We start from the raw sequence: 113,659 nt of genomic DNA, 5'->3' as shown, positions 1-113,659 counted from the left end.
CTTCGTCACGCGGTACAGCTCGCGGAGCGCGGTGTCGGTGTCCTGCACGTTGCGCAGCCCGAAGGAGATCGTGACGGCGTCGAACGTGTCGTCCTTGAAGGGCAGCCTGGTCGCGTCACCGGCCGTCAGCGGCAGCCAGGGGTGGTTTCGCTTGCCGACGCGGAGCATCCCGAGGGAGAAGTCGCAGGGGACGACGTACGCGCCGGTGCGGGCGAAGGGGAGCGACGAGGTCGCCGTGCCGGCCGCGAGGTCGAGGATCTTCTGTGCGGGGCGCGCGTCGACCGCCTTGGCGACCTCCTTGCGCCACACCCGGTCCTGGCCGAGCGACAGCAGGTCGTTCGTCAGGTCGTACCGTTCCGCCACGTCGTCGAACATCGAGGCGACTTCGTGCGGCTGCTTGTCCAGGGATGCGCGGGTCACGGTCCCATTGTGGCAGTACGGGCCGGTCGACTCTCCGGCGCCCGGCCGCAGATTCGGGCGCTGTCGGGGCCACCTGTTCGGGACGCTCCCTCCGGGTGGTTCTTCGAGCAGGTCAGAGCCTGCTTCCGGGGTACAGGGAAGCGCCGCACCCGCCCCCTTGAACCTGGGGAGGGTAGGGCGCCTTCCGGCTGTCACCGGGGTTCCCCTCGTGGTCGGCCCGCCCGGAGCCCGCGGGGCGGTCGTCACGGCAGCAGGCGGGGCTTCTTTCGGGCTGCCGCGTCCTCGACCCAGCCGAACAGGGGGATCGCGATCCAGATCAGGGCCCAGCCGATCGCGAACATGAACCACTGGCTCTCCAGGGGCAGCCATTTCTCGAAGGCCGGCACGTTCCAGAACTGGTCGATCAGCGGGACGGCCAGTATCAGCGCGATCTCGTGCCAGAGGTAGATCGTCACCGCACGCGCGTTGAAGATCGTCACCGTGCGGTCGAGCCGCCTGAAGCGCGCGAGCCACGCGAAGTCGACGTCGTAGTACGCCTTGAAGTACATCAGCAGCGTCACGAAGCCCGCCGACCAGAAGGCCTGGGCGAGGGGGACCTCATCCAGGTCGTAGGTGCCGAACTCCGCCTGGTGCGCCAGGGCGTACCAGGCGCCGTACGCGAGGGCCGCCAGCGAGGCGAGGACCACCGCGGCCGGCTTCAGGCGCTGGAGCACGCCCTCGCGGTGCGCGAAACCGACGAGCCAGCAGAAGAGGTAGGTGGCGAGGTCCGTGAGGGCGCTGCCGAAGCGGTCGTACGACGGCTGCCAGCCGTACTGGAAGACCACGATCGGGACGAGCGAGAGCAGCAGCACCGGGATCGGGGCCTTGCGGAAGATCTTCAGGAGCAGCGGGGAGAGCAGGACGAACCAGAGGTACGTCCGCAGGTACCAGAGGATCTCCCAGGCCTGCACGCCCCACTGGTCGCCCGGCGGATCGCCGACCGGGACGACCCAGAACACGATCTGCCAGCCCGGCATCCAGCCGTGGATCAGCATCGCCGTCACGACGAAGAAGCCCCAGAACCAGAACGGCGGCAGCAGTCGCCGCATCCGGCTTCTGACCACCTTGAACGCGGGGCGTTCCAGGGACTTGGCCATCAGCGTCCCGGCGAGCGCGAACATCACGGCCATCGACGGGAAGACCAGGCCGGCCCAGGCCCAGCCGAAGGTGTGGTAGGTGACGACGCGGACCAGGGCGACGGCGCGGAGGGCGTCGAAATAGCGGTCGCGGCCCCCGGCGCCTCTCGCCTTCGCTGACGCGTCGGCCGTGTCCGTCGCTGGCGCTGCTTCCGTCGCTGTCCCCGCGCCCGCCCCCGCCCCCGTCGCCGTCGCCGTCGCCGTCGGGGCAGACTCCTCCGGAGAGGTCTCGGGAGGAGCCTGGGGAGCGATCCGGGGTGGGGCCTCGGGACCGTACTGCCACTGTTCCTCGTACGGCACCGGCTGTTCGTACGGCGCCGGCTCCTCGTACGGGACCGGTTGCTCGTACGGAACCGACTGCTCGTACGGGACCGGCTCCTCGTATCCGATCGGCTGTTGGTAGGGCACCGGTCGTTGGTACTGCGTCGGCTGCTCGGGCCGCTGTCCGTACGGCCGGGGCTGGTCGTACGGCTGCCCGTACCCGGGGTCATAGCCGGGGTCGTACCCGTATCCGGGGCCGTATCCGTAGTCGTAGCCCTGCTGTCCCTGTTGTTCCGCGCCCCAGGTCATCTAGCTCACTCCTGCCGGGGTTCCGACCTCGCCCGTGCGCTTGAGCTTCTGCCAGCGGAGGCGGCCGCCGGTCAGGGCCGTGACGCAGGAGTGGATCAGAACCAGGTACATCATCTGGCGGTAGGCGAGTTGCTGCAGCGGCAGCATCGCGAGGTAGCGGTACTTCTCCCGGTCGAGCCGGAACGCGTAGGCCGCGCAGACCAGTTGGACCGCCAGGACGGCCAGCCAGGCGAGAAGCGCGGCCCGGAAGTCCACGAAGATCATCGAGTAGACGGTGAACACGTCGATGAGCGGCGCGAACACCGGCGTGACGATCTGGAAGAGGACCACCAGCGGCATTCCCACGCGGCCGAAGCGGCCCGAAGGCCCCCTGTCCGTCAGGGACTTGCGGTGCTTCCACAGCGCCTGCATGGTGCCGTAGCTCCAGCGGTAGCGCTGCGACCAGAGCTGCCTGAACGAACCGGGCGCCTCCGTCCAGGCCTTGGCGTGCTCCTGGTAGACGACCCGCCACCCCGCCCGGTGCATGGCGATGGTGATGTCGGTGTCCTCGGCGAGCGTGTCCTCGCTCATGCCGCCCACCTCCAGCACCGCGTCCCGGCGGAACGCGCCGATGGCGCCCGGGATGGTGGGCATGCAGCGCAGCAGGTCGTACATGCGGCGGTCGAGGTTGAAGCCCATCACGTACTCGATGTGCTGCCAGGCGCCGATCATGGTGTCGCGGTTGCCGACCTTGGCGTTGCCCGCGACGGCCCCGATCTCCGGGTCGGCGAAGGGCTGCACGAGCTGGTGCACGGCGTCCGGCTCGAAGACGGTGTCGCCGTCCATCATCACGACGATGTCGTAACGGGCGTTGCGGACGCCGTTGTTGAGCGCTGCGGGCTTGCCCGCGTTCTCCTGCCGGATGACACGGACGTTCGGCATGCCGAGCGACTCGGCGATCTCGGACGTGTTGTCCTCGGAACCGTCGTCGACCACGATGATCTCGATCGGGTGCGTGCTCCTCGCCAGCGACCTCAGGGTGTTGGCGATGCATTCCTTCTCGTTGTACGCGGGCACGATCACGGTCACCGGCCGGGTGACCGTCGGCCCCCAGCTGAACCTCCCGCCCCGGCCGCGGCCTCGGTTGCGCTGCCGGTGGTGGCGGCGGGCGAGGACCAGCATCATCGCGAACCGGCCCATGACGGCGACGCCGACGACGACGAGGAACCAGGACAGCGCCGGTACGACCCATTCGGCGACCGCCACGGCGTAGACGAGCGCCTTGCCCTCGTAGAGGGTCGCGCCGGTGGCCTTCCGCTGGGCGGCCTGCGCGGCCCCGCTCGCGGTGCCGCCCGCCACCGAACCGGGGCCCGTCCGCTGCCCGTTCGCCTGTCCGCCGTTCGCCTGTCCGCCGTTCGCCCGCTGCCCGGGAGACAGGGTCGAACCGGTGGCCGTTCCGGTACCGCCGGCCCGGGACGCGGACCGGTTCAGTTCGGCCTGGGCGCCGCTGACCGTGGTGAAGGTGTAGCCCTTCGCCTTCATCTTCTTGATGTACGTGCCGAGCGCCTCGATCGTCTGCGAGCGGTCGCCGCCCGCGTCGTGCATGAGGACGATGGCACCCTGGTTGTTCTTCGGAGTCGCCCACTGGACGATCTTCGAGACGCCCGGCTTCTTCCAGTCGTCGCTGTCGGTGTCGACGAAGACGCTGGTGTAGCCGAGGCCGCCGAGCTCCTTGTAGACGGGCCAGCTGTAGTTGTCGACGGCGCTGATCTCCGACGAGTACGGGGCGCGGAACAGCGTGGTGGTGACGCCTGCCGCGCCCGCGAGGGCCAACTGGGTCTGCTTCAGCTCGCGTTGGAGGCGCGCGCTGCTCTGGTAGGAGAGGTCGACGTGGGTGAAGGTGTGGATGCCGACCTCGTTGCCCTGGTCCACCAGGGTCTTCACCACGTCCGGGTAGCGGGAGATCATCGAGCCGACCATGAAGAAGGTGGCCTCGACGTCGTTCTTCTCAAGCACCTTGAGGACTTCGGGCGTCCAGTTCGCGGTCGGCCCGTCGTCGAAGGTCAGCACGATGGTCTTCTTCGGCACGGACTGCGTCCTCGCCGCACCGTTGGCGAAGGTCAGGATGGGCCCGCCGTCGAGGATCTTCTCGGGGACCTTGTCGTAGGCCGCGCCGTCGCGCACCCGGGCGTCGTTGCCGATCTCGGAGCGCAGATAGCCGTCGAGCAGCATCACGCTGACGAGTGCCAGCAGGAGCAGCAGGGCGAGGATGACACGGGGTTTCTGCAGCGCCGCGGCCTTGCCAGCGGCCCGCTCCATCCGGGAGGGGGCGCGCCGGCGGCCGCGCGCGGGCGTCGTCGTGGTCATGGGAGTGGGTCCGCCTCCGTCAGTTGGCGCCGGTGGAGGCGGACGCCCCGGCGGTCGCCGTGGCAGCGGAGGAGGGCGCGGACCCGGTGGGCGGACCCGACGGCGGGGTGCCGGTGGGCGCTCCGGTCGGGGCGCCGCCCGGTACGCCGCTGGGGGCGAGGCCGCCCTGCTGGATGCCGTAGCCACCGCCGGGTACGGCGCCGGCCCGGCCGCCGTCGAAGGGGAGGAGCGAGGACGGCGTCAGCGAGGTGCCCCAGCCCATGAAGGCCATGCCGAGCACGACGGCGTAGCCGAGGCAGACGACGCCGACGAGCATGCCGATTCTGCTCAGCAGGCGGGCGCGGCGCCCGGAGTTGTCAACGAACACGGGGCCGTCCACGGTCCCGCCACCGCGTTTGCGGCGGCGGCCACGGACCTGGGCGTGGTTTTCGATGGCGGACTCGGATTGCATTCCGCAGACGGTAGGACGGGTTTATGTGTCAAAAACTCTGGCTTCCGTGTGAGCCGCCCATGAGGGATGGCCCAACCTGTATTTTCTCTATGAGAATCAAGGAATGTCCGCGCAGCTCAGGACCGATGGATATGGAAGATATGCACCATTACGAAGTCCGAATCACCCGGTTTGTCGCTACTCTCTCTCGTGATTCCGATGCATGATCTCCATTCGGCAATCCGGTCCGGGTGTGACACATTTCCAGTCGGGGAACGACCGTTTGTTTCCGTCCTGGGACAGAAATCGCGAGACATCACGAGAGCGGGTGCGTACACCATGCGGAGTTTCCTGAGGCCGGCCGCGGGAGTTGTCTGCCTGGTGGCCCTGGCCTGTGCGGGGTGCTCCTCGACCGGCGGCGGCGCCTCGGACGCGGCGTCCGCGCGGCCCGGCGGGACGACGGCCGCCGCGGCGTCCCCGAACGCGGGCGCGGCCAAGTCGTCGGCCACCTCGTACGCTCCGTACGTGAGCGCCACGACCGCCGTCGACACCGACTCGGCGGGATCGCCGACCACCTACAACCTGGCCTTCGTGATCTCCGACGGCACCGCCTGCACGCCGAAGTGGGACGGGATGTACGCCATCGGCGACACGGCCGTGAAGTCCCGGACAGCGGCGCTCAAGAAGTCCGGCGCGAGTGTGCGGGTGTCGTTCGGCGGCGCGGACGGCAAGGAGCTGGCGTCGACGTGCGACAGCGCGAGCGCCCTCGCGGCGGCCTACGGCGCGGCCCTGGACGCGGCCGGCTCCACGCAGGCGGACTTCGACATCGAGGGCGCCCAGTTGAGCGCCTCCGGCTCGGTCGCGCGGCGCTCCGAGGCCATCGCGCTGCTCCAGAAGAAGCGCCCCGGCCTGACGGTCTCCTTCACTCTGCCCGTGATGCCGTCCGGCCTCGACGCCGACGGTCTGGCGCTTCTCGAGTCCGCCAACGACCACTCCGTGGACGTCTCGACCGTCAACATCATGACGATGAACTACGGCAGTTCGTACGGCGCCGACATGGGCGACTACGCGATCACGTCCGCGGAAGCAGCCCACGCTCAGCTGAAGAAGGTGTTCGGGCTGTCGGACTCCGACGCCTGGCAGGGGCTCGCGCTCACCTCGATGATCGGCGTCAACGACGTGGCCAACGAGACGTTCGGCCTCTCGGACGCGGCGCAGGTACGGGCGTTCGCCGAGAAGAAGGGGGTCGCCTGGGTGTCGATGTGGGCGTCGTTCCGGGACCAGCAGTGCAAGAAGGGCAGCGCGACGGCGGGCAACGCGTCGACCGACTGCAGTGGTGTGCAGCAGAGTTCGGGGGCGTTCGCGAAGGCGTTCGCCGGCTGAGCCGGCGACACGTGCCGTGATCAGCGGCTCCGGTACACCAGCCGGCCGCCGATCACGGTCGCCACGCAGGTACCCGCACCGCGCCGGACCAGTTCGGCGCGGTCCGCCACGTCGAACACGGCGAACCGGGCGGGACCGCCCGGCACGAGACCCGGCAGCAGGATCAGCGGAGTCGGTGACAGCGCCGCCGGACCCGCGAGCCGGTCCGGCCGCCGTCCGACCGCGAGACCGACCCTGCGCACCGCGTCGACCACGACGCGCGACGTGAGCTCCCCGGCCACCGCCACCGTGCCGTGCGCCAGCAACCGCTGGATCCCGCGCCGCGCGCTCGCGCCGACGCGTGCGGGATCGGCGCGGAAGATCCGCTTGGCCCGCTCCCCGCCGATGGGCTCCGTGCCGAAGCCTTCGGCCTCGCGCGGGTCCGGGTGGTACACGGCCTCCAGGAGCTCCGGGCCGTACGGGTTGAGCAGTCCCGGCGTCAGGATGCCGGGCCAGCGCCGCACCCTCGCGTCCGGGTGGGCGGCGGCCAGTTCCTCGTACGGGCCGACGGCGGCGACGACTGCCCCGTCGACCAGGACCGAGGTCCCGGTCGACTGCTCGGCTACGTGAAGTGTCAGCACAGTGGGATCAGTTGGAGGCGAGTAGCTTCAGCTCGGGGTGCGCCGTGCCGCCCTCGATAGCCGTCGAGGAGATGTGGGACATGACGCGCTCGTCGACCGGGTCGTTCGCCGGGTCGTCGTGGACGACGATGTGCTCGTACGTCGTGGTCCGCTGGGCGGGGACGCGGCCCGCCTTGCGGATCAGGTCGATGATCTCCATGCGGTTGGAGCGGTGCTTGGCTCCGGCGGAGGAGACGACGTTCTCCTCCAGCATGATCGAGCCGAGGTCGTCCGCGCCGTAGTGCAGGGAGAGCTGGCCGACCTCCTTGCCTGTGGTCAGCCAGGAGCCCTGGATGTGGGCGACGTTGTCGAGGAACAGGCGGGCGATCGCGATCATCCGCAGGTACTCGAAGAGCGTCGCGTGCGTACGGCCCTTCAGATGGTTGTTCTCGGGCTGGTAGGTGTACGGGATGAAGGCGCGGAAGCCTCCCGTCCGGTCCTGTACGTCACGGATCATCCGCAGGTGCTCGATGCGCTCGGCGTTGGTCTCGCCGGTGCCCATCAGCATCGTGGACGTCGACTCGACGCCCAGTCCGTGCGCGATCTCCATGATCTCCAGCCAGCGCTCGCCGCTCTCCTTGAGCGGGGCGATCGCCTTGCGCGGGCGCGCGGGGAGCAGCTCCGCTCCGGCGCCGGCGAACGAGTCGAGACCGGCGGAGTGGATGCGCGAGATGGCCTCCTCCACCGACACCTTGGAGATCCGGGCCATGTGCTCGACCTCGGACGCGCCGAGGGAGTGGATGACCAGCTCGGGGTAGGCGCCCTTGATCGCGGCGAAGTGCTTCTCGTAGTACTCGACGCCGTAGTCCGGGTGGTGCCCGCCCTGGAACATGATCTGCGTCCCGCCGAGCTCGACGGTCTCCGCGCAGCGGCGCAGGATGTCGTCGAGGTCGCGCGTCCAGCCCTTGGCGGTGTCCTTGGGGGCCGCGTAGAACGCGCAGAACTTGCACGCCGTGACGCACACGTTCGTGTAGTTGATGTTGCGCTCGATGATGTACGTCGCGATGTGCTCGGTACCCGCGTACCTGCGGCGGCGTACGGCGTCGGCGGCGGCGCCGAGCGCGTGCAGCGGGGCGTCGCGGTAGAGGACGAGCGCCTCTTCCGGGGTGATCCGCCCACCCTCGGCGGCACGGTCGAGGACGGACTGAAGGTCGGCCTTCTCGGTCACCGGGAGCGTCCCTTTCGTAAGGGTTGTGGACAGACGCAACCACCCTACGCCAGCCCACCGCGCGGGCCGACGTCAGGCGGCGTAAGCCCGCCGCACCGACCCACGTCCGGCCGTGTGGGGCCGCGGTGCCGGCCGACGTCAGGCCGTGTAGGCCCCGATCAGAAGTCCCACGTACGCCCCCGCGATCAGGAAGGGGCCGAACGGGATCGACGTCTTGCGCCCCGCGCGCCGCGCGATCACCAGCCCCATTCCGTAGAGGCCGCCGAACAGGAACCCGGCGAAGGTCCCCAGGATCACCACGCTCCAGCCGTACCAGCCGAGCACCGCGCCGAGACCGAGGGCCAGTTTCACATCGCCGAAGCCCATGCCGTTCGGGTTGATGAGGAACAGCACGAAGTACCCGCCCCCGAGGGCGAGTGCCCCGAACAGCGCCGTCGGCCACGCCCCCGCGTGCTCGGGCAGGGCAGCGGCCACCCCGAGCAGGGCGAGCGCGGACACCGCGAGCGGCAGGGTCAGCGCGTCCGGCAGCCGCTGCACCCGGAAGTCGACCACGGCGAGCAGGACGCCGAGCGGCGCGAGCAGCAGCCAGACGGCCAGCTCCGGACGCGTCCCCGTCGCGACGGCGAGGCCCGCGCAGAGCAGCGCGGTGACCGGCGAGACCAGGCGCACGCTCGGGCCGTACGGGGTTCCGCCCGGTGAACGGGCGAGCCCCAGCCAACCGCGCGCGGCCCCGGTGATCGGCTGCCCTTCGGGACAGCGGTCCCGCCACGGCTCGTCCGGCTCGACGGCGAAGCGGTACGCGGGCCGGGGCACCAGGAGCCCGGCCGCCGCGCCCCAGAGCGCGGCGACGACGGTGAGCCAGAGGTAGAGATCCACGCGTTCCCCCAGGAAGATCCGTTACGACGGCCGCAGCCCAGGTGCCGGGCTCGGCCCCGGCACCGGGCTCGGCCCCGGCCGCTCAGCCCCGGCCTTACAAACCCGGCCGCTCAGCCCCGCGAAGGGCGTCCACCTCGCCGGGACGGCCGGATCACCTGGTGTGGCTGTCCCGCCGGTGCGACCGCATCATCGGGGCAGCCGTTTCTCATCCCACCGCGGCCGCGCCGCTTCGCCAATTGGGCAGCAGCTCGTCGAGCAGTGCCTCCGTACGGGGCGGCAGCCCCCGCGCCCCGCTGCGGGAGACCAGATCGGCGGCGAGCCGCTTCAACCGGTCGCTGTCCCCCGTCGCGTGCGTCGCGCGCAGCAGCTCGTTCCAGAGCCGCTCGTCCGCCGGGGCCGAGTTCATCGAGGCGTTCAGCGCCTCGATGGCCTTCTCCGCCCGGTCCTTCTCCAGATGGAACGCGGAGAGAGCGAGGCCGATGTCCGCGACGAGCAGCGGCAGTTGGGCGTCGATGATCTCGTGGGTGAGCCAGCCGTAGCGCCCGCCGGGACGGTCGGCGAGCAGCGGACCGCGGACGAGGACGAGCGCGTCGGTGAGCAACCGCCCGCGCACGACACGGCTGTTGACTCCCTTGCCCTGCGTGGCCTCGTGGTAGAGGGAACGCAGCACGTCCAGGTCGGAGACGACGGACTTGGCGAGCGTGAGCCGTCCGGTCGCGTCGGCGCCGAGGCGGGGGGTGCCGTCGGGGTCGTTGCCGAGCCAGCCGCGCAACCGCTCGACGAGCGCGTCGCGCACGTCCTCGGTGACGCCGCGCGGCCACAGCGCGGAGGACAGCACCCGCGGGTGCACCCCTTCGCGGTGCAGCAGGAGCAGCGCCAGCGCCTCGTGGAGCAGCGGGCTGCGTTCGCCGTCGGGCGTCTCCAGACCGATGATCTCGTACGGGCCCACCAGCCGCGCGTAGACGGCGGGCCGCCCCTGTTCGCTGATGTCGACGAGGAACGGCGGGGAATCCGTCGGACCGTCGGGGCCGCCGTCCGGGTCCGCCTCGACGAAGAGTTCCACGACCGCCCGCTGCTGCGCGACCGGCAGCATCTGCGCGTCGAGTTCGAGGCCGAGCAGCGGCGCGAGCAGTTTGCCCTCGCGGGTGATCTCCATCTCCCATGCGGCGCCCGGCAGTTCGCCGGACTCTGTGCCGACGAGATAGCCGATTCCCAACCGCCCGGCGTCGGCGGACAGTTCGGCTAGCTTGAGGGCGTCCTCGGTGGACGGTTCGACCGCGAGGAGGACGAGGTGCGGGGCCCAACGGGTGTGCTGGGCGGGCCCGGTGCGGCCGGTGAGCACGGAGTCGTGGCCCGCGGCCCCCAGCGCCCCGCGCCGCTGCCGTGTCTCCGCCTCCATCGTCTCGACGAGCGCCTCGACGTCGTCGAGGTGGCGCAGCCGGTTGGGCGCGAGCGGCGTCAGGTCCTCGCCGAAGCCGACGAGCGTGATCGTCATGCGGTCCGACCAGCCGTTGGTGGCCAGCTCGGCGGCGACGGAGGCGAAGACGCCCGCGCGGTCGCTCGCGCTCCCGCTCAGCGAGACGATGCCGGGCACGGCCTCCAGATTGAGCAGCAGCCGCGAGTCGTCCATGGTGCCGAGGCTGACGAGGCCCGGGTAGGGGGCGGCGGTGTCGGTCTCCTCGTACCGCTCGGCGTCCGCCCGTGCCAGCATCCAGAACGTCTGGTCCTGGCCGAGCTGCCACGGCGCGGGCGGCTTTCCGGCGGGCTGGGCGAGCTGGAGGTGCAGATCGCCGTTGCCGCCGAGCCAGGCCGCGTAGACGGTCGGCAGTGGACGCGACTCGGCGGCGAGAGCGGCCGCGAGTCCGCGCAGCGACAGATCGAGGAGGCGTACGGCCTCGGGGTCGGCGCCGACGAGCAACGCGTCCTGGGCGTCCGCGGCGGACCCGGTCGGCACCGGCGGCTCCATGCCGCGCCGTCCGCCGACCGCGCCGAGGGCCGACTGCCACAGGGCCTGGCGGCGGCGCCGGCCGAGGGCGCCGAGGAGGCCCGCGGCGAGGAGGGGCGCGCCGACGAGGGCCTCGGGCAGACCGAACCCGCTCTCCCCGGAGACCTGCGAACTCCGCCCGCCGTCCTGGTGCCGCTGGTTCTGCTCGCCCTGCTGGTTCTGCTCGCCCTGTTCGTCGCGCGCGTCCGAGGCGGCTCCGGAGGAGGCGTGTTCCGGCTGCCGGCCGTCGTCGGCGCCGCGTTCGCCGCCGACGCGCTGCTGGGGCACGTGGATGTGCGCGGTGTCCCGGTCGCCCTGGTCGCTCTGCCGGTTGCCGCCGACGCCCTGCTTGCCGATGCCCTGCTTGCCGCCGGCCTGCTGGTGGTCGCCGGACCTGGAGTAGTCGTGGATCTGCTGCTGGACCTGTTCCGGGATCCCGGGCGCCGCGTCGGGCATCTCGACGAGCTCGCCGCCGTGGGCGTCACCGGGCATCTCCATGATCCAGCCGGGCCGGATGAGGCTGGCCTCGGACAACTTGGACCCGTCGGGCTGCGTACGGTCCTTGTTGAGCTGGTAGATCTCCTTGTACCGGCGTCCGTCGCCGAGGTGCCGCTGCGCGATCTCCCAGAGGGAGTCGTGGTGCCGGCCCTCGGGGGGCTGGATCCGGTAGTACTTCGTGTCGCCGTGCTGGGCGGAGGTGCCGCTGTCCGCTGGGGACGCGGCCTGGGCAGCGGCGTTGGCGGCCTGTTCGGCGACCGCGGCGGCGACGCCTGCAGCCGCTTGCTCCCGCTGCTGCCCGAAGAGGCCCGGGGTCTGCTGGGCGGCGGCGACGGACCCGTGCTGGTTGCCCTCCAGGCCCTGGCCGAGCTGCGAGAGGCCCGGCGTGAAGCTCGCGGCGGCGGCGCCGACGAGCAGGAGCGCCGCGACGAGCTGACGGGCCAGCAACTGGCTCGGCCCGCCGCCCGGTACGCGGTTCGGCAGTCCGACGCCCGACAGCGCGGCCTTCATCTCGACGAGCACGCAGGCGGTGAACTGCGCCCACGCGAACCACACGATGACCGTCAGCACGTGGATGAACGTGCCGACGGTGATCTCCTGCTGGAGCCAGTCCAGCGAGGGCGCTCCGTGCGGCAGCGGCCACCCCACGGCGACGACGAGCGCGCCGGGCACGCCGACGAGCAGCACCAGCAGGGCGACGAACGCCCCGAACGCCTTCACGAAGTCCCCGAACGTCCGACGACGCCGGGGCAGGGGCTGCGGCGTCCGATTCCTCGGACCCGGCGAGCCGCCCGTCGAACTGGAAGTGGTGCGTCGCGCCATGGCGGGTGTCCTGGGGTCGTGGGCCGAGTGGGGAGGGCGTGAGTTCGGGGGTGAACCGAGCCTACTGAGAGTTTAAGGAGGGTGTCGAAGACCGGACAGAGGCCAACAGCCGGCAGCCGCCCGTTTCGTCACCAACCGCCCGGTAGAGCCGAGTTGCCGTACCGCCCCTGCATCCCTCGACCCCCTTCACCCTTCACGCCCTTCACAACATCCGCAGGACGGTCCTCGCGATCCCCGCACAATCACCCTGTTGGCGCCTCAAGGCTCTCGATGACGGCAAGGCGCGACTGTGGACGTCGTACTCGCACGGGGTCCCGGCGCTCAAGAGGCTGACGGTTACCGGCGAGGTCGACGAAAGGGTCAACAGCCGCGGGGCCCACGTGAGCCGTCCACCAGCCCATGAGTGGTCCGTGCTGGGCAAGGACGGCGATCCGGTACCGGGTGACCCGGATGCCATCGCCCTGCTCGGCCGGTCACTCCGCGACATGGCGAACGACATTCAGCGTGAAGCGGGTGACGTCGAGGCGCTGTGCGGTGTCGAGTCCTGGAAGTGCAAGGCGGCCGACGCCTTCCGCGACACGGCAGAGCGCACAGACACCAGCGCCCAAAACATCCGGCCGGAACGCCTCGGGTCCGCACCTCTCCCCGACGGGCACCTCAGGGCCGGTCGTCGGCGAACAGATCCTCCGCCGTCCTCGCGTTCACCGCACGCCTCGCCCAGGTTTCGAGCTGCTCCAGGTCGGTGCTCGCTCGGACGCGTTCACGGACCGCGTCCGAGACCGGGATGCCGCGCCACTCGAGAATGCGCAGCGTCATCTCGACGTGAGACTCGGCGCGGCCTTCCTCCCGGCCTTCCTCTCGGCCCTCCTCCCGCACCTGCTCGGCCACCGGGTGCCGGAAGAAGTAGTTGATCGTCGCCATCAGGTCCCTCCAGATCTGCTTCGCCCGGGGATCGACCAGGCACGAGTCGACGAACTGCACGAAGACCGCCGCGCTTTCGGAATCGACGGTCCGCAGGGCGGTAGCCAGGGATTCCAGTATGGCGGCAGCCTGCGGCCCCTTGCCATGTGTCATGGCCGAGAGAACCGCGAGGGGTACATCCCGCTCGGCCTCCCGTTCGTCCGCGATCACCGGAACGTTGTCCGGTCCCAGCACGAGCGGCCGTACGGTCAGCGAATGCCACCCTGGCAGTCCGAGCCGGATGGGACGGGCCGCCCAGCGCGCGGTGGCGCTGCTCGGGGTGATGACGATGAGCACCGGCTCACAGCGGTACTTCGCGTAGAGATACGCCAGGTAGTACGCCCAGCTGCCGCGCTTGTCCTCGTCCGTCCCTCAACTGGACACCGTCGTGCGTGACGCACCGCACGCCTCGGCCTTCGTGGATTCCGAAGCTCAACTCGGCGGGTTTCGAACGCTCTTCCGTAGCGTGGAGGATGTGTCACTCGAACCCGCAAGGTCGCGTGACTTCATCCACAGACTGACGAAGGAACTGTGAGGCGCCCATGACGACCCCGCGCAGTTGGCAGAAGTCCTCCTTCTCCGGCGGCGGCGAAGGCAACGCCTGCGTCGAGCTCGCCTCCGCCCCCGCCACCCTCCACCTCCGCGAGTCCGACGACCCCGTCACCGTCCTCTCCACCACCCCGGCCTCCCTCGACCACCTCCTCGAGGCCATACGCACCGGAGCGGTCACCCCGCCCCGGACGTAACAACCCTTCGACGAAGCCTCGTTCGGCGTTCCACCAGCAACGATCAACGCGCTACGTTCACACGTACGTTCTGATGCAGAGGTTGCAGGTGTTACGGGGGAACACGTGTCGAACAGGCCGGCCGACTGGCACATACTCGACCTGGATCACGACCCGACTCCGGGCGACCCGCAGCGCGTACGCAAACTCGCGGGCTCGCTGCACGACTTCGCCGACGACGTCGCGGACATCCTGCGGGACGTCAAGGGGCTGGCGAACGACGACGCGGTCCTGAAGTCGGCGGGCAAGACGGCGGACGCCTTCGCGTCGGAGTTCGAGGACGTCCCAGGCCAGCTCAAGAAGCTCAAGAAGTCCTACGACGTCGCGGGCGACGCGCTCGCCTCGTACTGGCCGGACCTGGACGACGCCCAGCAGAAGGCGGACAAGGCGCTGCGCGACGGCCGCAGGGCCCGCCAGGATCTGTCCACGGCCAGAACCGCGCTCTCGGGCGCCGACGACTGGGTGCACACGGCCACCGCGAAGGCCGACTCCTACGACCCGGACAAGCACCGGGGCAAGAACGTGCCCCCGCCGGACGAGGCCGATGTCCGGCGCGCGACGCGTGACGCCCAGCACGCCAAGGAGCGGCAGACCGCCGCACAGAAGGACGTCGACGACGCCCAGGGACTGCTGGACGCGGCGAAGAAGCTCGCCGCCCACGCGAAGGGACTGCGCGAGGACGCCGCCCGGCGCACGGTGAAGAAGCTGCACGAGGCGTCCGACGCCGGCATCCACAACCGCCACTGGTGGGAGGAGCCCGTCGACTGGGTCTCCGACCACTGGGACGAGATCGTCACGGTGTGCAAATGGGTCGTGACGATCGTCGGGGTCATCGTGATGATCGTGGGCGGCCCGCTGGGCTGGCTGGTCTTCGCGGCAGCCCTCGTCGTCCTCGCGGACACGATAAGAAAGATGCTCAACGGCCAAGCCGGCTGGGGCGATCTGATCTTCGCGGTCCTCGACTGCATCCCCGCCACCAAGGGCTTCACGAGCCTCGCCAAGATGGGCAAGCTCTGGAAACTGGGCGGTCTGCGCGCCTTGGGCGGCGCCTTCATGAAGGGCATCGGCGGGGGGCTGCTGAAGACAGCCCGGAACCTCAGATCGGGCGAGGCCCTCCGGGGTATCTACCGCCCGTTCAAGGGATCCACGCGCCTCTTCGGGGGGACCATTCCGTACCGCGAGCTGTCCCCCAAGGCACGCCGGCTCGCCAAAGCGCTGACACGCGGCCCCGTGCGCATCAGCCCCAACGAGGTGAATGTCTCGCACATGGCCGAACTCCAGAAGTTCCACGGTGTCGAGCATGCCGTAATCCAGAATCCGGCCGGTGAACTGCGACTGTTCCAAGGGACGGAACTAACCACCAGGATTCCCGATGAACTGGCCGACGACGGCTACAAGTTCATCGCCCACACGCACCCCGAGGACCGAATACCCGGGCCTCCGGACGAGTTGGAAGCCGCACGCAACACCAGGAACAGCATGACCCGCGACCTGGACAACAAAATGAGTCCCCACATGGAAGTCGTGATCAGCCGGGACGGAAATCTGAGATTCTTCGACAACAACGGGGTGTTGGAGCTGCCTCAAGGAACCTATCCCCCTGGCGGACCCATCGGTGACCGGGGCGGGCTAGTTCCTGTGCCCGGCATATAGTCCAAGCACTCGGTGAAGCAGGCTCCCGAGACCTGACCAGCAGGAGAACCATGCCCGACATCAACCGTTGCCAGATCTGCGGCGAAGCGGCTCCCCCGATCGACGGCCAGTGTGGAGAGATCACCGGATACCGCCTGGTTCGGGATCCCTGGTCCGATTCCCCGTCCTTCCTCGACGGCAATCTCCACTTCTCATGCCTTGAGCAATCGGACAGACGCGGCGAGTTCCACGCGGAATTCGTCCACCTCGTTCAGGCCGGGCACGAAGAGATCCCCGGTCTGGAAGCGTCGCACCCGCCGTTGACAAGGATGGGCCTGAGCATGCGCCCTGTCTTCTCGGGAGACGAGTGCGACATTTTCCAGAGCCGGATGTCCGATCGCTGGATGCTCGTGAAGAAGACCGGTCCATGGTTCGGCTTCGGCCTCCCCCAGCTCCAGGCCATCGGCTCGGGCGCACTTCCGGTCTCTTCCTCGGACGTGACCCGTTATCGGCTTCCCGTCGATCTCGGGGACGATGTCGGCGCGTACGGCCTTTCCGAGCTGCTGGATTCCCTCGGAGTGGCGCACAGGTACGCCGACGCGGCCGAGCTGGCCCGAGTGGAATACCGCTTCGTCGACTACTACGCGCCGAAGAGGCTCCTCGACTACGTGGCCGCGGCGCCCCTTTCCCTGCCCGAGGAAGCCATCGCTTTCCTCGCCGCCCACGCGAAGACGTACGCCCCCGTCACCTTCGACGAAGAGGACGCGTGATCGAGTACACGTACAAGGAAGGCCCGTGGGCCGAGACCGCGGTGACGCTGGTCGTCCGCAAGCAGAATCTGGATGCCGATCTCGTGGCCCGGACCATCTCGCTCCCTTCGACGTTCATGGGGCACCCCCCGAGCCGCCCTGCTCATCACCGGGCGGAAGCTGGAACCGCAGGACATCACCGCCGAGTCGGGCATCACTCCCACGTTCTCCGGGGAGGCGACGCGCGATGCGTCGTTCCGTCCCGGCGAGGGATGCTGGGCACTCCAGGTGTCCGGTGCGCCGGAGCAGGGATTCGACGGGCTCGTCGACGAACTGGTCGCGCTCATTTCCCCCGCTCCGGGAAAGATCCAGAACATCCGCCGCCGGGGAGACTCCGTGCAGCTGGACCTGAGCGGTCACGTCCGGAGCGGGTCCCGGGCCGTCCTCTCCTCTCACGTACTGGCGTGCGCGGCCCGACCGGGGCTGCCTGTGTCCCTCACCACCGACGCCGATCCTCCCGCCCGGTCCGAGGATCTGCTGGACTGGCTGCCGGCCCCGGACGGATCGCACCGGGCTATCTGAAAGAAGGCATCCGCCCTTGACCGCAAGCTCCGCCTCCCCGGAGAGCCCGGGCCTGTCCTCGGGGTTCTCCCTGTCCGTCCCGGACTCCTGGTGGGAGTTCGACATCCGCCCGGAGGGCCGGGACGCGACCGTCCGCGGCCTCGTCGACGAGCGGATCCGTGAGGTTCCCGAACTCGCCGATTACCGAGGCGATCTGGCGGCCGTGCTGCGCAAGATGGCTAAGGACGCGTACGACTCGGGGGCCGTTTACATGGGCTGCATGGCCGAGAACTTCGACGGCGTTCCGCTGACCGCGACCCTCACCGTGTCGGTGCTGGGTTCCCAGAACAAGCGGGGCGTGGCCCTGTCGACCGACCCGCGTGCGATCGCGGAGAGCCTGCGGACCGTCACGGCCCGCCGTGAGGGTGACGCCTGGCGCACGGTCACTACCGTCGACATCCCTCAAGTCGGCGTTGCCGCGCGGACGTTCGGCGTCGAGGACATACCCGTCGCGCAGGGCGACACCCGTACCCTTCGTATGGTGCTGACCCAGACGTACATCCCGGTCCCGGGAACCACCGACCAGGTCGTTCTCGTCTCCGGGGCCAGCCCGGTGCTTGACCTGGCCGAGGCGTTCCACGACATCTTCGACGCGGTGACCGGCACCTTCCGGTTCGTCTGACCGGGACTTCAGGACTCCAGGAGGGGGACCCGACATGAGCGGTGGCGGCAAGAGCGACCTCGCGCTCCCGCTGAGCGAGCTGGAGGACTACGGCGGCCGGCTGCGGGACATCAAGACCCGGCTGAACCACACCAAGAAGCTCTTCGAGTCCTACCAGGACGACCTCGGCGACCACACCGTCTACGACGCCCTGGACGACTTCGAGTCCGGCTGGGAGGACGGCCGCGAGGACATCGGCCAGGCCCTCGACGCCCTCGCGAAGATGTCCGACGCCGTCGTCCGCGAGTTCAAGAAGCTCGACGACGATCTGGCCAAGCAAGTACAGGACGGCGTGAAGCAGGAGGACGGCAAGGGGGGCCAGGGCGGGCCGAAGTAGCCTGCGGGCGTTCGCGACCTCTCATTCTCCGCCGCCACGGCTCCCAAGAGCTGACCACCAGCAGTAACTGGAGCTGCCTGTGTCCCTCACGACGGACGCCGATCCCCCCACGCGATCCGAGGACCCCCTGGACCGGCTGCCGGCCCCGGACGGATCGCACCGAGATCAGCCCCGAGGGCAGGACAACGCCCGAACGGCTCAGACAGTTCGCCCCGCAGGGTTCTTTTCCGAACTGGCCCCGGGGTGGGGACTCCCTCTGGACGGGCCCATGCGGGACTCCGTGAAGGCGACGGGAGAACCGGACGAGGCGAAAATCATCGCCTATCTCAGAAATGGTGCGGGAATCTGGAGCGAGATGAGCGCGGGGCCCGATGTCCTGGACCCGGACGCTCCCGTCCTGTCCGGCGTCGGTTCGCTCTACACGGACGGAACCTGGCTGTGGCGCCAGGATCTGCTGTACTACCTCGGCACGTACCACGTCTGCCTGCCCCGGGATTTCCTCACGCACGTCAGGAAGGCCCGGTACCGGGTTCCGGCCGTGCCCGAGACACGGCTGCTGGAGATCCTGGCGCGGGATCTCGGGATCGCCGTGGATTGAGCGATGTCCGGGTGAGGGCGGGCGACCTGAGGAGGATACGAGGTCGATCAGCCGCCCGGCGCCCGTCTCAGCCCACCTCGTTCTCCGCCACCGCGCTGCCGTGGACGACCACGTCGCCGCCGTAGAACATGCCGGTGAAGACCGGCGAATAGGTCAACCGGACCTCGACCTGAACCTGTTCGGCGTCGGCCGTCACGCAGTGGGTGGCGGCGATGTCGGCGCCGGACATGCCCATCTCGCGGGCGAACGCCTTCACGCGGGCGTCGCAGTCCTGGAAGTTGATGGGCGCCGGGCCGTTCTGGTTCTCGTAGAGGGACTCGAGGTCTATGTCCTGGGCGGCGTAGCGGGCCGCCTGTTCGGCGATGTCTGCGGCGCGTTCCCGCTTGGAGATGGACAGGCCGCCGTCGATGACGAAGGCCGAGAGCGACAGGAAGACGAGCGCGAAGATGATGACCGCGCCCGCGCCCGAGCCCCGGTCGTCCAGGCGTGCGCGGCGTGCCGCGACCCAGCCGCCTACAGCGGAACGCGGCGTCATGCCGTCCTCCGGAACGGGTCGAGCGGCGAGCTGAAGCTGGCCTGCAGGGTGGTGGGCACGTCGAGGCCGATCATCGCGAGCCCGCGCACCTCACAGCTCACCTCGACGGTGAAGAGGGTGTCCGGTGCGAAGCCCGCGCTGGTCTGCGTCACGGCCACCGGGCCCGAGCAGATGTCTCCGAGGTCGGCCTCGGCCGCCTTCCTGGCCTCGGCCATGGCGGTCCCGTGGTCCTTCTGGATCGAGCCGGCCCGTGCCGCGTCCCGAGCGGCACCGTCCAACGCGCCACGCCCGTTGACCAGTTGCCCGAAGGCCACGAGTACCAGAATGAAGAGAATCATCACCGGGGCGAGGATCACCACCTCGATCGTGGACAGCCCCCGGTCGCGCCGAGGGCCGGACACGGACACGCGGTGCCGCAGGACGGTGAACAGGGCCTTGGATCGCATCAGTTCCCCTCCTTCACGAACCGCTCCACCGGGCCCGCCGACCGCGCGTGCACCGTCAGGTCCAGACCCGGGAACACCGCGGGAACCCGCGCTGTGATCTCGACGCCCACGGTGTTCTGCTCCGGCTGGAGCATCGTCACGTCGGGCGACAGCACCAGCTTCGGGCCGAGCTGGCGGATGTAGCTGTCGACGACGTCACCCGCCTCGCCGCGCCACGCGCCGGGCTGCGCGTCGGCGGTGGCGCGGGCCTTGCGGGCGCCCGCCTGGGCCGCCGCCTGGGCCACATGGTCCGCGAAGAAGTACAGCGCGAACTGCACCGTCGCGAAGATCATGAAGAAGAGCACCGGAGTGAGCAGCACGAACTCGATCGCGGTCATGCCGGAGTCGCCGCGGGCGGAGGCTGCCTCCACCCTGCGGCGCACCCAACGACGTAGCCCTCGATGTTCGCGCACTCGCATCCCCGTACGGCTCAGCAGGTCTTGCCCGCGTCGGCGCCCTTGATGCAGTTGCCGACCTTGTTGGCGCCGTCGCTCAGCGCGGCGTTGATGATCGCGGCGACCACGCCGACGATCGCGACGACGACGGCGGAGATGATGACCCATTCGACCGCGGACGCACCCCGGTCGAGTTCGCCGGAGCGGGCACGCTGCACCCGGCCCTGGAGGAAGGTGATCAGGAAGTCCACCCCCGGGATCCCGGTGCTGAAGTTCCGTCCGTTCATGGTGAGTTGTCCTCTCGAAGGATAGTGGTGGTCGGCTGGTGACGCTTCGGGCCCCGCGGACGAGGACGATCAGACCTGGAACACACGCATCGCCGCCGGGAAGATAAGGAAGACCAGGAAGCCCGCGCACAGCAGCAGTTGGGCGACCAGCATCGACTGCGACTTCTCACCCGCGCTGCCCTCGATCTCGGAGAGTTCGCGGTGGCGCATCGTCTCGGCGCGCGAGGCGAGCGATTCCCGCACCTTGGCGCCGTCGTCCGCGACCAGCGCCAGGGAGGCGGACAGATCCTTGAGCTCCTCGACGCCGAGTTCCTCACCGAGCGAGCCGAGCGCCTGCCACTGGCTGATGCCGGTGATCCGGGCGTCGGCCAGCGCGTTGCGGATGCGCTGCGTGGCCCAGCCGTCGGAGATCTCGGCGGCGGCCATCAGCGCCTCGGGCAGGCCGCGGCCGCCGGCCAGGCTCATCGACACCAGGTCCAGATACGCGCCGATCACCCGGCGCAGGTCGCGCCGCTTGGCCACCGCGTCCCGTCGTACCTCCAGATCCGGCAGGAAGAAGAAGACGATCGCGAAGAGCAGCGCGAGCCAGACCGGGATGATCGGGCTGCGGCCGACACCGAGCGTCCAGACGACGGCGAAGAGGAACGGGCCGAAGAAGACACCGCCGGCGGCCAGCAGCACCTTCGTCGCGAGGAACCTCTCCCAACTCCGGTCCAGCACCGCCAGATCGGCGCGCAGCGAGCGCTGCTCCCAGCCCTGCTGGAGATACAGCTCGGCGACACGGGCGCCCACCTGGGCACGGAGGCTGCCGAACCGCCCGCTGTCCTGCCGCCCGTGATGCGCGGACTCGTACGCCGCGCCGCGGGCCCGCATCGCGTCGATGCGGGCGACCTGCGCGACCGCGCTGCGCTTCGACGGCATGAGCGCGCGGACCAGGGCGTAGACGCCCAGGCCCAGAACGGCGCCGATCAGGATCGGCATGGTCAGGTTCATCGGCGTACCGCCTCATCCCCAGGAGCCGGTGTACGGGGTCGAACGAACCGCACGGACGACTCGTCCCGCACCAGGAACCGCTCCGGCGTCTCGATCGTGGACAGCTTGCGCAGCCACCAGAAGCCCAGGCCGAACAGGCCGCAGACACAGGCGAGGACGAGCTGTCCGACCGCCGTGCCGTACGGCTGGACGAACTCGCGATTGAAGATCGACAGCCCGAGAACGAAGGCGATGGAGACCGCGACGACGATCTGCACGGAGCGGCGGGTCGAGGCGCGCTGGGCCATCACCCGCTGCCGCATGTCGACCTCCTCGCGCGCCGACTTGGCCAGCGCGCCCAGCACTTGGCGCAGACCGGGACCACGCAGCCGTGCGTTGAGGATCAGCGCGGCCACGATGATGTCCGCGGACGCGTCGTCGATCTCGTCGGCCAGTTGCTGCAGGGCATCGGGCAGCGGGGTCCGGGAACGCAGCCGGTCCACCAGCGCGTCGAGATGCGGGCGCAGTACGGGGGCGGAGGCGCGCGCCGAGGCGGGGATGGCCTGCTCCAGGCCGACCGCGCCCGCGATGGTGTCGCGCAGCGACTCGGTCCAGGACGCCAGCGCCTCCACACGGCGCATCGCGGCCCGCTCCTCCGAGGCGCCGCCGAAGAGCTTGTCCCAGAAGAAGACGAGGATGCCGGCCGCGATACCGGCGACCGCCCAGCGGGTGAGGAGGAGCACGACGAGGCCGGCGATGGCGGCGATCGAGCCGCGCTGTCCGGCGAACCGGATCAGTTCACTCGCGCGTTCGCTCGCCTTCTGCTTCTCGTGCTCGGGCTTGGCGGGCAGCCCGCGCACGGCGACGGCGAACAGCGCGAGGCCGCCGCCGACGGCGATCCCGCACCCGAGCGCGTACAGCACGGGGAGCGAGAACAGACCGCCCATGGAGCCGAGCGAGTCGAGCGCCGCGAGTGACGTCCTGCCTGTCGCCGTCCCCGACGCCACGGCGGACGTCATGTCGGCCGTGATGCCGGACGTGATTCCGGACGTCGTCCTTGATGCCGTGTTCGGGATCAGGCCCGCTGCCATGCCGGACGTCAGGTCCGGCGTCATCCCGAATGTCATGTGCTGGGTCATCGTCATCACCAATTCCCGCTGCCGGGCAGCCGGTAGCCCTGCGCGACGAGTTCGTCGAGGCAGGCGATGGGCGCGTGCGGGACGATCCGGCCGTCCGGGGCCTCGGCGAACACCTCGCTGGACAGCACCCGTCCGTCGACGCCGTTGACCTCGCGCACGGAGGTCACCATGCGCTGGAGGCGGCCGCCGGACTCGTAGTCGTTGCGCCGCTGGATGAAGACCACGAAGTTCACCGCGCCCGCGATGAGCATCTGGCTCGCCTCGATGGGCAGTCGCTCGGTCGCCTGGAGCGCGTACGTGGAAATGCGGTTGAAGACCTCGCTGGAGCTGTTCGCGTGGATCGTGGAGAGCGAGCCGTCGTTGCCCTGCGACATCGCGTTGAGCATCGTCACGATCTCGTCGCCGAGGACCTCGCCCACGATGACACGCGAGGGGTTCATACGCAGCGAGCGGCGGACCAACTCGGCCATGGTGATGGCGCCTTGGTCCTCCGAGTTGGGCAGGCGCTCCTCGAAGGCCACCACGTTCGGGTGCAGATCGGCGAAGGCGTCGAGGCCGAGTTCCAGGGCGCGTTCGACGGTGATGAGGCGCTCGTACGGCGGGATCTCGTTGGCCAGCGCGCGCAGCAGCGTCGTCTTGCCCGCGTTGGTGGCGCCCGCGATCATGATGTTCTTACGGGCCCGGACGGCGCAGGCGAGGAAGTGCGCGACCTCGGGGGTCAGCGTCCCGTTGCCCACCAGGTCGGACATGAAGACCTTGCCCATGCGCGCGCGGCGGATCGACAAGGCCGGCCGGCGGGTCACGTCCATGACGGCGGAGAGGCGGGAGCCGTCCGGCAGCCGGAGGTCGAGCTGCGGGTTGGCGGAGTCGAAGGGCCGGGACGACAGACCCGAGTAGGCGCCGAGGACCTGGATCAGCTCGATGAGTTCTTCGTCGGTCTCGGCGACGGAGTCCCCCTTCGTCTCCCGGCCGTCGGCGTAGCCGATGAAGACCTGGTCGTACCCGTTGATGTCGATGTTCTCGACCTCCGGGTCGTCCAGCAGCGGCTGGAGGCGGCCGACGCCGAAGAGCGCGGCGTGCACGGCCGCCGCGTACTGCTCCTCGGTCTCCGCGTCCAGCGGCGTCCGGCCGAGGTTGATCTCGGTGCGGGCGTAGTCCTCGAGTATCTGGGCGATGACGGCGCGGGCGTAGTGCCGCTCGTCCTCGTTGGACATCGGGGTGACGCCGCGGACCTGGTCCTCGCGGCGCTGCTCGGAGATGCGGTCACCGGCGTCCTGCCGGAACCGCTTGACCAACTGGTGGTCGACAGCGGTCATCGGCCGGCTCCGGCAGCGGGCTGCCCGTGCGTCCCGGCCGTGCCGTGAGGTCCGTGCGTCCCGTGGGGTCCGTCGGCGGGTACGGACCAGGCGGCGCCGTACTGCTGGTACAGATCCGCGGTCACCTTGCGGGCCGAGCGGATGAGCAGCGACTTGTCGAGGCGGCCGCGTCTGCGTCCGGCCAACTGGTCGGCGCCCGCGGGGTCGTCGGCGAGCGTGCCCACGACGCGGGCACCCGTCTGGGCCGCCACGAGCATGTCGTTGACCTGGTGGACGAGTTTGGCGGAGTCGCCCGGGTCGGCGACGAGGACGACGCCGATGAACGGGGTCGCGAGTCCGGCGGCGCCGCGCGGGCCGCCGTGCAGCTTGGCGGAGAGGGCGGCGGCACGGTCGCGGACGCGCGCGATGGCCTCGGGCTCGGTGCGGGAGAGCAGGAGGACCAGGGCGGCGTGCGGGAAGAGTTCGAGGGCCGGGGTGTCTCCGCTGATCCGTCCGCAGTCGGCGATGACGTCGGCGGGCGCGTTCGGGGAGTCGGCGAGCTGCGCGAACGCCCGGCCCAGGGTGGGCCAGAGTCCGGCGAGACCAGCGGCCTGCTCGGCGATACCGAGTCCGACGAGGACTTCGAGTCCGCCGCTCAACGGCTGTACGTGGTCCCAGAGTTGGTCGGGCACGAGACCGCGCCTGGCGGTCGCCGCGATCGACAGCATGCCGGTGTTGGGGTTCAGCGGCCCGCCGTGGGCCGCCGCGCTCCGGTACACGAGGTCACCGCCGGCCGGGTCGGTCTCGGCGAGCAGGACCCTGCGGGGCCAGACCGCGGAGAGCGCCACCGCTGCGGTGGTGACTCCGGGGGAACCCTTGTCTGCGGCGAGGGCGATGAGCGCCATGTCTGTCTACTCACTCGCCTCTAGTTGCCGGGAACGATGACGAGGGCGACCTGGCCCGCCGAGGCCGCGGCGGTGACGGAGGCCGCCTGGCCGTTGTCCACCATCAGGGTGACGGGCAGGTTGGTGCTGCTGATCGTGCTGTCCGTGTCGCTCTTGACCGAAATGACCTTCGCCTGCTCGACGATGGGCGCGGCGTCCGCGCTCGACGAGCCGGAACCGGCAGAGTTGGACGAACCCGACGAGCGGCTGCCGCTGGTTCCGGTGTCGCCCACGCGGTAGACGGCCACCGTGTCACCGGACTTGATGCCCGCGGGGTACTGGCCCTCCTTGAGGGAGACGCCCACGGAGGCCTTGCCGTCGGGAAGCGCGGAGCCTGCGGCGAACATCTCGCCGATGACCACGGTCCCCTTGTAGATCGGGGACTTGGCCTTGAGCTTCTTGAGCTCTTCGACCTGCTCCCACGGGACGTAGTTGATGGAGGGATCGTCCGCGACCAGTACGGAGGTCACGTGACCGCTCACGGACTCGCCGGCCTGGACGTCGCTCGTCACCTTCACGACCTCGACACGGTCCCCGGCACGCAGCACCAGCATGGTGGCGCCGAGCGCGCCGACGAGGATGAGGAGCACGGCGAGAGCGGCCAGCGCGGGTTTGCGCTCGCGAGGCGGCGTGGGAAGGCGCTCTCCCATCGCCGGGTGCGCCGACGATGCGGAACGGTTGTTGCCCGCCCCCGTACGCTCTTGGATCTTCACGCAACCGCTCCCCGTACACCCAAGAAAGTGTCTGTCAATTCACGCGCCAAGTAGGACACTTCACCCCCGTGTCCCCATACGGGACGTACCGTGCGACCTGGCCGAACATCGGCGCCGGAGCGAGTGTCAAGCCATGGCACCGTATCAGCCGCGCATAAGCCCCTCAAGGCGCTTCAAGGCCCCTGAAGCGCACCCGACTCGACGTTATCGACGCGCAACGGAAGCCCTCCGGTTCCCTGTTGAGGCCGCCGATCCGTCTGTCCTGCGGACTGTGCGGCAGCGAATCCCTGACGTGCTCATTCCCTACGGTCCGTCACCGGGTGGGCACGAGGCCTGCACAAGGTGCTTACGGGTGGGACCGGGAGAGGTGTGATCTTTCAGCCACACGAGGGACCCTCGCTGCGTGGCGGGGACGCCGAGGCCTCCTGCCCGACGACCGGGACCGGGACCGGGACCGGGCTCAGAACCCCCAAGGGTTGGGATGAGGTGTGGCGGCCGGATCCTCCGACCAGATCAGGCGGGTCTCCACGTCGTCGCCGAGGAGTTCGGTCAGGCGGTCGGCGGCCCAGCCGTTCCACTGGACCCCGACGGGGAACTGCGGCACGCGGAAGTTGGGCAGGGCGAGCGGGAGCGCGTCCGGGCGGAAGACGGTCTTCTGCATCTCGCCGGTCGCCTTCTTCGGCTGTGACGACTTCCGGGTGTCCACACAGTCGACGACCTGGTCCACGAGGTGGAGGAGGTACGCGTCCGCGGGAGACCCTTCGACGCGGACCGGCAGCAGGCTGCCCGACTTCTCCAGGTCCCCGCGCAGCCGGTCCGCGAGCCGGCCGGCGAGGATCGGAGCGCCCGGATAGTCGGACGCGAACTCGGCCCTGCGGGCCTTCGGGTCACCCGTCCACTCCGCCGCGAACACGGTGGGCCTCGCCACCCGGTCGCCTTGGAACTGCCAGCGCTTGAGGTCGATGAGCGAGTCGTCCAGACGGAGCGTGCGGAGTTCCCGCATGCTCGGCATCAGTCGGTACACGGCCAGGGGCTTCGAGTTCATGAAGGACATCATCACGCCGTCCAGTAGGCGGTGCTCGGCACCGCGGTGGTGACGCCCGCCAGTTCCCCCTCGATCTGGCGGCCGATACTGCGCAGTTCTCGCCGGAGCACGGTGCGGATCGCGCGGTCCCCGAAGCCCCGGGCGACGCGGTCCGCGACGACGTTGTGCAGATGGGCGTCGAGCCGGCCGAGGAACCGGTTGCTGTGGGTGAAGTTGTGCGGCCTCGGATGCCCCAGCGCGATGCCGTTCGCCGCGTCGTTGATGTCGACCTTGTACTTCGCCAGGAGCGACCGCATCCGCGGGCCGCCACCGCGGGAGAACCCGGAGGGGACGACGTGGGCCGCCGCCTGTCCGGCTCCCACCGCGCGGCCCTCCTTGGCCATGTTGTCGCCAAGGATCTTGGAACACTGCTTCAGGCCCAGATAGTCGGACCACAGCAGCGGGTTGACGACGTAGCGGCGCGGGTTGGGCCCGGCGTCCATGCCCAGGGGGTCGGGGCTGAGGTAGACGGCCGACGCCGGGTCGTACGTCCGGAAGCAGTTGTAGTGCAGCCCGGTTTCGGGGTCGTGGTACTGGCCGGGGAAGCGCAGCGGGGTGGACGCGCCGGAGCCCGGGTCGGGGCGGGAACCCGGATCCGGGTAGGACCCCAGTCCCCAGAGTGTGGTGTCGCCGCGCCAGACGATCCCGCCGGTCTCGTCGACGAGTTCGGTCGGGGTGCCGACCAGGTCCGTGACCATGGCGAAGAACCGTTCGTCGACGACGTCCTGGGGCGCGCCGGCCACGGTCGTGCGTTCCGTCTGGGTCAAGGGGCGGGTGTCGTCGCGCTCCCAGGTGAGCGTCGTCTCGCGGGCGGCTCGCCCGTGCGTGCCGGGCACGCGGCTGCTCTCCTCGACGAGGTGCGGACCGTCCCACACGAAGCGGGTCTCCTCGGCGACCGTGACCTCGTCCGCCGCCAGCCGCTGCTTGGCCACCCGGCGACCGAGTGCGTCGTGGAGGTAGCGCCAGCGTGTGCCGTCCGGGGTGGTGACGCCGACGAGCCGGTCCTCGGCGTCCCAGGAGTAGCGCCAGATGTCCGGTCTGCGTGACAGCCTGGTCCGGCGCCGCAGGATCACACGGCCGGCGGGGTCGTACTCGTAGTGGACGGAACCGGCGCGGACGAGGCGGTTGCCCGCGTAGGCACGCGCGCCGCGCGCCTCGGGCTGGGTGCGGTGCCCGGGCCAGTCCGCGCTGGTCACCTGGCCCGTCCCGTCATAGGCGTACGACTCGGTCCAGTCCCCGGCACGCACGGCGGTGACCTGACCCAGGGCGTCGAGGTCGAAGGTGCGGCGGCCGACGGCCGGGTCATCGACCCCGGTCAGGTTCCCGTCCCTGCCGTAGGTGTACGTCCGGCGCGCCAGGAGACGGGAGGAACGCGAGTCCTCCAGCGTCTGGGAGCCGAGGCGGTCCCCGGTGTCCCATCCGAAACCGAGGGTGAGGCCGTGCCCGAACGCACGGGCCGTCTCGCGTCCCGCCGCGTCGTAGGACGCGGTGAGGACGTGGCCCGAGGCGTTGAGCGCCGTACGGTTCCCGGCGGCGTCGTAGGTGTACGTCGTCGTGGCACCGGCCGGTGTGGTGCGGCGGACCGGCCGGCCCGCGGCGTCGTACGACGTGGCGAGTTCCCGTCCGTCCACCGCCTCGCCGACGATGCGCCCGGCCGTGTCGTAGCGGAGCGTGAGGGTGGTGTCGGGGCCCGCGGCCCGCAGCAGGCGCCCGGTCGGGTCGTGCGTGAACACCGTGGTCCGGCCGTCCGCGGTCTTCCCCACCTGGTTGCCGACGGCGTCATAGGCGAAGGTGGTGCTCTGCCCCAACGGGTTGGTCCTGCTGGTCAGTCGGCCCGCCGCGTCGTAGCCGTAGCTGACGGTCCGACCGTCGAAGTCGGTCTCGGACGTCGGGCTGCCCGCCGCGTCGTAGGTGTAGTCCCAGGTCAGTCCGTGCGGGTCGACGACCTGGCAGAGGCGCAGCTCACTGTCGTGGCGGAAGGCGTACCGCGTCCCGTCCGGTGCCGTGCGCGCCGTCAGCAGATCGAAGGCACCGTACTCGAACCGGGTGACCCGGCCCAGCGCGTCGGTGTGCGTGAGGCGGTTTCCCTCATCGTCGTACGTCCATGTCTCGATCGCGCCGTCCGGGCCGGTCCGTGCGGCGAGGTGTCCCTCCACCGTCCAGTCCTGGCGGGTCACCTCCCCGAGCGGGTCGACGACGGCGGTGACCCGTCCGAAGGAGTCGTACGCGAATCCGGTCTCCGCCCCCAGCGGATCGACCGCCGAAACGACCTGTCCTGCCCTGTTGTTGACGAACCGCTGGACGGCTCCCAGGGGATCGGTCACCGAGGTGACGGCCCCGGTACGGTCCCGCGTGAACGCCGTGGTCGTCCCGTCGGTGTCCGTGAGCGAGGTGCAGTTGCCCCGCTCGTCCCACTCCTGCCGTACGACCCCGCCGTCGTAGTCCGTGAGTTCGTCGATCAGACCCAGGTCGTTGTAACGGGCTCCGGAGACCGTCCCGTCGGGCAGACGGACTGCGGTGAGGCGACCGAGGTCGTCCCACTCCATGCGAGTGACATGCCCCAACTCGTCTGTTCGCGAGATCAGTTGGTCTCGCCTGTTCCATTCCTGGAACACGGTGTGGCCCAGCGGGCCGGTCTCGGCCGTCAGTTGATAGGCGTCGTTGAACTGGTAGGAGGTGGTGTGCCCGAGGGAGCTGACGGCGCGGGTCAGGTGCCTCTCATCGTCGTAGTCGAAGGTGTAGTCGAGGATCCCGTGCACACCGTGGACCGCCACACAGCGGCCTCTGTCGTCATAGGTGTACCGGTACCAGGCGCCGTTGCGGTCCTCCCAGCCGGTGAGACGGTTCCGGTCGTCGTAGGCCAGCTTCAGAGGCCGGCCCGAGGAGTTGCGAACCTCTGTGAGACGGCCGTGCGTGTCATAGCGGTAGGTCATCAGGGTCGGCCGCGCGGGGTCGCTGAGCAGGGTCAGGTCCACGACCCGCCCTGCCTCGCAGGTCACACCGATGCGGTAGCCGCCGTGGTGGGCGACCTCGACCGGGCTGCCGTCGGCGTCGTACCCGATCGTGATCGCGTTGTCGTTCCGGTCGCCGATCCCGGCGAGGGGCAGTTCGTGCGCCGGCCGGCCGTGCAGCGGCCGGAAGCTCAACGTGCGGCCGGTGTCCGGCTGGCTCACCGTGAGTGTCCCTCGCCGGCCGCCGTCCCAGCTCAGCGGCCAGTGCGGGCCTTCCACGGGCAGGACGGGCACGTCCGGATCGGGCACGGGGTAGGTGAGGATCATGCCGTCGGCGGAGAAGAACCGCACGCCCGTGGCGTCGAGCACCAGCCGCTGGTCGAGAGTGGAGGTCCAGGTTCGCCCGAAGTACCGGCCACCGGTCAGACCGGTGCGATGGTGGCGCTCCAGCACCAGGGGCAGTACACCGTCCAGAGCCACGTCGGTCTCGGACATCACCATCTGGCCCGTCGCCATGTCGATGGGGTCGCCGCAGGTGAAGAGCTTCTTCATCGGCCGCCCGAGAGAGCGTGTGCTCCTGCCGAACCCCTTGGCCCCCAGCGCCATGCCCTTGAGGCCGGTCTTACCGAGGGCCTTGAGTCCCTTGAGCCCCTTGGCGAGCCCGCCGAGGGTGGTGATCCCCTTCATCATGGGGATGCAGTCCAACGCCGCGAAGCCCACATCCCACAGGGAGGCCCGGCCTTTGGAGTACTTGTAGAGCGTGTCGGCGAGCACGACGAGGGCGGCGACCAGCACGATCGCGCCGAGGATCGGCCCCCCGATGATCATCGCGATGATCCCCACCACGGCCACGACGACCTTGCAGACCGCGACGATGGTGTCCCAGTTGTCGGAGAACCAGTCCCCGACCTCCTCCCACCACTTCCGGTTGTGAATACCGGCATCCGACGCCTCGTCGATCTTCGACTTCGCGTCCCGCGCCGCCTCCTCCCGCATCCTGCGGGCGTCCGCGGCCATCTTCTTCGCCGCGTCCAGCGCACTGTTCGCGTTCGTCACATCCGACTGAGCCGAGGTCTGCGCCGACTTCGCGTGCTGGGCGTCCCGGGTCGCGGCCCTCACCTTCGCCTCGTCCGGCTTCTCGGTGTCCTTGCTGCCGGTCGGATCGTCCTTGTACTTGTCCGCTTCCTTGCCGGCCTTCGTCACCCACGAATCGGCGGATGACAGACGGGACTTGGCGGAGGTCAGGTCGGACTGCGCCTCACGCCCCTTGGCGAGAGCCTTGTCCGCCAGCGTCTGGGCGCGCTCCAGCTTCGGCCAGTAGTCGGCCAGCGCGTCCCCCGCCATCTCGTACGACTTCTTCAGCTTCCGCAGCTGCTTCGGCACACCCGAGAACTCGTCCTGGAACGCCTTCGCCGACTTCCCCGCCCACCGGAGAACAGCATCCTCATCAGCCATCCCCTTGATGAGACGAAGAGCGTCCGAAACGTCGTCCGCGAAGTCGTGCAGACTCTTGGCCAACTGCCGCACCCGGTCCGGGTCCCCGGGAGTCGGATCCTTGTCCAGATCCAGGACATGCCAGTCACCTGGCCGATTCCCCGCCATGCCGTAACCCCCGTGACAGCACCATCAATGGCAACGCCGACAGCAAACGCCGTACGCACAAGCGAAGTTACTGGATGGGCGCGAGGTGAGAAAGGGAGGACGCAGTGGCCTACTCGGCCGCGAACCGGAACGTCGAGGTGACGGCGTCGAAGATGTCGAAGAAGGAGTCGGCGAGGTCGAGGACCTGGCTGCTGCCGGCGACCAGGGCGACCTTGCCCTCCTGACCGGGCACAGGGATGAAGGTCTGCATGAGCACCGCGCGGATCGTGCGCTGGAGGCTGTCGTCGGGGACGACGATGTCCTCGATGCCGTACGTCCGCGCGGCGGGACCGACCCCGGGTATCTCGACGGTGGTCACCTTGCGCCAGGCGTCGCCCTCCTTCTTCGCCTCCCGCACGGCGAGTTGGCCCGCGATGGCCTGCGGGTCGGTGGAGAGGGGCGCGCCGCTCCTCGAACGCCCGCCGACGATCGAGACGGTGACCGAGCCGGTGATCGGGACGTCACCGCCGAAGGACTCCGCCATACAGCCGCAGTACAGGGCACCGGACTTCCAGGCGTCGGCCGCGGCCTTGCGCAGAAAGCCGGTGTAGGTGTCGCGGTACTGGGCCAACTCCGGGTGCCGCTCGATCCGTTCGCTCACCATCCGCCGGATCGAGTCGTCCCGCGACTCCGGCCGCACGTCGAACTCCCACCACGACTCCGGCACCTTGATGCGAAATCCGCCGCGCTCGACGGTGAGCGTTTCGATGTAGCGGGCCATGACGTGTCCCCCGGGGTTCGTCGTCCGTCCGCCTGCGCGAACTGGTTCGACTTGTTCGGTCTGTTCGACTCGGGTCAGCCTACGAGGTGGGGTGCGGCGGGGACGCAAGGAGCGGTTGCACGGGGTCCGCGGTGCGGCGGGGACGCAAGGAGCGGTTGTACGGGGTCCGCGGTGCGCCTGTGACGTAACTCGCGCGAAGACGCACAGGCGTGGCCCGTACGGAAGTCGCCTGCGGACGTCGCCCACCGCGCGGCGAACAGCCGGGGAGGAACGGCCCGTTGATGTGATCGGCGGCACGCTCGGAACAGATCGGAACAGAGAAGGATCTACTTTGATCCGTCTTCCTCCCAGAACATCCACATTTCCAGGGAGGTCCCTCCTGGCGAAACCAAGAGCCCCACGGATACCGTCATTGCCCTTGACCGACCTCGCTCAACCGATGTCTCACGGGGAGTCCACTGTGAAGCGCCGCTCTTTGCCCGTTGCTGCCGCGTTCGCCGCGACAACAGCCCTGCTGCTCACGGCCTGCGGCGGCGGGGGTGACAGCTCGAAGGGGAACGACAAGATCGCGGGGGCGGACAGGGGCTCGACCGGCTCGACCGCTTCCCCCAGCACGAGTCCCCCGGACAGTGCCGGCCGGCCTGACATCAGCCTGCCGAGCGACGTGAAGGACGAGTTCGAGAGCTGGAAGACGGGGGACGCGACCAAGGACGCCGTCCTCGCGGATGCCGGCCGCGCACAGACGGCTACGAACGACGCCATCATGAAGGGCACCTCGGACACTCCCGGCCTCACCTTCTATTACAAGGGCAAGGCTCTGACCTCGTCGGTGCAGTGGGTACAGAAGTGGTTGGACACCGGAATCACGTACACCGGCACCACGCGCTACTACCGCCCGAAGGTCGAGATCTTCGACAGCAAGTCCGCCGGCGTCTCGTACTGCGCGGACGAGAGCAAGGCGTACAACAAGGACCGGAAGACCAAGAAGGTCGACAGGACACCCGCCGGGAACGACGCCTACGTGCTGTACAACACCCGCCTGGAGAAGAACGGTCAGGGCGTGTGGCAGACCTCCAACGGTACGTCCGTGCGAGGGAGCAAGTCATGCGTGCAGTGACCAGGACCCGGGTCGCGGCAACCGTCGGAGTGCTCGCGATCACCTGTGTGCTGTCGGTGCCCACCACCGCCTTCGCCAAGGGCCCTGGGGGGTCCCAGTTCGATGTCGAGGGAGACAACCAGAAGGACGGCGGCAAGACCCTCGAATCACGCATCGTCTACAGCGGCTCAACCGGTGGTTCCAAGGACACCCGTTCCGGCGGGTTCACTCCCGTCGGCGACTGGTTTCCGCCTGCCTGCTGGTACGAGCCCAAGTGGACGCCGGACGAATTCGCCAAGGAGTTCCAGAAGGACTGGGACATCCCGAACGCCAGTGGTGTAGGCGAGGCGTACAACCTGGCCAAGGAGCACTACAAGAACGGGCAGCCCTACGAGGACTTCAACAAGTCCGAGACGGGCAAGGGCATGTGGTGGGACGCGGTCCGTGACAAAACCCGCGAGGAATCCGGCGATCCCGCCGCCTTCGCCTGCGACACGGCCACCTTCTGGGCGAAGAACGGCGAGACCCCGAAGGTGAAGAACGCTGTGACGCCGGAGATCCTGGCCCAACTCGCCTACAGCCGGATCAAGGTTCCCGAGACCGAGATCACCCTCGCCCCCCAGGACATCACCAAGGTCAATCTCCCGACCTGGGCCTGGCTCGACAAGGCGACGTTCAAGGAAGTGGCCGTCACGGCGGCGCTCGACGTCGCCGGGCTCGACATCTCGGCGACGACCACCGCGAAGCCCGTCTCGCTCAAGCTGGAGCCGGGTACGAGCGACGCCGAGACCTATCCGGCCTCGGGCGAGTGCCAGCTGAACGACGACGACTCGATCGGCGCGCCGTACACCAAGGGCAAGGCCGGCCAGATCCCGCCCTGCGGAATCAAGTACCTGCGCTCGTCGGGCGACGGGACGTACGAACTCCGGGCGACCATCACCTGGGCCGTCAGCTGGACCGGCACCGGAGGAGCCGGTGGCGACCTTCCCGACGGGACCTTCGGGACGACCCAGGACATCACCGTCCAGGAGATCCAGTCCGTCAACCGATGACAGCATCGGCCCGAGGCACCCGCCGCCCGGTGGCCGAAAGATCAGCATCGGCCTCCACAGCGGCCAGTCCGCCGAACCCGGCGACCGACTCCATCAATCCGCAGAACACCCACGTTCCCGGGACCTCCCTCCTGCCCGACCAAGAGCTCCACGGAGACCGTCATTACTTTGCCTGCCTTCGATCAACCGATGTCTCACGGGGAGTCCACTGTGAAGCGCCGCTCTTTGCCCGTTGCTGCCGCGTTCGCCGCGACAACAGCCCTGCTGCTCACGGCCTGCGGCGGCGGGAGTGACAGCTCGAAGGGGAACGACAAGATCACGGGGGCCGGCTCCGACGACACGAAGACATCGGCTTCGCCGAGTGCGACAGGCGCGACCGATCGCCCCAGGATCACCCTCCCGAAGGATCTGAGCGACAGGTTCGAGAGCTGGCAGACCGGCGACGCCGCCAAGGACGCGGTCCTCGCCGACGTCGAGCGGAGGGTCGATACGACCAACTACGCCATCACTGAAGGCAACGCCGGCCTGCCCGCCCTCGGCTTCTACTACAGCGGCACCGCCCTGGCCGATGCTCGGGACTGGGTCACGTCCATCGTGAAGGACGGTTACTCGATCACCGGCGTCAACCGCTACTACAACGCGAAGGTCGATGTCTTCGACTCCGCCTCGGCGGGCGTCGTGTACTGCGAGGACCAGTCCAAGGCGTTCGCGAAGGACCGGAAGTCGAGCAAGATCCTCAAGACAGGCGTGACCGACAAGTCGTACGTCCTCTACGCAACGCGACTCGAGAAGGACAAGCAGGGCGTCTGGCAGACGACGAAACTCACGTCGCAGAGGGGCCACAAGTCGTGCACGCCGTAGCCACCTGCAGGCGATTTCTCGCGATCGGCGCTGCCGCGGAGGCGATCGCGCTGGCGCCGGGAACCGCCTCAGCCGACTGACCCCCGAGCGCGGGCACTCAGGGCGAAACCAAACAGAGCGGCCACTCCGACGCCGGAACCCTTCTCTCGAAGGTGACGTACTCCGGCTCCGTTCGCCCCCGGGGCAGCAAGAACGGCACCGTTCAGCCCGTGGGCAACCGGGCCCCGCGGGCCTGTTGGTACGAGCCCCGCTCTGTCGCCGAGTTCAAGAAGTACGTCGAGACGATGTACGAGGAGACAATCAACACCCCCGGCCAGGCCAACTATGCGAAAACCGCGGTCGGCCAGTTCCGGGCCATCTACAAGGACGGCAAGTACAAGGACTACAACGGGGACAAGGCCGACGAGGGGAACTGGTGGGTCGCCGTCCAGAATCCCGACCGCCTCGACGATCCCGCGAGCATGGAATGCGGTGAACTACCTTTCCGGGTCGCGAACAACGACGATCCCGGCGTCCCCCAGGCCGTCACGCCGTCACGCCGTCACGCCGAAGATCCTCGCCGAAGCCGCCTACAACGCGATTCAGCTCCCCGACACCAAAGTCACCCTCGCCCCCAGAACATCACCAAGGTCAACCTCCCGACCTGGGCCAGGCTCGACAAAGCGACGTTCAAGAGCTGTGACGTAGCTGGCGTTAATGCGCACAGGTTTGGTCCGTACGGGGGTCGTCCGCGGTCCACGCCTCGCTCGCCGCGAACGAGCTGCGGGGATGGTCCCGTTGGGGCTGCCGGCGGCTCACCCGGAGCAAGAGGGGGGATTCTTCTCTTCGCTTTCCTCCCAGAACATCCACATTTCCAGGTAGGTCCCTCCTGGCGAAACCAAGAGCCCCACGGATACCGTCATTGCCCTTGACCGACCTCGCTCAACCGATGTCTCACGGGGAGTCCACTGTGAAGCGCCGCTCTTTGCCCGTTGCTGCCGCGTTCGCCGCGACAACAGCCCTGCTGCTCACGGCCTGCGGCGGCGGGGGTGACAGCTCGAAGGGGAACGACAAGATCGCGGGGGCGGACACCGGCGACACGACGTCGGCTTCGCCGAGCGCGAGCGCGTCGGACGACATCACGCGTCCCGACCTGACGCTGCCGGGCGACATCAAAGAGACGTTCCAGGGCTGGACGACCGGTGACGCGACCAAGGACGCCATCCTGGCGGACGCCGGGCGCGCCCAGACGGCAGTCACCTATGCCGTCGTCAAAGGCGAGCCCAAGTCCGAAGCCCTCGCCTTCTATCAGGCCGGCTCGGCCCTCCCGGGCAGCCGGGACTGGGTGAAGACCATCGTCGACTCCGGCTCGACGTTCACCGGCGCGGTCCGCTACTACTCGCCCAAACTCGACGTGTTCGACAAGCAGTCGGCGGGACTGTCCTACTGCTCCGACGAGAGCAAGGCGTTCAACAAGAACCGCAAGACGCGAAAGATCGACAGGACGCCCGCGAACAACGACTCGTACGTGCTCTACAGCACTCGCCTGGAGAAGAACGCCAAGGGGATCTGGCAAACCACCAAGCTCGTTTCGGACCGGGGGAACAAGGCATGCACGCCGTGAAAAGGCAGCGCAACAGGTGGCTGGTCGTGGGTGCCATAGCCGGTGTCTGCGCGCTGGTGCCCGGTACAGCGATGGCCGGGTGGGGCCCTGGAGGCCAGTCGAATGGTGGGAGGACGGAGTCGCGCGGCGGACAGTCCGGGACGGGCATCGTCTCCATGGTCCGCTACAGCGGTAGTTCCGAGGGCGGAGGCAGCAGCAAAGGCAACGTCACTCCCGTCGGGAACTGGAGCCCTCCCGCCTGCTGGTACGAGCCGCGTACGGCCAAGGACTTCCAGAAGTACGTCGAAGACATGTTCACCGAAACCGTGAACTACCCCGGACAGCACAGCTACGCGAAGACGGCCGTGGGGCAGTTCCGGGCGATGTACAAGGACGGCAAGTACAAGGACTACAACCTCGACAAGGCCGACGAGGGCGCCTGGTGGGTAGCCGTCCAGGATCCAGACCGCTGGATGGAACCCGCGGCGCAACTGTGCAGCGAATTGCCCTTCTGGGCCACGAACGGGGACACCCCTGACGTCCCCAACGCGATCACCCCGAAAGTGCTCGCCGAACTGGCCTACAACAGGCTGCAGTTGCCGAAGACAGCAGTCACCCTGGCGCCCGAGAACATCACCAAGGTGAACCTGCGTACGTGGGCCTGGCTAGACAAGGCCACGTTCAAGCCCGTCGATGTGACCGCGCAGATCGACGTAGGGGGCCTGAACGTCCGGGCCACCACAACAGCCAAGCCAGTGGCACTCAAGCTGGAACCGGGCACGATGGACGCGGAGACCTTCCCGGCCTCCGGCGAGTGCGCGATCAACGACGACGGCTCGATCGGCGAGCCGTACTCCACTGGCAAGTCCGGCCGGACCCCGCCCTGCGGACTCAAGTACCTGCGGTCCTCGGGCGACGGCACCTTCACCCTGAAGGCAACGGTCACCTGGCAGATCACCTGGACCGGCACGGGCAACCCAAGGCCGACGGGACTCCCCGACGGCACCTTCGGAGCAACCCAGGACATCACCGTCCAGGAGATCCAGTCCGTCAACCGGAGCAACTGACCCAGGGCCGACAACCCAACACACCACCGACGACCCGGGATCCAACATGAGTGACCTCCGCCTCGAAGACACCATCTTCGAGGACCTCAAAAAGACCTTCACCAGCATCAGCGACCGTATGGAGACGACCCGCCGCACCCTGCGGGGCGCGGACGCATCGGCAGTCGGCGAGAGCAAACTCGTCGAGGATGTACAGGACTTCGCCGACGACTGGGGCTACGGCATCAAGCAACTCGGCAAGCACACCGCCGGCGCGGTCAAGATGATCAACAAGATCGGCGACTCCTTCGGCAAACTCGACCTGGATCTCGCCGAATCGCTCAAGGCTCCCAAGAAGCAGGGAACGTGAGGTGACCGGCAAGCGCCCCGCCTTTCCCCACATAGGCTGGGATCCCACTCCGGGAAACGTGGAGGACACCCGGGAGCTCGCCAAGAAACTCGGAGGCTTGGCAGCCGAGTTGGGCACCGCGCTGTCCGAGCTGGAGCAAATCGAATTCGGGGCATGGAAGGGCAAGACAGCTCTGGCCTTCACCGAGTACGTCGGCAAGGACGTCACCCCCCTCGTCCGCAAGGGTCATGACTCCTTCGACAAGGCGTCGCACGCCTTGCATCGATGGGCCGGAGAACTCGAGGCGTTCCAGGAGGAGGCGGATCGGCTCGAGAAGTCCGCGGGCGAGAAGCTCGAAGCCAGGGAGAAGGCCGAACAGCGGGCCGAGGGCAAAGGCAGCACGGAGCTCGGCAAAGCCTCCGGCGCAGTGGACGAGGTCACCAACAGAGTCCACGACCTCGAAGACCGCTACAAGCGGGCCGCCGGGCTGATCGGCAAGGATCTCGACAATGCGGCGGACATCGCTCCGAACGAACCGGGTTTCTGGGACACACTGGGAAGCGGGATCGCAAACGCCTGGGACGATACAGGTCAGTGGATCAAGGACCACGCCGATCTGATCGCCTTCATCGGCGACCTGCTGAGCGATCTGACGGCGGTCTTGGGCCTGCTCGCCATCATCACCATCCCCTTCGAGCCTCTGGGTGCCATCTTCGGTGCCGCCGCTCTCCTCACGAGCGGACTCGCTCTCTTGACGCACTCCATAGCCAAAGCGGCTGGAGCTGACGTCAGTTGGATGCAGATGGGTACGGACGCGCTCGGTCTCCTTCCCGGCATCGGCCTTTTCGGCAAGGGCGTCAAGGTAGCGAAGGCCGCTACGGCCGTGGACCGGGCGGCAATGTTCGGCAAGGGAATGCGGGGCACGGAACTGGCGGCAGGAGCACGCAACCTCTTCGCCACAGGAGATCTGGCGACGAAGGTGGAGGGTGGGCTCAGCTTGCTGGGCAAGCGAGTCGTTCTGGGCGGTTCCTTCGAGGAGATCGGCCTCATCAGCTCCGAGTCCGGAACCATGAACCGGCTCGCGGGACTCGCCGAGGCGGGCTACCACCAGGGCCAGTGGGTCGGGACGAAGGGACTGAAGCTCATCAGCGGCGGTAAGTTCTCCTTCGACCCCGAGAAACCCCTGGGCATCGCGATCGATGCCGCCGGCAAGATCGGCCCGAAGATCACCACCATCACGCAGCACATCGGAGAAGCAGTCAATCCCGGCGATCGCTTCCATGAAGCAGCCACCTCTCACTGAAGGCACCTTTTCGGATGGCTAGTTGGCAACCCTCTCCTGGCGAGACCTGTCTGGCACGAAGCCCGGGCTGCTTCGCCACGGGCACGGCCAATGCGGTCGCTGGAATGCGCTGGTTCCGGGACACAGAACGCAACGACATCCAGCACGACCTCGCCGGATGGCCCGAAGGCCCGGTCTTCACGATCCGTTCGAAGTCGGAACGGCGCGCCCGGGCTGTCGGCAGTTTCGGGGTTCGTGCTGCTGCTCTCACCGTTCTGGCCGCGGTGGAGGCGCTGTCGGCGGCTGGGAGTGTCGGCAGCAGCCCCAGAGGTACCGGTCGCTCACATGATCACGGGAACGAGGTCGCCGACTTCCCTGTCATGTGGGCGGGCCCGGGCACTCTCGCGCGCACGCTCCCGTGGCAGCTAGATCCGAGCCGGTGCCCTGAGCGGTACCGCACGCACATCGTTGTCACAGACCGCCGCGTGCTCGTCATCGGCTTCCCCGACGACGACCCCAACCAGGATGAAGTGCTGTGGCAGACGGACCGGGACAGCATCGCGCATGTCGAACGCCGAACGTTCACCAAGGTGGGCGTGGAGGCAGTGATCACTTTTACGGACGGGTCATGGTTCCGAGTCGCCCCGCCGGAGGCCAGCGACCACTGGGAGGTGGTGCGCCATCTCGCCTACGCCTCCGAGCTTGTCGCACCCGAAGCGCTGACTGCCGGCCAGAAAGGCACTGTGGCCACCTTCGCGGCGGAACGCCCGTCATTCCGCACCGTGGTGACCCGGCGGCCCAGCGGGAACTTCGCGATCGAAGTGACCTCCGCATCAGTTCCCGACCCACGCGAAGGCAGTGATCCACGGCTCAGACTCATGGGACCGGACGGTGAGCACGTGAACTTCGAACCCGGCGACCTCTGAGCGGAGCGGCTCCCATGACCACGCCCACTGAAACTGTCCCGCCCGCGCCCTCCGACGACGGGTCCGGCATCCCGCCACTCTGGTTCACCGTTCCCGACGGTCTCTTCGCGCTCCCCATGGCACCCACCGCCGAGGAGCGCAGCACCCTCGCTCACGCATTCGTTCGAGAGCTTTACTCGCGGGGCGACGAGTCGCTCTGGACCCCCGCAGCCCCTTACTACGCCGCGATCGCCGAATACATGGCGGACGAAGGCGTTTCATACTCCGCCATGGGACTCTTCTCCACCGAGGGGAGCGGTGTCGCCCAGTGCGCCTTCACCGTGGCCGCCCTGGAGACCGATCAGACAGATCCGGAGATCGCCGCGCACGGCACGCTCGCGATTCTCTCCACGGATGCGCTGAACGAAGCCCGTTGGCTGGATCTGCCCTGCGGTCCGGCGGTCTCCTGCGTGACGCTGCGCGAGATCACTCTCCAGCCCGAGGTCACGGCGACCGGGGAGGAGACCAAGCTCCTCACCGGCCAGATCCAGGTCCACGTTCCCTTCTCGACAGGTCCGTACACGGCGATCTTCACGCTCTACACGGCATCGACCGAGTACTGGGGCGAGTTCTGCGACATGGTCGCGGCGATCCTCCAGACGGTCTCGTTCGTCGAGCCTCAGGACTGAGGCGCAGCGGCCGTCGAGTCGACAACCGGTTGAAGGTCCGTCGATGGGACATCCCGCAGGTCTCGCGGCGTCTCCGGCTAGGGAAGCCGTTCTCAGCCCTGGGGGGGGCCGGACGGTAGCCGGAGGCGGCAAGGCAGGGGTGAGGTCCCCGTCGAGGCCGTGCCGTTCTCCGATACCGCGCTCATGCCACTCGCCCACCCGTCCGCTCCCCACGTCGGCGCTTGATCCGCGGCCCCCGCCCCAGGGCCACGGCGCTCGCCGGAGCCAGGATCAGAACGGCGGTCGCGCCGAGGGCGGCGAGTCCGCCCGCCGTGCCCCCGATCTCGGCCTTCGTGCCGAGGAAGGGCCGGTAGCGCCCCATCGGATCGACGACGGCCGTGTCCTTCAGACCGACCCGGTCGGCACAGTTCTCCCTGTTGCCGAGCACGCGGCGAACGGAACCGTCCCGCAGCCGGACCCGGCAGTACGTCTCCCGGGTCCCGTGGGTCCACTGATGGAGCGGCTCGGCGATCGTCACCGGCTGCTCCACCCCGCGGAGACTCAAGTACCACTGCTGGGTGCCGAAGGAGCCGGCGATCACCAGGACGGCGTACGCCGCCACCGTGATCCACCGCAGGACGAGTCCTCCGCGCGACTCACGGGTCCTGAAGGCCGCGAACAGGACGGCGAGTCCCCAGACCGCTCCCACCAGCAACGCGGTCTCGTGGAGGACGAGGGTGGAGAGTTCGGTCAGAACCACCCCGGCGACCGCCGCCACGAACAGCAGCGCCCACGGCCGTACGGCGGCCCGCTCCTCCGGACCCTCGTCGTCACCGGGCCGACGCGGGCTGGACTTGACCGTGAACTCGGAGAGCACGCCGCGTACTTGCCGCATGCCGCCGTCACGGGCGGCCATGCGGCGCAGTTCCGGCAGCCCCATGCCGACCTGTTCCAGCGCCCGGCGCCCGTCCTCGGGCAGCCGCGCGAACAGGTCGTCGACGGACTCCTCTTCCTCGTTCACCACGTCGCCCTCTGTTCCGCGGAGCGGACCGCGTCATCCCTGTCTCTGGAGTTGCCCTCTCCGCCCGACTCAACCACCTGCATGCCACGTCCAGTTGTAGAACGGGATGCCACCGGCACCGATCCCGGAAATCTCCTTCAGTCCGCTCAGGATGTTCGGGCCTGTGACCTTCGACTCCCCCGCGCCGACCGGTGCCAGGTTGGACCAGCCGAGCGTCAGCGGCAGGGTCTGACTGCCGATGTAGAGGGCCTTGCCGAATCGCGCCATGGTCTTGAACGAAGACCCGGAGATCAGCGCCAGCTTGGGTGCGCCCTCCGCGAGAAGGCTCTCCTCGCCGGGCAGTTGACCGGCGGCCACCCGGATGTCGTCCACGTACACCTTGACGTCCAGCGACTCCTTGACCACCGACCGCATACGCGGCAGGAGTTCGGCCGGCCCCTCGGCCAGCGCCTTGCCGATCTGGCCCGGCTTGACCCCGTTGAGGGCTTCGGCGAGTCCCCGGGCCGCCGCGGGGTTCAACCCCACCTCCCGCGCCAGGCCCACGTCCTTGAGCGCAGAGGCCCCGCGCGCGGCGACGGCCGCCTCCTTGGCCGTGGTGCCGAGCAGGCGTCCGGCGCCGAAGGACAGTACGCCGATCGCGTCGATGGCGACGTCCAGCCAGGTGCCCTTGCCGTCGAGGGCGGAGATCGTGTCGCAGACCAGGGCCACGACCGAGGCGATCAGCGCCAGGGCGGCGAGCACTTCGCCGAGCACCGGCACCCAGCTCAGGACCAGGGCCAGCACACCGAGGACGGCCGCGGCGACTCCGGCCCAGTGCCCGATGTCCGCGACCCAGTCCTTCCAGTTGTCCCACCAGTGATGTTGGGGATCCTTCAGCCCGTCGTGCTCCACGGCGTCATGGATGGCCGACTTGGCGTACCCGGCCTGGGTGTCCCGGTACGACAGCGCCCGCCGGAGGTCCTTCTTGGCGTCCTCCAGGTCCGTATCGGCGCACTCTTTCTGCTTGTCCAGCCTCTGCTTGTCCGGGTGGTCGTCGGGACCCGGATGCTGATCCATCTGCTTCTGGCAGTGGCTGCGGTCCGCATCAGCGGCCTTCGCCTTGATCAGAGCGGCCCGTACGAGGTTCTGCGCGTGGTCGAGCGCGGTGGCCCAGTCCGTGTGCCGGTGCTCGTCGCCGGGGGTGGCACCCACCTGGGAGCCCAAGGCTTCGGCGGCGGCCGCGTAGCGCTGGTGCGACTTGGTGAGGAGTCCGACCGTTTCGCCGGTCTTCTTCTGGAACTCACGGCCCGCGTCGGAGTCCCAGCCATTGCCGTCGACCAGGTTGTGCAGCTTGGTGGCCTGCTCCTGGATCAGGGCGGCGGTATCGGCGATGCGCTTGCCGAGCCGAGCGACCTCGTAGGGGTCACCCGGGGTGAGTTCCTTGTCGTCGTAGCGGGCGGTCTGCCAGTCGACGCCGGAGAAGTCGTCGCTCACTTGCCGCTGCCGCCCTTGCCGTCCTTGCCGTCCTGGGACTTGAGCAGCGCGTCCGCGAGATGCTGGTCGAGGCCGTCGTACGCCTTGGCGGCCTCCTCGGCCGTCCTGCCGAGGAACTCCAGACCGTCGCAGAGCACCTTGCGCTTCTTCTTCCAGTCGTCCGCGAAGGCGTCGAGCGCCCCGGCCACCTCACCCGAGCCGATCTCGGCATCGTAGGAGTCGACCAGATCCTTGGCGTGCTCGAAGTGCGTCTTCAGCTTCGCGACGGAGCGGCTGATGTCCCGCAGTTCCGTCGTGGACACCGCGATGTGATCCGCCATTGCCACCCCCGTGCACCCGCTGCCCGACAACCACCGCGACCGCCCCGTCCGGCTCACCCACCTCGCGGCGGCCACCCTTCACCCTCTTGCACGGGTTTTCGAACAAGCAACCAATGGAGAGCAAAGGGACCATACAGACCGCGTCATCGGGACCGCCCTCATCAGTTCCCGATAACCCGCGGTTCCCCGCCCGATCCGCCGAGACCACCGCAGACGTGGATCACCTGATCCAGCGCAGTGATCCCGCGATCGAGGTGCACAGGCGCTCCATGGGACCGACGACGCCGGTCAGGGGTACGACGAACCCGAGGACCAGATATCCCGCTGTTCCCGGCATATGGACGTACAGGTCCAGGGTGGTCCGCGTGCGGATCCGGACGGTTTCACCGGCCGGGAGAGAGACGATCGAGACCTCGGCACCGCGCCCGTTCCGGTGCTCCACCTCCTCGAACGAGGCCAGGAGATCCTTGGGCGACGGAGAGCCGGGACGGGGAAGCAGCGACACGATGAGCGATACGGGCATGATGCTGCCGTCGTCCAGCTCCGGCCGCAGGAAGAACTCCAGGGCGCCGCCCGCCACCGCGGACTCAGCGGTGTTGCGCAGGCCGGCCCAGGCCTCCTGTTTGGCCTCCGCCGGTACGTTCTTGCCCTCTGCCTGAAGGTCCACGAACGTCTTCAGTTGTCTACGCCAGCGGTCCTGGCCCAGATCGACTCTGAACCAGTCACGAGGAACGAGCAGTCGGTAGTCCTTGGGAGGAGCCGATACGTCCGGTCCGGTCGTCATCCTGGCATCACAACCGGATCGCCCTCCGTGTCGAACAGGCGCAAGCTCTTCACGACACCGGCGAACATGGACGAAAACACGTCCCACCCATCGGGCGTGGGGGTCCCCATCTCGAGCACCACAGCAGTCCCGTTCGTCAGCGGTACCTGGACCTGGATGAAGGAGGTCCGGACCGTCTCGTCCTGGCCCGACGCCGTGAGACTGCCGTCCAGGCTTCCCTTCCGGTCTCCGATGCAGCAGACAGCCGGGCCGCAGGGCAGCTCGATCTCACTGACCTGCCCGATGCCGAGGTGGCGCAGCGAAGAACCCATGAATCCAACAGGGTTGGGCCCTGCCTGAGCGTCGAGGTCGATCATGCTCACTGTCACCGTGGCCGTGCACCGAGCGCCCTCCACCTCGGTCAGAACGAAGCCCGCGTACTGAACTCCGGCTTCCACGAAGGAGTCGTAGTGAGCGGCACACATGACGGCCCACTGCAGTTGCACGTCGAAGTCCGCCTCCGGCATCGCGCTGCGCGCGAGTTCCATCAACTGTTCGGCGGTCGCGTCCAGATCCTCGGCATCCAACGGGATCTCGAAGAAGCCGTCGGGCATGATCCACCGGATATCGATGCCGTTCCCGTCGACCGAACCCCGGAGTTCACCCTCAACAGACATTGCTGTCACGACCGACCTTCCTCATCAGGAAAACGCACTTCACCAGCGTGTGGACGGTACGTGGCGGCGAAAGGGTACGGACCGTAGTGCGGATAGTGCGCCGGAATGTCCGCTCCCCCTTTGCGGGCGACATGGGCTACGTCACGGTATTTCCGAGCCCTCGCCCGCAGATTCTGCCGAGCGGGGTCTCCCCAATGCGTGGCCGCGGCTCGAATCCACAGAGCCAGCAGAACAATCACCGCAGCGCCGGTCACAGCGAGATAGGCCAGCTGAGCTCTGCTCGACTCCCAGTACTGCGCCACACCGCCCCAGTACACAGCGGCTCCGAAACCGACGAACGCGAGCGGAACCCCGGTCCGGAAACCGGCGTTGAACATCTCCTGTTCGTCCTGATGCCGAAGCCGCAGCATCCGGAGTACAGCCCCGTCGTCCAGAAGGTCGAAGCCGACTTCCCGGCTCGCGTCCTCCGCCAGCCTCCGAGCCTCGGGAACCGCGGCGATCACGTCGCCGGGCACCAGCCGTGCCGGCTCCCCGCCCCTGCGGCCGATGAACTCCCACTCCCCCAGATCACTTGAGTCACTCACGTATGCCGTGCTCCTCTCGTACGGTGCCCAACGGTGCCCATTGCGGCACAGGGCTATGCGGCCAGCGCGGCATGGAAGGGCTTCGGCGAGGCGCCGGGGGAAGGCCTCGGTGTGGGCATCGGCGCCGGTGAGGGGTTCTGGACAGGCGGCTGATATCCCGTCGTCCCGCCGTTCTCCCCGCTGAACATCCGGTGCAGGGCGCTCGCGAGGCCGGTTCCCTTGATGGCGGCCGTGATCTCCTTGCCGCCCATGGGAACGAATTTTTCCGGAAGGCCGGAAACACCCAGTTTCTGGCCCAACTTGAGCCCCCCGGCCAAGGTCTTGTTCGTCAGCGTCACGCTCAGGCCGTTGAGGAAGTTGTGGCCGATCCCGTCGACAGCGGCGATGCCTCTGAACGATCCGAAGGTGCCGAGCTTCCCGAACGCCCGCAATTTCGCAGCGCCCTTGAGGCCGACCAAGGCCCGGAAACCCTTGAGGGACCCCAGCCCAGGAAGGATGCCCAGAGCATCGGTGCCCAACTTCAGCCAGTTGACCTTCCCGCCCCGCACAGACATGTCATATGCGTGACCGGCCAGAGCCGCGGCGCTGGAGAGGACGGCGAGCGTCGCGAAGATCGGTACCAGGAACTCCAGAGGCGGAACGAATGCACAGACGACCGCCAGCACCGAGAGAATCGCCGAGAGATTGGAGAACGTATCCGCCCAGTCGGCGAGCCAGTTCATGAATCCGCCGGGGTCCCGGACGGCATCGTGGTGGACGACGTTCCTGATGTGGCGCGCCGCACGATCCCCGGCATCGTCGAAGATGTCCCGCGCGTCCTTCACCTCCTTCCGCGCCTGGCCGATCCTGCCGAGCGCTTCGTTCTGCTTCTTCTTCCAGCGTTCGTATTCCGGCCGGTCGGCCTCCGGGATCTCAGTGACAAGATGCTTGTCCGTGAACCTCTTCACCTCCCGCTCCGCCATGTCGTGGTCGTCCTTGGCCTCCCTGTAGTCCGCCAGCGCCTTGTCGGCCTTCTGCTGCGCTCGGTGCAGCTCTCCGGCGAACTCCGTCGACTCTCCGTCGACGACCTTCTCCCCGAGCGCGTTCGCAGCCTCGTCGTACCGCTCGAACGCTTTCTTCAGCCGGTCGCCCGCGCCGTCGGCCACTTCATTGAAGGCCCGCCCGGCATCGCTGTCCCACCCGTCCACGGACGACAACGCCTTGATGACTCTGGCCTGTTCATCGATCATCTCGGCGGTCTGGCGCAATTTGCGTCCAAGCGCCGCCACTTCATGAGGGTCGCCCGGCGTCGGGTCCTCGTCCCACAGGGGCGGCCAGTCGCTCGATCGCCTGCTCACTGCTTGCCGCTCCCTTTCGCTCCCGAAATGGCCTTCGCCAATTCGTGGTCGATCTCTTCATACTTCTGAGCCGCGACCGACGTGGCTTCGGCGAGCTTCTTGATTTCCTTCATGAGTTTCTTGCGTGTCTTCTTCCAGGTGCCGCCGAAATCGTCGAATGCGTCCTTCAAGCCACTGTGTCCGAGTGAGTCGTTGTAACCGTCCGCTGGATTTCCGTGCTGCTCGAACTCGCGGTGGATCTTGCCCAGTGAACGCGAACAGTCCTTGATCAGGTCCAGGTCGTAAGCGGTCTTGTCACCCATTGACTAATTCCCCCATCGTGAACATGAGACACTGCTGCGATACTTCGCCCCGCAGTCAGCGAGGAAGGTGGGACGCGTTGTCCAGGAGCAGCGACCGCACAGCACGCAACCGCCTCGGCGTAGTTCCGGACGCCGGTGCGTGGTGCGCGATAGGCCGGATTCCAGAGCCTCCCCCGGACGTGCACCAGGCCGCCGGTGGAGGCCCGTTGCGGCCTGCGTTCCTGCGACCGCTCGGAATGCTCGGCGCGGTACTCGTCGCGCCGTTCATGCCCATCGCCATGCTGTTCAGCCTTCTCGCCTCCGGCGAGGAAGTCCTCAAACGCCTCCTGTCGACGAGGGAGGAACGCGACCGTGCCCGCGCCGAGGACCTGGACATCGACAGGCGGGACCAGGCCATCGCCGAGCAGGGTCTCGACACCGCTTTCGACGGCGACTGGAACAAGGCCGCCGGCCAGTTCTTGTTGCGCTGGTACGGCCATTCCTCCCACCACCAACGTTTCGTCGTCCTGACGGAGGGCCGCATCGTGCTGGCGGCCCCGCCCAAGCGCGTATCCGTCCGGAGGGAGGACCGCATGCGTGTCGTCGCCGAGATCCCCGCAGGCACGGCGGTCATCGAGGACCCCTTGCCCTCGCACGACAACCGGAAGTTGCGTATCCGCTTCACGGACGATTCCTGGCTGATGCTGACCACGGAAGACCAGCGCAGCGAACTCCACGTGCACCTGATGCGGCAGTCGCGAGCCGAGGGGTCCAGCGTCTCCGACGCGTGACACGGCGGTGCGATGGGACACGGCATGTGCCCCATCGCACTCAAGCTGTACGCAGGCCGCGAAATGCCCTAGCCCTTGACACCCTTAGCCAGCTGATCATCAAGGTCCTCGTACGCCTTCGCGGCGTCCTCGAGGAACTTGGCCATGCCCTTGAGGCCCTCAAGGGTGTCCTTCATGCCCTTGGTGAACTCCTTGAAGGAGTCGTCGAAGGCCTGGGAGCCCTTGGACGTCGTGTAGCCGTCGGCGACGAGGCCGTCGATGTAGCTGTCGAGGCCGTGGAGCTTGTCCTCCATCTTCTCCTTCTCGTGGCCCAGTCGCTTAGCAGCGCCCCGCATCTTCTCGTAAGTGATGTCTGCGTCTTTGCCGCCGGCCATGTGGCGTCCTCCATGCTTCAACTCGCCGCAGGGCCAACCCCCGTGGCTCCTGATGCGGATGGTGCGACCGTCCGCGTCGAGCAAGCAGCTTACTTACGGCGCTTGCAGGAGCACACCCCGGTTCTGTCACGAGCCCGCACCAAGGACGGTGTGCGGCACGGGCCTTCGTGGTTCCCTCACACGGGCCGTTGCCTGCGGGAAGCGGTGAGCGGCTATCGTCGAGAGCACTGTGGCCGGCGTTCCGGAAGCGGCCTCGGGTTGTCTGGGGGAGGACGAGCGTGCGGTTGACTCTGACCGTCGTCGACCCGCTCGGCGGGGCAACCGCCGACGTGGTTCTCGATGCGGATCCCGAGTCCTCGGTGGGGGACATCGCCAAGGAGCTGGCGGAGCACGTCGGTTACGGCGGCGGTGGCGCGCAGATCATTCCCCTGGGGCACCACCAGGGGGCCGCGGGCGGCGGTGCGCCGGTCGCGTACGTCGACGGGTATCCCGTCGATCCGGGCGCGACCATCGGCACCTCACCGCTGCGCGAGGGTGCCGTCGTCAGCCTGCACGACCCCGCCGGATGCCTGCCCGGAGAGCCGACCGGGCTGGTCGAACTGCGGGTCGCCGGCGGTCCGGCGGCCGGTGCCGTGCACCGGCTCGGGATCGGCCGGTACGACATCGGCTCCGGGGCGGCGTCGTACGTCCGCGTCGACGATCCCGAACTTCCGCAAAGGGCACTGACGTTGTCAGTTGCAACGGACGGAACCTGCCGTGTCGCCGTACACGGAAAGAGGGATGAGGAAAAGGGCGGGGAGAAACAGGGTGTCAGCCTCGACGGCGAGTCCTTCGCGGAGCGCGAGGACGACACGTGGCCGCTCGGCAGCCAAGTCGCCGTCGGCAACACTCTTCTCCAACTGGACCGTTACACCCCGCCCGACGCGGCGCTCAAGTGGTCGGACGACGGCGCCGGGCTGGACTACAACCGGCCGCCGCGCCTGCATCCACCGGAGCGCGAGACGAAGTTCCGGCTGCCGAATCCCGTACGGGACTACGAAGCCCGGCCGCTGCCCTGGCTGATGGCGCTGACGCCGCTGGTCAGCGCGATCGTCATGGTGCTGGTCTTCGGCCGCTGGTACTACATGATCATGGCTCTGATGAGCCCGCTGATCATGCTGGGCAACTACCTGATGGACAAGAAACAGGGGCGCAAGTCCCATGCCAAGCAGGTCAAGGAGTACAACGAGCACAAGGCCAGGATCGAGAAGGACGCCCAGGAGGCGCTGCTCGCCGAGCGGCTCGACCGGCGAGCGGCGGTCCCCGATCCGGCGACCGTGCTGTCGCTGGGCACCGGGCCGCGCACCCGGCTGTGGGAGCGGCGGCGCACCGACGCGGACCATCTGCTGCTGCGGGTCGGCACGGGCCGGCTGCCGTCCGAGGTCGTGCTCGACGACCCGGAGCAGGACGATCACAAGCGCCAGGTCACCTGGACCATCGAGGACGCGCCGGTCGCCCTCCCGCTGGGCGAGCGCGGTGTCATCGGCATCGCGGGGCCCGGTGACTCGGCCCAAGCCCTTGGCCGTTGGGCCGTCGCGCAGACCGCGGTGCTGCACAGCCCGCTGGACGTCCAGTTCTACGTCCTGACGGAGAACAGCGGCCAGGACAGCTGGGACTGGGTCCGCTGGCTGCCGCACAGCCGGCCCGCGGGCGCCCAGGACGCGAACGTCCTCATCGGCACGGACGCCGAGACCGTCGGCGCCCGCATCGGCGAGCTGACCCAACTCCTCGACGCCCGCCAGAAAGCCGCCAAGCAGAACGGCAACAAGGCCTCGTTCGGCGACCCGGACATCATCGTCGTCTGGGACGGTTCCAGGCGGCTGCGGTCCATGCCTGGGGTGGTGCGGCTGCTGCGCGAGGGCCCGGCCATGTCCATGTACGCGATCTGTCTGGACGCCGAGGAGCGGTTCCTGCCCGGCGAGTGCCAGGCCATCGTGATCGCGGAGCCGAAGCCCGAGGAACACGCGACCGGGCAGCAGACCATCAGGACCGCGCCGGCTGCCCCGGGCGGCTTCCCCTCCTTCCACGCCTGGCACGCCACCGAGGCCGACGACTCCGCCACCGGCGCCCCCAAGGCGCTCGAACTGCGGCTGCGTGTCCAGCAAACGGGCCTCGCGCGGGTACGGGACGTACGGCCGGACTTCGTGTCGGCGGCCTGGTGCTCCCGGCTGGCCCGCGCCCTGTCCGCGCTGCGCGACATCAGCGGCGAGACCGAGGACTCGGCCCTCCCGGGGGCCAGTCGGCTGCTCGACGTGCTGCAACTGGAGCCGCCGACCGGCGACGCGATCAGTGCGCGCTGGCGGCTGGGCGGGCAGTCCACGACGGCCGTCATCGGTGAGTCGTACGACGGTCCGTTCGGCATCGACATGCGCCGCGACGGCCCGCACGGTCTGATCGCCGGTACGACGGGTTCCGGCAAGTCGGAGCTGCTGCAGACCATCGTGGCGTCGCTGGCCGTGGCCAACACCCCCGAGAACATGACGTTCGTCCTCGTCGACTACAAGGGTGGCTCGGCGTTCAAGGACTGCGTCAAACTCCCGCACACCGTCGGCATGGTGACCGACCTCGACGCCCATCTCGTCGAGCGCGCACTGGAGTCACTGGGCGCGGAACTCAAGCGGCGCGAGCACATCCTCGCCGCCGCCGACGCCAAGGACATCGAGGACTACCAGGACCTCGTACGCCGTGATCCCTCGCATGCGTCCGTGCCCCGACTCCTCATCGTCATCGACGAGTTCGCGTCCATGGTGCGCGACCTGCCCGACTTCGTGACGGGTCTGGTCAACATCGCCCAGCGGGGCCGTTCGCTCGGCATCCACCTGCTGCTCGCCACCCAGCGCCCGAGCGGTGTCGTCTCACCGGAGATCCGGGCCAACACCAACCTCCGCATAGCGCTGCGGGTGACCGACGGCGGCGAGTCGAGCGATGTCATCGACTCCCCCGAGGCCGGGCACATCTCCAAGAGCACTCCGGGCCGCGCGTACGTCCGTCTCGGGCACGCCTCGCTCGTGCCGTTCCAGTCGGGCCGCGTCGGTGGCCGTCGGCCCGGTGCCGCCGATCCGGCGGCGCTCGCTCCCTGGGCGGGTCCGCTCGGCTGGGCGGACCTCGGGCGGGCCGCGCTGGTCAAGCCGAAGGCCGAGCAGCGCGAGGAGGAGGAGATCACCGACCTCAAGGTGCTGGTCGACGCGGTGCGCGAGGCCAACCATTCCCTCGGTATCCCGGCCCAGCACAGCCCCTGGCTGCCCGCGCTCTCCGAGACCCTGCTGCTCGACGAGGTCCGGGTTCCCGCGTTCGCGGGCGGTCCGGGCAAGCTGCCGCCCGCTCCGTACGGTGTCGAGGACCTGCCCGCCGACCAGGCCCGCCGGCCTGTCGTGGTGGACTTCGCCTCCTTCGGGCATCTGCTCATCGGCGGCGCTCCGCGCAGCGGCCGCTCGCAGATCCTGCGGACGATCGCGGGCTCGCTGGCCCGCACCCACTCGGCGGCCGACGTCCATCTGTACGGCATCGACTGCGGCAACGGCGCGCTCAACGCGCTGACCCGGCTGCCGCACTGCGGCGCCGTCGTCGGCCGCAACCAGACCGAGCGCGTGGTCCGCCTCATCGCCCGCCTCAAGGGCGAACTGACGCGCAGACAGGACCTGTTGGCCGACAAGGGCTTCGCCGACATCGGCGAGCAGCGGGCCGCGGAGCCGGCGGGCGAGCGGCTCCCGCACATCGTGGTGCTGCTCGACCGGTGGGAGGGCTGGCTGCCGACGCTCGGCGAGTACGACCACGGCGATCTCACCGACCAGCTCACCGCGATGATGCGGGAGGGCGCGAGCGTCGGTCTGCACATGGTGATGACGGGTGACCGGCAGATCCTCTCCACCCGGATCGGCTCGCTCACCGAGGACAAGTACGCGCTGCGGCTCGCCGACCGCTCCGACTTCTCGCTGATCGGCGTCAACGCCCGCAAGATCCCCGAGGAGATCCCGCCCGGTCGCGGCTACCGCAACGAGCACGGCACGGAGACCCAGTTCGCCCTGCTCACCGAGGACTCCACCGGCCAGGGGCAGGCCGCCGCGCTGGCCGCGATCGGCGAGGCGGCAGCGCTCCGCGACGCCGAACTCCCGCGCGCCCGGCGCCCGTTCCGGGTCGACGTGCTGCCCACCCGGATCGGCTTCAGCGACGCCTGGGAGATGCGCGACCCGGACGCCTCCCGCTCCAGGCTGTGGAGCCTGGTGGGCATCGGCGGCGACGACATCATGGGCTTCGGCCCGGACCTCTCCCGGGGTGTGCCGACGTTCGTCGTCGCGGGCCCGGCCAAGTCCGGCCGCAGTACGACGCTGATGAACATGGCCCGCTCGTATCTGGCCCAGGGCGTACGTCTGGTCGTCGCCGCGCCGCGTCCGTCGCCGCTGCGTGAACTGGACGGCCAGGACGGCGTGTTGAAGGTCTTCGGCGAGGACGACATCGAGAGCGACGAGCTGCGCGAGGTCATCGACTCGGCGACGCCCCAGGAGCCGATCGTGGTGCTGGTCGACGACGGTGAGGTCCTGGAGGACTGCGACGCCGAGACTGTCTTCAAACGGATCGTGCAGCGCGGCACCGAACGCGGTCTCGGACTGGTCATCGCCGGGGACGAGGAAGACGTGTGCAGCGGGTTCTCCGGCTGGCAGGTCGAGATGAAGAAGGGCCGCCGCGGCATCCTGCTCTCCCCGCAGGACTCCTCCGCGGGCGAGCTGATCGGCATCCGTACGAACCGGAGCATGGTCGGCGGCCCGGTCGCCCCGGGCAAGGGCCTGCTGCACCTGGGCGACGGGGAGCCGTTGACGGTGACCACGCCGATGTGACCCGGCGGATCGGGCAAGGAATCCGGATCAGCGGAAGAGGCAGAGAGGGGCGGGTCCGGTGAGCGGATCGGCGAAGCCCGAGCGGCGCAGGGCCGCGGGGGCGGCGCTGCGCTACGAGCATGTGCGGCGGCGGCCGTCCGCGTGGCAGCAGGTGAAGAAGAAGACGCCCCGAGGGGAGTCGTTCCTCGGCTGCCTGTTCCTGCTGGCCGCCATGGCGGCGTTCGTCGGGTTCGCACTCATTGTCGGGACCTGGGGATCCGAGCTCTGGGGCGATGTCGCCCCCGCCTCACCCGGCGGCGGATACGGCTTCGCGGCCGGTGTCGGTGCCCTCCTGCCACTCGGGTCGGCCGCCATGATCGCGACCCTGACTCGGATGGACTGGAAGAGGAGCCCTCTCCGCTCGCTGGGCTGGGTGGCCTGCTCCCTGCCCGGAGTCGCCGCCTTCTTCGTGTGGGCGGTGGTCTTTTTCGCGAGCTTCCGCCCCAAGCACCGACGGGACTGGGACTCCGGGTGCTACTCCAGGGGCAACCCCTGCTGGGTCCACGTCGAGTACCCCTGGGTCTGGGCCGTCGGCCTGCTCTCGACGGTGCTCGTCGCCGCCGCGCTGATCACCGTGCTCATCAGGATCGCGAACGCCCGCGAGAAGACCCTGCCCCCCGTGTGACGCGGATCACGGGAACCCGAGGTGCGCGGATCGGCAGTTAATGAAGGTGAGCACTGACATGCGTACCCGGATACGGGCCGGGGATCCGAGCGCGTTCGCCGAGCTGTACGACAGCTACGCACGCGCCGTGTACAACCACGCCTTCCGCCTCACCGCCGACTGGTCCGCGGCGGAGGACGTGATGGCCGAGACCTTCATGGAAGCGTGGCGGCTGCGTGACCGGGTCGATGCCGAGGGCGGCAGCCTGCGGCCGTGGCTGCTGGGCGTGGCGACCAACGTCTCCCGTGGCCACCATCGCAGCAACCGGCGCTACCGGGCCGCGGCGAACGCCGCCGCGGAGGCCGAGACGGCGCTGCCCGACCACGCCGACGAGGTGGCGGGCCGGCTCGACGACCGACGGCGTATCGCCGCCGCCCTGCGCGCGCTCGCCGCACTGCGCAGACCCGAGCGCGAGGTCCTGACGCTGTGCCTCTGGGAGGGGCTGGAGTACACGGCCGCGGCCGAGGCACTGGGCATCGCCGTCGGAACGGTGCGTTCACGCCTCTCCCGCGCCCGCGCCCGACTGCGCAAACTCACCGAGGCCGAACTCGGCGGCCGACCTGCCGCCCGGGCGGCGCAGGCCCCGCACACGGACCACCCCGCCGAAGAACGCGCCGGAAAACCCGTACGAGGAAATCGGGAACTCGGCCCGCCGGATCGACAGACAAGAGGAGAACACATCCACTCGATCCGGCCCGTATCGGAAGGAAAGCGATGAAGGCGACCCAGTCCCGGCAGAGTCCGGCCGAGTGGGAGGAGAGCGCGCCTCTCCTCCCACAGACTGCGCGCGAGCTCCCGACGGGCCGTCACCAGTTCCACAAGGAGCGTTTGATGGCCCACATCCAGCAGGACACCCAGCGGGACGCGAGCACCACGAAGACCGCCCCCACCCCGCCGAAGCCCCGAGGACTCCGCCTGCTGCGCCCGGCTTTCGTGCTGCCCGCGATGGCGCTGACCGCCGCGGTCGTCGCCGGAACGCTGCTGATCGACAGCGGCGTGCACAGCGGTGGTCTCGCCACCGGACCCGCGGCGGTCATCCCCGTCGGCGCCACGACCACCAAGGGCCTGCCGCAGCTGATCGACCAGGTCGCGCTGGCGGCGGCCGAGCAGACCCACCCCACGGTCGCGCCCGGTCAGTACGTCTACATCGAGTCCCAGACGGCCGACACCTTCGTGAAGACGGTCGGCGACAGGAGCAGCCTCGCCAGCTACGCGCTGCACCGGCGCCAGCTCTGGCAGTCCGCCGACGGCACCAAGGGCCGGCTGGTCGACGCGGCCGTCAACGACAGCTCCGAAGGCGAGACGCTGAGCCTGCCCGACGAGCGGGGCGACACCCCCGAGGCCGGCCTGAACCACCCCTCGTACGACTACCTGGCCCGGATGACCACCGACCCCGACGCGCTGCTGAAGCTGATCTACAAGGAGACCGCGACGCAGGGCAACACCCCCGACCAGGAGGCGTTCACCAAGATCGGTGACCTGCTCGTCGAGAGCTACCCGCCCGCGAAGCTCTACTCGGCCCTGTTCAAGGCCGCCGCGAAGATCCCGGGCGTGGTCGTGGTGAACGACGCCAAGGACGCGCTCGGCCGCTCGGGCGTCGCGGTGGCGCGGCTGGACGAGACCAGCGGCGAACGCGAGGAGTGGATCTTCGACAAGAAGACCCACGTCTTCCTCGGCGAGCGGACCGTGCAGGTCAAGTCGGTCACTCAGGACGGGGTCGTCATCAAGCCCGGCACCGTCCGCGGCATCAGCGCCATCACCGGGCGCGCGATCGTCGACAACATGAAGCAGACGCCCGGGCAGAAGGGCTGAGGCCCCACCGCCACCGGCTGCGGCCCACCAACTCCCACCGCCCCTGTGGCCGTCGTCCTGGGACGACGGCCACAGGGCTGTACGGGCCTCGGCAGTCGCGCGGGACAGCCCTCAGCCGACCTTCGCCATCCGGGCCACCGGGTCCCCCGCCTCGGCGTTGTCCGTGTCGTAGGTGAGGTCGCCGCCGACGGGAGTCAGGCGCACCTCGTGCCGGCCCTTGGTGCAGACGTCGCGGTTGGACTCCGCGGCCACGCTCGTGGCGACGAGCTGCTTCTCCGTCACCTTCTTGAGGATGAGTACGTCGTCGCAGATGCCGCCGATCTGGTCGGTCTGCCGGAAGGTCCCCAACTCCTGCCCCACGGCCGCCTGGTGGACGGTGACGCGGAAGGTGCCCATGGGCAGGGTGCCGTTGAGGCCGAGGCCGTCGCCCTCCCAGGTGCCGAGGTAGGAGGCCGGGACGGACGGCTGCCCTCCCTTGTCGGGGGCGCTCTCGGTCGGGCCCGGTACGGGCGCGCTCGCCGTGGAACCCGGTTCCGGGGTGCTCGCGCCGACCGACGGCCCCGTGGCGGGGGCGCTGCGGCTCCCCCGGGCCGACGGAGTCCCGCCCACCGCGCCGCTCTCGTCGGTCGTGCCGCCGCCCGGCAGCAGGTCGAAGAGGAACGCCGAGCCCACGGTCGCCGCCGCCAGCGCTCCGGCGACCGCCAGCGCGACCGTGCAACTCATCCTGCGGCCACGCCCGTCGGCCCCGGGCGCGGAGGTCGCCGCCACGCTGACCGAGACCTTTCCGGGACGGTCGTACGGCCGCTGTTCCGGCGCCCCTTCGCGGTGCACGACGTCCTGGGGCCCGGGGGAGGGCCCGCTCTCGCGTTGCCCGGGTACGTACGTGGGCATCGGGGGCGGCGGCCCGAAGCCCTGCGGAGGCGGCCCGAAACCCCCGCCCGACCCCGCCGTTCCGGCCGACTCCGCCGTTCCGGCCACCTCGCCCGGAGTCACCCCACCGGACACCACCTCGCCGGACCAGATCCCGCCGGACCCGGCCCCGGCATCGCTCCCGGAGACCCGGCCGGCCTCCACCGAGGGGCTGCTGAACCCCACCGGCCCGGAGGGCGTGGCCTCCGCGGTCCCTGTCGCCTCAAGATTCAGCAGCTGTACGGCACTTCGGCTCACCCGCTCGACCAGGGAACCCGGTAGCCAGCCCGCCGAGACCAGCCGGGCGGCCCCCTGGGGTGCGAGCCGGCCGGCCACCTCGCCCGGAGTGGGCCGCGCCGCGGGCGTCTTGGCCAGACAGGCCGCCACCAGTTCGCGCAACTCGCCTTCCAGGGAGTCGAGTCGCGGTTCCTCGTGCACCACCTTGTAGAGGAGGGAGGCGGAGGAGTCGCCGGGGAAGGGAGGTTCGCCGGTGGCCGCGTACGCGAGGACCGCGCCCAGCGAGAAGACATCCGCGGCTCCCGTGACTCCCTTGCCGAGGATCTGCTCGGGGGACATGTATCCGGGGGAGCCGACGGAGACTCCCGTCGAGGTCAGGGAGGCGGTGCCGTCCGTGGCCCGGGCGATCCCGAAGTCGATCAGGAGCGGGCCGTCGAGGGTGAGCAGCACGTTGGAGGGTTTGACGTCACGGTGGACGAGGCCCAGCGCGTGGACCGCCGTGAGCGCCTCGGCCAGACCGGCGCCGAGGACGCGCGCGGAGTGGACCGGAAGCGGGCCGCCGTCCGCGATGGCGGCCGTCAGGGAGGGACCGGCCGCGTAGCCGGTGGCGACCCAGGGAACCGGCGCCTCCGGGTCCGCGTCCAGGACGGGGGCCGTCCACGCTCCGCCCACCCTCCGCGCGGCGTCGACCTCGCGGCGGAAGCGGGCGCGGAACTCCTCGTCGAGCGCGAAGTGCGGATGCACGATCTTGACCGCGACCGTACGCCCGCCCGCGCTGCGTCCCAGATAGACGCGCCCCATGCCGCCGGACCCCAGCCGGCCGAGCAGCCGGTAGGGCCCCACGACCGTGGGTTCGTCGGCTCCGAGCGGCTGCATGGCACTCACGGCTCACCCCTCCCCCGTACACACTGCCCAGCAGCGTAGTGCCGTGCGCGCCCCCGGCCCCGAAACTACCGGGACCGGGACGGCCGGCGCCTCATGGCTGAAGGAGCCGTACGTTCACATCCGCCGGGAACCCGGTGGTCGAGCCGACCCGGCGGGCGAACTCCCGTACGGCCTCCAGTTGCGGTCCGCCGAAGCGGAAGTCGAGCGTCGTGAAGTACTGCTCCAGGACGGACTCGTCGAAGGCCTCCCAGCGGGCCGCCTGCTCGGCGACCTTGGAGACCTCGTCGAGCGAGAGGTCCCGGGAGGCGAGGAAGGCCTGGTGCACCTTGCGGGTGACGAGCGGCTCGCGCTCCAGGTAGTCGCGCCGGGCCGCCCACACGGCGAAGACGAACGGCAGGCCCGTCCACTCCTTCCACAGCGCGCCGAGGTCGTGCACCTGGAGGCCGAACGCCGGCCCGTCGAGCAGGTTGGCGCGCAGCGCCGCGTCGCCGATGAGGACGGCGGCGTCGGCCTCCTGCATCATCAGGCTCAGGTCGGGCGGGCAGGTGTAGTACGAGGGCTGGACCCCGACCTTCTCGGCCAGCAGCAGCTGCGCGAGCCGCACCGAGGTGCGCGAGGTCGAGCCGAGGGCGACGCGGGCGCCGTCGAGCTGGTCGAGGGGAACCTGGGAGACGATCACGCAGGACATCACGGGGCCGTCGCAGCCGACCGCGATGTCAGGGAAGGCGACGAGGTCGTCGGCGTGCTTGAGGAACTCGACGAGCGTGATGGGCCCGATGTCGAGATCCCCCCGCACCAGCTGCTCGCTGAGCTTCTCCGGGGTGTCCTTGGTGAGCTCGAAGTCGAGGAGCGTGCCCGTTCTCGCGAGCCCCCAGTACAGGGGCAGGCAGTTCAGGAACTGGATGTGGCCGACGCGCGGCCGGGTGCGAGAATTGTCCACATCGCGAGGCTAGACCCCATGCGGCGCGGTGCCCGCTCCAGGGTCGGCGTGTGCTGATGGAAACCGTCCCGACCCCTTGTGTCAACGGGTGTGACACCTCGGAGTCAACGCACGTCAGACCCCTCGGCCGCGCGGGCCACCCGTCCGGATGACGTGATCTTTGCCTCTATTGCTTTCGGCTGCCTGCGTGCTAGGCTCGCCGCAAGTTGCAGTTTGGTTTCCCTTGCAGTACAGAGCCTGCGGAGCATGTGACCGCGGGCTCTCGTCGTTTTCAGACGTATGCAGTTGTTTACACAATCGCAGGTTCTGGAGCAGGGCAACCCTTTGGGCCCAAGGAGGGCTTATGGCTACCGGAACCGTGAAGTGGTTCAACGCCGAAAAGGGCTTTGGTTTCATTGCCCAGGAAGGCGGCGGCCCGGACGTCTTCGTCCACTACTCCGCGATCAACGCGAGCGGTTTCCGCTCTCTCGAAGAGAACCAGTCGGTTTCCTTCGACGTCACGCAGGGTCCGAAGGGCCCGCAGGCGGAGAACGTCACCCCGCTCTAAGCCTTCGGCTCCATGAGCCCAATGCTTTGATCCGGAACGGATAGCAGTACCCAAGGAGCCCCGCGCCAGCCGGTCGCGGGGCTCCTGCCTTTTCTCCTTCTCCGCGCGGGCCCGCCTACGTGGCGTACAGGGCCTCTATCTCCCTGCTGAAGTCCTTCTCGATCGCCGCGCGCCTCAGCTTCATGGAGGGCGTGAGATGGCCGGCCTCCTCGGTGAAGTCGACGGGCAGGACGGTGAAGCGGCGGATGGATTCGGGGCGCGAGACGAAACTGTTGGCCTCGTCGACGGCGCGCTGCAGAATGGCCAGCAACTCGGGGTCGTCCATGACGAGTTCGGCGGGGACCGGGTGTTTGCCGTTCATCCGGCGCCAGTGGGTGACGCCCTCGATGTCGAGGGTGAAGAGTGCCGAGATGAACGGGCGGCCGTCACCCAGGACCATGCACTGGGCGATCAGCGGATGGGAGCGGAGCCAGTCCTGCGGGGGCGCCGGGGCGACGTTCTTGCCGCCCGCGGTGATCAGGATCTCCTTCTTGCGGCCGGTGATGGCGAGGTAGCCGCCGGAGTCCAGTTCGCCGATGTCGCCGGTCGCGAACCAGCCGTCCGGCGCGGCGTCGACAACACCGCCCGCGTGCGGGTCCCAGTAGCCGCGGAAGACGTGACCGCCGCACAGCAGCACCTCCCCGTCGGCGGCGATCCGCACCCGGGTGCCCGGCAGGGGCCGGCCCACCGTGCCCAGGCGCGGCTTCTGCGGGGGCGTGACGGTCGCGGCGGCCGTGGTCTCGGTCAGCCCGTACCCCTCGAAGATCTCGATTCCGGCTCCCGCGTAGAAGGCGGCGAGCCGGCGGCCGAGCGGGGAGCCGCCGCAGATGGCGTGCCGGACCCTGCCGCCGAGGGCGTTGCGGATACGCCGGTAGACCAGGGGGTCGTAGAGGGCGCGGGCCGCGCGCAGGCTCCTGCTCGGACCGGGACCGGTGCCGTGCTGCTTGGCCTCGACCGCTTCGCCGTACTTCTGGGCGATCCGGGCCGCCCGGTCGAAGGACGAACCGCGGCCCATCCGTTCGGCCGTGGCGCGGCCGGTGTTGAAGACCTTCTCCAGGACGTACGGGATGGCGAGCAGGAAGGTCGGCTTGAACGAGGCCAGGTCCGCGAGGAGTTCCTCGGTCTGGAGGCTCGGGGCGTGGCCCAGTTTGACCCGCGCGCGCAGACAGGCCACGGCCACCATGCGGCCGAAGACGTGCGAGAGGGGGAGGAAGAGAAGCGTGGAGGCCGGGTCCTGGCTGCGGGCCTTGAAGATCGGGTAGAGCAGTTCCACGGCGTTGTCGACCTCGGTGAAGAAGTTGCCGTGGGTCAGGACGCAGCCCTTGGGACGGCCGGTGGTGCCGGAGGTGTAGATGAGGGTGGCGAGCGTGTCCGGGCCCAGCACGCCGCGCCGTACGGCCACCTCCTGGTCCGGGACGTCGCGGCCGAGTTCCGCGAGGCGCTCCACATGGCCCTTCTCGAAGACCCACATGTGCCGCAGATCGGGGATGTGCCGGCGCTCGGGGCCGAGTGCCGCGGCCTGCGCGACGGACTCCACGGCGAGCGCGACGGCCCCCGAGTCCTGGAGGATCCAGCGGGTCTGGAAGGCGGAGGAGGTCGGGTAGACGGGCACGGTGACCAGGCCCGCGGCCCAGGCGGCGAAGTCGAGGAGCGTCCACTCGTACGTCGTCCGGGCCATGATGGCGATCCGGTCGCCCGGCACGAGCCCCTCCGCGATCAGTCCCTTGGCCACGGCAAGGACCTGGGCGGCGAACTCGGCGGCCGTCACGTCCGTCCAGCCGTCACCGTCCGGCGTCTTCCGGCTGAGGACCGGCTCCAGCGGGGCGGCGGCCGCGTTGTCGAAGGGGATGTCCGCGAGGGAGCCGTGCGTCACCTGCCCCGCGATCGGCGGCACCGCGACCTCGCGCACGACACCGTCCAGCCGCCTGATCTCGGGCTCCGGGAGCGGAGGAACGAAGTCGGGGGAGTACGGGCTGGACACGGGGCGGCTCCTTGTCGGCCGGAGGCCGGGGCGGGTGCAAGGCGTGTGCGGACGCGGAGGAGCGCGGGGCGCGCATCCTCATACGGCCCTGGGGAGTGGGGGGTTCAGGGGTCTCGACAACCCGGTGAGACGGGGATCCTACGGCGCCGAAGTGTGGGGTTTGTGGCGCTTTGCGGCAGGCAAGGTGCGGGTTACCCGGGGTAGCTGTGGCTTCCCCGGCCCGACACCGACAGCCCCGGCACTTCCGACGGTTCCGGGCGACCCCGACAGCCCCCGGCAACTCCCGGAGGCCCTGTCGCCCCCCCAACCCGTCACCGCACCCCCTCACCGGGGGTCCGCCTTCAGGACATTGCCGCGACTTCTCTCGACCCGCCCTCTGCCCTGACATACCCTTACCCCGGGTAACTTACTCCGGAGTAAATTCGTGTCCGTGCCGGGACACCGAGAGCCGCACCTCCCCACCCGCCTGGAGACCTCGATGCGCACTCAGCCTCCCGTCCGCCCCGAGTCCCGGACCCACACCCTCGCCACTCCCCCCTCGCTCGTTCCGCTGCTGGCCCGCGGCGCCCTGCTCTCCCCCCTCAAGCGTCCCCACCCGGACGCACCCGTCCCCGCCACCCGGCTCGGGCTCTCCGGCGTACGCGTCGACCTCGCCCATCTCGCCGCGTACGAGCGGGTCTGCGGGTTCGCGACCGGTGCGGACGCCCTGCCGGTCACGTATCCGCAGGTGCTCGCCTTTCCGCTGGCGATGCGGATCATGGCGGGGCGCGCGTTCCCGCTGCCGCTGCTCGGGCTGGTGCACACGTCGATCGAGATCACCCAGCACCAGGAGCCCGCCGCGACGGCGGAGTACGAACTCGGAGTAGTGGTCGAGAAGTTGGCACCGCACAGGCGGGGCACGGAGGCGACCGTGCTGACCGAGGCACGGGTTCACGGCACACTCGTATGGGAGTCGAGAAGCACCTACCTCGCCCGGCACCGCCCCCGGGGCGGCAACCCGGGCCAGGACGAGAGACGGGACCGGGGCGAGGGCCAGGACGTCGGACGGGCCCAGGACGGGAGCCAGAACGTCGGACAGGGCCAGGGCCGGGACGAGGACCCGGGCCAGGACCGGAACGAGGACCGGACCCTGAACCTGGACCGGTCCCCACAGCACGCCCCGCCGACCACCCCTCCGACCGCCTCTCCGACCGCCCAACCGGCCGCCCCGCCGGCCCCTTCACCCGAGGGACCGGAGCCGCTGCCTGCCGTCGCCGAATGGCGCCTCGCCCAGGACGTCGGCCGCCGCTACGGTGCCGTCTCCGGGGACCGGAACCCCATCCATCTGCACCCCCTCGCCGCCCGGCTCTTCGGCTTCCCGCGAGCCATCGCGCACGGCATGTGGACCGTCGCGCGCTGCCTCGCCGAGTACGGACCGCAGCAAGCGGTGGCGGTGCGGGCCGAGTTCAGGGCGCCGGTGCTGCTGCCGGGGACGGTGACGTACGCCGCGAAGGGCCCGTCGTTCGCACTCCGAACCGGCGACCGGGTCCATCTGGCAGGCGACATCCGGCCACTTCGCGCGGGAAGTGAGTGAACTTCGGGCGAACACCGCATGGCGGGAGACCCTGTCGCGGACCCCTGCTGTCATCAACTCCCTGATGGTAAGGGCACGTTGAGAAAACTCTCACAGTGCGCACCCAGTGACCCAAGGCGCCTTCAAGCAGCCCCTCATCCCACCCTCAGACACCCTTCCTAGCCTCGGTCCACTCCCCCGACCGCTGCCAGGAAGGGCTCCTGAACCATGCCCCCCAGACGTATCGCCGTAGTCGCCGACTCCGACACCCGCTGGAAGTGGGGTGCGTCCGTCGCCCGGCAGATCGCTCCCGAGCACGCCCTCGACGCCCTCTTCCTGCGCACCCGGGCCACCCCGACGGAACGCCAGCTCACGGAGATCGGGATCGTGCCGGACACCCGGCGCGAGGTCACGGCGGCCGAACTGGTCGACGACGAGGAGCTCGCCGCCGCCGACGTGGTCGTCCTGGCCACCGTCGGCGGTACGACCCTCGCGCTCACCCACGGCCTGGGGATCGCGTGGGAGGGGCGGGAGCGACGGCCGGTCACGGTCACGGGGTATGTCGGGGTCGTGTACGAGAAGATGGTCGACGGGCTGATGACCCGGGCCGGCACCGATCTCGTGCTCGCCAACAGCGCGTACGACGCCGACCGCTTCCGTTCGGCTTTCGCGAGTGTCGGCGTCGATCCGGACTCGGTGGTGGAGTGCGCGCTGCCCTTCCTCGGCGGGGAGCCGTACGTGCCGTCCACGGAACGGCCCTTCACGCTCACCTTCGCCGTCCAGCCGTCGGTGCCCAAGGGCCGGGAGTCCCGGCTCAAGCTGCTGGAGCGGGCAGCGGCCCACGCGCGCCGCCACCCCGACCGGCTGGTGCTGATGAAACTGCGCAGCCTGCCTGGCGAGCACACCACGCACGTCGAGGCCGATCCGTACCAGCTGCTCATCGAGAAGACGGCCGAACCGGTCCCGGCCAACCTGCGGCTGGTCTACGGCAACATGGGTGAAGTCCTGGACCACACCGACCTGTTGGTGACCGTCAGCTCGACGGCCGCCCTGGAGTCGATGCACCGCGGCATCCCGACCGCGATCCTCACCGACTTCGGGGTCCGCGAGGCGCACGGCAACCACTACTTCGTGCACTCCGGCTGCCTCGCCTCCTGGGACGACCTGGACGCGGGCGCGCTGCCCCGCGTCGACCCGGCGTGGGCGGCGCGACAGGGCATCGGCAAGACCGATCCGTACGGCGCCGCCCGCGCCCGGGTCGCCGCGCTCGGCGCGGCGGGACGGCTGCCCGCGCTGCGGCCGTACTACTCGCCGCAGCGCGCCGGGGCGTATCTCGGCGGCATCCTGGAGCGCAACGGCCTCGACGAGAAGGGCAGGCCGCTGACCCTCGGGCCGGGCGGGGGCGGCGGAGGCCCGCTGCGGGCGGTGGTCCGCCGGGCCGCGCGCGGCGGCGCCAAGTCGCTCTACCGCGTGGGCCGCGAGAAGGTCGCTCCCGCACTGCGCCGCTGGGGCCAGAACTGACCCGGCACGGGGAGAATCCCGCACACCCCCCGCACCCCGCACATCCTGTACCCCCCATACATCCTGTACGTCCCACACGTCCCGCACCTGCGTACCGGCCGGGCGTGTCAGACCTCCCCGGCCGACTGGGGCGGGATCCCCGTGGCCGGCGGGGACCACGGGCGGCCCTGCATCATGGTGCCGAGTCCCGCCCAGGCGAAGTTCATCAGGGTGGCGGCGGCCTGCCGGGCCGAGACACCCGGGGTGGCGTTGGCCCACGCGGCCAGCGACTCGGCGGCGCCGACCAGCGCCTCGGCGAGCCCGGCGACCTCCCGCGCGGGCAGCGACGGGTCGCGGTGCGCCTCCCGCGCGGCGACGACGATCAACTGCGTGACGAACTGGACCAGTTCCTCGCGCATCGCGAAGACCTCGGCGGCGAAGGGCTCACCGTGCGTACGGGCCTGGAGGTGCAGCACGGCCCAGCCGTCCGGGTTCTCCGCGGTGTGGGTGAAGAACGCCCGCAGCCCTTCCCAGAGTTGGCGGTCGGCGGGCAGACCGGGGTGGACACCGGCGCGGACGGCGGCGGTGAGCGCCTTGGCCTCACGCCGGATGCACGCGGTGAACAGGTCTTCCTTCGAGTTCAGGTACAGATACACCAACGGCTTGGACACGCCCGCCAGTTCGGCGATCTCGTCCATCGACGCGGCCCGGTAGCCGCGCTGCCCGAAGGTCCGTACGGCCGCGTCCAGCATCTGCTGTTCGCGTACCGCGCGCGGCATCCGCTTGTTCTTCACAGCACCCATGCGCCAAGCCTACGATCGGCCGCCGCCGGGCCGGGCGCTCAGGAGTGTCAGGAGGCCTGGTTCGGGGCGCCTTGGGCGGTCTCGTCCAGCAGGGCGTCCTCCTGGCTGCGGTTGCGCTCCAGGTTGGCCTTGGCCCGGTCGACGCGGGCGACGACCTGGGCCGAGGCACGGTCGCGCTCCCCGCGCAGGACGACGAAGCTGATCGGCGCGGAGATCACCAGGGCCAGCAGGACGACCCACATGTAGTTGGAGTCGCCGAGGCCGCGCGGGGCGATGCCCGAGTAGACGAGGCCCCAGACGACCCCGAGGCAGCCCACGAAGACACCGAGGCGCATCAGTGTGTAGCGGAACATCTCAATCCACTCTTCCGTTCCGAATGTTCCCAAAGAACTCTGTCCAGTGAAGCACGCCGGGGCGGCGATCTTGCAGCGGGTCCTCGGCCGCGGAGTGAGGGGGCCTCGGCCGCGGAGCGCGGGGGCCTCAGTCGCGGAACGCGAGGGGCAGCAGCATCGTGATGTCGTCCCGTTCGTCGCCGGGCGCGACGCGGATCGCACCGGGCACCCGTCCGACCTCTTTGTATCCGCAGGAGGTGTAGAAGCGCTCAAGACCCTCGCCGCCCCGGCAGGTCAGCCGGATCGCCTCGACGCCGTCGAGCGAGCCCGCGGCCTCCTCCGTCGCCGCGAGCAGGTCCCGGCCGTACCCCTTGCCCTGATGCCGGGGGTGCACCATCACGGTGTACAGCCAGACCCAGTGCCTCATCAGCCGGTGGGTGTTGAACGTGAGGAAGGCGGTCGCGGCGACGCCGCCCTCCTCGTCCCGGCCGACCAGGAGCCGGGTGCGGCCCTCCGCCATGGCGACGAAGTGCTTCACGAGTTCGGGGCGCACGTCGCCGGCGGTCACCGGCGGCACGAAGCCGACGGAGCCGCCCGCGTTCGAGACGTCCACCCAGAGGGCGACCACCCCGTCCCGCAGGGCAGGGGTGACCGCCGGGTCCAGTTCGAAGCGCAGCCCCACGTCAGACCCGCATGGGCTGCGGCGACTCGCGTCGCGCCGGGTCCGGTCCGTCGTACTCGCGGATGATCTCGTACCGCGTGTTGCGCTCGACGGGGCGGAAACCGGCGTCGCGGATCAGGTCGAGGAGGTCGTCGCGGGTCAGCTTGTTCGGGGTGCCGTAGTTGTCGGCGTCGTGCGTGATCTTGTACTCGACGACCGATCCGTCCATGTCGTCGGCGCCGTGCTGGAGCGCGAGCTGGGCGGTCTGGACGCCGTGCATGACCCAGAAGACCTTGACGTGCGGGACGTTGTCGAAGAGCAGCCGGGAGACCGCGAAGGTCTTCAGCGCCTCGGCGCCGGTGGCCATCTGGGTGCGCGCCTGGAGGCGGTTCCTGACCTTGCCGTCCTTCATGTCCACGAAGTCGTGCTGGTAGCGCAGCGGGATGAAGACCTGGAAGCCGCCGGTCTCGTCCTGGAGCTCACGCAGCCGCAGCACGTGGTCGACGCGGTGGCGGGGCTCCTCGATGTGCCCGTACAGCATCGTGCACGGGGTCTTGAGACCCTTCTCGTGCGCGAGGCGGTGGATGCGCGACCAGTCCTCCCAGTGGGTGCGGTGGTCGACGATGTGCTGCCGGACCTCCCAGTCGAAGATCTCCGCGCCGCCGCCGGTCAGCGACTCCAGGCCGGCCTCGATCAGCTCGTCGAGGATCTCCGAGGCCGACAGCCCCGAGATGGTCTCGAAGTGATGGATCTCGGTGGCCGTGAACGCCTTGAGCGAGACGTCCGGGAGGGCCTTCTTCAGCTCGCTGAGGGAGCGCGGGTAGTAGCGCCACGGCAGGTTCGGGTGGAGGCCGTTGACGATGTGCAGCTCGGTGAGGTTCTCGCCCTCCATCGTCTTGGCGAGGCGGACGGCCTCCTCGATGCGCATCGTGTACGCGTCCTTCTCGCCCGGCTTGCGCTGGAACGAGCAGTACGCGCAGGACGCGGTGCACACGTTCGTCATGTTGAGGTGACGGTTGACGTTGAAGTGGACGACGTCGCCGTTCTTCCGCGTGCGCACCTCGTGCGCGAGCCCACCGAGCCACGCCAGGTCGTCCGACTCGTACAGCGCGATGCCGTCCTCGCGGCTGAGCCGCTCACCGGCCCGGACCTTGTCCTCCAGCTCGCGCTTGAGCCCGACATCCATGCGATTACCTCTCCCTGTGACGAATCCAGCCAACCGTACTCCCCCGCTTTCCGGCGGAAGACCCCCGTCAGGGCCTTCGCGCCGGGGGCGTTCCTACTCCTCCTCGGGCAGCTCTCCGACCCGGTTCTCCCACTTCGTGGAGAGCACGATCGTCGTACGGGTACGGGAGACGCCCTTGGTGCCCGACAGGCGCCGGATGGTCTTCTCCAGTCCGTCGACGTCGCTCGATCGCACCTTGAGCATGAACGAGTCGTCGCCCGCGATGAACCAGCAGTCCTCGATCTCGCTGAGGTCGCGCAGCCGCCGGGCCACGTCCTCGTGGTCGGCGGCGTCGGAGAGCGAGATGCCGATCAGGGCGGTGACGCCGAGACCGAGCGAGGCCGAGTCGACCGTCGCGCGGTACCCGGTGATGACACCGGCCGCCTCCAGCCGGTTGATGCGGTCGGTGACACTGGGTCCCGACAGACCGACGAGGCGCCCCAGCTCCGCGTAGGAGGCCCGGCCGTTCTCCCTCAGGGCCTGGATGAGCTGCCTGTCCACCGCGTCCATGCGATCGAAGCCTTCCGCTGAAAAGGTCTGAGAGGTCTTGAGGTGTTGAGATCAGAGGTTGAGGTGCTGAGAGGCCCCTCAGGTGGTGTCGCCCCGGGAACCGCTCCCGAGTTCGCCCTTCCACCGGCGGTACAGGTCGTGTTCCACACCCGCCGCGTCGAGGACCCGGCCGGCGACGAAGTCCACCAGGTCCTGGATGTGCGTGGCACCCGCGTAGAACGCCGGCGAGGCCGGCAGCACGGTCGCGCCCGCGTCGTCCAGGGAGACCAGGTGACGCAGCGTCTGCCCGTTCAGCGGGGTCTCCCGTACGGAGACGACCAGCCTCCGCCCCTCCTTGAGGGTGACGCTCGCGGCCCGCTGCAACAGATCCTTGGAGAGGCCGAGGGCGACTCCGGCGACGCAGGCGGTGGACGCGGGCACGATGAGCATGCCCTTGGCCGGGTACGAGCCCGACGAGGGCCCCGCCGCCAGATCGCCCGCGCTCCAGTGCCGTACGGCGTCGAGACGCTCCTCGAAGGCGTCGAAGGTGCCGGGCTTGCCGTCGGCGCCCCGCGCCAGCCACTCGCGTAGGTCGTCCCGCCAGTGGGCGTCCCGGAACGGAAGGCCGGTCTCGTCGAGCAGCGTGAGCCGTGAGGCCCTGCTGACGACCAGGTCGACGCTCTCCCCCGCTTCCAGCAGCGAACGCAGCACCGCGGCCGCGTACGGCGTACCGGACGCGCCGGACACCCCCACGATCCAAGGCCGGCGCTGCGTCTGTCCTGGCTTCATGGTGTCGAGCCTATCCGGCCACCGCCCATGGTCAGACCGTGAGCCCGCGCACCAGCAGATCGAGCAGGGCGCACACGAACAGCGCGATGCCGATGAAGCCGTTGACTTGGAAGAACGCCCGGTTCAGGCGGGTCAGATCGTGCGGCTTCACGATGGAGTGCTCGTACAGGAACGCGGCCGTGACGATCACCAGGCCGAACCAGAAGAAGACACCCGCGCCGGTGGCGGCCCCGTACCAGACGAAGAGCGCCGTCGTCACCGCGTGACAGGCCCGCGCGCCCCAGATGGCGGCCGGGATGCCGAACCGCGCCGGCACCGACATCACGCCGATCTCACGGTCGGTCTCGACGTCCTGGCAGGCGTAGATGAGGTCGAAGCCGCCGATCCAGACGCCGACCGCGAGACCGAGGACGACGGCGTCCCAGGACCAGGTGCCGGTGACGGCGATCCAGGCGCCGATCGGGCCCATCGCCTGGGCCAGGCCGAGGATGGCCTGCGGGAAGTTCGTGAACCGCTTGCCGTACGGGTAGACGACCATCGGGATGACCGCGATGGGCGCCAGCGCCAGGCACAGCGGGTTGAGCAGGGCGGCGGCGGCGAGGAAGACGACCAGGGCGACCAGCGCGCCGGTCCAGGCGTGCTTCACGCTCATCGCGCCGGTGACCAGTTCACGATGGGCCGTACGGGGGTTGCGGGCGTCGATCTCGCGGTCGATGATCCGGTTCGCCGCCATGGCGAAGGTGCGCAGGCCCACCATCGCGACGGTGACCAGGAGCAGCTTTCCCCAGTGGATGTTCTTGTCCAGCGCGAACATCGCCGTGAGCGCCGCGATGTAGGCGAAGGGCAGCGCGAACACCGAGTGCTCGATCATGACGAGGCGCAGGAACGCCCTGGTGCGGCCCGGCTGCGGAAGCGCCGCGGAAGCTGAACTCACAGCCCGTACTCCTTCCAGCGGCGGTCGACCTTCGCCGCCGTCTCCGGGTCGGACAGCACCATCTCGGGCCAGCCGCCGTCCCGGGTGTAGCCCTCCTCGGGCCACTTCCTCGTCGCGTCGATACCCGCCTTGCCGCCCCAGAACTGCTGGTAGGAGGCGTGGTCGAGGTGGTCGACCGGGCCTTCGACGACGGTGAGGTCACGCCCGTAGTCCGTGTTGCCGAGCGCGCGCCAGGCGACCTCGTGCAGATCGTGGACGTCGCAGTCCGCGTCGACGACGACGATGAGCTTCGTCAGGGACATCATGTGCGCGCCCCAGACGGCGTGCATCACCTTCTGGGCGTGCTTCGGGTACTTCTTGTCGATCGCGACGATCGCACAGTTGTGGAAACCGCCCGCTTCGGGCAGGTGGTAGTCCACGATGTCCGGCACGATGATCTTCAGCAGGGGCAGGAAGAACCGCTCCGTCGCCCGGCCGAGGGGTCCGTCCTCCGTCGGAGGCCGCCCCACCACGATGGACTGGAGCAGCGGCCGCTTCCTCATCGTCACGCAGTCGATGGTCAGCGCCGGGAACGGCTCCTGCGGGGTGTAGAACCCGGTGTGGTCGCCGAACGGCCCCTCGGGCAGCATCTCGCCCGGCTCCAGCCAGCCCTCGAGGACGACCTCGGCGTTCGCGGGCACCTGGAGCGGCACGGTCTTGCAGTCGACCATCTCGATCCGCTTGCCCTGGAGGAACCCGGCGAAGAGGTACTCGTCGATGTCACCGGGCAGCGGCGCGGTGGAGGCGTACGTCACGGCGGGCGGGCACCCGAAGGCGATCGCCACCGGCAGCCGCTCGCCCCTGCGGGCCGCGACCTGGTAGTGGTTCCGGCTGTCCTTGTGGATCTGCCAGTGCATGCCGATCGTGCGCTTGTCGTGGCGCTGGAGCCGGTAGAGGCCGAGATTGCGGATGCCGGACTCGGGGTCCTTGGTGTGGGTGAGCCCGAGGTTGAAGAAGGAGCCGCCGTCCTCGGGCCAGGTGAACAGGGCGGGCAGGGCGTCGAGGTCGACGTCGTCGCCGCGCAGCACCACCTCCTGCACCGGCGCGTCCTTCACCTTCTTCGGCGGTACGTGCGCCATCGCGCCGAGCTTCCCGAAGGCCTCGCGCACCCCGACGAAGCCGTGCGGCAGCTCCGGCCGGAGCAGTCCGCCGATCTTGTCGGAGATCTCGGCGTACGACTTCAGGCCGAGGGCCTTCAGCAGTCGCCGGTCGGTGCCGAAGACGTTCATCGCGAGCGGCATCGCCGACCCGCGCACGTTCTCGAAGAGCAGTGCGGGCCCGCCCGCCTTCTGCACCCGGTCGACGATCTCCCCGACCTCCAGGTACGGATCCACCTCAGCCTTGATGCGCTTGAGGTCGCCCTCGCGCTCCAGTGCCCTGAGCAGGGAGCGAAGATCGTCGTAAGCCATGTGTCCAAGTATCGGCCACCCGCTACCCTGTGCCCGTCACCGGGGGGCCCGTGCCGCCCCGCCACCGTTCACTGGGGGAACGTTCAGCCATGCTCAGGTATCTGCCCTTCCTACTGGTCGTGGCGCTGATGATCTACGCCTTCATCGACTGCCTGAACACGCCGGAGGAGGAGGTCCGGGGCCTGCCCAAGGTGGTCTGGATCATCATCATCCTGCTCTTCGGCGAGATACTCGTCGGTCCCGTCGTCTGGCTCGCCGCGGGCCGCATCCGCAGGGCTCCGGCCGGCGGCGCCACGCCCTCCGAGTGGCACCGCAACCAACGGACCGCGTTCGTCGCTCCCGACGACAACCCCGAGTTCCTCGACTCCCTCAAGGCCGCCAACCGCAAGGACGAGGCCCATCTGAAGGACTGGGAGGCCGACCTGCGGCGCCGCGAGGAGGAACTGAGGCGGCGTGAGGAGCAGAGCAGGTCCGACGAGGAGTCGTGAGACTGCTGCCATGGAACTGCGCCTGCTGGTGACCTTCGAGAAGGTCGCGACCGTTCTGAGCTTCACGCGGGCCGCGGCCGAGCTGGCGTACGCGCAGTCCAGCGTGACCAGTCAGATCCGCGCCCTGGAGTCCTCGCTCGGCACGGAGCTCTTCGACCGGCTGGGCAGCAGGATCCGACTGACCGAGGCGGGCGAACGGCTGCTGCCCTACGCCCGGCAGATCATCGAGCTGACCGACGAGGCGCGGGCCGCCGTCGTCGGCGCCGAGGAGCCCTCCGGCACGCTCACCGTCGGCACGATGGAGTCCCTCACGTCGTACCGGCTGCTGCCGCTCCTGGAGTTCTTCCACCACCGTCATCCCCGGGTGCGGCTGTCGCTGCGCACGACCATCGGCGACGAGACCCGCCGGGCGCTGCTCCAGGGCACGTACGACGTCGGCTTCCTGATGGAGGAGGAGACCGAGCACGCGGGACTCGAGGTCGCGGTGCTGGCGGTGGAGCCGCTGGCGCTGGTCGCCGCGCCCGGCGATCCGCTCGCCGGCACGGCACCGGACACCGCCGGCCTCACGGGCCGCTCCCTGCTCGCCACCGAACCCGGCTGTGCCTACCGGGACTTGTTCGAACGGGAGCTCAACTCCCGCCTCCCCGAAGGTTCCTCCGTCGACTTCACGGAGTTCGGCACGATCGAGGCGACCAAACGGGCCGCGGCGGCCGGCCTCGGCATCGCACTGCTGCCGGAGGTGACGGTCGCCGCGGAACTGGCGCGGGGCGAGCTCGTACGACTGCGCTGGGAACCGCCGTTCACGCTTCGGACGCAACTGGCGTGGCGGTCCGGGAAGAGGCTTCCGGCTCACGCGCGGCTGTTCCTGGAGCGGGCACGGCAACTGGTGTCCGAGGAGTCCGGCCGGTCCGAGTGATCCGGGCGGCCCGCCCGGTCCGGTCGGTCCCGGCGGCCCGGGGAAGCGTGACCTTCAGGCTGGCCGTCACGATCAGCGGGACGCCGAGGGCCTGCACGAGACCGATGTGGTGGCCGTACACCGCCCAGTCCATGAGCATCGCGACGGCCGGGTAGGTGAAGGCGAGCACGGCGATCTTCGCGGTCGGGAGCTTGGCGTAGGCGGCGTACATCAGGACGTACATCAGCCCTGTGTGAACGACTCCGAGCCCGATGAGCCAGCCCCAGTCGGCGCCGGTCCCGCGCATCGCGCCGAAGTCGGCGAAGGGGAGCAGCAGCGGGATGCCGACGAGGACCTGGACGAGCGCGATGAGGTGCGGCCGTACGCCGGTGATGCGCTTGGTGACCAGCGTGGACAGCCCGTAGAGGAGCGCGGCGAGGAGGGCCTGTCCGACGCCGGTGAGATACGGGCCGCCGTGCGCGAAGTCGGCCGGGGAGACGCCCGAGACGAGGACCAGACCGGCGAAGGCCAGCGCGATCCAGCCGGCCTTGGCGGCGGTGAGCCGCTCGCGGAAGAACAGGGCGCCCAGCAGCACCACGTAGAACGGCTGGGTGTGGTAGACGACGGTCGCCACGGAGATCGAGGTGTTCCGGTACGCCTGGAAGAGCAGGACCCAGTTGAAGACGATGAACACCCCGCCGAGCGCGGCGAGTCCGAGCGTGCGCGGGGTGAAGCCGTGGCCCCGGAAGTATCCCCGGGCCAGCGCGTAGCCGCCGAGGGCGAGCGCGCCGAACAGGACGCGGAAGAAGACGACGTCGAAGGGCGAGGCGCCGGACTCGACGACGAAGACGCCGAGGGTGCCGGAGAGCATCATCGCGGCGGTCAGCTGGACGGCGCCCTTGTTCTCGACTGCGGTGGTTGAGGTCATGCCCCGAAGGTAGGAGCGGTGACCGGGGGCGGGCCACGGGCCACTGGGGCGTCCTGCCGATGCCCCCATCGGCGGCGCCGATGCGTACGGGCAGGCGGCGTCAGACTCCGGCCTGGAGGCGAAGGCCCGCCAGTGTCAGGTCCAGCCCGGCGAGGAACTGCTCCTTGTCGTCGTGCCCGTCGAACTCGTCGACGATGTCGTGCACGAACGGGAACTCCTCGGCGTCGAGCGCGCGCCACGTCTCGGTGTAGCGACCGAGGAACTCGTCGCGGTCCACGAAGCCGTCGAGCACCTCCTGGGGCGGCTCCTGCCCCATGTCGGCAGCGTTGCCGACCACGACGCCGACGATCGCCGACACGGCGTGGAACCGCTGCGGCGGCGTGAGGTCGAGCCGCAGTGTCTGCTGCCCCAGCTTCTCGAAAAGCCGCAACGAGTTGCCCTGGACGTCGGTGCGGCGCATGAAGTGCGCACCCAGCCACGGCCGGTCCACGATCGCGTCGAACAGGGTGACGGCCATCACGCGCAGGTCGTCGACCGGGTCGTCGCTGCCGGTCTGCCCTTCGACGGCCGTCAGCACCCCGCCGAGCACGTGGTCGATGGCGCGGTCGAGCAGGTCGTCCTTGCCCGAGACGTACCAGTAGATGCTGCCGACGCCGGTGCCGAGCCGGGTCGCGAGGGCGCGGAGGGTCAGCGCCGGCTCGCCCGCCTCGTCGAGCAGGGCCACGGCCGCGGTGAGAACGGCCTCGATGGAGTGCGAGGCCCGTTGACGTCCCCGGGAAGGGCGGTCGGCGGGTCGTGGTCGCGGGCCTGTCATGGGACCCATCCAATCACAGCTTGCACAATTATCGAACCTCGTTCTATTGTCGAACACCGTTCCATTCCCGAACGTTGTTCCATTGTCGAACATTGTTCGACAGTCGACACCGTTCCGAGAGGAGGCCCGCCATGACCACGACCGCCCTAGCGCCCGCCGCATCGCGCACCTATCCGTCCCTGCGCGCGGCATGGATTCCCCTGGCCGCGCTCTGCCTGGCCTTCTTCGTCGAGATGGTCGACAACACACTGCTCTCGATCGCGCTGCCCACGATCGGACGCGACCTCGACAGCAGCACGACCGCGCTGCAGTGGGTCACCGGCGGGTACTCGCTGACCTTCGGCGGCCTGCTGCTCACGGCGGGATCGATGGCCGACCGGCTCGGGCGCCGCCGTGTGCTGCTGGCCGGCCTGGCGGTGTTCGGACTGCTGAGCCTGGCCGTCGTCGCGGTCACCACCGCGGGGCAGCTCATCACCCTGCGGGCCGGCCTCGGCATCGCCGCGGCGGCGATGGCCCCCATCACCAACTCGCTGGTCTTCCGGCTGTTCGACGACAAGGCGCTGCGGATGCGCGCGATGACCCTGATGATCGTCGTCGGCATGTCCGGCTTCGTCCTCGGCCCGCTGCTGGGCGGCACCGCCCTGGCCCACTTCCAGTGGCAGTGGCTCCTGGTCGTCAACGCCCCGATCGCGCTGATCGCGGCCATCGGCGTCCGTCTCGGCGTCCCGGCCGACCGGCCGCAGGACCTGACCCACGACAAGCTCGATCTGCCGGGCGCCGGCCTGAGCGTCGCCACCATCGGCCTCGCCTGCTACTCGCTGACCAGCGGCGTCGAGCACGGCTGGCTCTCCGCGACCACCGTCGCCTCGGTCCTCGGCGCCATCGCCGCGGGGATCGCGTTCGTGTGGCACGAGCGCCGCAGCGCGTCGCCGATGCTGGACCTCCGCCTCTTCTCCAACGGCCCCGTCCGCGGCGCCGCCATCGCGCAGATCGGCACGGCCATCGCGATGGCCGCCGTGATGTTCGGGCTGATCCTCCACTTCCAGTACGCCTACGGGTGGAGCCCCGTCCGGGCCGGCCTGGCGAACCTGCCGATCATCGTGACCATGATCGTCGCAACCCCGCTGTCCGAGTGGCTCGCGGGAAGGTTCGGCCACCGCGTCGCCTGCCTGGTCGGCGCGGCCTGCCTGGCCGGATCGCTGGCCGGCCTGTCCTGGAGCGTCGACCGCGGGTACGGCGCCATCGCGGTCTGCATGGTCGTGATGACCGTCGGACTGCGCACCGTCATGACGATCTGCGCCATCGCGCTCGTCGACGCGATGCCGAGCAACCGCACATCGATCGGCACGGCGCTCAACGACACCGCCCAGGAGGTCGGAAGCAGCGTCGGCACCGCCGTGGTCGGCACCCTCATCGCCGCGCTGGTCACCACCCGGCTGCCCGCGGGCACCTGGACCGACACCCTGGTGGCGTCCTTCTTCCACGGCGAGCGGATCACCTACGCCGTGCTGGCGGTCGTCGTCGGCCTGATCGCGGCCGGCGGCGCCCTCACCCTCACCGACTCCCACGTCACCGAAGAGCCCGCCTGAGACGTCCGAGCCGGGGGCGCGTACCACCGCGCACGGCCGGGACCGCCGCCGAGACCTCTCAGCGGGGCGGTTCCTCGCGCAGGACGAGGGCGAGGAGGCCCGGGAAGCGGGCGTCGAACTCCGGTCGGCGCAGCCGGTTGACCCGCCTGGGGCCCTCGTCGCGCTGCTCGACGAGCCCGGCGCCGCGCAGTACGGCGAAGTGATGGCTGAGAGCCGCCTTGCCGACGGGCACGTCGAAGCTGCCGCAGCTGCGGCTCCACTCCGCGGACCCCGCCAGCTCCCTGACGAGCTGGATCCGCACGGGATCGGCGAGGGCGGCGAGGGCGGCCGGTACGGGGACCTCGTCGGGGTGGGTGTGCTCGGGCGCCGCCCGATGACTGGTGCGCTCCGCCACGCCGGCCTCCCTGGTGTCTTCCCGATCCGCTTGCCGAGTGTTCGATGAAAACCATACACTCCTGAGTGTTCGCTTTTCGTTGAACAGTCAGTCGGCGCGGCGGCCGGTCCGCGCGGGCCGTCGGCTGTCCAGCCGAGTACCAGCCGAGTACGAGCCAGGAGTGAGCCATGCGTACGGTCGAATTCCAGGAGTACGGCGGTCCCGAGGTCCTGCGGGTCGTGGAGGCGAAGGTCCCCGATCCGGGCCCCGGGCAGGTGAGCGTCGACGTCGCCTACGCGGGCGTGAACTTCGCCGACGTCCTGGCGCGGTCGAAGGGCTACCGCGTACCGCGCCTCCCCTTCGTACCGGGAATCGAGGTCTCGGGCCGGATCCGGGCGGTCGGTCCGGACGTCACGGGACTGCGGGCCGGTCAGGAGGTCGCGGCGCTGACGGAGGGCGGGGCGTACGCGGACGTCGTCGTGGCCGACGCCGGCACGGTCTTCCCGCTCCCCGACGGCGTCGGCCTGCGCACCGGCGCCACCCTCCCCACCGTCCTGCCCACGGCGTACGCCCTCCTGCACACCGTGGGCCGGCTCCAGCCAGGCGAGACGGTGCTCGTCCAGAGCGCGGCGGGCGGTGTGGGCACGGTGCTCGGCCAGTTGGCGAAGGCGGCCGGGGCCGGCGCGGTGTACGGCGTCGTGTCCAGCGGAGCGAAGGCCGCGTACGCCCTCGGCAACGGCTACGACGAGGTGTTCGTCGGGGCCTTCGAGGACGAGGTCCGCGCGGCGACCGCCGGCCGCGGGGTGGACCTGGCCCTGGACCCGGTGGGCGGCGAGACCTTCCGGGGCAGCCTCGCCTCGCTCGCCCTCTTCGGCCGCCTGGTCTCCTTCGGCAACGCGAGCTCGGCGGAGCCCTGGACGGTGGGCCAGCCGGAGCTCTACCCCACCGGCCGGTCGGTCGGCGGGTTCTCGATCCTCGGCCTGGCCAGGACCGCCCCGGCCGCCCTCCGCGACATCGCCGCGCGCGCGTTCGAGACGGTGGCCGACGGCACCGTGACCCTGCCGGTGACGGCGGAGTTCGCGCTGGAGGCGGCCGGGGAGGCGCACGCGCTGATGGGGTCGCGGACGAGCACGGGCAAGTTGCTGCTGCGGGTGGCGAATTCGGATCCGTCACGGCCGTGAATGTCGGACCCCCGGTCTACTCTTCCCCGCCATGACGACCCGCCTCCACGCCACCCGCGCCTCCTACGACACCGTCGCCGCCAGTTACGCCGAACTGCTCAGGGATCATTTGGCCAGGCCTCTGGACATGGCCATGCTGGCGGCGTTCGCGGAGCGGGTGCGGGCCGCCGGGGGCGGGGCCGTGGCGGACCTCGGGTGCGGGCCGGGGCGGGTGACGCACCATCTGGAGAAGCTCGGGCTCGACGCGTTCGGGATCGATCTCTCGCCTGGGATGGTGGCGGTGGCCCGCAGGGAGTATCCGCATCTCCGCTTCTCCGTGGGCACGATGACGGACCTCGACCTCGCCGACGACTCCCTCGCCGGAGCCCTCGTCTGGTACTCCACCGTGCACACGCCGATCGACGAACTCCCGTTGATGTTCGCCGAGTTCCACCGCGTCCTCGCCCCCGGCGGCCATCTGCTCATCGCCTTCAAGGTCGGCGCCGAACACGTCCGCCTGGAGCACGCGTACGGCCATGACGTCGACCTCGACGTCCACCGCTTCCCGCCCGAGCGGGTCGCCGAACTCCTGCGGAACGCGGGCCTGTTCGAGGTCACCCGCCTGGTCCGCGAGGCCGAGGCCCCGGAGAAGACCCCGCAGGCCTTCATCCTGGCCCGCAGACCGCAGAGCGGCTGATCCGCGCCGCCTCGGAGCGAACCCCGCGCGGCGGGAGGGTGCTTCCCCGCGTTGCCCTCGTGTTCCGGCCGCACGGGACTGGAGTCCCGCGGGAGAGTGGGGACCATGGAGCGCATCGATCAGGCACAGGCCCGCGCGTGGCTCGCCACCGCCCTGGAGGAGGCCCGCGCCGGGCTCGCCGAGGGCGGTGTCCCCATCGGGGCGGCGCTGTACGGCGCGGACGGCACCCTGCTCGGCCGTGGCCACAACCGCCGCGTCCAGGACGGCGACCCCTCGGCGCACGGCGAGACGGCCGCCTTCCGCGCCGCGGGACGGCAGCGGACGTATCGCGGTACGACCATGGTGACCACCCTGTCGCCGTGCTGGTACTGCAGCGGGCTGGTCCGGCAGTTCGGCATCTCCCGGGTGGTCGTCGGCGAGGCGGCCACCTTCCACGGCGGCCACGACTGGCTCGCCGAGCACGGCGTGGAGATCGTGCTGCTCGACGATCCCGAGTGCACGGCGCTGATGCGCGACTTCATCAAGACCAACCCGGCCCTGTGGAACGAGGACATCGGTGAATGACCCGAGGGCCCACGCGGTTCCCGAGGATCGGGCAGGCCACCCGAACCCGGCCGATCCCGAGGATCCGGCCCGTCCCGGAGACCCGGCCGGTGCCGGGGATCCTGCCGGCCGGGAGGATCCGCCCGGCCCCGGGGATCCGCCCCGCCCCGGGGATCCGGCCGGTCCCGGCGCCCCCGCGCCGACCCGCATCCCCACCGTCGACCTGGGCCCCTGGCTCTCCGGGGACCCCGCCGCCCGCGCCGCCGTCGCCCGTGGCGTCGACGACGCCCTGCGGACGGCCGGTTTCCTGCTCGTCACCGGTCACGGCGTGGACCCGGAGCTGCGCAGCCGGCTGAGGGAGGCCGCCCGCGGCTTCTTCGCGCTGCCCGCCGGGACGAAACAGCGCTACGCCGCCCGGGTCGGCGGCCGCGGCTGGCTCGGTCCGGGCGCCGAGGCCAACGGCTACGCGGAGGGCACCGAGACCCCGCCGGACCTCAAGGAGTCGCTGACGTTCGCGACGAGCGAGCCGTTCGCGGACCCGGAGACCAACGCGGAGTGGTACGCGCCGAACGTCTGGCCCGCCGAGACCCCGGAGCTGCGCGGGCTCTGCGAGGAGTACCTGGCGGCCATGGGGGAACTGGAGAACCTGCTGCTGGAGCTGCTCGGCGAGGCACTCGGCCTCGAACCGGACTTCTTCACCCGGCACATGGACCACCCGACGTACGGCTTCAACATCAACTGGTATCCGGGCACGGAGGTCGTCGGCGAGCCGCTGCCGGGCCAGTTCCGCATCGGGCCGCACACCGACTTCGGCACCGTCACCATCCTCGACCGGCAGACCGGCAAGGGCGGGCTCCAGGTGTTCACGGACGAGGACGGCTGGCAGGACGCGCCCTTCGACCCGGCCGCCTTCACGATCAACATCGGTGACCTCATGGCCCGTTGGACCGGCGACCGATGGCGTTCGGGACGCCACCGGGTGCTGCCGCCGCCGGCCGACGCGCCCGCCGAGGAGCTGATCTCGCTCGTCTACTTCGGCGAGTGCACCCCGGGGACACGGGTCGAGTCGGTGCCCGCCCCCGTGGGCCGCGTCGCGTACGAACCCGTCGACTCCCATGTCTATCTCCGCCAGAAGCTCGATTCGATCACTGTCGATTGAACGGCGGACCATTTCCGTAAGCGGACCGACCCCGTGCGGACACCGACCGGCCTATCCCGAACCAACTGCCCCTCCTTCCTCAGTTGTTGATACACCTCACAGCAGCACTTCGGACCGGACCGCGGACCAGGGGGAGATGCGGTGCACACAGAACTGCACAGCCGGGGGGCGTTGTTCGACGACGAACCGCCCGGACTCGCGTCACGCCTGGTCGGACTGCGTCCGTACCAGCTCGGCGCCACACCGTACGAACACCCCGCGGAACCACCCTTCGTGGTCTTCGCGGGCGGCCGGGGGCAGGGCAAGACCACGGTGCTCCGGGCCCTGCGCGACGCCTATCGCGGGCACACTCCCATCGCCCTGATCGACGGCGAGGAACGGCAGTTCACCGCGCCTCCCCCCGAACGTCCGGCGGAGTCCTGGTCGCCGGTCGGGCAGGCGCTCACCACGGCCGCGGAACAGCTCGCCGAACCGGTGAAGGGTGCCGGGCGGATCGGCTTCCCTCGGCTGTCGGCCGGGCTGCTGGCGGTGGCGGCGGCCGGCTGGACCGAGCGCGAGGTACCGCGCATCCGGCGGGAGGCGGAGCGGATCCTGCTGCTCAACGAGACCGACTCCTGGCTGTCGGGGTTCGCGGGGCGCTGGATGGGCAAGGTGATCTCCCGGCTCGTCGCGTCGATGAGCGGGACGGGGCCGGTGGTGGAGCCGATCATCGAGGCCACCCTGGAGGTGTTCACGGAGGGTGTCTCCCCGGCCCACCGACGGCTGCGCGGGGCCGCCACCTGGTACCGGGACTACCCGGGCGCGGGAGACAGCCCGAAAATGGCGCTGGTCCTGCTCTCCCGGCACTTCCGGGCGGGCGGCGACTTCCGCAGGCACGCCGAACGCCATCTCGTGCGGGCGCTGCTGGCCGACCTCGAAGACGCCTACGCAGGGGTCGTCCAGCGCTCCCACCGGCGAGGACGCCCGGTCCTGCTGATCGACAACGTCCAGGAACCCGCGGGCCTCGGACTTCTGGAGCCGGTCCTGCGCGACCGCGCCGACGGCATCAGGGACCAGGCCGTGTTCTTCGCCGCGCTCCGGGGATACGCGCATCCGGCGCTGCGCAACGCGGGCCGGCTCGCCCTGCCCGAGGCGGCCCGGGAGACCGGTTGGCGGCCCGGCACCTCGCCGTCCTCGCGGGCGCTGCTCCTCTCACTGCCGCCGCTGACCCCCGACGGCACCCCGCGCGTCGACGAAGGCCGGCCCCGGTGACCGAGGTCACCGGGGCCGGCCTCGGCGTGTCCGGGCGGGTCAGACTCCCGCGTAGGAGTGCTTGCCGCCGACGAAGATGTTGACGCCGTAGTAGTTGAACAGCCAGCAGCCGAAGGCGATCAGGGCGATGTAGGCGGCCTTGCGGCCCTTCCAGCCGGCCGTGGCGCGCGCGTGCAGGTGGCAGGCGTAGGCGACCCACGTGATGAACGCCCAGGTCTCCTTGGGGTCCCAGCCCCAGTAGCGGCCCCAGGCGTCGCCCGCCCAGATCGCGCCCGCGATGATCGTGAACGTCCACAGCGGGAACACGGCGGCGTTCACGCGGTAGGAGAACTTGTCGAGCGAGGCCGCGGCGGGCAGCCGCTCCATGACGGAGGTGGCGAAGCTGCCGGGCTGTCCGCCGTTCACCAGCTTGTTCTCGTACGAGTCCTTGAAGAGGTACAGCACCGTGCCGACGGCGCCCACGTAGAAGACGGCGCCGCACAGGATCGCGGTCGAGACGTGGATGTACAGCCAGTACGAGTGCAGCGCGGGAACGAGCTGGTCGCTCGCGGTGTACAGGACCGTGACGGCGAGACCGAGGTCGAGGAGCACCGTGGTGATCAGCGGGAGGCCGAGCCAGCGGACGTTCTTCTTCAGCGCGAGCAGGACGAGGAAGACCGCGACGGCGACGGTGGAGAAGGTGATGTTGAACTCGTACATGTTGCCCCACGGGGCACGGCCCACGGACATCGCGCGGGCGAGCACGCCGGCCGCCTCGACGGCCCAGGCCAGCACGGTGAGGGACACGGCGATCCGCCCGTAGAGGTCCCCCTGCTCGTCACCGCCGTGCGCGCCGGGCCCGTCGGGCACGTCCCGCGCGCCCGCCGCGGAGCGGGTGACGACCTTCGGCCGCTCCAGCACGGCGGTGCCGCCGGCCTTCTGCACGGTGACCTCGGGGGCCGCCGTGGCCGCCTTCGCGCCGTTCGCGGTGAGCGCGTTGGCGGTGCGGGCGACCTTGCTGCGGCTGCCGAAGAGCCACTCGGCGATGAAGGCGAAGAAGGCCAGGGTGTAGACGGCCATCGCGGAGTAGATCAGCGTGTTGCTGATGTTGGCGAGGTGTTCGTTGGTCGCGGTGGCCAGATCGGTCACGGCGCCCAGGTCGTGTGCGGTGGCGAGCGTCACTGCTTCTTGGACCCTTCAGCGGCGGGTACGGGGGGTTCGGCGTCGGCGTCGGTGGGTGCCGCGTCTTCGTCGGGCTTGGTGGGGGCCTGTTCGTGCACGAGCGCGGCCAGGTCGCCGAGCTCCTCGGGAAGCTTCGCGGACTCGCTGCGGCCGAGCCCGGCCATCTCGACGACGGTGACACCGTCGGCGCCGGTGGTCGCGCGCACCCAGACCCGGCGGCGCTGGATGAACAGCGACCCGGCGAGTCCGAAGATCGCGGTGAACGCCCCGGCCAGCGCCCAGTCACTGCCGGGCTGCTGGGTGACCTGGAAGTTCGCCCACTCCTTGATGTCCTTGTCGAAGGTGATCGACCCGGCGCCGCCGGGCAGCGTCATCGTCTCGCCGGGCCGCAGCCGCGCCTTGACGATCTCGCCCTTGGCGTCCTTGAACTGCTTCATGTGGGTCGTGTCGAGCTGGTACACGTTCTGCGGCAGGCCCGCGTCGACCCCCAGGCTGCCGTGGAAACCGCTCAGCGCGAGCACGGGGTAGTCGAGCGCGGGGAACTGGGAGAACATGCTGCCCTTGCCGGCCCCGGCGAAGGTCGGCACGAAGAAGGCGGAGAAGCCGAGCTGTTCGCCCTTGCCCTGCGCGTTCCTGTAGCCGTCCATCACCTTGACGGCGCCCTGCGAGGTGACATTGGAGTCGAGCGGCAGCAGGGGCACGGCGTCGTGGAAGACGACCCTGCCCTTGCCGTCCCGGACCGTCACGGTGGGCGCGTAGCCGTGGGCGGTGAGATAGACCTTCGTGTCACCGATCACCAGCGGCTCGTTGACCTTGACGAGCGTCTTCTTGTCCTTGCCGTAGGCGCCCACGCTGTAGGTGACGGCCGCCTGGTACGTGCGGGGTGTGCCCTTGTTGGGGCCGGTCCGCTCGTAGGTGCCGGTGAAGTTCTTCAGATCGAAGCTGAACGGCGTCAGGTCGTCGGTGGTGAAGAGGTTGCCGGACTTGAAGTCGTCGTAGGACAGCAGCGTGTTGGAGAAGCCGTCGCCCTCGACGATCAGCTTGTCGCCCTCGGACTTGAAGAGCTGGCCCCAGGCGAAGGCGACGAGCATCACGATCAGCGCCATGTGGAAGAGCAGGTTGCCGGTCTCGCGCAGATAGCCCTTCTCCGCGGCGACGGCGTCCTTCTCGATGTGCGCCCGGAACCGCTTCTGCTTGAGCACCTGGAGCGCGATCTCGCGCACCTGCTCGGGCTCGGCCGCGGTGCGCCAGGTCGCGTACGCGGGCAGCCGGGTCAGCCGCTTGGGGGCGCCCGGCGGACGTCCGCGGAGCTGTCCGACGAACTGCCAGGTGCGGGGCACGATGCAGCCGATGAGCGAGATGAACAGCAGGATGTAGATCGAGGAGAACCACACCGAGCTGTACACGTGGAACAGGCCGAGCTTGTCGTAGACGGGTCCGAGGACGCTGTGCGCGGCCTTGAAGTCCGCCACCTTCTGGGCGTCGGTCCCGGACTGCGGGATCAGCGATCCGGGGATGGCGCCGAGCGACAGCAGGAAGAGCAGGATCAGCGCGACCCGCATCGACGTGAGCTGGCGCCAGAACCAGCGGGCCCAGCCGGTCACTTCGCGGGCGGTCCAGGCGAGCCACCCCGCGGCGCCGGGCTTGCGGGTGCCGCCGAAGGAGCCGGGCACCGCCGTCTCGACGGGCGCGGTGGACAGCTGCGACCCGGCCTCGCCGAGTTCGCCGTCGGCGCTCACCCCGATGTGCCGGCTGGTGCTCACCGGGTCCGGCGCGCCGTCGTCCTCCGGCGTCGCGGCGGACTCGGACGTGTTGCCGGTGTCGGTCGTGCTCATCGATCAGATCCCTACCGTGAAGCCGTCGGACCAGGACTGCATCTGCTGCACGATGCCGTCCCAGGCACCGGTGAGCAGGAGCAGGCCGGTCACGATCATCATTCCGCCGCCGATCCTCATCACCCAGGTGTAGTGGCGCTTCACCCAGCCGAACGCGCCGAGCGCCTTGCGGAAGGCGACTGCGGCGAGCACGAAGGGCACTCCCAGACCGAGGCAGTAGGCGACGGTCAGTATGGCCCCGCGCCCGGCGCTCGCCTGGTCCATGGAGAGCATGTTGACGGAAGTGAGCGTCGGACCCAGGCACGGCGTCCAGCCGATGCCGAAGAGCGCACCCAGTATCGGCGCGCCCGCGAGCCCGGTCACCGGCCGCCGGTGGAAGCGGAACTCGCGCTGGGTGAGCCAGGGCATCAGCCCCATGAAGAACACGCCCAACGCGATCATCAAGACACCGAGGATCTTGCTGAGCGTGCCGTTGTACTCGTGCAGCGTCGAGCCGAAGTATCCGAACAGCGCCCCGCCGGAGACGAACACGGCGGTGAAGCCGAGCACGAAGAGACTGGCCCCCGCGACCATCCGGCCGCGTCTGGCCTCCGCCAGGTCCGTGCCGCTGACTCCGGTGACGTACGACAGATAACCGGGCACGAGCGGCAGGACGCACGGCGAGAAGAAGGAGACGAGCCCGCCGAGCACGGCGATCGGCAGGGCGAGCAGCAGGGCGCCGCTGTAGACCGTGGTGTTCATGCCGGTCGAGGCGGCGAGGTTCGTGGACGACAGGAGAAGGGCCACGCCGGTCACTTCTCCGCGAGGACGGGGTCGAGCATCTCGTGCAGTTTCTCTTCGCTGAGCGCCTGCAGTGTGCGGGCCGCGATCTTCCCGTCCCGGTCGATGACGAGCGTGGAGGGGATCGTCTGCGGGTTGAGCGTGCCCTTCTTGAACCGGAGCATCAACTTGCCCGTCGGGTCGTACAGGCTGGGGTACGTGACCTTCTGCTCCGTCTCGAAGGCCTTCGCCAGTGAGGTGCTGGCGTCACGCGTGTTGATGCCGACGAACTGCACGCCCTGTTCGGCGGTCTCCTTGGCGACCTTGACGAAGTTCGGCGTCTCGGCGCGGCACGGCGGGCACCAGGAGCCCCACACGTTGAGGACGACGACCTTGCCCTTGTAGTCCGCGATGTCGAGCTGCTTGCCGTCGACGGTCTTGCCGGAGAGGTCCGGGACGGCGTCCCTCGACCCCTTGGCGACGGTGGAGATGCCGTCCTTGCCGGAGACGTAGTTGCTGTTGCCCGCGCCGCCGGAGGTGCCGCCGGATCCGCACGCGGACAGGACGAGCGCGGCGACGGCGGCCCCTGCGGTGAACAGGGCGGCGCGGGTGCGGTTCGGGCGCTGGTCTGCGCGGCAGGCGGCACTCATGTGAAAAGTTTCGCATGCCCGTTTCGAGGATCTTCCGCACCCCCCTTGCGGGTGGAAACCCGCATTTCAGGCGGCCTGCCCCCGGAGGAAGGAGTGCCAGCCGCCGTCCGGCTGCTCCGCCACGTCCATCGACTGGAGCTTCGCCAGCACCTCGGGCCGCTGCACGTCCAGCCAGTCCACGAACTGCCGGAAGGAGACCATGCGCACGTCGGCGCCCTTCTCCCTCTGCTGGGCGATGTGGGTGAACACGTGCTCCACGGCGTCCATGTAGATGCCGCCGTTCCACTCCTCGAAGTGGTTGCCGATGAAGAAGGGGGCACGATTCGTCTCGTATGCCCGCTTGAATCCCGCCACATACGACGCGGACGCCTGGGTGCGCCAGCCCGGGTAGTTGTACGAGGGCGCCCGGGTTGAGGCGACCGACTGGTTGGCGAGGATGTTGTAGTCCATCGAGAGGACCTCGAAGCGGTGCCCGGGGAAGGGCATCGCCTGCAGCGGCAGGTCCCACAGCCCCTCCTTCTTCTGCGGCCAGCGCTGGACACCGCCGGGCGAGGAGGCGTCGTAACGCCAGCCGAGCTCCTTGGCGGCGGGCAGCAGGTTGTCCTGGCCGAGCAGGCACGGGGTGCGGGCGCCGATGAGTTCCTTCTCGTAGTCGAAGGGCAGCGGGGGCAGGTCGGTCCAGCCGGTGTTGGTGCGCCACTCGGTGACGAAGGACTTGGCCTGCTCGATCTCGCTGCGCCACTGCCGGGGCGACCAGTTGCCGACCGAGCCGGAGCCGCCGCAGAAGTGGCCGTTGAAGTGGGTGCCGATCTCATGGCCGTCGAGCCAGGCCTGACGGACCAGCTTCAGGGTCGCCCGGACGTGTTCGTCACTCAGATATCCGATGTCCGAGGCGCCACGCGGGTTGTTCGGCGGGTCGTACGCGCGCTTCTTCGACTCGGGCAGCAGATACAGCCCGGAGAGGAAGAACGTCATGTGCGCGTCGTTCTCCTTGGCGAGCTGGAGGAAGCGGTCGAAGAGACCGGTGCCGACCTCTCCCGCGCCGTCCCAGGAGAAGACCACGAACTGCGGCGGGGTCTCACCGGGTTCCAGCGGCACGGGGGCCAGCGGCTGGCGCGGCTGCTTGCCGGTGTAGGCGGTGGAGCCGTCGCCGATGAGCCGCACGGCCGGCTTCTTCGGGGCGCCGGGCCGGCCGGTACCGGCCGTGGCGGAAGGCTCAGGATGCCGCTTGGCTTCCTTGTTCGAGGTGGTGCCGCACGCGGCGAGTCCGAGCGCGGTCGCCGCACCCGCACCGAGGCCGATCATTCCCCTTCGGCTGACGTCGCGCATACGGTCCTCTTTTCATCGCACCCTCTCAGCTGACTCTCAGCTTGTATCCCATGAGAGGGCGCGATGAAGTCGCGGGTTCCCTTTAACGCGCACGGATTTATATGATTTTACGAAGATGCGCCCATTTGGCCCGGCTCTTCGCATTTGACCGTCATGCCCCGAAAGCCTTGCCCTTGCCCTTCACCGGCTTGGCGCCCGCGAGGAGATGAGCCGGCACCAGATCACGCGCGGGCTCCGTGTAGCCCACGGACACGATCTTGTCGCCGCGGTAGGTGAAGGTGGTCAGGGACGCCAGCGTGCACTGCCGCTTTCGCGGGTCGTGCCACAGCCGCCGCTTCTCCGCGTAGCTGCGCACGATCCAGATCGGCAGCTGATGACTCACCAGCACCGCCTCGTGGCCACGCGCCGCGTCCTTGGCCGCGTCCAGCGCCCCCATCATCCGGACGACCTGGTCGACGTACGGCTCGCCCCAGGACGGCTTGAAGGGGTTGACCAGGTGCTTCCAGTTCTCCGGCCGCCGCAGCGCGCCGTCCCCGACCCCGAAGGTCTTGCCCTGGAAGACGTTGTCGGCCTCGATGAGCCGCCCGTCCGTCGCCAGGTCCAGGCCGTGGGCCTTCGCGATCGGCGTCGCCGTCTCCTGCGCCCGCTCCAGCGGCGAGGCCACCACATGCGTGACATCGCGCGAGGTGAGGTGCTCGGCCACCCGGTCGGCCATCCGCCGTCCGAGCTCGGACAGGTGGTAGCCGGGCAGCCGCCCGTAGAGCACGCCGCCCGGGTTGGCGACCTCGCCGTGCCGCATCAGGTGGACGACGGTGATGTCGTCGCCGGTGCCGCCGGTGTCGCCGTTCGTACCGATGGTCTCGCTCATGCCGTGGCCTCCGCCGCTGCCCGTGCCGCCGCCGGAAGGGCGTCGGCGATCCGCTGAACCGCCTGGTCGTCGTGGGCCGTCGACACGAACCACGACTCGAACGAGGACGGCGGCAGATACACGCCCTGCGCCAGCATCGAGTGGAAGAACGCGGTGTAGCGGAAGGACTCCTGCGCCTTCGCGCCCTCGTAGTCGCGCACCTCACGTCCCGTGAAGAAGACGGAGAACATGTTGGAGGCGCTCTGCAGACGGTGGGTCACACCCTCCTTGGTGAGCGCCTCGGTCACCAGCGTCCGGATCCGCTCCGACACCGCGTCGACCTTGGCGTACGCGGCCTCGTCGAGCAGCCGCAGCTGCGCGAGGCCGGCGGCGGTGGCGACGGGATTGCCCGAGAGCGTGCCCGCCTGGTACACCGGCCCGGCCGGCGCGAGGTGCGCCATGACGTCCGCACGGCCACCGAAAGCGGCGGCCGGGAAGCCGCCGCCCATCACCTTGCCGAAGGTCATCAGGTCGGGACGTACGCCGTCGATCCCGTACCAGCCGGCCCTGCTGGTGCGGAAGCCGGTCATCACCTCGTCGGAGATGAACAGGGCGCCGTTCTTCGCGCAGGCGTCCTTGAGGCCCTGGTTGAAGCCGGGCGCGGGCGGCACCACACCCATGTTCCCGGGCGAGGCCTCGGTGATCAGACAGGCGATCTCGCCGGGGTGCGCGTGGAAGGCGGCCTGCACGGCTTCGAGGTCGTTGTACGGCAGGACGATGGTGTCGGCGGCCTGGGCACCGGTGACACCGGGCGTGTCGGGCAGCGCGAAGGTCGCCAGCCCGCTGCCCGCCGCGGCGAGCAGCGAGTCGACATGCCCGTGGTAGCACCCGGCGAACTTGATCACCTTCGTCCGCCGGGTGAACCCGCGGGCGAGCCGGATGGCCGACATGGTGGCCTCGGTGCCGCTGGAGACGAGCCGGACCTGCTCGACGGGCTCGACGCGGGCGACGATCTCCTCGGCGAGGGCGACCTCTCCCTCACCGGGTGTGCCGAAGGACGTACCGCGCGAGACGGCCTCCTGGACGGCGGCGATGACCTCGGGGTGCGCGTGCCCGAGGATCATCGGACCCCAGGAACAGACGAGGTCGACGTACTCGCGGCCGTCGGCGTCGGTCAGGTAGGGACCGGTACCGGACACCATGAACCGGGGCGTACCGCCCACGGCGCGGAAGGCGCGCACCGGAGAATTCACGCCACCTGGCGTGACGGCCGTCGCACGGTCGAACAGCGACTGCGAGGCTGGGGCTGCATAGGGATAAGGCAGTTCGGTCATGACCTGCGACGTCTCCGACTCCGGGGGGCTAGTGACCTTCTCAGGGTAGGCCAGCGATCCCGGGGAGCCGTGAGGGGAAGAACGGGGGGCCGTGAACGGATGAACCCGGCCCGACGTACGGCTTCACGGAGGAATGATCCCGGCCATCGCGGAGCCGGTGTGACGGAGCCCGGTACGACAAACGGGTCCGTTCCCCCGGCCATCTGCGAAACTGGGCGACGAACGGACAGCTCACATGAACGACGGTGTTCAGGGGCCGCGAAGATCCCGCGGACAGGTGTTTCGGCGTACGTTTCGGCGTGCGACCGTGGGGGAGGTCACTGTCACGATGATCGGGTTGCGTGGCGGGGGTCTCGCGACTTAGAAAAGCAGTCGGGTGGAGATATGCATCGCGGTGGCGGACTGGGCGAGGGGACCGATGACCTCAACCCTCGGCGTGCCCGGCGGGGGAAGCACCGACGCGAGGCGGAGGAAGCCGCCGGAACAAGAGCTGGACAGGCACAGGGATCGCAGGGTGAGCCCGATCGGATCGAGCGACTGCGAGCGGAGAGCGGGAATGGTGGCCGGGTGGGGGTGACGTACAAATATTTCGGCGCGCCGGACGGCGCGACGGCGGCCCGGGTCCCGATCTCGATGCGCCCCGAGGAACTCGGCGGCGACGAACTCGGCATGAACGGCATGTTCACCAAGATCAAGCCGGAGACGATGGCCGCGATGGTCCTCACCGGCATAGAAGGCGTCCCCCTGCACAAGGTGCCGCCGCTCGAACTGGTCGTCCTGCACCCCGACTACGCAGTCGTCAAGCTCCCGATGACCGTCGTCGACCCGCTGCGCGGCATAGGCGAGGAGGCCGTCGGCGCGGCCGCCTTCATCTGGTCCACCGTCCCGGACCGGGGCGGCCCGCGGGACGCCTTCAACGTCTACCAGCTCCTGCACGAGTGGCAGGACTTCTCGCACCGGTTGCACGAGGCGGGGCATCAGCCTTATTGCCTGGTGTGGCCGTGAGCCTGGTTTGCACCGAAAAGGGCGAGGTCTCCGGACCTCGCCCTTTTCGGTGCCGGAGAGAAGCCCTCGGACAGTCGGCCGGCCGGCCGGCGCTCGCCGCCGGCCTCGTCCGTCAGCCGCCGTGCTGCGTGGCCGTCTTCGCGTAGTCGCCGATCCGGTAGACGCGAGTGACAAGCGCCACCGCGCGCACCGCGCCGGACGGCAGGGCCGACCGGTCCGCAGAGAGGGACCCACCGGCCGATCCGGGCACGGAAGACGGAATCGTACGATGTCGGTGTGCTTGTTCTGGTGGTCGAGGACGACCCGGGGATCGCGGCTTCTCTGGTACTGGGCCTGGAGCGGGCCGGGTACCGGGCGCGCGGCGTCGGCACCGGGCGGGAGGCTCTGGCGGCGGTCCCGGAGCCCGATGTGGTGCTTCTGGACCTGGGGCTGCCCGACCTGGACGGCATAGAGGTCTGCCGACGGATACGGAGCCGCTCCGACGCGGCGATCATCGTGGTGACGGCGCGCGGCGAGGAGGCCGACCGGGTCGCGGCCCTGGACGAGGGCGCCGACGACTACCTGGTCAAACCGTTCGGCCTGGCGGAACTGCTGGCACGGATCCGGGCCGTGCTGCGCCGCGTCCAGCCGTCCGGCTCCGAGTTGTTGCGGCACGGCCCCCTCACAGTGGACCCGCGAACCCGCAAGGTGACCGTCGACGGCCACGAAGTCGCCCTCACACCCAAGGAGTTCGACATCCTGGAGTGTCTGGCCGCCGACCCGGGGCGGGTGGTCACCCGGCAGGAGGTCCTGGAGCGCGCCTGGGACGCCCACTGGTACGGCCCCACCAAGGTGCTGGACGTGCACATCGCGGCGCTGCGCCGCAAGCTCGGCGTCCACGGGCTGGTGGAGACCGTGTACGGCCGCGGATTCCGCCTCGGCGTACCCGAGCCGGGCCAGGACCCGGACGCCGGTGGGCGATGACCCGGCGTATCGCACTGACCTTCATGGCGCTGATCGTCCTGCTGCTGGTCCTGGCGGTGGTGCCGCTGGGGCTGTCCATGACGCAGCGCGAGCACACCTCTTTCCGGGACACGACCGAGGCGGCGAACCGGACGATCGCCGCCGCGGCCGAGGAATACCTGTCGGACCATCGCTCTCCCGCCGCCATGCGACGGCTCCTGGAACAGGCCGAGCGGGCAGGCGACTGCGCCGCGGTCTTCGACACGGCGGGACAGCCCGTGGCGGCCACCCGGTGCCCCGGACGAACAGGTGAGGGCGACGAGGACGATCAGGCCGCGGGCAACTGGGGCGACCTGGCGCACCAGGTGCTCGTCCACCCGGGAACGGCGGCGCGTGAGCGCGACGACCGGCTGGTCGTCGCGGAACCGATCGGCGACACCGCGCATCCGGTCGGGGTGTCCGTGCTGTCCCGGTCGGCGGAGAGCATGCACGACCGGATCGCCTCGATGTGGTGGCGACTGGCGCTGATCGGCGCCGGCGCCCTGGTGGCGGGTGCGCTGTTGTCGGTTGCGCTGGCCCGCTGGGTCGGGCGCCCGCTGCGGGCCGTGGACGCCGCCGCTCTGCGGCTCGGCGAGGGCGTGCTGGACGTACGGGCGCCGGGCGGGCGGGGGCCGCAGGAGGTGCGCAGACTCGCCTCGACGTTCAACACCATGGCGGCCCGCATGGAGACACTGATCCACGGGCACCGGGCGGTCGTCGCCGACGTCTCGCACCAGCTGCGGACGCCGTTGACGGCGCTGCGGCTGCGGCTCGACCTGCTGGCGGCGGGCGCCGACGACGCCACGGCGGCGGAGTTCGCCGGCGCGCAGGAGGAGATCGCCCGGCTGTCCCGGCTGGTGGACGGCCTGCTGGCGGTGTCCCGGGCGGAGAACGCGGTACCCAGGCCGGTTCCGGTCCGGGTGGACCGGGTGGTGGACGACCGGGTCGTCGCGTGGGAGCCGGTGGCCCGGGAGCGGCGGGTGTCGCTCACCGGGCGCTGCGGCGCGCGGCTGACGGCGTACCTGGGGGCCGGGGATCTGGAGCAGGTGATCGACAACCTGGTGGCCAACGCCCTGGACGCCGTGGAGGAAGGCGCGGCGGTCCGCATCGAGGGGCAGGCGACGCGTGAGCGGGTGCTGCTGCGCGTGGCGGACAACGGGCCCGGGATGAGCGAGGCGGCGCGCGAGGCGGCGTTCCGGAGGTTCGGCAATCCGGAGGCGTCCGGCAGCGGCCTGGGGCTGGCCATCGTGCACCGGCTGGTCACCGCCAACGGCGGCACCGTACGGCTTCAGGACACGGCCGGCGGCGGGCTGACCGTGCTGCTGGACCTTCCCGCGCTGCCGCCGCAGGGGCCGTCAGGCGGCTTGCGGGCGGGATCTTAACCGCTTGTGAAGAACTCCTGAACCGGTTCCCGACGGGCCACGAGGCAGCCTGGTCAGTGGGACAACCGGCCTTCTGGCGAGGAGTTCATCCATGCCCCTTCCTGAGCAGCCCGCGGACTCGGACCGATCCGTGAGGGACGCCGTCCGGCGCCGTGAACGAGGGCGGCGACGCGTGAGCGTCACGACCCGGTGGGCGGCGGCCGCGGCCGTCGCGGGTACCGCGGTACTGGGCGCCGGTTACGCACACGTGATCCCCGGGATCGCCCAGACCGCCGCACCCGGCGGTCACCGCAGCGGCACGTCCACCGGCACGAGCGGTGGACTGCAGCCCTCCGGGCAGGCGCCCACGCCGACCCCGCAAGCGCCGCAGACGCAGTCGGGTGCGTCGTGACCGCCACACCGGCGGGCGCCGACGGTCGCCCTGGAAGCGGCGCGCGCACCACGCTCCCGGCCGGAACCGCCCACCCCGCCACCCCTGACCTCGTCACCGCCGGCCCGGCCCGCGCGGAACCCGCTCCCACCCGCCCCGCCACCGTCCGTCCGGCCCATGCGGAACCCGCCACCGCGGTCTTCTCCGCCCTCGGCACCACGGCCGTGCTCCTCACCGCCGACCCGGCCCGCGCCGACGACGCACTCCTGATCCTGCGGGCCGAGCTGGCCGCCATCGACGCGGCGTGCAGCCGGTTCCGTCCCGACTCCGAGTTGTCCCGTGCCAACATCACCGCGTGCACCGGACCGGTGCCGGTGAGCGCCCTCCTCGCCGAGGCCGTGGAGGCCGCCCTGCGCGCCGCCGAACTCACCGGCGGTGCCGTCGACCCCACCGTGGGCCCGGCGGTCGTGGCCCTCGGCTACGACCGCACCTTCACCCAAGTGGCCGCGCGGCGGCCCGAGGACACCGGGCCGACGGCCGCGTCACGCCCTGCCGCGGGCTGGCGAACCGTCCGCTGGGACCCGGTACTGCGCCTCCTGCGCCTCCCCGCCGGCACGACGCTGGACCTCGGCGCCACGGCCAAGGCCCTGGCCGCGGACCGGGCGGCCCGGCGGGCCGCCGCCGCGGTGGGCTGCGGGGTCCTGGTCAACCTCGGCGGCGACCTGTCGGTGGCCGGCGACCCACCGCACGGCGGCTGGCGGGTCGCGATCGCCGACGACCACGCGGCCCCGGACGCGGGCCCCGGACACCCGGTCGTCTCGATCCGTGACGGCGGCCTCGCCACGTCCGGCACCACCGTACGGACCTGGCGGCGCGGTGGCCGGACACTCCACCACATCGTCGACCCGGCCACCGGCGACGTCCCGCCGCCCGTCTGGCGCACCGTCAGCGTCGCCGCGGCCAGTTGCGTGGACGCCAACACCGCCACCACCGCCGCCCTGGTCCTCGGCGAACGCGCCCCCGGCTGGCTGCGCGGCACCGGCCTTCCCGCCCGTCTCGTCCGCACCGACGGAAGCGTGCTGCGCTTGGGGGCCTGGCCCGCCGACGGAGACGGCCGATGAACGGCGCCGTCCTGCTCGCCTCGGGTCCGAGCCCGCTCTGGTACGCCACCCGGGCCGGCGGCACGGTCTCCCTGGTCCTGCTGACCGCGACGGTCGCGCTCGGTGTCGCGGCGGCGGGACGGTACGCGCCGGTGCGCCTGGGCCGGTTCGAGGTGTCAGCGCTGCACCGCAACCTGTCGCTGCTCACCCTGGCCTTCCTGGGACTGCACATCGTCACCGCCATCACCGATGGCTACGCCCATCTCACCTGGCCGACGGCCTTCCTGCCGTTCATCGCTTCCTACCGTCCGCTGTGGGTGGGGCTGGGCGCGGTGGCCCTCGACCTCCTGCTGGCGGTCGCGGTCACCAGCGCGGTACGCGGGCGCCTGGGCCGCCGCCGGTGGAAGGCGGTGCACTGGCTGGCGTACGCGGCCTGGCCGGTGGCGCTGTTCCACGCGGCCGGTACCGGCACGGACACCCGCCTGAGCCCGCAACTGGCGCTGTACGCGGCCTGTCTGCTGACCGTCGTGGCCGCCGTGTGGTGGCGGCTGGTCCGGGCCGGGACGCAGGCGGACCGGGTCCGCCGGTGGGCGACGGCGGCCTTGCTGCTGGTGCCCGCGACGCTGGTCGCCTTCCTGGCCGCGGGCCCGTTGCGGCCGGGCTGGGCGCACCGCGCGGGCGGCATGACACCGGCGCCGGCCACCGCCCCGGCGGTCCCCCACCAGTCGCCCACACCCCAGCAACAAGCCCAGCAGGACGAACACGAGGGAGACGACGCCGAATGAACTCCGACACCGCCACCGTCCTCGCCGGAGAACATCCGGCGGCGCCCTGCGGCCCGTACGGCGAACGCCTGTTGTCCGGCTGGTACGACACCGGCCGGCCCGCCGACCTTCCCGAACACCTCGCTCGTTACGGCCCTCCCCCGCTGCGCCAGGCACGCGGCCGCGGGAGTGCCATGCCGCTGGTGCGCGCCGTGGAGGAGGCCGGGCTCACCGGCCGGGGCGGCGGGGCCTTTCCGACCGGCCGCAAGCTCCGCTCGGTCGCCGCGGCGAAGGGTCCGGCCGTGGTCGTCGCCAACGGGATGGAGAGCGAGCCGGCCAGCCACAAGGACGAGGTGCTGCTCTCCTTCGCCCCGCATCTCGTCCTGGACGGCGCGGCGCTGGCCGCCGTCGCGGTCGGCGCGAACGTGGTCCATCTGTGTCTGCCGCGCACCCGGGCGACGCAGGTGGAGCAGCTCACCGCGGCGGTCGCCGAGCGGCGCCGTGCCGGGCTCGACCCGGTGCCGGTGCAGGTCCACGCGCTGCCTCACCACTTCGTCTCCAGTGAGGAGACATCCCTGGTGAGCTGGCTGAACGGCGGCGACGCCCGCCCCCGCTCCACCCCGCCGCGCCCCTTCGAGAAGGGCGTCGCCAAACGGCCCACCCTGATCGGCAACGTGGAGACCCTGGCCCACCTGGCGCTGATCGCCCGCTACGGCCCCGCGTGGTTCCGCGGGAGCGGAAGCCCCGGAGCGCCGGGCACCACGCTGGTCACGGTCTCGGGCGCCGTCCCTCGGCCGGGGGTCTACGAGATCCCGGCGGGAGGCCCGGTGACGGCGGCGCTGAGCCGTGCCGGCGGACCGCAGGGACGGCTCGGCGCCGTGCTCGCGGGCGGCTTCTTCGGCACCTGGCTCCCGGTGCCGCTGAGCACCACGGCGCCGGAACGGGGCGCGGGCGTCCTGGTGGCACTGCCCGAAGACGCCTGCGGACTGACCGAGACGGCAGCCGTGCTGGGCTACCTGGCGGCGCAGAGCGCCCGCCAGTGCGGGCCGTGCCGGTTCGGCCTGCCGTCCGTCGCCGAGGACTTCGCCGCCCTCGCCCGGGGCAGCGTCGACGCCCCGCTGCTGGACCGGCTGCACCACCGCCTCGGGCTGCTCCCGGGGCGCGGCGCGTGCAGTCATCCCGACGGCGCGGCGCGACTGGCCGCCTCGGCGCTGCGGGTCTTCGCCGACGACGTCCACCGGCATGCGCACACCGGACCGTGCCGTGCCGCGTTCGCCCCCCTCGTCCTGCCGGTACCCGCCGACCGGCCCCCTGAGGAAGGGGAATGGCGATGACCCGTACCCGACTCCACTTGCTGGCCGTCGATTTCGCCGCATGTGAAGGCCATGGACTCTGTGCCGAACTGCTGCCCGAACTGATCGGCCTGGACGAATGGGGCTACCCCGTGCTCCGGGACTCCGCGGTCCCGCCCGATCTGCTGTCCCACGCCCGCCGCGCGGTCGCCGCATGCCCGGTGATGGCGCTCCGTCTGAACCGCGTGCGCCCTCCCGCGCCCGATCAGCTCCCGAGCCGCACCTCCTGGCCGGCGAGCGCCTGACGACGCCGCCTGTGACCTGGGCGTTTCCTCGGGTTCGCCCACGTCGCCCGGTAACCGGAACCCGGACAGGAATTCCTAGAGCCCGCCCGCCACGCGCAGGACCGCGCCCGTCGTGTACGAGGCGTCGTCCGACAGGAGCCAGGCCACCGCGCCGGAGATCTCCTCCGGCCGGCCCGCGCGGCCCATGGGGATGGCGGAGGCCACCCGGGCCGGGCGCTGCGGGTCCTCGTGGAAGTCGGTCCAGACCGTGCCCGGGGCGACGCAGTTCACCCGGATTCCGTCGGCCGCCACCTCCTTGGACAGACCGACGGTCAGCGCGTCGACGGCCGCCTTCGCCGCGGCGTAGTGGACGTACTGGCCCGGACTGCCGAGGGTCGCCGCGGCGGACGAGATGTTGACGATCGCGCCCCCGCCGGCCGCGGTCAGCTCCCGCACCGCGCGGCGCGCGCAGAACAGATACCCGAGGACGTTGACCGCGAGGGCGTCCCGCATGCCGTCCGGGTCGGCGTCGGCCAGCGGCCCGTTGGGTCCGCTCACACCGGCGTTGTTCACCAGGCCGGTGACCGGGCCGAGTTCGGCCGCCGCGTCGAAGAGCGCGTCGACCGAGGCGGGGTCCGCGGTGTCCACGGCCACCGTCAGAGCGCGCCGGCCCGCGTCCGCGACGGCGTCCGCCACCGTCTGGGCCGCCGCGCGATCGGACCGGTAGCCGATCACGACATCGTGGCCCTCCAGAGCCAGCCGCCGGCAGACGGCGGCGCCGATACCGCGGCTGCCGCCGGTCACCACCGTGATCCTCCGCCCATCGCGCATGATCGCCTCTCTTGTTCGTCCGAACGACCAGTGTGGCGGCAGCCGCACCCGTGCGCGGCTCCCGTCCCCCCGCGTCCGCGCACTCCTTGAGCCGCCGTAAGGCACAACTCGCCCATGAATCCCCCATGCCTCTCCAAAAGGACAAGAGCTGGACAAGAGCCGCCGGGGCACCGGGATCTGACGGAGGGCGACCCGCGCGGCTCATCCGGGTGAGCAGACGTGTCGCCGCCGATCGGGTCATGCGCGGGCCGCCGCACAGTGCCGCCGGATGCCGAGCGCGCGCACCGAATCAGCAGGTCAGAGAGGTCGGTCCGCGTTCGGGCGGACGTCAGGGCGGCCGCCGGGCGGGGCTTCGACCGTGGGCCGGGCGGGCTTCCCGGGTGGTGCGCCGCGCACTTCGGCTTGACGGTGGATCACGTCGGGCCGGGTTTGTGTCTGCTGACAAGAGGTCAGCTGCCCGGTCCTGACGGAAGGACTCCGAAATGCGATCTGCCCGCATGCTCCTGGCCGCCGCGACGGCCACCGCCGCCCTCGCGATCGCCGCCCCCGGCGCGTACGCCGCCTCGGCCGGCGACTGGGGCCACGACGACTCCTCCTCCTCTTCTTCCTCATCTTCCTCTTCGTCTTCGTCCAGCAAGGAGCACGAGGACTCGGGATACGGCAAGGAGCACGAAGACTCCGGATACGGCAAGGAGCACGACCAGGACAGCAGCGACCACGGCAAGGGCTCCTGGAGCCACGAGAAGCCGGAAGGCGGCGTGCACACCGGCGGCGGTGCGCTGACGTCCGTCAAGACGGACGACTCGTCCAAGGGCGACAAGAAGTACGACCCGGAGACCTACAAGGACAAGGGCTCGTCGAGCTCCGACAGCAGCGGCTCCTGGGACTCCGGACAGGACAAGGGCTCGTGGGACTCCAGCAGCAAGGAGTCCGAGCAGGACAAGCCGCACGGCGGCATGCACACGGGTGGCGGCGGTCTCGCCACGTCGTCGGGCGTCACGGCCGGCGGGATCGGTGTCCTCGGCCTCGCGGCCGCGGGCGTCTACGCGCTGCGTCGTAGAAGCGCGCAGGGCGGTGTGGCCTGACCATGCCTGACGACATAGCGGTCCGGGCCGCCACGCCCTCACCCCATGGCGGCCCGGCCGGTCTCCCCCTCCCGCTCCGACCCCCTCGCCTCCTTCCCCTCCCGACCCCAGCGCCCCTCGCCGACCCGTCTCCCGTCTCCCGCCGCCCGTCCCGCTCCGGATTCCGCTGCCGCTCCTCCCGCTCCTGCCGCTCCTGCCGCGTCTCCTGGTCGTGCTCCCTCTCCTGTTTCCCCTGCTCTTGCTGGTCTTGCTGCTCTGGCTGTTGTTGCTGGTCCTGCCGTTTCCGTCCAGTCCGCTCTGCTGCCCCGACCCGATGAGGTGGTGCCCGATGGCATCCCGGTTGTCCTCTCCTGCCGAGACCCCGTACCTGTCGCCCGAGCGGAACGCCCGGCGTCGTACGACGTGGGTCGTGTGGTGCGCCGGTATCGCGGTCCTGCTGGCCACGAACCTGCTCCACCGCCACGAAGAACCGTCCGGCCCCTCCCCCACGTCCCGTGCCGCGGCGGCCCCCGCGCCCTCGCACGCGGCCGCGTCCTCCGCCTCGCCCTCGAACGATCGCCCGGCCGGGAAGCACCTCCCGCGGTCCGAGCCGACCCGGCTGCTCATCCCGAAGATCTCGGTGGACGCGCCCTTCACCGAACTCGCCATCGACGACACCGGCAAACTCCAGCCCCCGCCCGCGGGCGACACGAACCTGGTCGGCTGGTACGCCAAGGGCGTCTCCCCCGGTGAGGTGGGTGCGGCGATCATCGCCGGGCATGTGGACACGACGACCTCCGCCGCCGTGTTCGCCGGTCTCGGCGACCTGAAGAAGGGCGACAAGTTCAGCGTCGAGCGGTCCGACGGCCGTACGGCGTCCTTCGTCGTCGACAGCGCCGAGACGTTCGCGAAGAACGACTTCCCCGACGACCGCGTGTACGCCGACACTCCGGACGCCGAGGTCCGCCTCATCACCTGCGCCGGCACCTACGACCGCACGGTCAGGGACTACACCGACAACCTGGTGGTCTTCGCCCACCTCGTCTGACCGGGCGGACGAGGGCGCCGCTCGCCGGCGCCCTCGTCGCCGGTGGCGCCCCGTCCGGGGGACTCGCGGCCGCACACGGGGGGAGGCGGCCCGCGGCTGGGCCCGGGGTGTTCCCGGCCCCGCACCCGCGCGCGTACCCAGTGCGGGATCTTCGCGCCGATCTGTCCCACCTTGACGCAACCTTGATGCCACGGCTCATCAAAGACCCGTCAAGGCACACCGCCTCCGGTTCCGCGGTTCACTACCGTCGGACGTATGGAACGCCGCAACGATCCGTGCGAAGCGGCCGAGGTGCCCCCACCGGCCGAGGAGGTCGCGCACGACCTTCTCTGGGCCCGGGACCTGCGCAGCTCGCTGTGCTGCGCGGGCGCGCTCCTCACCCTCCTCATGCTGATCGACGGGGCCGCCGGCACCCTCACCGGCCTGCGCGCCCTGTTGTGGTTCACGCTCGCGGCGCTGCTCTTCCTCGTCCTGTGCCCCACCCGGATCGCCGCGGGCGAGGGGTGGCTGACCTCGCGCGGACCGCTCGGCACCCGGCGGGTTCGCACCGACCTGCTGGTGTCGGTGCGCTGCCTGGACGGCGTCGGACAGCGGCTCGTGCTGCGCGACGCCCTCGGCGCGCGCCTGGAGATCGACCCGCGCGTCCTGGCCGCCAACCCGGCGCTGTGGCGCCGCCTGGACGAGGACGCCCGGGTCTCCGCGCTGCGCGGCTCCCTCACCTGCGGGGAGACGGCGCTGCGCCGCGTGTCGGAGCGCATCGACCGTGAGACGGCGCGGACGGTGTTCAAGGTGTCGGGGCTGGACTGAGTGTCGGGGCCGCCCGGCCCTCCTCTTCCGGCTTACCCTCCGCCCGTGCTCAACGTGACGGGGATCCTCAAACGCCTGGTGATCGGCCGGGCGATGCGCAGCGAGGAACTGACCGAGACGCTGCTGCCCAAACGGCTGGCGCTGCCGATCTTCGCCTCCGACCCGCTGTCGTCCGTGGCGTACGCGACGCAGGAGATCCTGCTCGTCCTCACCCTCGGCGGACTGGCGTATCTGCACTTCACCCCGTGGATCGCGGGCGCGGTGGTGGCGCTGATGGCCGTCGTCGTGCTGTCGTACCGGCAGGTGGTGCACGCCTACCCGAGCGGCGGCGGCTCCTTCGAGGTGGCGTCGACGAACCTGGGCCCCTCGGCCGGTCTGGTGGTGGCCGCCTCACTGCTGGTCGACTACGTCATGACGGTCGCCGTCTCGGTCGCCTCCGGCGTCGACAACATCATCTCGGCGATCCCCGGGCTCGCCCACGAACGCGTCCCGATGGCGATCGTCTTCGTGGCCCTCCTCGCGGCCGTCAACCTGCGGGGGGTGCGCGAGTCGGGGCGGGCCTTCGCCGCGCCGACGTACCTGTTCATCGGCGGTGTGCTGGTCATGGTGGTCACCGGCATGATCCGGTACGCCCTGGGGGACGCGCCGGTCGCCGAGAGCGCCGCCTACGGTGTCACCCCGGACCCCGCCGACGCGCACCTGACGGGCCTGGCCCTGGTGATGCTGGTGCTGCGCGCGTTCTCCTCCGGGTGCACGGCGCTGACCGGCGTGGAGGCGATCTCCAACGGCGTCCCGGCGTTCCGCAAGCCCAAGGCGACCAACGCGGCCACCACGCTGGCGGCGATGGGCAGCCTCGCGATCGTCATGGTCGCCGGTGTCACCACGCTGGCGCTGGTCTCGAAGGTGCACATCACCGACGACTCGTGCCGGCTCACCGGGCTGAGCGGCGACTGCGCCTCCTACACCCAGCGCACGGTCATCGCACAGGTCGCGGCTGCCGTGTTCGGCGGGGAGCACAGCTTCGGCTTCTACTTCATCCAGGCGGCGACGGCTCTCGTCCTGGTCCTGGCCGCGAACACGGCCTTCAACGGCTTCCCCTCACTGTCCTCGATCCTCGCCCAACACCGCTATCTGCCGCATCAGTTGCACAACCGGGGCGACCGACTGGCCTTCTCCAACGGCATCCTGGCCCTCGCGATCGTCGCGGGCCTGTTGCTGTGGGGCTACAAGGCCAACGTCACCAGCCTCATCCACCTCTACATCCTCGGCGTGTTCACCTCCTTCACCCTCTCCCAGCTCGGCATGGTGCGGCACTGGAACCGGGAACTGCGCGGCGAACCCGACGTGGCCGTGCGCCGGCGTCACCACACGGCGCGTCTGATCAACGCGGTGGGCTCGGTCGTCACCGGACTCGTCCTCCTCATCGTCCTGACCACCAAGTTCACCCAGGGCGCGTGGCTGGCCGTCCTCGCGGCGGCCGTGCTGTGGCTGACGATGCGCGCGATCAGGCGCCATTACGACACGACGGCGGCGGAGCTGGCGGTGACCGACCCGCACGGTGAACTCGTGCCGCCCAGCCGGGTGTTCGCGATCGTGCTCGTGTCCACACTCCACAAGCCGACGCTGCGGGCCCTCGCCTACGCGCACGCCACCCGCCCCGACCGGTTGGAGGCACTGACGGTCTCCGTCGACCCGGACGAGACGACCGAGTTGCGCAGGCGCTGGGAGGAGTACGGCATCGGCGTACCGCTGAAGATCATCGACTCCCCCTACCGCGAGATCACCAAGCCGGTCGTCGGGTACGTCCGCGCGGTGCGCCGCGAAAGCCCGCGCGACATCGTCGCGGTCTTCGTTCCCGAGTACGTCGTCGGCCACTGGTGGGAGAACCTCCTCCACAACCAGTCCGCCCTGTGGCTCAAGAACCGGCTGCTCTTCACCCCGGGCGTGATGGTGACGAGCGTGCCCTGGCAGCTCACCTCCTCGGCCCATGCCGACCGGCCGGCGGCCCGGGCACCGGGGTCCGTCCGCCGGGGGGAGCCGCCGGTGCCTCCGCGGCCACGGAGCCGGTAGCCGCGGGCCCGGCCGAGGGCGAAGGCCTCCATCGCCCTGTCCGCGACCCACGAGAGCGCCCGGACACCGCCAGGACAGGGGCACTGCCTTCACGGGCCCTGGCCCGATAGGGTGAAAGCGGTGTGCCGGGAAGTCTGGTCGGCGGGGAGCCACACGGGCTCCTCGGGGAACCCCGAGGGGTTTCCCCGAATGACCAGGGGGACGGCATGCGCGGTGTGGGAACGGTCCTGGCTCTGGTCGTCCTCGCCACCCTGGTGGCGACGTTCGCGCGCCGCTGGCGCATCCCCGCCCCCTCCCTGCTCGTCGTCGCGGGCCTCGCCGTCGCCCTGCTGCCCGGCACCCCGCAGATCGAGATCAGCCCCGGGATCATCGGGCTCGTCGTCCTGCCGCCGCTGCTGTACGCCAGCGCCGAGGAACTCTCCTGGCGGGAACTGCGCGCGGTGTGGAAGCCGGTGGGAATCCTGTCCACGGGGCTGGTACTGGCCTCGGCTGCGGCGGTGGCCTGGGTGGCCTCGCTCGTCACACCGCTGTCGTGGCCGACGGCCTTCGTCCTGGGCGCGGTCCTCGCCAGCACCGACCCGGTGGCGGTCACCGCGCTGGGCAGACGGCTCGCGCTGCCGCCCAAGGTGCAGGTCCTCGTGCAGGCGGAGAGCCTCTTCAACGACGCCACCTCACTCGTGCTCTTCCGGGTGGCGGTGACCATCGCCGTGGCGACGGCCGCCACCAGCTGGGGCACCGCCGGCGGGGAGTTCCTGCTGCTCGCGGGCGGGGGTACGGTCATCGGCGCGGCCGTCGCCGCCGTGGTCGCGCTGATCCGCCGGCGCACCGAGGACCCCGTCCTGGAGACGGTGATCGCCCTGGTCACCCCGTACGCGGCGTACGTCCTGGCCGAGGCGGCGCACACCTCCGGCGTCACCTCGGTCGTGGTCGCCGGAGTCGTCCTCGGCGGCCGCGGCGACCGGCTCACCAACGCCCGGATCCGCCTCCAGCTCCACGCCGTGTACGGCACGGTGGTCTTCCTCCTGGAGAGCGTCGTCTTCAGCCTGATCGGGCTCGCCCTGCCGGCGCAGGTACGGGCGCTGTCCGACGCCGACCGGGCCTGGCCGCTGTACGCCCTCGCGGTGGCCGCCACCCTCGTCGCCGTACGCCTGCTGTGGCTGGTGCCGCTGTCGGCGGTGGTGCAGCGCGAGGGCGGCACCGGCCGTATGAACTGGCGGGTCCCCGTGGTGCTCACCTGGGCGGGCACCCGGGGTGTGGTCCCGCTGGCGGCGGCCCTGTCGGTGCCGGAGTCGCTCACCGAACGTCCGCTGATCCTGGTGCTGACCACCTCGGTCGTGGTCGTCACCCTCGTCGTCCAGGGCTTCAGCCTCGCCTCTGTCGTCCGCCGCTCGGGCATCGCCCTGGAACCCGCCCACACCGAACGCGAAGAGGCCTCGGCGCGCTGCCGGCTGGCCAACGCCGGCCTCGGCCGGCTGGACGAACTGTCGGAACTGGAGGCCGTCCCCGACGTCGTCCTCGACCGGCTGCGCCGCGGCCTGACGGCCCGTCTCGACGACGCCCTCGACCGCCTCGCCGAACCCGCCGACGACACCACCGGCACCGAGTCCGCCGATGTCGTCTACCGGCAGTTGCGCCGCGACCTGATCGCCGTCGAGGGCGCCGAACTCCAGGCCCTGTACGACGAACACCGCATCAGCGACACCACCCGCAGGCGGTTGCGGCGCTCTTTGGACCTGGAGGAGGCCAGGCTGGCCGACGCCTGAACCGGAGCCCGATACTCCACCTCTTGGCGCCCCCGTGATGCGCGACCAGCCGGTCTTAACGCAAGCTTGACGCCTGGGGCCCCTGGACGCGTGGGCCCAGGGATCACTCTCTGCATACGCTGATGGGCGCCGTCTCCTCGATGGCCGGAACCGTTCGAAGAGCCGTACGTCAGGAGAGTCACCTATATGGCCAGCACCGAGCCCGCCCCGCCGAGCCGCTTGCGGGCGTGGATGCTGGAAGGTCTGTCCGACATGGGCAAGACCAAGGGCCGCCAACTGCCGGGCCCGGCCCAGCCCGCCCCTGTGCACAAGGGGCAGCGCTGGTGGCGGGTCATGTGCCTGACCGGCGTCGACTACTTCTCCACCCTCGGTTACCAGCCGGGCATCGCCGCCCTCGCGGCCGGACTGCTGTCCCCCGTGGCGACCGTCGTGCTCGTCATCGTCACCCTGGCGGGCGCCCTGCCCGTCTACCGCCGGGTCGCCGAGGAGAGCCCGCACGGCGAGGGCTCCATCGCGATGCTGGAACGCCTGCTCTCCTTCTGGAAGGGCAAGCTGTTCGTCCTCACCCTGCTGGGCTTCGCCGCCACCGACTTCCTGATCACCATCACCCTCTCGGCGGCCGACGCCTCCACCCACCTGGTGGAGAACCCCCATCTGAACAGCGCGCTGCACGACAAGCAGATGGTGATCACCCTGTTCCTGGTGGCCCTGCTGGGCGCGGTCTTCCTCAAGGGCTTCCTGGAGGCGATCGGCGTCGCGGTGGTGCTGGTGGGCATCTACCTCTCGCTCAACGTCGTGGTCGCCGTCTCGGGACTCTGGGAGGTGATCACCCACGAGCACCTCGTCACGGACTGGACCACCGCGCTGACCGCCGAACACGGGAACGTCCTGGCCATGATCGGGGTGTCCCTGCTGGTCTTCCCGAAACTCGCGCTCGGTCTGTCCGGCTTCGAGACCGGAGTCGCGGTCATGCCGCACGTGGAGGGCGAGGCCAGCGACACCGAGCAGAAGCCGACCGGGCGGATCCGCGGCGCGAAGAAGCTGCTGACCACGGCCGCCGTGATCATGAGCGTCTTCCTGATCGTCACCAGCTTCATCACCACCGTGCTGATCCCGCCGAAGGAGTTCCAGCCGGGCGGCCAGGCCAACGGCCGCGCCCTCGCCTATCTGGCCCACGAGTACCTCGGCAACGCCTTCGGCACGGTCTACGACGTCTCCACGATCTGCATCCTGTGGTTCGCCGGCGCCTCCGCCATGGCCGGGCTCCTCAACCTCATGCCGCGCTATCTCCCGCGCTACGGCATGGCCCCGCACTGGGCCCGCGCCGTCCGCCCCATGGTGATCGTCTTCACCCTCATCGCGTTCCTGGTCACCTGGATCTTCGACGCCGACGTCGACGCGCAGGGCGGCGCGTACGCGACCGGTGTCCTCGTCCTGATCAGCTCCGCCGCCATCGCCGTCACCATCGCCGCCCACAAGGCCGGCCAGAAGCACGCGACCATCGGTTTCGCCGTCATCTCGGCCGTCTTCCTCTACACGACCGTCGTCAACGTCATCGAGCGCCCCGACGGCGTGAAGATCGGCGCCTGCTTCATCGCCGGCATCATCCTCGTCTCCCTGCTCTCCCGGCTCGCCCGCGCCTTCGAGCTGCGGGTGACCGGCATGACCATGGACGACATGGCCGAGCGGTTCGTACGGGACATCGCGAGCCGGCGGATCCGGTTCATCGCCAACGAGCCCGACAAGCGCGATGTCGTCGAGTACCGCGAGAAGATCGAGCAGATCCGCGCCGACCACGACCTCCCGGCCCAGGAGGACTTCGTCTTCCTGGAGGTCACCGTGGGCGACCCCTCGGAGTTCGAGTCGGTCATGAACGTACGCGGCGAAGTGCTGCACGGCCGCTACCGCGTCCTCACCCTGGAGTCCGCCTCCATCCCCAACGCCCTCGCCGCCCTGCTGCTGTACGTCCGCGACACCACGGGCCGCATCCCGCACATCTACTTCGAGTGGACCGAGGGCAACCCCTTCACCAACTTCCTGCGCTTCTTCCTCTTCGGCCAGGGCGAGGTCGCGCCCGTCACCCGGGAAGTCCTGCGCGAGGCCGAGCCCGACCGGGCACGACGGCCGCGGGTGCACGTCGGCTGATCCCGGCCCGGGGAGGTCCCGGACCTTTCCGGGCACGTCCGACACACCGGAAAGGGGTGAGAGGCCGGTAAGAAGGCCCCTTGCGGACCCGCTCACCAGGTCGCATGCCGCCAACGGCTTGGCAGACTGGTCGGGTGCCCCAGAATGTGCTGCTCGCCGAGGACGACCGTGCCATCCGCCATGCCCTGGAAAGGGCGCTGACACTGGAGGGCTACGAGGTGACGGCCGTGGCCGACGGGGTGGAAGCGCTGGCCCAGGCCCACCGCACCCCACCGGACGTCCTCGTCCTCGACGTCATGATGCCCGGCATCGACGGCCTCCAGGTGTGCCGTGTGCTGCGCGCCGAGGGCGACCGCACCCCGATCCTGATGCTCACCGCGCTCGTCGAGACCGCCGACCGCATCGCCGGCCTCGACGCGGGAGCCGACGACTACGTGGTCAAGCCGTTCGACGTCGAGGAGGTCTTCGCCCGGCTGCGCGCCCTGCTGCGCCGCACCGGGAACGGCGCCTTCGACGACGTACCGGCGCCCGCGCCCCGGGAACCCCAGACGTCCAGCGCGCAGATCTCCGCGGCCGGGCTGCGCATGGACATCCAGGCACGCCGGGCCTGGCGCGGGCAGCGTGAGCTGGAACTGACCAGGACCGAGTTCGAGCTCCTCGAACTGCTCGTCCGCAACGCGGGCATCGTCCTCGACCACTCCACCATCTACGACCGGATCTGGGGCTACGACTTCGGCCCCGGCTCCAAGAACCTCGCCGTGTACGTCGGCTATCTGCGGCGCAAGCTCGACGAGCCGGGCGGACCGGCGCTGATCCACACCGTTCGGGGCGTGGGGTACGTCCTGAGGGAGGACTGAGTGCAACGACGGCTGCGGCAGGTGTCCTCGCTGCGGGCCACCTTCACCGTCTCCTTCGCGGCCGTCGCCGCCGCCGTCACGGTCCTGGTCGGATTCCTGAGCTACGACGCCGCCGCCCGGCTGGTGCGGGTCGACCAGCAGACGGTGTTCGCCGAGGTGGTGCAGGACCTGCGGGACCAGGTGCGCGAGCACCCGCTGCACACGACCGACTTCGCCTCCTCCGACCCTGACCACGACGGGCCCCTCGACGACATCATCCGGCCCAGCCGCACCGACGTTCAGGTGCTCGGGCCCAAGGGCCTGATCGTCGACCACGGCGTTCCGCCGCTGCCCGTGGACAGCCACGACCGGGCGGTCGCCGACGACGGCGCGGCCGGCAAGGTGGAGCAGCACAAGGACGTCAGCGTCGTCGGCGACCGCTACCGGCTGGCGACCGTCTCGCTCGGCGGCGGACGGGGCGCGGTGCAGGTCGCCCAGCAGTTCAGCGACACCGAGGATCTGCTCCGGGTGCTCCAGCGGCGGACCGTCCTGCTCGTCGGAGCCGTGGTCATCGCCGCGGGACTCTTCGGCTGGTGGCTGGCCCGGCGCATCACCCGGCGCCTGGTGCGGCTCGCCGGGGCCGCCGAGGACGTGGCGCGCACCGGTCGCCTCAGCATCCAGGTGCCGGTCACCGGGTACGACGAGGTGGCCCGGCTGGGGCGTTCCTTCGACCGGATGCTCGGCCGTCTCGCCCAGTCCGAGGAGGACCAGCGCCGACTGGTCCAGGACGCGGGCCACGAACTCCGTACGCCGCTGACCTCCCTGCGCACGAACATCTCGATGCTCCGCCGGATCGACGAGCTGCCGCCCGACGCCCGGGAGGAGATCGTCGCCGACCTCGCCCTGGAGTCCCGGGAACTGACCGACCTGGTCAACGAACTGGTCGCCCTCGCGGCCGGCCAGTCGGACACCGAGCCCGTGCGGCGACTCGACCTCGCGGACCTCGCCGAGGACGTCGCGATCGTCGCGCGCCGCCGCACCGGCCGGGACGTCACCGTCCGGGCCACCGGCGACACCGAGGTCGACGGCCGCCCGAGCGCCCTGCAGCGCGCGGTCTCCAACCTCGTGGAGAACGCCACCAAGTTCGACCGGGGCGGAACGGCTCCGATCGAGGTCGTGGTGACGGGCCCCGCGCCGTCCGGCGGCGGGCACGCGGGCGACTCCGCCATCGGCGCGAACGCGGGCGCCCATCACGGGCCGGTCCGCGTCGAGGTGCTCGACCGCGGCCCCGGCATCGGCGACGACGATCTCGTACGCGTGTTCGACCGCTTCTACCGTGCCGCCGACGCCCGCAGCCTCCCCGGCTCGGGCCTCGGCCTGTCGATCGTCCGCGAGGTCTCCACCGCCCACGGAGGCACCCCGTTCGCCTACCCGAGAAAGGGCGGCGGCACGGTGATCGGCTTCACGGTGGAGAGCTAGGCGCTCTTCAGGGCCGTCTGCGTTCGACTACGGGCGCGTTTCGCTTCTCTCCCCGCCCGGGGAGATTTCAGCCCCTCCGGCGTTTGAGGAGCGGGGTCCGGGGCGGAGCCCCAGGTACGGGCAGGGTAGGGGCGGAGGGGGCGAAACCCCTCTCCACCCCGCTGCACCCATTACACCCGCAGCGCCGCGAGCCGCTCCTCGAACGGAACCACGTGGAAACCGTCCGCCCGACCGGACACGCCCTGGGCAGGGACATCCGCCTCGGGCGCAGCTCGGACTGTGGCCTGAGCCGAGGCCGGCGCCTGGGCCGAGGCCTGGGCTTGGGCCTGAGCTGAGACCGGGCCCTGGGCCGAAGCCTGGGACCCGGACGGCGAGGGACCGGAGAGGGCGGTCATCAATGCCGCCAACTCCCCCGCCGCCCGATCAATCCGCTCGGCAAGCCCCTCCGCCCCCCAGTCCTCCGACGCCGCGTACACCCCGGTCGGCACGACCACCGCCCGCAGATACGCGAACAGCGGCCGCAGCGCGTGTTCGAGGACGAGCGAGTGCCGCCCGGTCCCCCCGGTCGCCGCGATCAGCACGGGCCTGCCCGCCAGGGCGTCCTTGTCGAGCACGTCGAAGAAGGACTTGAACAACCCGCTGTACGAGGCGGAGAACACCGGCGTGACGACGATCAGCCCGTCCGCGGAGGTCACGTCGTCGATCGCGGCGGACAGCGCCCGCCCGGGGAACCCGTTGGTGAAGTTGTGGGCGATCTCGACGGCGAGGTCACGCAGTTCGACGACCCGCAGGTCCACCGGGCCGGAGACCCGGCCGGCGGTCGCCGCCGCCAGCCGGTCGGCCAGCAGCCGCGTGGACGACGGAACGCTCAGCCCCGCCGAGACGACGACGAGCTTCATACGGCGGTCACCTCTTCCTTGGCCGCGGCCACCCGGGCCGCGTGGGTCGGCGCGTCCGGCACCTCGGCCGGCCGCCCCTTGGCGAACTCCTCGCGCAGCACCGGCACGACCCGCTCACCGAGCAGGTCGAGCTGCTCCAGGACGGTCTTGAGCGGCAGCCCCGCGTGGTCCATCAGGAAGAGCTGGCGCTGATAGTCACCGGCGTACTCGCGGAACGCCAGCGTCTTCTCGATGACCTGCTGCGGCGAGCCGACGGTCAGCGGGGTCTGCTCGGTGAAGTCCTCCAACGACGGCCCGTGTCCGTAGACCGGCGCGTTGTCGAAGTACGGCCGGAACTCCCGCACGGCGTCCTGCGAGTTGGGCCGCATGAAGACCTGGCCGCCGAGGCCGACGATCGCCTGCTCGGCCGTGCCGTGCCCGTAGTGCGCGTACCGCTCGCGGTAGAGCTCGACCATCTTCTTGGTGTGGTCGGCGGGCCAGAAGATGTTGTTGTGGAAGAAGCCGTCGCCGTAGTACGCGGCCTGTTCGGCGATCTCCGGCGAGCGGATGGAGCCGTGCCACACGAACGGCGCGACACCGTCCAGCGGGCGCGGCGTCGCCGTGAACGACTGGAGCGGCGTACGGAACTTGCCCTCCCACGTCACCACGTCCTCGCGCCATAGGCGGTGCAGCAGCGCGTAGTTCTCGACGGCGAGGTTGATGCCCTGCCGGATGTCCTGCCCGAACCAGGGGTAGACGGGCCCGGTGTTGCCGCGGCCCATCATCAGGTCGACCCGGCCGTCCGCGAGATGCTGGAGCATCGCGAAGTCCTCGGCGATCTTCACCGGGTCGTTGGTGGTGATCAGCGTCGTGGACGTGGACAGGACCAGCTTCTCGGTGCGCGCCGCGATGTAACCGAGCATGGTGGTCGGGGACGACGGCACGAACGGCGGGTTGTGGTGCTCGCCGGTCGCGAAGACGTCGAGGCCGACCTCCTCGGCCTTCAGCGCGATGGCGACCATGGCCTTGATGCGCTCGTGCTCGCTCGGCTCCCGGCCCGTGGTCGGGTCCGGAGTCACATCGCCGACGCTGAAGATCCCGAACTGCATGGTCGCTCACCCTCCAAGTTGTTGACTGTTCAACTATACCCTCGAACCACCACCCCTCCCGAGGTATTCCGCCACCACTTGACCGCACCCCGCCTCATGCTTGATATTTATCTGCGTGACACAGACACTGCATGACACACATGAAACGGGGCACCCTCCCGCCCGCATCCGCTGGGCGATCCTCGGCGTCGTCCTCGCCGCCGATGTCCTGGACCTCCTCGACGGCACCATCACGAACATCGCCGCCCCGACCATCAGCCACGACCTGGGCGGCGGTACCGCCCTCATCCAGTGGCTCGGCGCGTCCTACGCCCTCGCTCTCGGCGTTCTGCTCGTCCTCGGCGGACGGCTCGGCGACAAGTACGGCCGCCGCCGGCTCTTCCTGACCGGCCTCGCCGGTTTCACCGCCGCCTCGCTCGCCTGCGGCCTCGCCCCGACACCGGAAACCCTCGTCGCCGCCCGCCTGGCGCAGGGCGCGTTCGGCGCGCTCGTCATCCCGCAGGGCTTCGGCATCCTCGGCGCGACCTGGCCCCGGAACCAGATCGGCAAGGCGTACAGCCTGTTCGGACCGGTGATGGGCCTGTCCGCGGTCGGCGGCCCGATCCTCGCCGGACTCCTCGTCGACGCCGACCTCGGCGGCCTCGGCTGGCGCCCGATGTTCCTCATCAACATCGCCCTCGGCGGCGCCGCGCTCCTCGCCGCCGCCCGGCTGCTCCCCCGCGACACCGGCGACCGTACGACCACCGTCGACCTCCCCGGTTCCGCCCTCCTCGGCGCCACCATGCTCGCCGTGCTGACCGGCCTCATCGAGGGCTCGGCCCACGACTGGAGCGCGCTCCCCGTCCTTCTCCTGCTCGCCGGCCTCGCGCTCTTCGCGGCGTTCTGCCACCGCCAGCGCACCGCGCCCAGCCCCCTGATCCGGCCCTCCCTCCTGCACAACCGCGGCTTCACCTCGGGACTGGTGACCGGCGTCGTCTTCTTCGCCGCGGTCGCCGGCCTCCTCTACGTCGTCTCCCTTTTCCTCCAGCAGGGCCTCGGCCGCTCCCCCGCGTCCGCCGCACTGGCCCTGATGCCCCTGTCGGCGGGCATCGTCGTCGCCTCGATCGCGTGCTACCGCCTTATCGCCCGCCTGGGACGCCGCCTCGTCCTCATCGGCTTCCTCGTCACCCTCGCCGGAACGGTCTACCTCCTGGCCCTGGTCGCCGTCTCCGGCACGGACACCGGAAGCTGGGCCCTGGTCCCGCCGCTGCTCGTCATCGGCCTCGGCATGGGCACCTGCTTCGGCTCGCTCTACGACGTCACGATCGGCGACATCGCCCCCGCGGAGGCCGGCAGCGCGGGCGGCTCACTCGGCGCGGTCCAGCAGCTCGCCAACGCGATCGGAGCCGCCACCGTCACCACCGTCTACTTCCGCACCGGGGGCGGCGAGACCCACGCCACCACCGTGAGCCTCGCCGTCGTGGCCGCCATCACCCTGCTGTGCTGCCCCCTCGTACGCCTGCTGCCGCTCAAGGCACCGGATCAGCACCACTAGGACCACCGGGACCACCAGGAACACCGGGACCACCAGGAGCACCGGAGAACGCCTAGGGGACGAGGACCAGCCGGCCCCGCAGCCCGCCCTCCGCGAGCCGCGCGTGCGCCTTGACGACATCGTCGAGCGCGTACGTCTCGGCGACCCGGGTCGTCAGCACCCCCGCGTCGACGAGCGCCACCAGGTCCGCGAGCCGCGCCCCGTCGGCGGCGACCTCCACGGCAGCGGTCCGCACCCCGCGCACGGACGCTGGGTGGGCTCCAGGAATGACCCCCATGAAGGCGCCCCCGTCCCGCACCCACTCCAGCGCGTCCGCGCCCAGGATCGCCGTGTCCAGCACCGCGTCCACGCTCCCCGGAGCCACCCCGTCCGACACGAACCGGTCCGCCCCCAGAGCCCGTACGAGCTCCTCGTCGCCCTCCCGTGCCAGCGCGGTCACGTGCACGCCGAGCCGGGCGGCGAGCTGCACGGCGAACCCGCCGACCGCCCCCGCGGCGCCGGTGATCAGCAGGTTCTGCCCGGGTTCCAGGGCCAGCCAGGCCAGGGCCCGGTCCGCGGCCAGGGCGTTGAGCGGCAGGCTCGCCGCGTGCACCGCGTCGACCGAGCGGGGCGCCGCGGCCACCGCGTCGGCGTCGACCACGACATGATCGGCGTGCGTACCGAGGGGCTTGACCGGCCCGTACGCCAGCGCCACGACCTCGTCGCCCACGCTCCACCCCGAGGCGACGCCGGCCGCGTCCACGACCCCGGCCACCTCCCAGCCGAGCCCCAGCCGCTGCCCCGCGCCCCCGAAGACACCCGCCCGCACTCCGGCGTCCACGGGATTGAGCCCCGCGGCCGCCACCTTGATCCGTACCTGCCGGGCCCCCGGCTCCGGCACCGCGACCTCGACGATCTCGACCGCCTCCGGACCACCGAACGCCGTCACCACCGCAGCACGCATATCAGCTCACCCCATCAGCAGGTCGTCCACGGGTCTCTTTCCCGCTGCAACAACCCTAGAAAGAGTTACTATCCATTGGTAAGTAGGCACCTGAAGGTGCGTACGTCACCGGGAGGTGCGTCATGGCGACCACGACGGCGGCCGAGCGGCGCCAGCAGGCCCGCGTCGAGTACGACGCGTTCCTCAAGAACTGCCCCACCAACCAGCTCCTGGACCGCATCAGCGACAAATGGGTCAGCCTGATCGTGAGCGCGCTCGCCGACGCCGACGGACCGATGCGCTACAGCGGTCTCGGCCGCAGGATCGCCGGGGTCAGCCCCAAGATGCTGACGCAGACCCTGCGTTCGCTGGAGCGCGACGGCATCGTCTCCCGCACCGTCACCCCGTCGGTGCCGGTCCGCGTCGACTACGAACTCACGCCGCTGGGCGTCAACTTGAGCTGCCTGCTCACCGCCGTCAAGGACTGGGCGGAGCACCACATCGAGGAGGTCGCAGAAGCCCGCGAGCGCTACGACGCCTCGTCCGAGGCCTCCTGAAAGTCCCCGGACCGCAGCCGCGCGACCTGCTCGGCGCTGAAGTCGACCGTGCGCCGCATGTGCCCGATGATCAGGGCGACCTCGGCGTCGTCGAGCCCGTCGAACAGGCCATACCAACCGCCGCCCAGCCGCTCCCACATCCGCCCGAACTCGGCGATCTTCTCCGGCACGGTCGCCACCAGAACCCGCCGCCGGTCGACCACATCGCGCTCCCGCACGACATAACCGGCCTTCTCCAGCCGGTCCACCAGCCGTGTGGCCGACCCGGTCGTCAGGCCTGTCATCTCGGCGATCCGCCCGGTGGTCACCGGCCCCGCCTCCAGGCTGAGCAGATTCACACACTGCACATCGGTCGGATGCAGCCCGACGTGGTCGGCGAGGGCCTGGTTGAACAGCGCGTACGAGGCCATGTACCGCCGTGACACGACCGCCAGCTCCTCCAGCAGCCGCTCCCGCGCTTCCCCAGCCGTGGCCATACGGCCCCCTTCCACCAGCCCAGCCAAAATCGTACGCCGCACGCCCCGCACCCCCCGAAACCGGCGCCGCACCCCACCAGCATTCTTTCGCCCCCTCCGCCCCTACCCGACCCACCCCCGGGGCTCCGCCCCGGACCCCGCTCCACAAACGCCGGAGGGGCTGAACTTTCCGCGCCGGGGCCGGAAGGGCCACCA

Annotated in this window: 107 protein-coding genes and 2 pseudogenes (1 of these 109 cut by a window edge); 52 read left to right on the top strand and 57 right to left on the bottom strand. The window is 70.2% G+C overall.

Annotation, left to right across the window (positions count from 1 at the left end):
* The 4 genes from ACIQRL_RS34270 to ACIQRL_RS34255 all read right to left on the bottom strand — a co-directional run.
* Nucleotides 1–420, bottom strand: the 5' portion of a protein-coding gene (locus tag ACIQRL_RS34270) for a demethylmenaquinone methyltransferase (RefSeq protein ID WP_261704917.1). It extends 276 nt beyond the left edge of the window; 420 of the gene's 696 nt are visible here — the first part of the coding sequence; its start codon is at nt 418–420; the stop codon falls past the left edge of the window.
* A gap of 242 nt (nt 421–662) precedes the next feature.
* Entirely contained in the window at nt 663–2,165 is a 1,503-nt protein-coding gene (locus ACIQRL_RS34265; protein ID WP_401338898.1) for an acyltransferase family protein, read from the bottom strand.
* Nucleotides 2,166–4,511 (bottom strand): bifunctional polysaccharide deacetylase/glycosyltransferase family 2 protein, encoded by a 2,346-nt coding sequence (locus ACIQRL_RS34260; RefSeq protein ID WP_401338896.1) that lies wholly within the window; start codon nt 4,509–4,511, stop codon nt 2,166–2,168.
* 19 nt (nt 4,512–4,530) lie between these two features.
* Entirely contained in the window at nt 4,531–4,962 is a 432-nt protein-coding gene (locus ACIQRL_RS34255) for a hypothetical protein (RefSeq protein WP_401338893.1), read from the bottom strand.
* 318 nt (nt 4,963–5,280) lie between these two features.
* Between ACIQRL_RS34255 and ACIQRL_RS34250 the strand changes: the two genes are divergently transcribed.
* A complete protein-coding gene (locus ACIQRL_RS34250; RefSeq protein ID WP_401338891.1) occupies nt 5,281–6,324 on the top strand; it encodes a chitinase in 1,044 nt (347 codons plus the stop codon).
* Between the two features lie 20 nt (nt 6,325–6,344).
* Here the strand turns inward: ACIQRL_RS34250 and ACIQRL_RS34245 are convergent, their stop codons facing one another.
* From ACIQRL_RS34245 to ACIQRL_RS34225, 5 genes and pseudogenes are all read right to left on the bottom strand, one after another.
* A complete protein-coding gene (locus tag ACIQRL_RS34245; protein ID WP_401338889.1) occupies nt 6,345–6,944 on the bottom strand; it encodes an imidazolonepropionase-like domain-containing protein in 600 nt (199 codons plus the stop codon).
* A gap of 7 nt (nt 6,945–6,951) precedes the next feature.
* The gene (gene mqnC / locus ACIQRL_RS34240) at nt 6,952–8,151 is read right to left on the bottom strand and encodes a cyclic dehypoxanthinyl futalosine synthase (RefSeq protein ID WP_401338887.1); all 1,200 of its coding nucleotides are present in this window, start codon (nt 8,149–8,151) and stop codon (nt 6,952–6,954) included.
* A gap of 138 nt (nt 8,152–8,289) precedes the next feature.
* Nucleotides 8,290–9,027 (bottom strand): prepilin peptidase, encoded by a 738-nt coding sequence (locus tag ACIQRL_RS34235; protein WP_401338885.1) that lies wholly within the window; start codon nt 9,025–9,027, stop codon nt 8,290–8,292.
* 205 nt (nt 9,028–9,232) lie between these two features.
* Nucleotides 9,233–12,331 (bottom strand): BTAD domain-containing putative transcriptional regulator, encoded by a 3,099-nt coding sequence (locus ACIQRL_RS34230; RefSeq protein ID WP_401338883.1) that lies wholly within the window; start codon nt 12,329–12,331, stop codon nt 9,233–9,235.
* A gap of 657 nt (nt 12,332–12,988) precedes the next feature.
* Nucleotides 12,989–13,657, bottom strand: a pseudogene (locus ACIQRL_RS34225) (hypothetical protein); the annotation flags it as partial.
* Between ACIQRL_RS34225 and ACIQRL_RS34220 the strand changes: the two are divergent.
* The 8 genes and pseudogenes from ACIQRL_RS34220 to ACIQRL_RS34185 all read left to right on the top strand — a co-directional run.
* Nucleotides 13,656–13,826: pseudogene (locus ACIQRL_RS34220) on the top strand (Scr1 family TA system antitoxin-like transcriptional regulator); the annotation flags it as partial. The pseudogenes ACIQRL_RS34225 and ACIQRL_RS34220 sit on opposite strands and share 2 nt — an antisense overlap.
* A 7-nt stretch (nt 13,827–13,833) precedes the next feature.
* A complete protein-coding gene (locus ACIQRL_RS34215) occupies nt 13,834–14,037 on the top strand; it encodes a DUF397 domain-containing protein (protein WP_401338882.1) in 204 nt (67 codons plus the stop codon).
* Nucleotides 14,038–14,142: 105 nt separating this feature from the next.
* Nucleotides 14,143–15,729, top strand: a complete 1,587-nt coding sequence (locus tag ACIQRL_RS34210; protein ID WP_401338881.1) for a WXG100 family type VII secretion target — start codon at nt 14,143–14,145, stop codon at nt 15,727–15,729.
* A gap of 50 nt (nt 15,730–15,779) precedes the next feature.
* Nucleotides 15,780–16,478: a hypothetical protein gene (locus ACIQRL_RS34205; protein WP_401338879.1), complete on the top strand. Its 699-nt coding sequence runs from the start codon at nt 15,780–15,782 to the stop codon at nt 16,476–16,478.
* Nucleotides 16,479–16,550: 72 nt separating this feature from the next.
* On the top strand, nt 16,551–17,039 hold the full coding sequence (locus tag ACIQRL_RS34200; protein ID WP_401338877.1) for a hypothetical protein: 489 nt from the start codon (nt 16,551–16,553) through the stop codon (nt 17,037–17,039).
* A 16-nt stretch (nt 17,040–17,055) separates the two neighbouring features.
* Nucleotides 17,056–17,700, top strand: a complete 645-nt coding sequence (locus ACIQRL_RS34195) for a hypothetical protein (protein WP_401338875.1) — start codon at nt 17,056–17,058, stop codon at nt 17,698–17,700.
* A gap of 34 nt (nt 17,701–17,734) precedes the next feature.
* A complete protein-coding gene (locus tag ACIQRL_RS34190) occupies nt 17,735–18,076 on the top strand; it encodes a hypothetical protein (RefSeq protein WP_401338874.1) in 342 nt (113 codons plus the stop codon).
* Nucleotides 18,077–18,344: 268 nt separating this feature from the next.
* Nucleotides 18,345–18,674, top strand: a complete 330-nt coding sequence (locus ACIQRL_RS34185) for a hypothetical protein (RefSeq protein ID WP_401338872.1) — start codon at nt 18,345–18,347, stop codon at nt 18,672–18,674.
* Between the two features lie 67 nt (nt 18,675–18,741).
* Here ACIQRL_RS34185 and ACIQRL_RS34180 read toward each other — a convergent pair whose 3' ends face one another.
* From ACIQRL_RS34180 to ACIQRL_RS34125, 12 genes are all read right to left on the bottom strand, one after another.
* Entirely contained in the window at nt 18,742–19,209 is a 468-nt protein-coding gene (locus ACIQRL_RS34180; RefSeq protein WP_401338870.1) for a TadE/TadG family type IV pilus assembly protein, read from the bottom strand.
* Entirely contained in the window at nt 19,206–19,655 is a 450-nt protein-coding gene (locus tag ACIQRL_RS34175) for a TadE/TadG family type IV pilus assembly protein (protein WP_401338868.1), read from the bottom strand. Before ACIQRL_RS34175 ends, ACIQRL_RS34180 begins: the two co-directional genes overlap by 4 nt.
* The gene (locus ACIQRL_RS34170) at nt 19,655–20,113 is read right to left on the bottom strand and encodes a TadE family protein (protein ID WP_401338866.1); all 459 of its coding nucleotides are present in this window, start codon (nt 20,111–20,113) and stop codon (nt 19,655–19,657) included. The genes ACIQRL_RS34175 and ACIQRL_RS34170 overlap by 1 nt, the downstream gene beginning before the upstream one ends.
* Before the next feature lie 11 nt (nt 20,114–20,124).
* Nucleotides 20,125–20,376, bottom strand: a complete 252-nt coding sequence (locus ACIQRL_RS34165) for a hypothetical protein (protein WP_037627216.1) — start codon at nt 20,374–20,376, stop codon at nt 20,125–20,127.
* Nucleotides 20,377–20,445: 69 nt separating this feature from the next.
* A complete protein-coding gene (locus ACIQRL_RS34160) occupies nt 20,446–21,369 on the bottom strand; it encodes a type II secretion system F family protein (RefSeq protein WP_401338864.1) in 924 nt (307 codons plus the stop codon).
* Nucleotides 21,366–22,295 carry a type II secretion system F family protein gene (locus ACIQRL_RS34155; RefSeq protein ID WP_401339034.1) on the bottom strand — a complete coding sequence of 310 codons (930 nt, stop codon included), beginning with the start codon at nt 22,293–22,295 and terminating at the stop codon, nt 21,366–21,368. The genes ACIQRL_RS34160 and ACIQRL_RS34155 overlap by 4 nt, the downstream gene beginning before the upstream one ends.
* 197 nt (nt 22,296–22,492) lie before the next feature.
* Nucleotides 22,493–23,803 (bottom strand): CpaF family protein, encoded by a 1,311-nt coding sequence (locus ACIQRL_RS34150; RefSeq protein WP_401338862.1) that lies wholly within the window; start codon nt 23,801–23,803, stop codon nt 22,493–22,495.
* Nucleotides 23,800–24,687, bottom strand: a complete 888-nt coding sequence (locus tag ACIQRL_RS34145; RefSeq protein ID WP_401338860.1) for a hypothetical protein — start codon at nt 24,685–24,687, stop codon at nt 23,800–23,802. The genes ACIQRL_RS34150 and ACIQRL_RS34145 overlap by 4 nt, the downstream gene beginning before the upstream one ends.
* A 20-nt stretch (nt 24,688–24,707) precedes the next feature.
* Complete coding sequence (locus ACIQRL_RS34140; RefSeq protein ID WP_401338858.1) at nt 24,708–25,439, bottom strand: RcpC/CpaB family pilus assembly protein; 732 nt, start codon at nt 25,437–25,439, stop codon at nt 24,708–24,710.
* A gap of 460 nt (nt 25,440–25,899) precedes the next feature.
* A complete protein-coding gene (locus ACIQRL_RS34135; RefSeq protein ID WP_401338856.1) occupies nt 25,900–26,484 on the bottom strand; it encodes a hypothetical protein in 585 nt (194 codons plus the stop codon).
* An 11-nt stretch (nt 26,485–26,495) separates the two neighbouring features.
* Nucleotides 26,496–31,076 (bottom strand): DUF6531 domain-containing protein, encoded by a 4,581-nt coding sequence (locus ACIQRL_RS34130; RefSeq protein ID WP_401338855.1) that lies wholly within the window; start codon nt 31,074–31,076, stop codon nt 26,496–26,498.
* A 109-nt stretch (nt 31,077–31,185) separates the two neighbouring features.
* Nucleotides 31,186–31,836 (bottom strand): hypothetical protein, encoded by a 651-nt coding sequence (locus ACIQRL_RS34125; protein ID WP_401338853.1) that lies wholly within the window; start codon nt 31,834–31,836, stop codon nt 31,186–31,188.
* Nucleotides 31,837–32,296: 460 nt separating this feature from the next.
* On the opposite strand from ACIQRL_RS34125, the gene ACIQRL_RS34120 reads away from it, so the two are divergent.
* The 9 genes from ACIQRL_RS34120 to ACIQRL_RS34080 all read left to right on the top strand — a co-directional run bounded on the left by ACIQRL_RS34120 (nt 32,297) and on the right by ACIQRL_RS34080 (nt 40,698).
* Nucleotides 32,297–32,953 carry a hypothetical protein gene (locus ACIQRL_RS34120; protein ID WP_401338851.1) on the top strand — a complete coding sequence of 219 codons (657 nt, stop codon included), beginning with the start codon at nt 32,297–32,299 and terminating at the stop codon, nt 32,951–32,953.
* Nucleotides 32,941–33,984, top strand: a complete 1,044-nt coding sequence (locus ACIQRL_RS34115; protein WP_401338848.1) for a hypothetical protein — start codon at nt 32,941–32,943, stop codon at nt 33,982–33,984. The genes ACIQRL_RS34120 and ACIQRL_RS34115 overlap by 13 nt, the downstream gene beginning before the upstream one ends.
* Nucleotides 33,985–34,194: 210 nt before the next feature.
* The gene (locus ACIQRL_RS34110; protein ID WP_401338845.1) at nt 34,195–34,845 is read left to right on the top strand and encodes a hypothetical protein; all 651 of its coding nucleotides are present in this window, start codon (nt 34,195–34,197) and stop codon (nt 34,843–34,845) included.
* Nucleotides 34,846–35,794: 949 nt separating this feature from the next.
* A complete protein-coding gene (locus ACIQRL_RS34105; protein ID WP_401338843.1) occupies nt 35,795–36,448 on the top strand; it encodes a hypothetical protein in 654 nt (217 codons plus the stop codon).
* Complete coding sequence (locus tag ACIQRL_RS34100) at nt 36,436–37,494, top strand: hypothetical protein (RefSeq protein WP_401338841.1); 1,059 nt, start codon at nt 36,436–36,438, stop codon at nt 37,492–37,494. Before ACIQRL_RS34105 ends, ACIQRL_RS34100 begins: the two co-directional genes overlap by 13 nt.
* A 46-nt stretch (nt 37,495–37,540) precedes the next feature.
* Nucleotides 37,541–37,843 (top strand): hypothetical protein, encoded by a 303-nt coding sequence (locus ACIQRL_RS34095; RefSeq protein ID WP_401338840.1) that lies wholly within the window; start codon nt 37,541–37,543, stop codon nt 37,841–37,843.
* A gap of 1 nt (nt 37,844) precedes the next feature.
* Nucleotides 37,845–39,125, top strand: a complete 1,281-nt coding sequence (locus ACIQRL_RS34090; protein WP_401338838.1) for an enoyl-CoA hydratase/isomerase family protein — start codon at nt 37,845–37,847, stop codon at nt 39,123–39,125.
* A gap of 464 nt (nt 39,126–39,589) precedes the next feature.
* Complete coding sequence (locus tag ACIQRL_RS34085) at nt 39,590–40,030, top strand: hypothetical protein (protein WP_401338836.1); 441 nt, start codon at nt 39,590–39,592, stop codon at nt 40,028–40,030.
* A gap of 14 nt (nt 40,031–40,044) precedes the next feature.
* The gene (locus tag ACIQRL_RS34080) at nt 40,045–40,698 is read left to right on the top strand and encodes a hypothetical protein (protein WP_401338835.1); all 654 of its coding nucleotides are present in this window, start codon (nt 40,045–40,047) and stop codon (nt 40,696–40,698) included.
* A 181-nt stretch (nt 40,699–40,879) separates the two neighbouring features.
* Here the strand turns inward: ACIQRL_RS34080 and ACIQRL_RS34075 are convergent, their stop codons facing one another.
* The 8 genes from ACIQRL_RS34075 to ACIQRL_RS34040 all read right to left on the bottom strand — a co-directional run bounded on the left by ACIQRL_RS34075 (nt 40,880) and on the right by ACIQRL_RS34040 (nt 47,154).
* Nucleotides 40,880–41,701, bottom strand: a complete 822-nt coding sequence (locus ACIQRL_RS34075) for a hypothetical protein (RefSeq protein ID WP_401338833.1) — start codon at nt 41,699–41,701, stop codon at nt 40,880–40,882.
* 66 nt (nt 41,702–41,767) lie between these two features.
* A complete protein-coding gene (locus ACIQRL_RS34070) occupies nt 41,768–43,171 on the bottom strand; it encodes a hypothetical protein (RefSeq protein ID WP_401338832.1) in 1,404 nt (467 codons plus the stop codon).
* A complete protein-coding gene (locus tag ACIQRL_RS34065; protein WP_401338830.1) occupies nt 43,168–43,491 on the bottom strand; it encodes a hypothetical protein in 324 nt (107 codons plus the stop codon). Before ACIQRL_RS34065 ends, ACIQRL_RS34070 begins: the two co-directional genes overlap by 4 nt.
* 220 nt (nt 43,492–43,711) lie before the next feature.
* Nucleotides 43,712–44,275, bottom strand: a complete 564-nt coding sequence (locus ACIQRL_RS34060; protein ID WP_401338829.1) for a hypothetical protein — start codon at nt 44,273–44,275, stop codon at nt 43,712–43,714.
* On the bottom strand, nt 44,272–44,868 hold the full coding sequence (locus ACIQRL_RS34055) for a hypothetical protein (RefSeq protein WP_401338827.1): 597 nt from the start codon (nt 44,866–44,868) through the stop codon (nt 44,272–44,274). The genes ACIQRL_RS34060 and ACIQRL_RS34055 overlap by 4 nt, the downstream gene beginning before the upstream one ends.
* A 68-nt stretch (nt 44,869–44,936) precedes the next feature.
* Nucleotides 44,937–45,515 (bottom strand): hypothetical protein, encoded by a 579-nt coding sequence (locus ACIQRL_RS34050; protein WP_401338825.1) that lies wholly within the window; start codon nt 45,513–45,515, stop codon nt 44,937–44,939.
* A 53-nt stretch (nt 45,516–45,568) separates the two neighbouring features.
* Nucleotides 45,569–46,852 carry a putative T7SS-secreted protein gene (locus ACIQRL_RS34045; protein WP_401338823.1) on the bottom strand — a complete coding sequence of 428 codons (1,284 nt, stop codon included), beginning with the start codon at nt 46,850–46,852 and terminating at the stop codon, nt 45,569–45,571.
* Nucleotides 46,849–47,154, bottom strand: a complete 306-nt coding sequence (locus ACIQRL_RS34040) for a hypothetical protein (protein ID WP_401338820.1) — start codon at nt 47,152–47,154, stop codon at nt 46,849–46,851. The genes ACIQRL_RS34045 and ACIQRL_RS34040 overlap by 4 nt, the downstream gene beginning before the upstream one ends.
* A gap of 206 nt (nt 47,155–47,360) precedes the next feature.
* Between ACIQRL_RS34040 and ACIQRL_RS34035 the strand changes: the two genes are divergently transcribed.
* Nucleotides 47,361–47,924 carry a hypothetical protein gene (locus ACIQRL_RS34035; RefSeq protein ID WP_401338818.1) on the top strand — a complete coding sequence of 188 codons (564 nt, stop codon included), beginning with the start codon at nt 47,361–47,363 and terminating at the stop codon, nt 47,922–47,924.
* Between the two features lie 68 nt (nt 47,925–47,992).
* Here ACIQRL_RS34035 and ACIQRL_RS34030 read toward each other — a convergent pair whose 3' ends face one another.
* The gene (locus ACIQRL_RS34030) at nt 47,993–48,298 is read right to left on the bottom strand and encodes a WXG100 family type VII secretion target (RefSeq protein WP_081218742.1); all 306 of its coding nucleotides are present in this window, start codon (nt 48,296–48,298) and stop codon (nt 47,993–47,995) included.
* 278 nt (nt 48,299–48,576) lie between these two features.
* Here ACIQRL_RS34030 and ACIQRL_RS34025 point away from each other — a divergent pair, with 278 nt between their 5' ends.
* From ACIQRL_RS34025 to ACIQRL_RS34010, 4 genes are read left to right on the top strand one after another with little or no spacing between them, the layout of a single operon-like run.
* The gene (locus ACIQRL_RS34025; protein ID WP_401338816.1) at nt 48,577–53,169 is read left to right on the top strand and encodes an FtsK/SpoIIIE domain-containing protein; all 4,593 of its coding nucleotides are present in this window, start codon (nt 48,577–48,579) and stop codon (nt 53,167–53,169) included.
* Between the two features lie 58 nt (nt 53,170–53,227).
* A complete protein-coding gene (locus ACIQRL_RS34020) occupies nt 53,228–53,833 on the top strand; it encodes a hypothetical protein (RefSeq protein ID WP_401338814.1) in 606 nt (201 codons plus the stop codon).
* Between the two features lie 58 nt (nt 53,834–53,891).
* A complete protein-coding gene (locus ACIQRL_RS34015; RefSeq protein WP_401338811.1) occupies nt 53,892–54,590 on the top strand; it encodes an RNA polymerase sigma factor in 699 nt (232 codons plus the stop codon).
* Nucleotides 54,587–55,684 (top strand): CU044_5270 family protein, encoded by a 1,098-nt coding sequence (locus ACIQRL_RS34010; RefSeq protein ID WP_401338809.1) that lies wholly within the window; start codon nt 54,587–54,589, stop codon nt 55,682–55,684. The genes ACIQRL_RS34015 and ACIQRL_RS34010 overlap by 4 nt, the downstream gene beginning before the upstream one ends.
* A 111-nt stretch (nt 55,685–55,795) precedes the next feature.
* On the opposite strand, the gene ACIQRL_RS34005 is transcribed toward ACIQRL_RS34010, so the two are convergent.
* Both ACIQRL_RS34005 and ACIQRL_RS34000 read right to left on the bottom strand, forming a co-directional pair.
* Nucleotides 55,796–57,706 (bottom strand): protein kinase, encoded by a 1,911-nt coding sequence (locus tag ACIQRL_RS34005; RefSeq protein WP_401339031.1) that lies wholly within the window; start codon nt 57,704–57,706, stop codon nt 55,796–55,798.
* Nucleotides 57,707–57,806: 100 nt separating this feature from the next.
* Nucleotides 57,807–58,655: a menaquinone biosynthetic enzyme MqnA/MqnD family protein gene (locus ACIQRL_RS34000; protein WP_401338807.1), complete on the bottom strand. Its 849-nt coding sequence runs from the start codon at nt 58,653–58,655 to the stop codon at nt 57,807–57,809.
* A gap of 343 nt (nt 58,656–58,998) precedes the next feature.
* Here ACIQRL_RS34000 and ACIQRL_RS33995 point away from each other — a divergent pair, with 343 nt between their 5' ends.
* Entirely contained in the window at nt 58,999–59,202 is a 204-nt protein-coding gene (locus tag ACIQRL_RS33995) for a cold-shock protein (protein WP_010986243.1), read from the top strand.
* 115 nt (nt 59,203–59,317) lie between these two features.
* On the opposite strand, the gene ACIQRL_RS33990 is transcribed toward ACIQRL_RS33995, so the two are convergent.
* Nucleotides 59,318–61,222 (bottom strand): AMP-dependent synthetase/ligase, encoded by a 1,905-nt coding sequence (locus ACIQRL_RS33990; RefSeq protein ID WP_401338805.1) that lies wholly within the window; start codon nt 61,220–61,222, stop codon nt 59,318–59,320.
* Nucleotides 61,223–61,700: 478 nt separating this feature from the next.
* Here ACIQRL_RS33990 and ACIQRL_RS33985 point away from each other — a divergent pair, with 478 nt between their 5' ends.
* Nucleotides 61,701–62,795 (top strand): MaoC family dehydratase, encoded by a 1,095-nt coding sequence (locus tag ACIQRL_RS33985; RefSeq protein ID WP_401338802.1) that lies wholly within the window; start codon nt 61,701–61,703, stop codon nt 62,793–62,795.
* Nucleotides 62,796–63,002: 207 nt separating this feature from the next.
* Nucleotides 63,003–64,295, top strand: a complete 1,293-nt coding sequence (locus tag ACIQRL_RS33980) for a DUF6716 putative glycosyltransferase (RefSeq protein WP_401338799.1) — start codon at nt 63,003–63,005, stop codon at nt 64,293–64,295.
* 107 nt (nt 64,296–64,402) lie between these two features.
* Here ACIQRL_RS33980 and ACIQRL_RS33975 read toward each other — a convergent pair whose 3' ends face one another.
* From ACIQRL_RS33975 to ACIQRL_RS33940, 8 genes are all read right to left on the bottom strand, one after another.
* Nucleotides 64,403–65,077 (bottom strand): TetR/AcrR family transcriptional regulator, encoded by a 675-nt coding sequence (locus ACIQRL_RS33975; protein ID WP_401338796.1) that lies wholly within the window; start codon nt 65,075–65,077, stop codon nt 64,403–64,405.
* Between the two features lie 47 nt (nt 65,078–65,124).
* Nucleotides 65,125–65,430: a DUF4229 domain-containing protein gene (locus ACIQRL_RS33970; RefSeq protein WP_401338794.1), complete on the bottom strand. Its 306-nt coding sequence runs from the start codon at nt 65,428–65,430 to the stop codon at nt 65,125–65,127.
* Between the two features lie 127 nt (nt 65,431–65,557).
* A complete protein-coding gene (locus ACIQRL_RS33965; protein ID WP_401338791.1) occupies nt 65,558–66,091 on the bottom strand; it encodes a GNAT family N-acetyltransferase in 534 nt (177 codons plus the stop codon).
* 1 nt (nt 66,092) lies between these two features.
* Nucleotides 66,093–67,256, bottom strand: a complete 1,164-nt coding sequence (gene mqnE, locus ACIQRL_RS33960; protein ID WP_401338789.1) for an aminofutalosine synthase MqnE — start codon at nt 67,254–67,256, stop codon at nt 66,093–66,095.
* Nucleotides 67,257–67,349: 93 nt separating this feature from the next.
* Nucleotides 67,350–67,805 carry an Lrp/AsnC family transcriptional regulator gene (locus tag ACIQRL_RS33955; protein ID WP_266761447.1) on the bottom strand — a complete coding sequence of 152 codons (456 nt, stop codon included), beginning with the start codon at nt 67,803–67,805 and terminating at the stop codon, nt 67,350–67,352.
* 78 nt (nt 67,806–67,883) lie between these two features.
* Nucleotides 67,884–68,573: a UbiX family flavin prenyltransferase gene (locus ACIQRL_RS33950; protein ID WP_401338786.1), complete on the bottom strand. Its 690-nt coding sequence runs from the start codon at nt 68,571–68,573 to the stop codon at nt 67,884–67,886.
* A gap of 31 nt (nt 68,574–68,604) precedes the next feature.
* Complete coding sequence (mqnP, locus tag ACIQRL_RS33945) at nt 68,605–69,507, bottom strand: menaquinone biosynthesis prenyltransferase MqnP (protein ID WP_401338784.1); 903 nt, start codon at nt 69,505–69,507, stop codon at nt 68,605–68,607.
* Nucleotides 69,504–70,955: a menaquinone biosynthesis decarboxylase gene (locus tag ACIQRL_RS33940; protein WP_401338782.1), complete on the bottom strand. Its 1,452-nt coding sequence runs from the start codon at nt 70,953–70,955 to the stop codon at nt 69,504–69,506. Before ACIQRL_RS33940 ends, mqnP begins: the two co-directional genes overlap by 4 nt.
* 89 nt (nt 70,956–71,044) lie before the next feature.
* On the opposite strand from ACIQRL_RS33940, the gene ACIQRL_RS33935 reads away from it, so the two are divergent.
* Nucleotides 71,045–71,443 carry a PLDc N-terminal domain-containing protein gene (locus ACIQRL_RS33935; RefSeq protein ID WP_401338781.1) on the top strand — a complete coding sequence of 133 codons (399 nt, stop codon included), beginning with the start codon at nt 71,045–71,047 and terminating at the stop codon, nt 71,441–71,443.
* Between the two features lie 10 nt (nt 71,444–71,453).
* Nucleotides 71,454–72,359, top strand: coding sequence for a LysR family transcriptional regulator (locus ACIQRL_RS33930; RefSeq protein ID WP_401338778.1), 906 nt, complete (start codon nt 71,454–71,456; stop codon nt 72,357–72,359).
* Here the strand turns inward: ACIQRL_RS33930 and ACIQRL_RS33925 are convergent.
* Both ACIQRL_RS33925 and ACIQRL_RS33920 read right to left on the bottom strand, forming a co-directional pair.
* Nucleotides 72,244–73,266 carry a DMT family transporter gene (locus ACIQRL_RS33925; RefSeq protein ID WP_401338776.1) on the bottom strand — a complete coding sequence of 341 codons (1,023 nt, stop codon included), beginning with the start codon at nt 73,264–73,266 and terminating at the stop codon, nt 72,244–72,246. The genes ACIQRL_RS33930 and ACIQRL_RS33925 overlap by 116 nt on opposite strands.
* A gap of 100 nt (nt 73,267–73,366) precedes the next feature.
* A complete protein-coding gene (locus ACIQRL_RS33920; RefSeq protein ID WP_401339029.1) occupies nt 73,367–74,014 on the bottom strand; it encodes a TetR/AcrR family transcriptional regulator in 648 nt (215 codons plus the stop codon).
* A 197-nt stretch (nt 74,015–74,211) separates the two neighbouring features.
* Here ACIQRL_RS33920 and ACIQRL_RS33915 point away from each other — a divergent pair, with 197 nt between their 5' ends.
* Nucleotides 74,212–75,669 carry an MFS transporter gene (locus ACIQRL_RS33915; RefSeq protein ID WP_401338774.1) on the top strand — a complete coding sequence of 486 codons (1,458 nt, stop codon included), beginning with the start codon at nt 74,212–74,214 and terminating at the stop codon, nt 75,667–75,669.
* 58 nt (nt 75,670–75,727) lie between these two features.
* Here ACIQRL_RS33915 and ACIQRL_RS33910 read toward each other — a convergent pair whose 3' ends face one another.
* Nucleotides 75,728–76,063 (bottom strand): ArsR/SmtB family transcription factor, encoded by a 336-nt coding sequence (locus ACIQRL_RS33910; RefSeq protein ID WP_401338772.1) that lies wholly within the window; start codon nt 76,061–76,063, stop codon nt 75,728–75,730.
* 167 nt (nt 76,064–76,230) lie between these two features.
* Here ACIQRL_RS33910 and ACIQRL_RS33905 point away from each other — a divergent pair, with 167 nt between their 5' ends.
* The 5 genes from ACIQRL_RS33905 (at nt 76,231) to ACIQRL_RS33885 (ending at nt 80,852) form a co-directional block, all read left to right on the top strand.
* Nucleotides 76,231–77,223, top strand: coding sequence for a zinc-binding alcohol dehydrogenase family protein (locus ACIQRL_RS33905; RefSeq protein WP_401338771.1), 993 nt, complete (start codon nt 76,231–76,233; stop codon nt 77,221–77,223).
* 31 nt (nt 77,224–77,254) lie between these two features.
* On the top strand, nt 77,255–77,899 hold the full coding sequence (locus ACIQRL_RS33900) for a class I SAM-dependent DNA methyltransferase (RefSeq protein WP_401338769.1): 645 nt from the start codon (nt 77,255–77,257) through the stop codon (nt 77,897–77,899).
* 105 nt (nt 77,900–78,004) lie between these two features.
* The gene (locus tag ACIQRL_RS33895) at nt 78,005–78,463 is read left to right on the top strand and encodes a nucleoside deaminase (RefSeq protein ID WP_401338767.1); all 459 of its coding nucleotides are present in this window, start codon (nt 78,005–78,007) and stop codon (nt 78,461–78,463) included.
* A 187-nt stretch (nt 78,464–78,650) separates the two neighbouring features.
* The gene (locus tag ACIQRL_RS33890; RefSeq protein WP_401339026.1) at nt 78,651–79,601 is read left to right on the top strand and encodes an isopenicillin N synthase family dioxygenase; all 951 of its coding nucleotides are present in this window, start codon (nt 78,651–78,653) and stop codon (nt 79,599–79,601) included.
* Nucleotides 79,602–79,742: 141 nt separating this feature from the next.
* Nucleotides 79,743–80,852, top strand: a complete 1,110-nt coding sequence (locus ACIQRL_RS33885; protein WP_401338764.1) for a hypothetical protein — start codon at nt 79,743–79,745, stop codon at nt 80,850–80,852.
* 39 nt (nt 80,853–80,891) lie between these two features.
* Here ACIQRL_RS33885 and ccsB read toward each other — a convergent pair whose 3' ends face one another.
* From ccsB to hemL, 7 genes are all read right to left on the bottom strand, one after another.
* Nucleotides 80,892–82,013, bottom strand: a complete 1,122-nt coding sequence (gene ccsB / locus ACIQRL_RS33880; protein ID WP_401338761.1) for a c-type cytochrome biogenesis protein CcsB — start codon at nt 82,011–82,013, stop codon at nt 80,892–80,894.
* Nucleotides 82,010–83,848: a cytochrome c biogenesis protein ResB gene (locus tag ACIQRL_RS33875; RefSeq protein WP_401338759.1), complete on the bottom strand. Its 1,839-nt coding sequence runs from the start codon at nt 83,846–83,848 to the stop codon at nt 82,010–82,012. Before ACIQRL_RS33875 ends, ccsB begins: the two co-directional genes overlap by 4 nt.
* A gap of 3 nt (nt 83,849–83,851) precedes the next feature.
* Nucleotides 83,852–84,589: a cytochrome c biogenesis CcdA family protein gene (locus ACIQRL_RS33870; RefSeq protein WP_401339023.1), complete on the bottom strand. Its 738-nt coding sequence runs from the start codon at nt 84,587–84,589 to the stop codon at nt 83,852–83,854.
* A gap of 50 nt (nt 84,590–84,639) precedes the next feature.
* Complete coding sequence (locus ACIQRL_RS33865; RefSeq protein ID WP_401338757.1) at nt 84,640–85,257, bottom strand: TlpA family protein disulfide reductase; 618 nt, start codon at nt 85,255–85,257, stop codon at nt 84,640–84,642.
* A gap of 66 nt (nt 85,258–85,323) precedes the next feature.
* Nucleotides 85,324–86,586 carry a hypothetical protein gene (locus ACIQRL_RS33860; protein ID WP_401338755.1) on the bottom strand — a complete coding sequence of 421 codons (1,263 nt, stop codon included), beginning with the start codon at nt 86,584–86,586 and terminating at the stop codon, nt 85,324–85,326.
* A 151-nt stretch (nt 86,587–86,737) separates the two neighbouring features.
* Nucleotides 86,738–87,454: a histidine phosphatase family protein gene (locus tag ACIQRL_RS33855; protein ID WP_401338754.1), complete on the bottom strand. Its 717-nt coding sequence runs from the start codon at nt 87,452–87,454 to the stop codon at nt 86,738–86,740.
* Nucleotides 87,451–88,767, bottom strand: coding sequence for a glutamate-1-semialdehyde 2,1-aminomutase (hemL, locus tag ACIQRL_RS33850; RefSeq protein WP_401338752.1), 1,317 nt, complete (start codon nt 88,765–88,767; stop codon nt 87,451–87,453). The genes ACIQRL_RS33855 and hemL overlap by 4 nt, the downstream gene beginning before the upstream one ends.
* Nucleotides 88,768–89,151: 384 nt before the next feature.
* Between hemL and ACIQRL_RS33845 the strand changes: the two genes are divergently transcribed.
* Nucleotides 89,152–89,772 (top strand): hypothetical protein, encoded by a 621-nt coding sequence (locus ACIQRL_RS33845; RefSeq protein WP_401338748.1) that lies wholly within the window; start codon nt 89,152–89,154, stop codon nt 89,770–89,772.
* Nucleotides 89,773–89,884: 112 nt separating this feature from the next.
* Here the strand turns inward: ACIQRL_RS33845 and ACIQRL_RS33840 are convergent, their stop codons facing one another.
* Nucleotides 89,885–90,022: a hypothetical protein gene (locus ACIQRL_RS33840; RefSeq protein WP_401338746.1), complete on the bottom strand. Its 138-nt coding sequence runs from the start codon at nt 90,020–90,022 to the stop codon at nt 89,885–89,887.
* A gap of 26 nt (nt 90,023–90,048) precedes the next feature.
* On the opposite strand from ACIQRL_RS33840, the gene ACIQRL_RS33835 reads away from it, so the two are divergent.
* The 7 genes from ACIQRL_RS33835 to ACIQRL_RS33805 all read left to right on the top strand — a co-directional run bounded on the left by ACIQRL_RS33835 (nt 90,049) and on the right by ACIQRL_RS33805 (nt 95,966).
* Complete coding sequence (locus ACIQRL_RS33835) at nt 90,049–90,735, top strand: response regulator transcription factor (RefSeq protein ID WP_401338745.1); 687 nt, start codon at nt 90,049–90,051, stop codon at nt 90,733–90,735.
* Complete coding sequence (locus ACIQRL_RS33830; RefSeq protein WP_401338742.1) at nt 90,732–92,135, top strand: sensor histidine kinase; 1,404 nt, start codon at nt 90,732–90,734, stop codon at nt 92,133–92,135. The genes ACIQRL_RS33835 and ACIQRL_RS33830 overlap by 4 nt, the downstream gene beginning before the upstream one ends.
* 172 nt (nt 92,136–92,307) lie before the next feature.
* Nucleotides 92,308–92,526 (top strand): hypothetical protein, encoded by a 219-nt coding sequence (locus tag ACIQRL_RS33825; RefSeq protein WP_401338740.1) that lies wholly within the window; start codon nt 92,308–92,310, stop codon nt 92,524–92,526.
* Nucleotides 92,523–93,626 carry an FAD:protein FMN transferase gene (locus tag ACIQRL_RS33820; protein WP_401338738.1) on the top strand — a complete coding sequence of 368 codons (1,104 nt, stop codon included), beginning with the start codon at nt 92,523–92,525 and terminating at the stop codon, nt 93,624–93,626. The genes ACIQRL_RS33825 and ACIQRL_RS33820 overlap by 4 nt, the downstream gene beginning before the upstream one ends.
* Nucleotides 93,623–94,390 (top strand): ferric reductase-like transmembrane domain-containing protein, encoded by a 768-nt coding sequence (locus ACIQRL_RS33815; protein ID WP_401338735.1) that lies wholly within the window; start codon nt 93,623–93,625, stop codon nt 94,388–94,390. The genes ACIQRL_RS33820 and ACIQRL_RS33815 overlap by 4 nt, the downstream gene beginning before the upstream one ends.
* Nucleotides 94,387–95,703 (top strand): NADH-ubiquinone oxidoreductase-F iron-sulfur binding region domain-containing protein, encoded by a 1,317-nt coding sequence (locus ACIQRL_RS33810; protein ID WP_401338733.1) that lies wholly within the window; start codon nt 94,387–94,389, stop codon nt 95,701–95,703. Before ACIQRL_RS33815 ends, ACIQRL_RS33810 begins: the two co-directional genes overlap by 4 nt.
* Nucleotides 95,700–95,966, top strand: coding sequence for a ferredoxin (locus tag ACIQRL_RS33805; protein WP_401338730.1), 267 nt, complete (start codon nt 95,700–95,702; stop codon nt 95,964–95,966). The genes ACIQRL_RS33810 and ACIQRL_RS33805 overlap by 4 nt, the downstream gene beginning before the upstream one ends.
* 75 nt (nt 95,967–96,041) lie before the next feature.
* Here the strand turns inward: ACIQRL_RS33805 and ACIQRL_RS33800 are convergent, their stop codons facing one another.
* On the bottom strand, nt 96,042–96,776 hold the full coding sequence (locus ACIQRL_RS33800; protein ID WP_401338729.1) for an SDR family NAD(P)-dependent oxidoreductase: 735 nt from the start codon (nt 96,774–96,776) through the stop codon (nt 96,042–96,044).
* Between the two features lie 482 nt (nt 96,777–97,258).
* Between ACIQRL_RS33800 and ACIQRL_RS33795 the strand changes: the two genes are divergently transcribed.
* From ACIQRL_RS33795 to ACIQRL_RS33760, 8 genes are all read left to right on the top strand, one after another.
* Nucleotides 97,259–97,861, top strand: coding sequence for a hypothetical protein (locus ACIQRL_RS33795; RefSeq protein ID WP_401338728.1), 603 nt, complete (start codon nt 97,259–97,261; stop codon nt 97,859–97,861).
* Nucleotides 97,862–98,189: 328 nt separating this feature from the next.
* Entirely contained in the window at nt 98,190–98,888 is a 699-nt protein-coding gene (locus ACIQRL_RS33790) for a class F sortase (RefSeq protein ID WP_401338727.1), read from the top strand.
* A 255-nt stretch (nt 98,889–99,143) separates the two neighbouring features.
* The gene (locus ACIQRL_RS33785; RefSeq protein WP_401338725.1) at nt 99,144–99,695 is read left to right on the top strand and encodes a hypothetical protein; all 552 of its coding nucleotides are present in this window, start codon (nt 99,144–99,146) and stop codon (nt 99,693–99,695) included.
* A gap of 93 nt (nt 99,696–99,788) precedes the next feature.
* A complete protein-coding gene (locus ACIQRL_RS33780; RefSeq protein WP_401339020.1) occupies nt 99,789–101,765 on the top strand; it encodes an APC family permease in 1,977 nt (658 codons plus the stop codon).
* Nucleotides 101,766–101,971: 206 nt separating this feature from the next.
* Nucleotides 101,972–103,528, top strand: a complete 1,557-nt coding sequence (locus ACIQRL_RS33775; RefSeq protein ID WP_401338722.1) for a Na+/H+ antiporter — start codon at nt 101,972–101,974, stop codon at nt 103,526–103,528.
* A gap of 186 nt (nt 103,529–103,714) precedes the next feature.
* Complete coding sequence (locus ACIQRL_RS33770; protein ID WP_401338720.1) at nt 103,715–105,673, top strand: amino acid transporter; 1,959 nt, start codon at nt 103,715–103,717, stop codon at nt 105,671–105,673.
* A gap of 134 nt (nt 105,674–105,807) precedes the next feature.
* Complete coding sequence (locus tag ACIQRL_RS33765; RefSeq protein WP_401338718.1) at nt 105,808–106,530, top strand: response regulator transcription factor; 723 nt, start codon at nt 105,808–105,810, stop codon at nt 106,528–106,530.
* On the top strand, nt 106,531–107,988 hold the full coding sequence (locus ACIQRL_RS33760; RefSeq protein ID WP_401338715.1) for an ATP-binding protein: 1,458 nt from the start codon (nt 106,531–106,533) through the stop codon (nt 107,986–107,988).
* Nucleotides 107,989–108,158: 170 nt separating this feature from the next.
* On the opposite strand, the gene ACIQRL_RS33755 is transcribed toward ACIQRL_RS33760, so the two are convergent.
* Complete coding sequence (locus ACIQRL_RS33755; RefSeq protein ID WP_401338713.1) at nt 108,159–108,887, bottom strand: FMN reductase; 729 nt, start codon at nt 108,885–108,887, stop codon at nt 108,159–108,161.
* Complete coding sequence (locus tag ACIQRL_RS33750) at nt 108,884–109,975, bottom strand: LLM class flavin-dependent oxidoreductase (RefSeq protein ID WP_401338711.1); 1,092 nt, start codon at nt 109,973–109,975, stop codon at nt 108,884–108,886. Before ACIQRL_RS33750 ends, ACIQRL_RS33755 begins: the two co-directional genes overlap by 4 nt.
* A 115-nt stretch (nt 109,976–110,090) precedes the next feature.
* Between ACIQRL_RS33750 and ACIQRL_RS33745 the strand changes: the two genes are divergently transcribed.
* Nucleotides 110,091–111,509, top strand: a complete 1,419-nt coding sequence (locus ACIQRL_RS33745) for an MFS transporter (protein WP_401338709.1) — start codon at nt 110,091–110,093, stop codon at nt 111,507–111,509.
* A gap of 52 nt (nt 111,510–111,561) precedes the next feature.
* On the opposite strand, the gene ACIQRL_RS33740 is transcribed toward ACIQRL_RS33745, so the two are convergent.
* On the bottom strand, nt 111,562–112,452 hold the full coding sequence (locus ACIQRL_RS33740) for an NADP-dependent oxidoreductase (protein ID WP_401338708.1): 891 nt from the start codon (nt 112,450–112,452) through the stop codon (nt 111,562–111,564).
* 122 nt (nt 112,453–112,574) lie between these two features.
* On the opposite strand from ACIQRL_RS33740, the gene ACIQRL_RS33735 reads away from it, so the two are divergent.
* The gene (locus tag ACIQRL_RS33735; RefSeq protein ID WP_401338706.1) at nt 112,575–112,988 is read left to right on the top strand and encodes a winged helix-turn-helix transcriptional regulator; all 414 of its coding nucleotides are present in this window, start codon (nt 112,575–112,577) and stop codon (nt 112,986–112,988) included.
* Here ACIQRL_RS33735 and ACIQRL_RS33730 read toward each other — a convergent pair.
* Nucleotides 112,961–113,464: a MarR family winged helix-turn-helix transcriptional regulator gene (locus tag ACIQRL_RS33730; RefSeq protein ID WP_401338704.1), complete on the bottom strand. Its 504-nt coding sequence runs from the start codon at nt 113,462–113,464 to the stop codon at nt 112,961–112,963. The two genes, ACIQRL_RS33735 and ACIQRL_RS33730, sit on opposite strands and share 28 nt — an antisense overlap.
* Nucleotides 113,465–113,659 lie beyond the last annotated feature (195 nt).

It is taken from the genome of Streptomyces sp. NPDC091209 (assembly GCF_044757755.1).
In the GTDB taxonomy this organism is placed as follows: Bacteria; Actinomycetota; Actinomycetes; order Streptomycetales; family Streptomycetaceae; genus Streptomyces.
Note: the sequence above shows the minus strand (reverse complement) of the source record. Positions and strands in the feature narration are given on the sequence as shown.

Bases quoted from the DNA above. Each gene is read 5' to 3' on its own strand.
- ACIQRL_RS34265 (WP_401338898.1), bottom strand. From the start codon at position 2,165: ATGACCTGGGGCGCGGAACAACAGGGACAGCAGGGCTACGACTACGGA.
- ACIQRL_RS34260 (WP_401338896.1), bottom strand. From the start codon at position 4,511: ATGACCACGACGACGCCCGCGCGCGGCCGCCGGCGCGCCCCCTCCCGG.
- ACIQRL_RS34255 (WP_401338893.1), bottom strand. From the start codon at position 4,962: ATGCAATCCGAGTCCGCCATCGAAAACCACGCCCAGGTCCGTGGCCGC.
- ACIQRL_RS34250 (WP_401338891.1), top strand. From the start codon at position 5,281: ATGCGGAGTTTCCTGAGGCCGGCCGCGGGAGTTGTCTGCCTGGTGGCC.
- ACIQRL_RS34230 (WP_401338883.1), bottom strand. From the start codon at position 12,331: ATGGCGCGACGCACCACTTCCAGTTCGACGGGCGGCTCGCCGGGTCCG.
- ACIQRL_RS34215 (WP_401338882.1), top strand. From the start codon at position 13,834: ATGACGACCCCGCGCAGTTGGCAGAAGTCCTCCTTCTCCGGCGGCGGC.
- ACIQRL_RS34205 (WP_401338879.1), top strand. From the start codon at position 15,780: ATGCCCGACATCAACCGTTGCCAGATCTGCGGCGAAGCGGCTCCCCCG.
- ACIQRL_RS34200 (WP_401338877.1), top strand. From the start codon at position 16,551: ATGCCGATCTCGTGGCCCGGACCATCTCGCTCCCTTCGACGTTCATGG.
- ACIQRL_RS34190 (WP_401338874.1), top strand. From the start codon at position 17,735: ATGAGCGGTGGCGGCAAGAGCGACCTCGCGCTCCCGCTGAGCGAGCTG.
- ACIQRL_RS34185 (WP_401338872.1), top strand. From the start codon at position 18,345: ATGCGGGACTCCGTGAAGGCGACGGGAGAACCGGACGAGGCGAAAATC.
- ACIQRL_RS34180 (WP_401338870.1), bottom strand. From the start codon at position 19,209: ATGACGCCGCGTTCCGCTGTAGGCGGCTGGGTCGCGGCACGCCGCGCA.
- ACIQRL_RS34175 (WP_401338868.1), bottom strand. From the start codon at position 19,655: ATGCGATCCAAGGCCCTGTTCACCGTCCTGCGGCACCGCGTGTCCGTG.
- ACIQRL_RS34170 (WP_401338866.1), bottom strand. From the start codon at position 20,113: ATGCGAGTGCGCGAACATCGAGGGCTACGTCGTTGGGTGCGCCGCAGG.
- ACIQRL_RS34165 (WP_037627216.1), bottom strand. From the start codon at position 20,376: ATGAACGGACGGAACTTCAGCACCGGGATCCCGGGGGTGGACTTCCTG.
- ACIQRL_RS34160 (WP_401338864.1), bottom strand. From the start codon at position 21,369: ATGAACCTGACCATGCCGATCCTGATCGGCGCCGTTCTGGGCCTGGGC.
- ACIQRL_RS34155 (WP_401339034.1), bottom strand. From the start codon at position 22,295: ATGGGCGGTCTGTTCTCGCTCCCCGTGCTGTACGCGCTCGGGTGCGGG.
- ACIQRL_RS34150 (WP_401338862.1), bottom strand. From the start codon at position 23,803: ATGACCGCTGTCGACCACCAGTTGGTCAAGCGGTTCCGGCAGGACGCC.
- ACIQRL_RS34145 (WP_401338860.1), bottom strand. From the start codon at position 24,687: ATGGCGCTCATCGCCCTCGCCGCAGACAAGGGTTCCCCCGGAGTCACC.
- ACIQRL_RS34135 (WP_401338856.1), bottom strand. From the start codon at position 26,484: ATGAACTCGAAGCCCCTGGCCGTGTACCGACTGATGCCGAGCATGCGG.
- ACIQRL_RS34130 (WP_401338855.1), bottom strand. From the start codon at position 31,076: ATGGCGGGGAATCGGCCAGGTGACTGGCATGTCCTGGATCTGGACAAG.
- ACIQRL_RS34125 (WP_401338853.1), bottom strand. From the start codon at position 31,836: ATGGCCCGCTACATCGAAACGCTCACCGTCGAGCGCGGCGGATTTCGC.
- ACIQRL_RS34115 (WP_401338848.1), top strand. From the start codon at position 32,941: ATGCGTGCAGTGACCAGGACCCGGGTCGCGGCAACCGTCGGAGTGCTC.
- ACIQRL_RS34100 (WP_401338841.1), top strand. From the start codon at position 36,436: ATGCACGCCGTGAAAAGGCAGCGCAACAGGTGGCTGGTCGTGGGTGCC.
- ACIQRL_RS34095 (WP_401338840.1), top strand. From the start codon at position 37,541: ATGAGTGACCTCCGCCTCGAAGACACCATCTTCGAGGACCTCAAAAAG.
- ACIQRL_RS34080 (WP_401338835.1), top strand. From the start codon at position 40,045: ATGACCACGCCCACTGAAACTGTCCCGCCCGCGCCCTCCGACGACGGG.
- ACIQRL_RS34065 (WP_401338830.1), bottom strand. From the start codon at position 43,491: ATGGCGGATCACATCGCGGTGTCCACGACGGAACTGCGGGACATCAGC.
- ACIQRL_RS34060 (WP_401338829.1), bottom strand. From the start codon at position 44,275: ATGACGACCGGACCGGACGTATCGGCTCCTCCCAAGGACTACCGACTG.
- ACIQRL_RS34055 (WP_401338827.1), bottom strand. From the start codon at position 44,868: ATGCCCGACGGCTTCTTCGAGATCCCGTTGGATGCCGAGGATCTGGAC.
- ACIQRL_RS34040 (WP_401338820.1), bottom strand. From the start codon at position 47,154: ATGGGTGACAAGACCGCTTACGACCTGGACCTGATCAAGGACTGTTCG.
- ACIQRL_RS34030 (WP_081218742.1), bottom strand. From the start codon at position 48,298: ATGGCCGGCGGCAAAGACGCAGACATCACTTACGAGAAGATGCGGGGC.
- ACIQRL_RS34015 (WP_401338811.1), top strand. From the start codon at position 53,892: ATGCGTACCCGGATACGGGCCGGGGATCCGAGCGCGTTCGCCGAGCTG.
- ACIQRL_RS34010 (WP_401338809.1), top strand. From the start codon at position 54,587: ATGAAGGCGACCCAGTCCCGGCAGAGTCCGGCCGAGTGGGAGGAGAGC.
- ACIQRL_RS34005 (WP_401339031.1), bottom strand. From the start codon at position 57,706: ATGCAGCCGCTCGGAGCCGACGAACCCACGGTCGTGGGGCCCTACCGG.
- ACIQRL_RS33995 (WP_010986243.1), top strand. From the start codon at position 58,999: ATGGCTACCGGAACCGTGAAGTGGTTCAACGCCGAAAAGGGCTTTGGT.
- ACIQRL_RS33985 (WP_401338802.1), top strand. From the start codon at position 61,701: ATGCGCACTCAGCCTCCCGTCCGCCCCGAGTCCCGGACCCACACCCTC.
- ACIQRL_RS33980 (WP_401338799.1), top strand. From the start codon at position 63,003: ATGCCCCCCAGACGTATCGCCGTAGTCGCCGACTCCGACACCCGCTGG.
- ACIQRL_RS33975 (WP_401338796.1), bottom strand. From the start codon at position 65,077: ATGGGTGCTGTGAAGAACAAGCGGATGCCGCGCGCGGTACGCGAACAG.
- ACIQRL_RS33970 (WP_401338794.1), bottom strand. From the start codon at position 65,430: ATGTTCCGCTACACACTGATGCGCCTCGGTGTCTTCGTGGGCTGCCTC.
- mqnE (WP_401338789.1), bottom strand. From the start codon at position 67,256: ATGGATGTCGGGCTCAAGCGCGAGCTGGAGGACAAGGTCCGGGCCGGT.
- ACIQRL_RS33955 (WP_266761447.1), bottom strand. From the start codon at position 67,805: ATGGACGCGGTGGACAGGCAGCTCATCCAGGCCCTGAGGGAGAACGGC.
- ACIQRL_RS33950 (WP_401338786.1), bottom strand. From the start codon at position 68,573: ATGAAGCCAGGACAGACGCAGCGCCGGCCTTGGATCGTGGGGGTGTCC.
- ACIQRL_RS33940 (WP_401338782.1), bottom strand. From the start codon at position 70,955: ATGGCTTACGACGATCTTCGCTCCCTGCTCAGGGCACTGGAGCGCGAG.
- ACIQRL_RS33935 (WP_401338781.1), top strand. From the start codon at position 71,045: ATGCTCAGGTATCTGCCCTTCCTACTGGTCGTGGCGCTGATGATCTAC.
- ACIQRL_RS33930 (WP_401338778.1), top strand. From the start codon at position 71,454: ATGGAACTGCGCCTGCTGGTGACCTTCGAGAAGGTCGCGACCGTTCTG.
- ACIQRL_RS33925 (WP_401338776.1), bottom strand. From the start codon at position 73,266: ATGACCTCAACCACCGCAGTCGAGAACAAGGGCGCCGTCCAGCTGACC.
- ACIQRL_RS33915 (WP_401338774.1), top strand. From the start codon at position 74,212: ATGACCACGACCGCCCTAGCGCCCGCCGCATCGCGCACCTATCCGTCC.
- ACIQRL_RS33905 (WP_401338771.1), top strand. From the start codon at position 76,231: ATGCGTACGGTCGAATTCCAGGAGTACGGCGGTCCCGAGGTCCTGCGG.
- ACIQRL_RS33900 (WP_401338769.1), top strand. From the start codon at position 77,255: ATGACGACCCGCCTCCACGCCACCCGCGCCTCCTACGACACCGTCGCC.
- ACIQRL_RS33895 (WP_401338767.1), top strand. From the start codon at position 78,005: ATGGAGCGCATCGATCAGGCACAGGCCCGCGCGTGGCTCGCCACCGCC.
- ACIQRL_RS33875 (WP_401338759.1), bottom strand. From the start codon at position 83,848: ATGAGCACGACCGACACCGGCAACACGTCCGAGTCCGCCGCGACGCCG.
- ACIQRL_RS33870 (WP_401339023.1), bottom strand. From the start codon at position 84,589: ATGAACACCACGGTCTACAGCGGCGCCCTGCTGCTCGCCCTGCCGATC.
- ACIQRL_RS33865 (WP_401338757.1), bottom strand. From the start codon at position 85,257: ATGAGTGCCGCCTGCCGCGCAGACCAGCGCCCGAACCGCACCCGCGCC.
- ACIQRL_RS33860 (WP_401338755.1), bottom strand. From the start codon at position 86,586: ATGCGCGACGTCAGCCGAAGGGGAATGATCGGCCTCGGTGCGGGTGCG.
- ACIQRL_RS33855 (WP_401338754.1), bottom strand. From the start codon at position 87,454: ATGAGCGAGACCATCGGTACGAACGGCGACACCGGCGGCACCGGCGAC.
- hemL (WP_401338752.1), bottom strand. From the start codon at position 88,767: ATGACCGAACTGCCTTATCCCTATGCAGCCCCAGCCTCGCAGTCGCTG.
- ACIQRL_RS33845 (WP_401338748.1), top strand. From the start codon at position 89,152: ATGCATCGCGGTGGCGGACTGGGCGAGGGGACCGATGACCTCAACCCT.
- ACIQRL_RS33830 (WP_401338742.1), top strand. From the start codon at position 90,732: ATGACCCGGCGTATCGCACTGACCTTCATGGCGCTGATCGTCCTGCTG.
- ACIQRL_RS33815 (WP_401338735.1), top strand. From the start codon at position 93,623: ATGAACGGCGCCGTCCTGCTCGCCTCGGGTCCGAGCCCGCTCTGGTAC.
- ACIQRL_RS33810 (WP_401338733.1), top strand. From the start codon at position 94,387: ATGAACTCCGACACCGCCACCGTCCTCGCCGGAGAACATCCGGCGGCG.
- ACIQRL_RS33805 (WP_401338730.1), top strand. From the start codon at position 95,700: ATGACCCGTACCCGACTCCACTTGCTGGCCGTCGATTTCGCCGCATGT.
- ACIQRL_RS33800 (WP_401338729.1), bottom strand. From the start codon at position 96,776: ATGCGCGATGGGCGGAGGATCACGGTGGTGACCGGCGGCAGCCGCGGT.
- ACIQRL_RS33795 (WP_401338728.1), top strand. From the start codon at position 97,259: ATGCGATCTGCCCGCATGCTCCTGGCCGCCGCGACGGCCACCGCCGCC.
- ACIQRL_RS33790 (WP_401338727.1), top strand. From the start codon at position 98,190: ATGGCATCCCGGTTGTCCTCTCCTGCCGAGACCCCGTACCTGTCGCCC.
- ACIQRL_RS33785 (WP_401338725.1), top strand. From the start codon at position 99,144: ATGGAACGCCGCAACGATCCGTGCGAAGCGGCCGAGGTGCCCCCACCG.
- ACIQRL_RS33780 (WP_401339020.1), top strand. From the start codon at position 99,789: ATGCGCAGCGAGGAACTGACCGAGACGCTGCTGCCCAAACGGCTGGCG.
- ACIQRL_RS33775 (WP_401338722.1), top strand. From the start codon at position 101,972: ATGCGCGGTGTGGGAACGGTCCTGGCTCTGGTCGTCCTCGCCACCCTG.
- ACIQRL_RS33770 (WP_401338720.1), top strand. From the start codon at position 103,715: ATGGCCAGCACCGAGCCCGCCCCGCCGAGCCGCTTGCGGGCGTGGATG.
- ACIQRL_RS33755 (WP_401338713.1), bottom strand. From the start codon at position 108,887: ATGAAGCTCGTCGTCGTCTCGGCGGGGCTGAGCGTTCCGTCGTCCACG.
- ACIQRL_RS33750 (WP_401338711.1), bottom strand. From the start codon at position 109,975: ATGCAGTTCGGGATCTTCAGCGTCGGCGATGTGACTCCGGACCCGACC.
- ACIQRL_RS33740 (WP_401338708.1), bottom strand. From the start codon at position 112,452: ATGCGTGCTGCGGTGGTGACGGCGTTCGGTGGTCCGGAGGCGGTCGAG.
- ACIQRL_RS33735 (WP_401338706.1), top strand. From the start codon at position 112,575: ATGGCGACCACGACGGCGGCCGAGCGGCGCCAGCAGGCCCGCGTCGAG.
- ACIQRL_RS33730 (WP_401338704.1), bottom strand. From the start codon at position 113,464: ATGGCCACGGCTGGGGAAGCGCGGGAGCGGCTGCTGGAGGAGCTGGCG.